This is a genomic window from Rickettsiella grylli (genome assembly GCF_000168295.1).
Lineage (GTDB): Bacteria > Pseudomonadota > Gammaproteobacteria > Diplorickettsiales > Diplorickettsiaceae > Aquirickettsiella > Aquirickettsiella grylli.
Genome location: NZ_AAQJ02000001.1, coordinates 390,343 through 505,685, shown reverse-complemented (window position 1 = coordinate 505,685; position 115,343 = coordinate 390,343). Strand labels below are relative to the sequence as shown.

The 115,343-nt window shown below is 37.2% G+C and carries 106 protein-coding genes, 2 tRNA genes, 1 other RNA gene and 3 pseudogenes (2 of these 112 only partly in view); 67 read left to right on the top strand and 45 right to left on the bottom strand.

What is annotated here, in order from left to right:
• The 8 genes from rodA to RICGR_RS02230 form a co-directional block, all read left to right on the top strand.
• Positions 1-135 carry the 3' end of a rod shape-determining protein RodA gene (gene rodA / locus RICGR_RS02265; RefSeq protein ID WP_006035353.1) on the top strand. The gene continues 987 nt to the left of window position 1, outside the view, so only the last 135 of its 1,122 coding nucleotides appear in the window; its start codon lies off the left edge, out of view; it ends in the stop codon at positions 133-135.
• A gap of 9 nt (positions 136-144) precedes the next feature.
• Positions 145-1,161 (top strand): lytic murein transglycosylase B, encoded by a 1,017-nt coding sequence (mltB, locus tag RICGR_RS02260; protein ID WP_006034739.1) that lies wholly within the window; start codon positions 145-147, stop codon positions 1,159-1,161.
• The gene (locus RICGR_RS02255) at positions 1,145-2,020 is read left to right on the top strand and encodes a septal ring lytic transglycosylase RlpA family protein (RefSeq protein WP_006035833.1); all 876 of its coding nucleotides are present in this window, start codon (positions 1,145-1,147) and stop codon (positions 2,018-2,020) included. Before mltB ends, RICGR_RS02255 begins: the two co-directional genes overlap by 17 nt.
• Positions 2,021-2,028: 8 nt before the next feature.
• Positions 2,029-3,480, top strand: a complete 1,452-nt coding sequence (locus RICGR_RS02250) for a glycosyltransferase family 87 protein (protein ID WP_240992194.1) — start codon at positions 2,029-2,031, stop codon at positions 3,478-3,480.
• Positions 3,474-4,256, top strand: a complete 783-nt coding sequence (gene lgt, locus RICGR_RS02245) for a prolipoprotein diacylglyceryl transferase (protein WP_006035007.1) — start codon at positions 3,474-3,476, stop codon at positions 4,254-4,256. The genes RICGR_RS02250 and lgt overlap by 7 nt, the downstream gene beginning before the upstream one ends.
• Positions 4,257-4,376: 120 nt before the next feature.
• Positions 4,377-5,696 (top strand): MATE family efflux transporter, encoded by a 1,320-nt coding sequence (locus RICGR_RS02240; protein ID WP_040615395.1) that lies wholly within the window; start codon positions 4,377-4,379, stop codon positions 5,694-5,696.
• A gap of 21 nt (positions 5,697-5,717) precedes the next feature.
• On the top strand, positions 5,718-7,271 hold the full coding sequence (gpmI, locus tag RICGR_RS02235; RefSeq protein ID WP_006035293.1) for a 2,3-bisphosphoglycerate-independent phosphoglycerate mutase: 1,554 nt from the start codon (positions 5,718-5,720) through the stop codon (positions 7,269-7,271).
• Between the two features lie 176 nt (positions 7,272-7,447).
• Positions 7,448-8,788, top strand: coding sequence for a S41 family peptidase (locus tag RICGR_RS02230; protein ID WP_006034663.1), 1,341 nt, complete (start codon positions 7,448-7,450; stop codon positions 8,786-8,788).
• A gap of 81 nt (positions 8,789-8,869) precedes the next feature.
• On the opposite strand, the gene RICGR_RS02225 is transcribed toward RICGR_RS02230, so the two are convergent.
• The gene (locus tag RICGR_RS02225) at positions 8,870-9,538 is read right to left on the bottom strand and encodes a hypothetical protein (RefSeq protein ID WP_006034665.1); all 669 of its coding nucleotides are present in this window, start codon (positions 9,536-9,538) and stop codon (positions 8,870-8,872) included.
• A gap of 513 nt (positions 9,539-10,051) precedes the next feature.
• Here RICGR_RS02225 and metE point away from each other — a divergent pair.
• Positions 10,052-12,394: a 5-methyltetrahydropteroyltriglutamate--homocysteine S-methyltransferase gene (gene metE, locus RICGR_RS02220; RefSeq protein WP_006035583.1), complete on the top strand. Its 2,343-nt coding sequence runs from the start codon at positions 10,052-10,054 to the stop codon at positions 12,392-12,394.
• Positions 12,372-13,217, top strand: a complete 846-nt coding sequence (metF, locus tag RICGR_RS02215) for a methylenetetrahydrofolate reductase [NAD(P)H] (protein ID WP_006034994.1) — start codon at positions 12,372-12,374, stop codon at positions 13,215-13,217. The genes metE and metF overlap by 23 nt, the downstream gene beginning before the upstream one ends.
• Positions 13,218-13,237: 20 nt before the next feature.
• On the opposite strand, the gene RICGR_RS02210 is transcribed toward metF, so the two are convergent.
• Entirely contained in the window at positions 13,238-13,792 is a 555-nt protein-coding gene (locus RICGR_RS02210) for an Hsp20/alpha crystallin family protein (RefSeq protein ID WP_006035568.1), read from the bottom strand.
• Between the two features lie 397 nt (positions 13,793-14,189).
• On the opposite strand from RICGR_RS02210, the gene RICGR_RS02205 reads away from it, so the two are divergent.
• The 3 genes and pseudogenes from RICGR_RS02205 to RICGR_RS02200 all read left to right on the top strand — a co-directional run bounded on the left by RICGR_RS02205 (position 14,190) and on the right by RICGR_RS02200 (position 16,974).
• Positions 14,190-14,456 carry a hypothetical protein gene (locus RICGR_RS02205; protein WP_240992193.1) on the top strand — a complete coding sequence of 89 codons (267 nt, stop codon included), beginning with the start codon at positions 14,190-14,192 and terminating at the stop codon, positions 14,454-14,456.
• Between the two features lie 15 nt (positions 14,457-14,471).
• Positions 14,472-14,693: pseudogene (locus tag RICGR_RS08120) on the top strand (DM13 domain-containing protein); the annotation flags it as partial.
• Between the two features lie 172 nt (positions 14,694-14,865).
• Entirely contained in the window at positions 14,866-16,974 is a 2,109-nt protein-coding gene (locus RICGR_RS02200) for an ankyrin repeat domain-containing protein (RefSeq protein ID WP_006035310.1), read from the top strand.
• A 24-nt stretch (positions 16,975-16,998) separates the two neighbouring features.
• Here RICGR_RS02200 and RICGR_RS02195 read toward each other — a convergent pair whose 3' ends face one another.
• Positions 16,999-18,243 (bottom strand): hypothetical protein, encoded by a 1,245-nt coding sequence (locus RICGR_RS02195; RefSeq protein ID WP_006035740.1) that lies wholly within the window; start codon positions 18,241-18,243, stop codon positions 16,999-17,001.
• 521 nt (positions 18,244-18,764) lie between these two features.
• Here RICGR_RS02195 and RICGR_RS08085 point away from each other — a divergent pair.
• Both RICGR_RS08085 and RICGR_RS02185 read left to right on the top strand, forming a co-directional pair.
• Positions 18,765-19,182 (top strand): annotated as a pseudogene (locus tag RICGR_RS08085) (tyrosine-type recombinase/integrase); the annotation flags it as partial.
• Positions 19,183-19,228: 46 nt separating this feature from the next.
• Positions 19,229-19,305 (top strand) — tRNA-Arg (locus RICGR_RS02185).
• 51 nt (positions 19,306-19,356) lie between these two features.
• Here RICGR_RS02185 and RICGR_RS02180 read toward each other — a convergent pair.
• Complete coding sequence (locus tag RICGR_RS02180; protein ID WP_240992258.1) at positions 19,357-20,307, bottom strand: tyrosine-type recombinase/integrase; 951 nt, start codon at positions 20,305-20,307, stop codon at positions 19,357-19,359.
• A complete protein-coding gene (locus RICGR_RS07655; RefSeq protein ID WP_275113637.1) occupies positions 20,247-20,579 on the bottom strand; it encodes a helix-turn-helix domain-containing protein in 333 nt (110 codons plus the stop codon). Before RICGR_RS07655 ends, RICGR_RS02180 begins: the two co-directional genes overlap by 61 nt.
• A gap of 184 nt (positions 20,580-20,763) precedes the next feature.
• Here RICGR_RS07655 and RICGR_RS02175 point away from each other — a divergent pair, with 184 nt between their 5' ends.
• From RICGR_RS02175 to RICGR_RS07405, 18 genes and pseudogenes are all read left to right on the top strand, one after another.
• On the top strand, positions 20,764-21,588 hold the full coding sequence (locus tag RICGR_RS02175; protein WP_006034891.1) for a hypothetical protein: 825 nt from the start codon (positions 20,764-20,766) through the stop codon (positions 21,586-21,588).
• A 32-nt stretch (positions 21,589-21,620) separates the two neighbouring features.
• Positions 21,621-22,121, top strand: coding sequence for a hypothetical protein (locus RICGR_RS02170; RefSeq protein ID WP_006035550.1), 501 nt, complete (start codon positions 21,621-21,623; stop codon positions 22,119-22,121).
• Between the two features lie 2 nt (positions 22,122-22,123).
• Entirely contained in the window at positions 22,124-23,473 is a 1,350-nt protein-coding gene (locus RICGR_RS02165) for an AAA family ATPase (RefSeq protein ID WP_006034803.1), read from the top strand.
• A gap of 82 nt (positions 23,474-23,555) precedes the next feature.
• Positions 23,556-23,894, top strand: a complete 339-nt coding sequence (locus RICGR_RS02160) for a hypothetical protein (RefSeq protein ID WP_006034977.1) — start codon at positions 23,556-23,558, stop codon at positions 23,892-23,894.
• Positions 23,895-24,123: 229 nt separating this feature from the next.
• Positions 24,124-24,396, top strand: coding sequence for an NrdR family transcriptional regulator (locus tag RICGR_RS02155; RefSeq protein ID WP_040615112.1), 273 nt, complete (start codon positions 24,124-24,126; stop codon positions 24,394-24,396).
• A gap of 543 nt (positions 24,397-24,939) precedes the next feature.
• Positions 24,940-25,626 carry a hypothetical protein gene (locus RICGR_RS02150; RefSeq protein WP_006035065.1) on the top strand — a complete coding sequence of 229 codons (687 nt, stop codon included), beginning with the start codon at positions 24,940-24,942 and terminating at the stop codon, positions 25,624-25,626.
• Positions 25,619-27,055 carry an FtsK/SpoIIIE domain-containing protein gene (locus RICGR_RS02145; protein ID WP_040615110.1) on the top strand — a complete coding sequence of 479 codons (1,437 nt, stop codon included), beginning with the start codon at positions 25,619-25,621 and terminating at the stop codon, positions 27,053-27,055. The genes RICGR_RS02150 and RICGR_RS02145 overlap by 8 nt, the downstream gene beginning before the upstream one ends.
• A complete protein-coding gene (locus RICGR_RS02140; RefSeq protein WP_040615109.1) occupies positions 27,049-27,336 on the top strand; it encodes a TraM recognition domain-containing protein in 288 nt (95 codons plus the stop codon). The genes RICGR_RS02145 and RICGR_RS02140 overlap by 7 nt, the downstream gene beginning before the upstream one ends.
• Positions 27,337-27,489: 153 nt before the next feature.
• Complete coding sequence (trbB, locus tag RICGR_RS02135) at positions 27,490-28,428, top strand: P-type conjugative transfer ATPase TrbB (protein ID WP_006035227.1); 939 nt, start codon at positions 27,490-27,492, stop codon at positions 28,426-28,428.
• A gap of 13 nt (positions 28,429-28,441) precedes the next feature.
• Entirely contained in the window at positions 28,442-28,771 is a 330-nt protein-coding gene (locus RICGR_RS02130; RefSeq protein ID WP_006035202.1) for a TrbC/VirB2 family type IV secretion system protein, read from the top strand.
• Positions 28,772-28,780: 9 nt separating this feature from the next.
• Positions 28,781-29,107 (top strand): VirB3 family type IV secretion system protein, encoded by a 327-nt coding sequence (locus RICGR_RS02125; RefSeq protein ID WP_006035974.1) that lies wholly within the window; start codon positions 28,781-28,783, stop codon positions 29,105-29,107.
• A 9-nt stretch (positions 29,108-29,116) separates the two neighbouring features.
• Positions 29,117-31,588: a VirB4 family type IV secretion/conjugal transfer ATPase gene (locus RICGR_RS02120; protein ID WP_006034777.1), complete on the top strand. Its 2,472-nt coding sequence runs from the start codon at positions 29,117-29,119 to the stop codon at positions 31,586-31,588.
• Positions 31,581-32,309, top strand: a complete 729-nt coding sequence (gene trbJ, locus RICGR_RS02115) for a P-type conjugative transfer protein TrbJ (RefSeq protein WP_006035575.1) — start codon at positions 31,581-31,583, stop codon at positions 32,307-32,309. The genes RICGR_RS02120 and trbJ overlap by 8 nt, the downstream gene beginning before the upstream one ends.
• Before the next feature lie 10 nt (positions 32,310-32,319).
• Entirely contained in the window at positions 32,320-33,438 is a 1,119-nt protein-coding gene (gene trbL, locus RICGR_RS02110; RefSeq protein ID WP_006035816.1) for a P-type conjugative transfer protein TrbL, read from the top strand.
• Positions 33,439-33,448: 10 nt separating this feature from the next.
• Complete coding sequence (locus RICGR_RS02105; protein ID WP_006034857.1) at positions 33,449-34,159, top strand: hypothetical protein; 711 nt, start codon at positions 33,449-33,451, stop codon at positions 34,157-34,159.
• Positions 34,160-34,185: 26 nt separating this feature from the next.
• Positions 34,186-34,959, top strand: a complete 774-nt coding sequence (locus RICGR_RS02100; RefSeq protein ID WP_006034843.1) for a VirB8 family type IV secretion system protein — start codon at positions 34,186-34,188, stop codon at positions 34,957-34,959.
• Between the two features lie 13 nt (positions 34,960-34,972).
• Positions 34,973-35,931: pseudogene (gene trbG / locus RICGR_RS08080) on the top strand (P-type conjugative transfer protein TrbG).
• Positions 35,932-35,937: 6 nt separating this feature from the next.
• Entirely contained in the window at positions 35,938-37,095 is a 1,158-nt protein-coding gene (locus RICGR_RS07405; protein ID WP_006035897.1) for a TraB/TrbI/VirB10 family type IV secretion system protein, read from the top strand.
• Here RICGR_RS07405 and traF read toward each other — a convergent pair.
• The 6 genes from traF to RICGR_RS02055 all read right to left on the bottom strand — a co-directional run bounded on the left by traF (position 37,046) and on the right by RICGR_RS02055 (position 40,272).
• Positions 37,046-37,603 (bottom strand): conjugative transfer signal peptidase TraF, encoded by a 558-nt coding sequence (gene traF, locus RICGR_RS02080; protein WP_006035995.1) that lies wholly within the window; start codon positions 37,601-37,603, stop codon positions 37,046-37,048. The genes RICGR_RS07405 and traF overlap by 50 nt on opposite strands.
• A gap of 158 nt (positions 37,604-37,761) precedes the next feature.
• The gene (locus RICGR_RS02075; protein ID WP_006035437.1) at positions 37,762-38,688 is read right to left on the bottom strand and encodes an Rpn family recombination-promoting nuclease/putative transposase; all 927 of its coding nucleotides are present in this window, start codon (positions 38,686-38,688) and stop codon (positions 37,762-37,764) included.
• Between the two features lie 87 nt (positions 38,689-38,775).
• The gene (locus RICGR_RS02070) at positions 38,776-39,045 is read right to left on the bottom strand and encodes a hypothetical protein (protein ID WP_006034706.1); all 270 of its coding nucleotides are present in this window, start codon (positions 39,043-39,045) and stop codon (positions 38,776-38,778) included.
• A 317-nt stretch (positions 39,046-39,362) separates the two neighbouring features.
• A complete protein-coding gene (locus RICGR_RS02065) occupies positions 39,363-39,608 on the bottom strand; it encodes a hypothetical protein (RefSeq protein ID WP_006035691.1) in 246 nt (81 codons plus the stop codon).
• Between the two features lie 81 nt (positions 39,609-39,689).
• Positions 39,690-40,043, bottom strand: a complete 354-nt coding sequence (locus tag RICGR_RS07650; RefSeq protein WP_006035724.1) for a toxin-antitoxin system HicB family antitoxin — start codon at positions 40,041-40,043, stop codon at positions 39,690-39,692.
• Complete coding sequence (locus RICGR_RS02055; RefSeq protein ID WP_040615104.1) at positions 40,024-40,272, bottom strand: hypothetical protein; 249 nt, start codon at positions 40,270-40,272, stop codon at positions 40,024-40,026. The genes RICGR_RS07650 and RICGR_RS02055 overlap by 20 nt, the downstream gene beginning before the upstream one ends.
• Positions 40,273-40,430: 158 nt before the next feature.
• Between RICGR_RS02055 and RICGR_RS07865 the strand changes: the two genes are divergently transcribed.
• From RICGR_RS07865 to RICGR_RS07645, 3 genes are read left to right on the top strand one after another with little or no spacing between them, the layout of a single operon-like run.
• The gene (locus RICGR_RS07865) at positions 40,431-40,622 is read left to right on the top strand and encodes a hypothetical protein (RefSeq protein ID WP_240992191.1); all 192 of its coding nucleotides are present in this window, start codon (positions 40,431-40,433) and stop codon (positions 40,620-40,622) included.
• Positions 40,619-40,759, top strand: a complete 141-nt coding sequence (locus tag RICGR_RS07860; RefSeq protein WP_006035142.1) for a hypothetical protein — start codon at positions 40,619-40,621, stop codon at positions 40,757-40,759. Before RICGR_RS07865 ends, RICGR_RS07860 begins: the two co-directional genes overlap by 4 nt.
• Positions 40,744-40,944 carry an Rpn family recombination-promoting nuclease/putative transposase gene (locus tag RICGR_RS07645; RefSeq protein WP_081441723.1) on the top strand — a complete coding sequence of 67 codons (201 nt, stop codon included), beginning with the start codon at positions 40,744-40,746 and terminating at the stop codon, positions 40,942-40,944. The genes RICGR_RS07860 and RICGR_RS07645 overlap by 16 nt, the downstream gene beginning before the upstream one ends.
• Here RICGR_RS07645 and RICGR_RS02050 read toward each other — a convergent pair.
• The gene (locus tag RICGR_RS02050) at positions 40,936-42,159 is read right to left on the bottom strand and encodes an IS256 family transposase (protein WP_006034850.1); all 1,224 of its coding nucleotides are present in this window, start codon (positions 42,157-42,159) and stop codon (positions 40,936-40,938) included. The two genes, RICGR_RS07645 and RICGR_RS02050, sit on opposite strands and share 9 nt — an antisense overlap.
• Positions 42,160-42,209: 50 nt before the next feature.
• Here RICGR_RS02050 and RICGR_RS02045 point away from each other — a divergent pair, with 50 nt between their 5' ends.
• The 5 genes from RICGR_RS02045 to recD2 all read left to right on the top strand — a co-directional run bounded on the left by RICGR_RS02045 (position 42,210) and on the right by recD2 (position 47,137).
• Complete coding sequence (locus tag RICGR_RS02045) at positions 42,210-42,962, top strand: Rpn family recombination-promoting nuclease/putative transposase (RefSeq protein ID WP_338049520.1); 753 nt, start codon at positions 42,210-42,212, stop codon at positions 42,960-42,962.
• A complete protein-coding gene (locus RICGR_RS08115) occupies positions 42,946-43,089 on the top strand; it encodes an Rpn family recombination-promoting nuclease/putative transposase (protein ID WP_081441665.1) in 144 nt (47 codons plus the stop codon). The genes RICGR_RS02045 and RICGR_RS08115 overlap by 17 nt, the downstream gene beginning before the upstream one ends.
• Positions 43,090-43,159: 70 nt before the next feature.
• Positions 43,160-43,402 carry a phospholipase D-like domain-containing protein gene (locus tag RICGR_RS07635; protein ID WP_081441664.1) on the top strand — a complete coding sequence of 81 codons (243 nt, stop codon included), beginning with the start codon at positions 43,160-43,162 and terminating at the stop codon, positions 43,400-43,402.
• Between the two features lie 156 nt (positions 43,403-43,558).
• The gene (locus tag RICGR_RS02035; RefSeq protein ID WP_006034850.1) at positions 43,559-44,782 is read left to right on the top strand and encodes an IS256 family transposase; all 1,224 of its coding nucleotides are present in this window, start codon (positions 43,559-43,561) and stop codon (positions 44,780-44,782) included.
• A 171-nt stretch (positions 44,783-44,953) separates the two neighbouring features.
• Positions 44,954-47,137, top strand: coding sequence for an SF1B family DNA helicase RecD2 (gene recD2 / locus RICGR_RS02030; protein WP_006035796.1), 2,184 nt, complete (start codon positions 44,954-44,956; stop codon positions 47,135-47,137).
• Between the two features lie 533 nt (positions 47,138-47,670).
• Here recD2 and radA read toward each other — a convergent pair.
• Complete coding sequence (radA, locus tag RICGR_RS02025; protein WP_006035014.1) at positions 47,671-49,059, bottom strand: DNA repair protein RadA; 1,389 nt, start codon at positions 49,057-49,059, stop codon at positions 47,671-47,673.
• Positions 49,052-49,615, bottom strand: a complete 564-nt coding sequence (gene gmhB, locus RICGR_RS02020) for a D-glycero-beta-D-manno-heptose 1,7-bisphosphate 7-phosphatase (RefSeq protein WP_006035118.1) — start codon at positions 49,613-49,615, stop codon at positions 49,052-49,054. Before gmhB ends, radA begins: the two co-directional genes overlap by 8 nt.
• A gap of 80 nt (positions 49,616-49,695) precedes the next feature.
• On the opposite strand from gmhB, the gene RICGR_RS02015 reads away from it, so the two are divergent.
• Positions 49,696-50,118, top strand: coding sequence for a hypothetical protein (locus RICGR_RS02015; RefSeq protein ID WP_006035867.1), 423 nt, complete (start codon positions 49,696-49,698; stop codon positions 50,116-50,118).
• A 15-nt stretch (positions 50,119-50,133) separates the two neighbouring features.
• Here RICGR_RS02015 and RICGR_RS02010 read toward each other — a convergent pair whose 3' ends face one another.
• From RICGR_RS02010 to RICGR_RS07395, 5 genes are read right to left on the bottom strand one after another with little or no spacing between them, the layout of a single operon-like run.
• The gene (locus tag RICGR_RS02010; RefSeq protein WP_040615103.1) at positions 50,134-51,333 is read right to left on the bottom strand and encodes a UbiH/UbiF/VisC/COQ6 family ubiquinone biosynthesis hydroxylase; all 1,200 of its coding nucleotides are present in this window, start codon (positions 51,331-51,333) and stop codon (positions 50,134-50,136) included.
• Positions 51,330-53,030 carry an NAD-dependent malic enzyme gene (locus tag RICGR_RS02005; protein ID WP_006035285.1) on the bottom strand — a complete coding sequence of 567 codons (1,701 nt, stop codon included), beginning with the start codon at positions 53,028-53,030 and terminating at the stop codon, positions 51,330-51,332. Before RICGR_RS02005 ends, RICGR_RS02010 begins: the two co-directional genes overlap by 4 nt.
• Positions 53,017-54,291, bottom strand: a complete 1,275-nt coding sequence (locus RICGR_RS02000; RefSeq protein WP_006035996.1) for an FAD-dependent monooxygenase — start codon at positions 54,289-54,291, stop codon at positions 53,017-53,019. The genes RICGR_RS02005 and RICGR_RS02000 overlap by 14 nt, the downstream gene beginning before the upstream one ends.
• Positions 54,288-55,580 (bottom strand): aminopeptidase P N-terminal domain-containing protein, encoded by a 1,293-nt coding sequence (locus RICGR_RS01995; protein ID WP_006035206.1) that lies wholly within the window; start codon positions 55,578-55,580, stop codon positions 54,288-54,290. Before RICGR_RS01995 ends, RICGR_RS02000 begins: the two co-directional genes overlap by 4 nt.
• A 23-nt stretch (positions 55,581-55,603) precedes the next feature.
• Complete coding sequence (locus tag RICGR_RS07395; RefSeq protein WP_006035477.1) at positions 55,604-56,182, bottom strand: UPF0149 family protein; 579 nt, start codon at positions 56,180-56,182, stop codon at positions 55,604-55,606.
• A gap of 168 nt (positions 56,183-56,350) precedes the next feature.
• Here RICGR_RS07395 and ssrS point away from each other — a divergent pair.
• Together ssrS and RICGR_RS01985 are read left to right on the top strand one after the other, a co-directional pair.
• Positions 56,351-56,512: non-coding RNA, 6S RNA (gene ssrS, locus RICGR_RS07630), on the top strand.
• A gap of 22 nt (positions 56,513-56,534) precedes the next feature.
• The gene (locus tag RICGR_RS01985) at positions 56,535-57,122 is read left to right on the top strand and encodes a 5-formyltetrahydrofolate cyclo-ligase (RefSeq protein WP_006035660.1); all 588 of its coding nucleotides are present in this window, start codon (positions 56,535-56,537) and stop codon (positions 57,120-57,122) included.
• A gap of 37 nt (positions 57,123-57,159) precedes the next feature.
• On the opposite strand, the gene RICGR_RS01980 is transcribed toward RICGR_RS01985, so the two are convergent.
• From RICGR_RS01980 to rpsF, 7 genes are all read right to left on the bottom strand, one after another.
• Entirely contained in the window at positions 57,160-57,570 is a 411-nt protein-coding gene (locus tag RICGR_RS01980; protein ID WP_240992190.1) for a hypothetical protein, read from the bottom strand.
• Positions 57,551-58,654 carry an alanine racemase gene (alr, locus tag RICGR_RS01975; protein ID WP_006035535.1) on the bottom strand — a complete coding sequence of 368 codons (1,104 nt, stop codon included), beginning with the start codon at positions 58,652-58,654 and terminating at the stop codon, positions 57,551-57,553. Before alr ends, RICGR_RS01980 begins: the two co-directional genes overlap by 20 nt.
• On the bottom strand, positions 58,651-60,015 hold the full coding sequence (dnaB, locus tag RICGR_RS01970; protein ID WP_006035905.1) for a replicative DNA helicase: 1,365 nt from the start codon (positions 60,013-60,015) through the stop codon (positions 58,651-58,653). Before dnaB ends, alr begins: the two co-directional genes overlap by 4 nt.
• A 146-nt stretch (positions 60,016-60,161) precedes the next feature.
• A complete protein-coding gene (rplI, locus tag RICGR_RS01965) occupies positions 60,162-60,632 on the bottom strand; it encodes a 50S ribosomal protein L9 (protein ID WP_006035292.1) in 471 nt (156 codons plus the stop codon).
• A 78-nt stretch (positions 60,633-60,710) separates the two neighbouring features.
• Complete coding sequence (locus tag RICGR_RS01960; RefSeq protein ID WP_006035632.1) at positions 60,711-61,583, bottom strand: hypothetical protein; 873 nt, start codon at positions 61,581-61,583, stop codon at positions 60,711-60,713.
• Positions 61,584-61,753: 170 nt separating this feature from the next.
• Positions 61,754-61,990, bottom strand: a complete 237-nt coding sequence (gene rpsR / locus RICGR_RS01955; protein WP_006034855.1) for a 30S ribosomal protein S18 — start codon at positions 61,988-61,990, stop codon at positions 61,754-61,756.
• Positions 61,991-62,062: 72 nt separating this feature from the next.
• Positions 62,063-62,449: a 30S ribosomal protein S6 gene (rpsF, locus tag RICGR_RS01950; RefSeq protein ID WP_006035505.1), complete on the bottom strand. Its 387-nt coding sequence runs from the start codon at positions 62,447-62,449 to the stop codon at positions 62,063-62,065.
• Between the two features lie 191 nt (positions 62,450-62,640).
• Between rpsF and RICGR_RS01945 the strand changes: the two genes are divergently transcribed.
• Positions 62,641-63,609, top strand: coding sequence for a polyprenyl synthetase family protein (locus RICGR_RS01945; RefSeq protein ID WP_006034720.1), 969 nt, complete (start codon positions 62,641-62,643; stop codon positions 63,607-63,609).
• A 115-nt stretch (positions 63,610-63,724) separates the two neighbouring features.
• Positions 63,725-64,786, top strand: a complete 1,062-nt coding sequence (locus RICGR_RS01940; protein WP_006035022.1) for a hypothetical protein — start codon at positions 63,725-63,727, stop codon at positions 64,784-64,786.
• A 127-nt stretch (positions 64,787-64,913) separates the two neighbouring features.
• Here RICGR_RS01940 and RICGR_RS01935 read toward each other — a convergent pair whose 3' ends face one another.
• The 3 genes from RICGR_RS01935 to RICGR_RS01925 form a co-directional block, all read right to left on the bottom strand.
• Entirely contained in the window at positions 64,914-71,630 is a 6,717-nt protein-coding gene (locus RICGR_RS01935) for an NB-ARC domain-containing protein (protein WP_006035972.1), read from the bottom strand.
• Positions 71,631-72,125: 495 nt separating this feature from the next.
• A complete protein-coding gene (locus RICGR_RS01930) occupies positions 72,126-79,313 on the bottom strand; it encodes an NB-ARC domain-containing protein (RefSeq protein ID WP_006034911.1) in 7,188 nt (2,395 codons plus the stop codon).
• Between the two features lie 70 nt (positions 79,314-79,383).
• Positions 79,384-79,460, bottom strand: a tRNA-Pro gene (locus RICGR_RS01925).
• Positions 79,461-79,646: 186 nt separating this feature from the next.
• On the opposite strand from RICGR_RS01925, the gene RICGR_RS01920 reads away from it, so the two are divergent.
• Positions 79,647-79,793 carry a hypothetical protein gene (locus tag RICGR_RS01920; RefSeq protein WP_240992189.1) on the top strand — a complete coding sequence of 49 codons (147 nt, stop codon included), beginning with the start codon at positions 79,647-79,649 and terminating at the stop codon, positions 79,791-79,793.
• On the opposite strand, the gene RICGR_RS01915 is transcribed toward RICGR_RS01920, so the two are convergent.
• A complete protein-coding gene (locus tag RICGR_RS01915; RefSeq protein WP_006035397.1) occupies positions 79,785-79,952 on the bottom strand; it encodes a hypothetical protein in 168 nt (55 codons plus the stop codon). The genes RICGR_RS01920 and RICGR_RS01915 overlap by 9 nt on opposite strands.
• Before the next feature lie 32 nt (positions 79,953-79,984).
• Here RICGR_RS01915 and RICGR_RS01910 point away from each other — a divergent pair, with 32 nt between their 5' ends.
• The gene (locus RICGR_RS01910; protein WP_275113648.1) at positions 79,985-80,650 is read left to right on the top strand and encodes an Rpn family recombination-promoting nuclease/putative transposase; all 666 of its coding nucleotides are present in this window, start codon (positions 79,985-79,987) and stop codon (positions 80,648-80,650) included.
• A 526-nt stretch (positions 80,651-81,176) separates the two neighbouring features.
• The gene (locus tag RICGR_RS01905) at positions 81,177-83,765 is read left to right on the top strand and encodes a coiled-coil domain-containing protein (RefSeq protein WP_006035039.1); all 2,589 of its coding nucleotides are present in this window, start codon (positions 81,177-81,179) and stop codon (positions 83,763-83,765) included.
• Positions 83,766-83,790: 25 nt separating this feature from the next.
• On the opposite strand, the gene RICGR_RS01900 is transcribed toward RICGR_RS01905, so the two are convergent.
• The 3 genes from RICGR_RS01900 to RICGR_RS01890 are packed head-to-tail and all read right to left on the bottom strand — an operon-like array spanning position 83,791 to position 86,668.
• Entirely contained in the window at positions 83,791-84,207 is a 417-nt protein-coding gene (locus RICGR_RS01900; protein WP_006034852.1) for a cytochrome c-type biogenesis protein, read from the bottom strand.
• Positions 84,208-84,218: 11 nt separating this feature from the next.
• Positions 84,219-84,740 (bottom strand): DsbE family thiol:disulfide interchange protein, encoded by a 522-nt coding sequence (locus tag RICGR_RS01895; protein WP_006035829.1) that lies wholly within the window; start codon positions 84,738-84,740, stop codon positions 84,219-84,221.
• An 11-nt stretch (positions 84,741-84,751) separates the two neighbouring features.
• The gene (locus RICGR_RS01890; RefSeq protein WP_006035037.1) at positions 84,752-86,668 is read right to left on the bottom strand and encodes a heme lyase CcmF/NrfE family subunit; all 1,917 of its coding nucleotides are present in this window, start codon (positions 86,666-86,668) and stop codon (positions 84,752-84,754) included.
• 367 nt (positions 86,669-87,035) lie between these two features.
• Between RICGR_RS01890 and udk the strand changes: the two genes are divergently transcribed.
• The 4 genes from udk (at position 87,036) to lolD (ending at position 90,555) form a co-directional block, all read left to right on the top strand.
• Positions 87,036-87,704 carry a uridine kinase gene (gene udk, locus RICGR_RS01885; RefSeq protein ID WP_050764061.1) on the top strand — a complete coding sequence of 223 codons (669 nt, stop codon included), beginning with the start codon at positions 87,036-87,038 and terminating at the stop codon, positions 87,702-87,704.
• On the top strand, positions 87,685-88,497 hold the full coding sequence (locus tag RICGR_RS01880; RefSeq protein ID WP_006034878.1) for an enoyl-ACP reductase FabI: 813 nt from the start codon (positions 87,685-87,687) through the stop codon (positions 88,495-88,497). Before udk ends, RICGR_RS01880 begins: the two co-directional genes overlap by 20 nt.
• A 107-nt stretch (positions 88,498-88,604) precedes the next feature.
• Positions 88,605-89,858 (top strand): lipoprotein-releasing ABC transporter permease subunit, encoded by a 1,254-nt coding sequence (locus RICGR_RS01875; protein WP_006035270.1) that lies wholly within the window; start codon positions 88,605-88,607, stop codon positions 89,856-89,858.
• The gene (lolD, locus tag RICGR_RS01870) at positions 89,851-90,555 is read left to right on the top strand and encodes a lipoprotein-releasing ABC transporter ATP-binding protein LolD (protein ID WP_006035308.1); all 705 of its coding nucleotides are present in this window, start codon (positions 89,851-89,853) and stop codon (positions 90,553-90,555) included. Before RICGR_RS01875 ends, lolD begins: the two co-directional genes overlap by 8 nt.
• Positions 90,556-90,601: 46 nt before the next feature.
• Here the strand turns inward: lolD and RICGR_RS01865 are convergent, their stop codons facing one another.
• Positions 90,602-91,090: a response regulator gene (locus tag RICGR_RS01865; protein ID WP_006035303.1), complete on the bottom strand. Its 489-nt coding sequence runs from the start codon at positions 91,088-91,090 to the stop codon at positions 90,602-90,604.
• Positions 91,091-91,569: 479 nt separating this feature from the next.
• Here RICGR_RS01865 and RICGR_RS01860 point away from each other — a divergent pair, with 479 nt between their 5' ends.
• Positions 91,570-92,298: a helix-turn-helix domain-containing protein gene (locus tag RICGR_RS01860; protein WP_006035137.1), complete on the top strand. Its 729-nt coding sequence runs from the start codon at positions 91,570-91,572 to the stop codon at positions 92,296-92,298.
• On the opposite strand, the gene RICGR_RS01855 is transcribed toward RICGR_RS01860, so the two are convergent.
• From RICGR_RS01855 to kdsA, 3 genes are read right to left on the bottom strand one after another with little or no spacing between them, the layout of a single operon-like run.
• Positions 92,295-92,573 (bottom strand): septum formation initiator family protein, encoded by a 279-nt coding sequence (locus RICGR_RS01855; protein ID WP_275113647.1) that lies wholly within the window; start codon positions 92,571-92,573, stop codon positions 92,295-92,297. The two genes, RICGR_RS01860 and RICGR_RS01855, sit on opposite strands and share 4 nt — an antisense overlap.
• Before the next feature lie 31 nt (positions 92,574-92,604).
• Complete coding sequence (eno, locus tag RICGR_RS01850; protein ID WP_476705460.1) at positions 92,605-93,912, bottom strand: phosphopyruvate hydratase; 1,308 nt, start codon at positions 93,910-93,912, stop codon at positions 92,605-92,607.
• A gap of 6 nt (positions 93,913-93,918) precedes the next feature.
• A complete protein-coding gene (gene kdsA, locus RICGR_RS01845) occupies positions 93,919-94,752 on the bottom strand; it encodes a 3-deoxy-8-phosphooctulonate synthase (RefSeq protein WP_006034832.1) in 834 nt (277 codons plus the stop codon).
• Between the two features lie 207 nt (positions 94,753-94,959).
• On the opposite strand from kdsA, the gene RICGR_RS01840 reads away from it, so the two are divergent.
• Complete coding sequence (locus tag RICGR_RS01840) at positions 94,960-96,051, top strand: hypothetical protein (RefSeq protein ID WP_006035718.1); 1,092 nt, start codon at positions 94,960-94,962, stop codon at positions 96,049-96,051.
• On the opposite strand, the gene ccmC is transcribed toward RICGR_RS01840, so the two are convergent.
• From ccmC to ccmA, 3 genes are read right to left on the bottom strand one after another with little or no spacing between them, the layout of a single operon-like run.
• Complete coding sequence (gene ccmC, locus RICGR_RS01835; protein ID WP_006035096.1) at positions 96,041-96,772, bottom strand: heme ABC transporter permease CcmC; 732 nt, start codon at positions 96,770-96,772, stop codon at positions 96,041-96,043. The two genes, RICGR_RS01840 and ccmC, sit on opposite strands and share 11 nt — an antisense overlap.
• Before the next feature lie 42 nt (positions 96,773-96,814).
• Positions 96,815-97,450, bottom strand: a complete 636-nt coding sequence (locus tag RICGR_RS01830) for a heme exporter protein CcmB (protein WP_006035222.1) — start codon at positions 97,448-97,450, stop codon at positions 96,815-96,817.
• Between the two features lie 53 nt (positions 97,451-97,503).
• A complete protein-coding gene (ccmA, locus tag RICGR_RS01825) occupies positions 97,504-98,139 on the bottom strand; it encodes a cytochrome c biogenesis heme-transporting ATPase CcmA (RefSeq protein ID WP_006035183.1) in 636 nt (211 codons plus the stop codon).
• A gap of 151 nt (positions 98,140-98,290) precedes the next feature.
• Between ccmA and sohB the strand changes: the two genes are divergently transcribed.
• From sohB to rlmH, 8 genes are all read left to right on the top strand, one after another.
• A complete protein-coding gene (gene sohB / locus RICGR_RS01820) occupies positions 98,291-99,280 on the top strand; it encodes a protease SohB (protein WP_040615098.1) in 990 nt (329 codons plus the stop codon).
• Positions 99,281-99,340: 60 nt separating this feature from the next.
• Complete coding sequence (gene lnt / locus RICGR_RS01815) at positions 99,341-100,900, top strand: apolipoprotein N-acyltransferase (RefSeq protein ID WP_006035899.1); 1,560 nt, start codon at positions 99,341-99,343, stop codon at positions 100,898-100,900.
• 170 nt (positions 100,901-101,070) lie between these two features.
• Positions 101,071-103,575 (top strand): leucine--tRNA ligase, encoded by a 2,505-nt coding sequence (leuS, locus tag RICGR_RS01810; protein ID WP_006035752.1) that lies wholly within the window; start codon positions 101,071-101,073, stop codon positions 103,573-103,575.
• 67 nt (positions 103,576-103,642) lie between these two features.
• Complete coding sequence (locus RICGR_RS01805; RefSeq protein WP_240992187.1) at positions 103,643-104,146, top strand: LPS-assembly lipoprotein LptE; 504 nt, start codon at positions 103,643-103,645, stop codon at positions 104,144-104,146.
• A gap of 6 nt (positions 104,147-104,152) precedes the next feature.
• On the top strand, positions 104,153-105,214 hold the full coding sequence (gene holA, locus RICGR_RS01800) for a DNA polymerase III subunit delta (RefSeq protein WP_006035161.1): 1,062 nt from the start codon (positions 104,153-104,155) through the stop codon (positions 105,212-105,214).
• 1 nt (position 105,215) lies between these two features.
• Positions 105,216-105,842 (top strand): nicotinate-nucleotide adenylyltransferase, encoded by a 627-nt coding sequence (gene nadD, locus RICGR_RS01795; RefSeq protein WP_006035595.1) that lies wholly within the window; start codon positions 105,216-105,218, stop codon positions 105,840-105,842.
• A complete protein-coding gene (gene rsfS, locus RICGR_RS01790; RefSeq protein ID WP_006035001.1) occupies positions 105,839-106,183 on the top strand; it encodes a ribosome silencing factor in 345 nt (114 codons plus the stop codon). Before nadD ends, rsfS begins: the two co-directional genes overlap by 4 nt.
• Entirely contained in the window at positions 106,180-106,650 is a 471-nt protein-coding gene (gene rlmH / locus RICGR_RS01785) for a 23S rRNA (pseudouridine(1915)-N(3))-methyltransferase RlmH (protein ID WP_006035420.1), read from the top strand. The genes rsfS and rlmH overlap by 4 nt, the downstream gene beginning before the upstream one ends.
• 29 nt (positions 106,651-106,679) lie before the next feature.
• On the opposite strand, the gene RICGR_RS01780 is transcribed toward rlmH, so the two are convergent.
• From RICGR_RS01780 to glyA, 5 genes are all read right to left on the bottom strand, one after another.
• The gene (locus RICGR_RS01780) at positions 106,680-107,162 is read right to left on the bottom strand and encodes a phosphatidylglycerophosphatase A family protein (protein ID WP_006035372.1); all 483 of its coding nucleotides are present in this window, start codon (positions 107,160-107,162) and stop codon (positions 106,680-106,682) included.
• A gap of 71 nt (positions 107,163-107,233) precedes the next feature.
• Complete coding sequence (thiL, locus tag RICGR_RS01775; protein WP_006035591.1) at positions 107,234-108,205, bottom strand: thiamine-phosphate kinase; 972 nt, start codon at positions 108,203-108,205, stop codon at positions 107,234-107,236.
• A 28-nt stretch (positions 108,206-108,233) separates the two neighbouring features.
• Entirely contained in the window at positions 108,234-108,680 is a 447-nt protein-coding gene (gene nusB, locus RICGR_RS01770; RefSeq protein WP_006035513.1) for a transcription antitermination factor NusB, read from the bottom strand.
• Positions 108,655-109,155: a transcriptional regulator NrdR gene (nrdR, locus tag RICGR_RS01765; RefSeq protein ID WP_006034659.1), complete on the bottom strand. Its 501-nt coding sequence runs from the start codon at positions 109,153-109,155 to the stop codon at positions 108,655-108,657. The genes nusB and nrdR overlap by 26 nt, the downstream gene beginning before the upstream one ends.
• 18 nt (positions 109,156-109,173) lie before the next feature.
• Positions 109,174-110,469, bottom strand: a complete 1,296-nt coding sequence (glyA, locus tag RICGR_RS01760; RefSeq protein ID WP_006036015.1) for a serine hydroxymethyltransferase — start codon at positions 110,467-110,469, stop codon at positions 109,174-109,176.
• A gap of 204 nt (positions 110,470-110,673) precedes the next feature.
• On the opposite strand from glyA, the gene ettA reads away from it, so the two are divergent.
• From ettA to mutL, 4 genes are all read left to right on the top strand, one after another.
• The gene (ettA, locus tag RICGR_RS01755) at positions 110,674-112,350 is read left to right on the top strand and encodes an energy-dependent translational throttle protein EttA (RefSeq protein ID WP_006035809.1); all 1,677 of its coding nucleotides are present in this window, start codon (positions 110,674-110,676) and stop codon (positions 112,348-112,350) included.
• A 22-nt stretch (positions 112,351-112,372) separates the two neighbouring features.
• Positions 112,373-112,861 (top strand): tRNA (adenosine(37)-N6)-threonylcarbamoyltransferase complex ATPase subunit type 1 TsaE, encoded by a 489-nt coding sequence (gene tsaE, locus RICGR_RS01750; protein WP_006035226.1) that lies wholly within the window; start codon positions 112,373-112,375, stop codon positions 112,859-112,861.
• A 105-nt stretch (positions 112,862-112,966) separates the two neighbouring features.
• Positions 112,967-114,028: a bifunctional glycosyltransferase family 2/GtrA family protein gene (locus RICGR_RS01745; protein ID WP_006034921.1), complete on the top strand. Its 1,062-nt coding sequence runs from the start codon at positions 112,967-112,969 to the stop codon at positions 114,026-114,028.
• Between the two features lie 65 nt (positions 114,029-114,093).
• Positions 114,094-115,343: the 5' portion of a DNA mismatch repair endonuclease MutL gene (gene mutL, locus RICGR_RS01740; protein WP_006035021.1), read on the top strand. The gene runs 598 nt beyond the window's last position; 1,250 of the gene's 1,848 nt are visible here — the first part of the coding sequence; it begins with the start codon at positions 114,094-114,096; its stop codon lies beyond the right edge, outside the window.

Below are 115,343 nucleotides of genomic sequence, written 5' to 3'. Positions count from 1 at the left end.
GTTACAGGATTGCTCCCTGTTGTGGGCATCCCATTACCTTTAATCAGTTATGGCGGAACCTCATTAATTACTTTAATCGCAGGTTTTGGTATTCTAATGTCTATCCAAATGCATCGAAAGCTTGTCGGTAACTAAGGAAAGCGCATGAGAAAAAACAAAAGCTCACCCATTAATTTAAATACGTTATTGTTATTATTGACACTTTCTCTGGCTTCCTGTACGGCTTATGCAAACAAACCTGAAGTACAATCGTTTATTGATACGATGGTGAAAAAATATAATTTTGATCGTCAACAACTTCAACAGCTTTTTAATACGATCAAACCACATCGCTCCATTATAACTTCATTTATTACACCGAAAGAACGTTTAACCTGGTCCGAATATCAATCTATTTTTGTCACGACCAAACGCGCACAAATGGGCGTCAATTTTTGGAATGCACATGCTAAAATATTAGCTGAGGCAGAAAAACGATATGGTGTCCCCGCATCCATTATTGTTGCTATTCTTGGTGTTGAAACACGATATGGTGAGGTCACGGGGAAATACCGTGTCATTGATTCATTAAGTACCTTAAGTTTCAATACGACCCGCCGATCCCATTTTTTTAAACAAGAACTTACGCAATTTTTATTACTGAGTCGAGAAAATCCGGTCATCAATCCTCAGCTTACAAAAGGTTCCTATGCCGGTGCTATTGGAAAGGTACAATTTATGCCCAGTAATTACCGCCATCTTTCCGTGGATGCCACGCATAAAGGCTATAGCGATCTCATCCATAATACAGATGATGCGATACTCAGCATTGCCAATTATTTAAAATTTTTTGGTTGGATACGAAAAAATCCGATTGCGGTTCCAGCGCGATTTTCTCGTAGAACACCATTCCATCTGCCCCCATTGAATAACAATATGACAGTCAAGGATTTTTCAAAGTATCACATTTACCCCAAAAAAGCGGTCAATTCGCATCTGAAAGCTTTTCTGATTGTACTTCCTCTCAAAAAAGGGAACGAGTACTGGTTGGGATTCAATAACTTTCAAACGATTAAGCACTATAACGCGAGTTCGCTTTATGCCATGGCCGTTTTTCAATTAAGTCATTTAATTCACCATCTTCGCCAACACGAGTATCGATCTTATGCCCATAAAAAATAATGCCATGCACGGAGGCTTATTTTTTAAAACGAGTTTATTCATCTTGTTCATACTGAATCTCGTCGCGTGTTCATCCAACGCAACGAATCAAAATTATCGTTACCATTTACATGAGGATAAAGCACCTGGCTTTAAAATTAATGCCAAACGAATTCCTAATGCAAAACCCAAACCCGAGACGCGCAGCAAACGTGGCAATCCTAAATCCTATGTCGTTTTTGGACAACGTTACTATGTCATGAAAAGTGCAAAAGGCTACCGTGCTCGAGGAATTGCTTCCTGGTATGGAATGAAATTTCACAATTTTATCACCTCAAATGGTGACGTCTATAACGTTGCAGGCATGACTGCTGCGCATCGAACCCTACCACTTCCAACTTACTTGCAAGTCACCAATCTACGTAATGGTAAAAAAATTATCGTTAAAGTAAATGATAGAGGCCCTTTTGTTAAAAATCGTTTAATCGATCTTTCTTATGTCGCTGCAAAAAAACTTGACATGATCGCAACCGGTACCGCGCCCGTTTCAATTGTTGCTATCACCCCTGGTATTTCACGTTTAGCTCGAAATAATCAACCCTTTCGTCGTCAAAAAATAAAATCACCTCCTCATCGCACTCCTTATATTCAATTAGGATTGTTTAAGCAACGCACCTGTGCACAAAAACTTGCTTTACTCGTCAAGAAATGGACGCACTCGAAGGTCACGGTAAAAACGACCTTGATACACAAACGGATCTATTATCAAGTCGTGATTGGACCCTTACAAAACGATGGACGCTCACAACAACTCGAAAAAAAACTGACCTTAGCGGGATTAAATTATCATGATGAAAAGTTATATCCTCAACGGAGCTGATGGTTGATATGCAATTAACAAACGCTTTTCATCGTCTTCTTTTTTTGTGCGGAGTCGTTCTGCTGATTATCCTACTCTCCCTTTATTTAATTTATCCATTAACACGGGGAGGAGAAAATTTTCTCTATAGCGATTTTGGAAAGTTTTATCATTCTCAACGTTGTTTTATTCACGGAAAAAACATCTATACACCTGTTTATTTTATAAAACATAAACGACATGCTTCACATTCTACGAGCGACTTTAAATTAACTTCTCAAAAATCAATAAAATTAGGTGATAATTTAAATCCTCCCTTTTTTACGCTGATTACGTTTCCCTTCGCCTATCTGAGCTATCCCCATGCCTTCGTGTTATGGACATTTATTTCAATCATAAGCGGCGCAATAGGTATTTTATTATTACAACAAAAACTTAACCGTAAAACGTTTTCGCCCTCTTGTGGGTTATTACTACTCATTGGGCTGTTCAGTTATTTTCCTAGTTTTATAAACGTGCAATTGGGTCAAGTCAGTTTGATATTGCTTCCCTTGGTAGTCCTTGGATGGCGCGCCGCCCGTAATGAAAAAACATCACTGGCTGCATTTTTTTTAGGTCTAGCAGCCAGTTTAAAGCCATTTATTGGTTTGTTTTTCTTCTATTTCCTGATGCGAAAAGAATGGCGTGCTTTAGGTACATTTTTAATAACGCTATTGTGTTGTAGTTTAATCGCCGCGTTTTTTTTAGGGATCGCCAATTACAGAGCGTATTATCATGTCTGTCAGCACATCAGCTGGGCAGCTTCCAGTTGGAATGTTTCATTCTATGGTTTTTTATTACGCTTATTGGGTGGCTTAGAAAAAAACATTGCTTTATTTCCTCTCCCTGGACTGATTAACATTCTTTATCCGCTTATTTCTATTCTATTTTTTCTTGCGCTTATCCAATTTTTACGTCCTCAAGTGGGTATCTCAAGCGCACACAAAATAGATCTTGATTTCTCTGCAATCATTGTCGGTATGTTGTTACTTTCTCCTTTAGGTTGGATTTATTATTTCCCTTTATTATGTATCCCTTTCTTCATTTTATGGCAATTTTCCATCAAAGGTATTTATCCTATCGGATTACCCCTCTTTTTAATGACCTGTATTTTCGTCAGTAATATCCCGATGAACTTAATCCATAGCGATATGATTAACACAAAAAATGTATTACGCCTCTTTTTAAGTTCTTCATTATATTTTCTCGTCTTACTGAGTTTAATAAGTTTATTATTTAGATTGCGCTATTATTTACCCCATCATTTTTCGTTACATTTTGAAAAAATACCGCAAGCCCTGTTATTATTAATGGGGGTTGTGGCCTTTTTACCCGCTTACCAAGGGATAGGTAACGCCACGCTCTATGGGTTCCTTCATAGTCAATTTTACAGTACGCATTATAATACCTACTTGCACATCACAGGATTTAAATTATGTTGATCTATCCTACAATAAACCCTATCGCATTTAGCCTAGGTCCACTGAAGGTTCATTGGTATGGCCTGATGTATGCCTTTGGATTTATAGGCGCTTGGTTGCTTGCCATTTATCGCGCAAAAAAACCGAATAGTGGTTGGACTACTGATGAAGTGAGTGATCTGCTTTTTTACGTCGCGCTTGGTGTTATTCTGGGTGGACGTGTAGGTTATATGTTGTTTTACGACTTAGGCAACTTCTTAAGCCATCCTTGGATTATTTTTCAAATTTGGCAGGGTGGAATGTCCTTTCATGGCGGTCTTTTAGGTGTGTTATTCGCTTTTTATTTGTTTGCTCGTAAAACCGGAAAACCCTTTTTTGATATTGCTGATTTTTCTGCGCCCCTTGTCCCTCTCGGCTTAGGCGCCGGTCGCATTGGTAATTTTATCAACGGCGAATTATGGGGCCGAATGACGGAAGTCCCCTGGGGTATGGTTTTCCCACATGCCGGTGGATTACCTAGACACCCTTCTCAACTTTACGAATTCTTTTTTGAAGGCGTCGTTTTATTCGTTATCCTCTGGATCTATTCCAGTAAAAAAAGACCTCGGGGGGCTGTTTCAGCATGGTTTGCTATTTTATATGGCATTTTCCGTTTTGGACTTGAGTTTTTTCGAGAACCTGATTCACAACTAGGTTTCATTGCTTGGAATTGGTTAACCATGGGGCAATTGCTTTCTATTCCAATGATCCTGTTTGGTTTATTTTTATTATATAAAATACGAACTAACAACACTTAAACTTTTTTAGAGATGGGTTTGGGCTTATTGTTTTTCTCATTCTAATCGACTCCACTATAAATCTATCCTATCATGACGTTAACGTGTTCTAAACGCTTTTGGGGAGAGAGCAAAACCCTATTGACTTTATCCATCCCGCTGATAATAAGTGGCATCATTGACACTTCCGTGGGATTTTTTTCGAATATATTTCTAGCACATCTTGGAGCAGCAAGTCTTGCCGCTGGTGCTTTAGTCAACTGGGTATTTACAACATTAATGGTCATTATTTGGGGAACCCTTTCGGCGATTACAACCTTAGTTGCACGTTATTATGGTGCACAAAAAAACACTGAAATAGCCAGTGTTTTTTTTGCGGGCTTATTCATGGCTATCGTTTTAATGCTACCCGCTATGCTATTGTTATGGAATCTCTCACCTCTTTTTTTATTTTTTGGACAAGCGCCAACAACCGTTAAATTGGCTCAATTTTTTCTCCATGGTCTTACTTGGGCAATTATTCCTGATTTTATTATCACGGTACTCCTACAATTTGTGGCGGGTTTAGGTCGAACTAAAATTAATCTAACCTTTAGCTTACTCTTTGTTCCGCTGAGCATTTTTTTCAATTATAGTTTGATGTTTGGAAAATTTGGTTTTCCCAATTTAGGGATTGCTGGCATAGGCTGGGGAGCCGCGATAACATTTTGGATTATTACACTTGGTTTTTGTGTTTACTTCTGCTTCAATAAAACATATCGTCTTTATTTTAAATGGCCGCGCCTTAAAAAAATAATTCCACAAATATATGAAATTTTCGAAGTCGGTTTACCTTTGGGGTTCACTTATTTTTTTGAAGTTGGTTTTTTTCTCGTCATGAGTCTCCTGATGGGCCGCGTTAATGCAGATACACTCAGCGCCAATCAAATTACTTTACAATTTTTTTGGTTATTCTCGATAGTCACCTTTGCGCTCGCTCAAGGCATTACTATTCGCATAGGACACAATGTGGGTCAAAATAATAAAAAAGCATTGAATAACACGACAACTGTCGGTATTTTTTATGCCAGCGCGTTTATGTTTGGCGTTGCAATCCTTTATTGGTTTTTTCCTGAAAAACTTATCAGCATTGACTTTAATATAAACGATACGAATAACGCGAACATTGTCCATTTAGCAAAAACATTTTTAGGCTTAGCGGCATTCGTACAACTTTTTGAAGCGCCTCGTTTTGTCCTATTTGGTGCTTTACGCGGCCTAAAAGATACTCGATTTACGTTATTGACTTCTATTTTAGTATTTTGGGTCATCGCTTTACCCTTAGGCAGCATTGCGCTATCGTATGGTTTTTCAAGTCATGCGATTTGGTGGGCAACAATCCTCGCTGAAATGATCGGTTTATTTTTGTTGAGTTGGCAATACCACCGTAAAATCAATGCATTATTGTTTCATCCACGATAGATTAAAAATCAAGGTATGACGATGTCTCAACAAAATCCCTCCCCCCTTCTCTTGCTCATATTGGATGGATGGGGTTTCAACGAAAAAAAAGATCACAATGCCATTGCGATGGCTCATACGCCACATTGGGATCATTTGCTTGAAACCTGCCCGCACACATTACTCGATGCATCGGGCCAAGCGGTTGGCCTACCCGTTGGCCAGATGGGTAATTCAGAAGTGGGTCATCTAACCTTGGGTGCGGGTCGAATCATTCATCAAGATTTAACCCGTATTAATAACGCAATAGAGACCCGAGCGTTTTTTAAAAATTCCTGCTTGCTAGCAGGATTTAAAAAAATTCTTTCCAATCATCAATCGGTTCATTTAATAGGACTTTTATCCTCAGGTGGTGTTCACAGTCACGAGAACCATTGGACTGCATTACTCGAACTAGCTGCGCAACAGGGTATAATATCCTGTTATCTCCATCCTTTTCTGGATGGCCGAGATACCCCGCCTCAAAGTGCTAAAATTTTCCTAAAACGTCTTGAAGCGAAATGTACCCAATTAGGTATAGGAAAAATTGCAAGTCTTATGGGACGTTACTATGCCATGGATAGAGATAAACGTTGGCAACGTACGAAAATCGCTTACGATTGTTTAACCTTAGGAAAAACAAACTATCAAGCAACCAATGCTTTACAAGCTTTGCAATTCGCCTACGATCGCGGAGAAACCGATGAATTTGTATCACCCACCCGAATAACAGAAATAAACCCATCACACCTCACTATTAATGACGGTGATCTAGTTATTTTTATGAATTTTCGCGCTGACAGAGCACGTCAATTAAGTCATGCCTTTCTTGATAAATCCTTTAACGCCTTTCACAGGCAATTACATCCGCGCCTCGCTGGATTTATCTCTTTAACTGAATACGCAACAACACTGCCCAGTCAAGTTGCTTTTCCACAACAAAACCTGCGCAATAGTTTAGGCGATTATTTGGCTCAGCATCATTTGAGCCAATTACGTATCGCTGAAACTGAAAAATATGCGCATGTCACTTTCTTTTTTAATGGCGGAAATGAAACACCCTTGATAAACGAAACACGTGTTTTAATCCCTTCAAAAAAAGTAAGCACTTATGATCGTGTTCCTGATATGAGTGCGCTTGAAATTACACATCACCTTTTAAAGGTGATTAAAGAAAAAAAATATGACGTTATTATTTGTAATTTTGCAAACCCTGACATGCTCGGCCATACTGGGAATTTACCCGCGACATTACACGCTATTCAATGTATCGATGACTGTATTGGAAAAATTACGCACTGTTTGAAACAATATGGCGGCGAAGCGCTGATTACCGCCGATCACGGTAATGCAGAATGTATGTTTGATGAAAACACACAGCAAGCACATACAGCTCACACGAACAAACCCGTTCCTTTTATCTATGTGGGTCGTCCGGCAAAAATAAATCCCATCAAACATCCCAGTTTAGCGAATATTGCGCCTACGCTTTTATACGTATTAAATTTACCTAAACCCCAAGAAATGACCGGTCAAAGCCTATTGACGCTCATATAATCCCACGTTTATACATTCTTGATAGGTCAAAAAAATAACAATTTTTTGACTCGCTTCTCGCAAATTCACCAAAGTGAATTACACTATAAATAACGCTGTCAATCATTTGAGTCTACTCACAACATGCTGCGGATAAGAAGATTAAATTTTGTACAAAACTAAAAGGATCACTGGGTATGAAACTAAAAATTCCATTTTTTTTCTTCTTGGCCTGTTTTTTATTAGGTTTCAGCTCTGCTTTTTCTAATCCAGCCAAAGTCCCTTCCCCTCAGGAAAATAAACTTTCCCAAGATGTATTACGCTTTAACCGAGAATTAGAAATTATAAAAAATGAATATGTCCAAAAAATATCAGAACATGATCTTCTACAAAATGCGATGCAAGGTATGGCGAGTGGACTTGATCCGCATTCTAGTTTTTTAGATGCAGACGATTTAAAGGATTTAAAAACAGCAACGACTGGTGAATTCAGTGGTTTAGGGCTCGAAGTCGGTATGGAAGAAGGGTTGTTACGTGTCGTAACACCCATTGATGACGGTCCCGCGCAAAAAGCAGGCATTAAACCAGGAGATTGGATCATACGTATTAATAACACACCAATTCAAGGTTTGAGTTTACGTGAAGCAGTTAGGAAAATGCGTGGTCGAAAAGGGAGTTCCATCCAATTAACATTAATTCGACAGGGTCAACCTAAACCACGCTTCGTTCATTTAAAACGAGGGCTCGTCCATATCCAAAGTATAAAAGGGCATCTTTTAGAACCGGGTTATGCGTATATTCGAATTAATAGTTTTCAAGCAAGTACACGTCATGATCTTGATCATATGCTTAAAAAATTGCAACACCAAGAAAAAACGCCGATTCAAGGCCTCATTTTGGATTTAAGAAACAATCCTGGTGGGTTATTAACCTCTGCAGCAGAAGTCACTAATGCGTTTCTGGATGCGAAGACAATGCATTACGACCAAGTGATCGTTTACACAATGGGCCAATCAGCCGATGCTAAACTGAAAATTTTAGCTAAACCGAATGATCAGGTTTATTCCGAAAAATTGGTTGTCTTAATTAATCAAGGAAGTGCGTCAGGCGCTGAAATCGTGGCCGGTGCATTACAAGATAATCATCGTGCTGTTATTTTAGGAACAAAAAGTTTTGGGAAGGGGTCCGTGCAAACAGTCATTCCACTCGATGATGCCGCAGCCCTTAAACTGACCACGGCTTTATATTACACACCCTCCGGTCGATCGATTCAAGCTTCAGGAATTTCTCCTGATATTATCGTCGATGAACTCAAAATAAATGCGTTCACTAAAAATCCTATTGAAGCTATTTCGTTTCATGAGTCTGAATTAAAAGGACACTTAAAAAATGATAAAAACCCTAACCATTCCTTTTTATCACCCTCATCCAGTGCGACCAATACCACCGACTTATTAAAAAATGATTATCAACTTTTTGAAGCATTCAATTTACTAAAAAGCATGATTGCCCTACAACCCACAAAAACTCCGTTATAGAACACTACATTCCATGGATAGTTTTCATCAACTATAAACGTTTCATCTTTCTATCCACGATAAAACAGATAAAATCAGTTCTCATAATTGAGGGGCAACCCCACGCTCTTCTATGTCTAAAGATAAGCTACTACCAAAATTTTCAGAAAAAAGGTTAATCTTCGTAATCAGAGAAAATGTAACTCCCTTTTTGGGGCATGACGTATTTTCAATCGAATAAGGGGTTACTGAATCCTGATTATCTGCGTGGTTATCTGTTTCGGTGGCATAACTATCGACTAATATATTCTTTAACCCATTTAACTCATATTTTAAACGAAATAACTCATCCGGAAGCTTAGTTTTTTCTAAATTTAATAGATCATTTTTTTTTTTCATGATACAATAGCTGACAAGCCAACTCATTAAAAAACAGCACGTTAATGGAATAAAAATAAGCGGTAAATAAAAGGAACCAAAAATTAACGATAATGCAACAAGGAAACATAATAAAAACAACGTTTTATAATCCTCTTTTTCTGTTTGTTTATTGTTTTCTTCGGAAAAAAAAATAAAATTGTCGTGAAAAATTTTTTTTATTTCCTGATGATCATTTGAACTGAGTCGTCTATTTCGGTACAAATCATAAATATAGCTTAACGATCCTATAATCAGTGAAGACTCAAGCATCGTCGAAAAAAGGTTTACATCAATTGCATATCCGCAAAACTCATTGACCATTTCTCTGAAACACGTTTGTTTCTCTTCCATAATAGGCTCCTTTTACTTCTTTGCAATTTTAAACCTATAAAATTTATCTAAATTTTTGATTGTTGTCTATCTTTTAAAAAAATTAAAAGGCGTCGTTGTTTGTTAAATCTTTATCATTTTATTCAAAAAATAAATCGGTGAACGAGATAAAAAAATAGAGTTGATAATCCTTATTATCTTGTCTTCTACTTATTTTTCATCTATACTTTCAGCTTACTTGATAAGCGTCGATTTGAACTACAGCTTGCTGACGCTATATAAATTTAGCTAAAGCGTCCTAAAAACCACTGTCGCTTTAGCCGGTGGTTTTTTGTTATTTGTTTATACTGTCCACACGAAAGTGAATATCATGGATGATAATTGTTGCTCCTTGAAACGGCTCCCTATTGATTTATCCTTCTGTTTACCTTTTCCTTTCGTCCATAATGTACGTTTTAATCTTTTAATCATTCACACACCACTCATTTTGAGTGAGGCATTCGTATTATTTTTTAATTTTTTAGGGAAAATGTTATGTCTATTCAATTTAATTCATCACATGTACTGGGTCTTCCTCGGATTGGTGCCAATCGAGAAATGAAAAAAGCAGTCGAAAGCTATTGGAGACAGGAAATATCGAGCGTTGAATTACAACACATCGGTCAACAGATTGAAAATAAAAATTGGCAAATGCAAGCCGATGCGGGGCTAGACTTTATCACTGTCGGTGATTTCTCTTGGTATGATCATGTATTAGATCACAGTGCTTTATTTGGCGTCATTCCTGAGCGTTTCAATACCGGAAAAATAGATTTAAATACATTATTTTATATGGCGCGTGGTCAAGCACCCAATGTTCAAGAAACTACCGCCTGCGCAATGACAAAATGGTTTAATACCAACTACCATTATATGGTTCCTGAGTTTTGTTTGGATCAAACTTTTCAATTAAGTACCGATTATTTATTTTCATCAATTGATAGAGCCCTGGCGAAAGGTTATCGTGTCAAACCCGTTTTACTCGGGCCATTAACCTATCTTTGGCTCGGAAAATCGAAACAAACTGAATTTAATAAATTAAATTTATTAGAAAATTTACTGCCTGTTTATAATCAAATTTTTGCGCATTTCCGTTCCCAAAATATTGAGTGGATACAAATCGATGAACCATTATTAGCACTTGATATCGATAAAAATTGGAAACAAGCCTATATAAAAACCTATCAACAATTAAATTTTAATGACATTCATTGTCTGTTAACCACTTATTTTGGTGACATTTGCGATCAATTATCGCTTATCGACCAATTACCTATTCATGGTTTGCACATTGATTGTTCCACAGCCCCAGAACAATTGCCTCGTTGTCTCGATGTTTTTCCAAAAAACAAAGTTCTTTCTCTAGGATTCATTAATGGTCGCAATATTTGGCGCGCTGATTTAACAAAAATCTTAACGGTATTACGTCCTATTTATGAACGCTATGGTGAAAACTTATGGTTAGGAAGTAGTTGTTCATTACTTCACGTCCCTGTTGATTTAGACAGTGAAACGAAACTGGATCCGGAAATAAAAAATTGGTTCGCTTTTTCCAAACAAAAATTAGCTGAAATCGCGTTATTGTCACGTGCCCTCCATTCTAACGAACCGACGACGACGCAATTATTAATAGAAAATCAACGCGCGTTACACACTCGAAAAACATCAACGCGTATTCAGAATAGCGATGTACAAAATCGAATTAAATCAATCACGCCCACTATGGCTAAACGAAATATGGACTATATTTCTCGTGCAAAACAACAAAAATCAAGCTTACAATTAAATTTACTCCCGACAACAACGATTGGCTCATTCCCCCAAACATCGGATATCCGAAAAATTCGGCTTGCCTATAAATCAGGAAAAATGACCTCTGAAATTTATCAACAGAAAATAAAACAACATATTGCAGATGTTATCCTTCGACAGGAAGCCTTAGGTTTAGACGTTTTGGTGCATGGTGAAGCAGAACGTAATGACATGGTTGAATATTTTGGTGAATGCTTAGAGGGCTTTGTTTTCACTAAAAATGGCTGGGTACAAAGTTATGGGTCCCGCTGTGTTAAACCGCCTATCATCTATGGTGATATCCATCGTCCAAAACCCATGACGGTAGAATGGTCCGCTTATAGTCAAGGTTTAACGCAGCGTCCTGTTAAAGGCATGCTAACAGGGCCCACAACACTGTTAGCATGGTCTTTTGTCCGAGATGATCAACCCTACCAAACAACGGGATTACAAATTGCATTAGCATTACGCGATGAAGTCCTTGATCTCGAACGTGCAGGCATTCGTATTATTCAAATCGATGAGCCTGCTTTTCGTGAAAGATTACCTTTACGTCGTAAAGATTGGAAAAGTTATTTAGATTGGGCTGTATTTTCATTCCGGATTGCTTCTTCTGCAGTTCAAGCGAGTACACAAATTCATACGCATATGTGTTATTCCGAATTTAATGATGTTATGGAGGCCATTGCGGCATTGGATGCCGACGTCATTACGCTTGAAAGTTCTCGTTCCAACATGAAACTTTTGCATGCATTTGAATCCTTTTCTTATCCAAATGAAATAGGTCCAGGAATCTATGACATTCATTCACCGCGTGTCCCCTCAAAAAATGAAATGATTAATCAATTGAAACAAGCACTCCGTTATATTCCTATTGAACGGCTTTGGGTCAATCCAGATTGTGGTCTAAAAACACGTCATTGGAATGAAGTGACACCTGCATTACAAAACATGATCGAAGCCGCTCAAGTACTTCGTGAGGATAAAACAGGGATACCATTGTCAACGAACAAGGAAGCTTCAGATGCAATTATGTCAAAAATTTAATTTTAGTTTTGAAGTGTTCCCCCCCCAAACACATCGTGGTTTGAAAAATTTATACGCAACACGACAAGAACTATCTAAACTTAAACCCAATTATTTTTCAATCACCTTTGGTGCCGGTGGCGCAATACAGCACCAATCACTCCTCGTCATAAAGCAATTCGTTAAGGATGGAATTGCTGCAACCCCCCATATTTCCTGCGTCAATATGACCTATCCGCGTTTATATGATTTGCTCATGGAGTATCAACAATTAGGGGTTAAACAATTGCTAGTCATTCAAGGCGACTTACCTAAAGAAGTACCCAAACTATCTGAATTTAATTATGCAAACGAACTCATTAGCGCTATTCGAAAAATAACCGGCAATTATTTCCATATCATTGTGGCTGCCTATCCGGAATTCCATCCCCAAGCTTTTAGTCCCCGAAAAGATATTGAAAATTTTAAACGAAAAATCGAAGCCGGCGCCAATAGTGCTATTACACAATTTTTTTTTAATAGTGACGCTTATTTTCGCTTCATTGAAGCGTGTGAAAAAGCTTCAATTCACATTCCGATTGTTCCAGGCATTACGCCCATTATAAACTATCAAAAACTTATTCAGTTTTCAACGGCGTGTGGCGCAGAAATCCCTTTGTGGTTGCGTAAGCACCTGGCTATGCTTAGCAACGATCCACAGTCTTTACAAGAAGTGGGTATTGAATTTGTGACGAAGCTCTGCCAACACTTGTTACAAAATGGAGTTAAAGAATTCCATTTCTATACTTTAAATCGCGCTAACCCCACCTATCGTATTATAGAAAATCTACACCGCTATGGATAAAATCAAAAAGAATTTTTATGTCAAGCAATTTCTTTTACTGGTATTTCGGCCATCGCGGCTAATTGATTATTTTTTTCAATCGTTATTTTTAGTACGCCACGATGTAAAACCGCATTTACTTTTTTAGGATTGGCATTATCGGGCAAGGCCACATGATAAGAAAACACATACTGATTATGATCGTCTCGTTTGAGATCTTCATTTGTGCTTTTCGCCTTTACAAAAAGTATTCCTTGCGAAATTGAAACTTTAATTTTGCGCGGATCAACACCCGGCATATCGAATGAAATTAAATATTGTTTAGGCTTTTCCTGCATCATCAACCGATTAAAATACAGAGGATTCGAAAAAAACGGTTGCGCGAATGCAGAATCAAGCTGCAAAAATGGATTAAATCCTGGCTGGAAATGGGGCCAACTTTCTACCGGAATAGAGGGTTCTATCGGCGTCGCTTTCATTTCAGAAGCCGTATGATTAACCGTTGGCCCCGTTGTCGATTGAGTGAGCGCTAGTACTGAATTGGAAAGCATAAAACCAACCAGAATAACCGACGTTTTTATTACTGAATCTAACATTGCTTTTCTCCTCAATAATTTTTAATATTATATTAAAAGATTTCATTCGGACTTGCCAGACTTAGAAAGTAATCTCTAAAAATACTTAGTTAACCGCGTTTTGGTCATAACGGCGCCTGCACGCATATAACAGGGCGACAGCGTTGTATACGGTGTAGCGCGCATTGTCGATCGCTTCTTAAATAAGCCCGATCCAAAAATTTGCTTTCAAATGGAGTGATGAGCACCCTCATCTTCTTATCTATTGACCTTTCAATAGTAGCCTTAAGCAATGATTTAAATCGAGCTTTTTCGTTTTAAAACGTTTAGAAAATCCTAGACGATTGCCCCATAATAACAACTATACTGTAGATTATCTCATTTTCCAAAACCTCGTTGTCATCACTGGGAAACGAACGTGAAAAAACGAACGATGATTCAAACGTTAATCGCAGGTAGCATCGGTCTCGTCGCTGGATTCGTCACGATGCTCATTATTTATCCCTTTATTTTTCCTCCGCCTGTATTGAATGAGGAAATTTCTCATATTGAAACGAAAACAAAGGTTGCCCAGGGGATGTTTATTCACCCCAATCCAAAAGATAGACTTCATTATGGCCAAGGCTCTGTTTCCGTCTATAAAACAAAAAACCAATATGAAATCTTCTTGGGTCGGGATTTTTAAGTCGGTCCAGGGCCTGCTTTTCATGTTTTTTTATCGAACGCCCACACGGTTAAAACCAAGGCTGCTTTTCAAAATTCAAAAAAATACGATCTCGGCATGTTAAAAAGCTTTCAAGGCAGCCAGGTCTATAGGGTCCCCTATACCGTCAATATGTCAGAAATACATTCTGTGGTTGTTTGGTGTGTTTCATTTGCGCAACTGATTACATCAGCCAATTTAAAAAAAATTAATGATTAAAAATTACATATACTCGTCTATCTATTTTAAATCAATTTAAAATTTTTCACGTGTAAAAACGATAACCACTTATTGTGCTAAACTAAGGTTTAATATAAAAATTAACATCGAACAGACAATAATTCTTATTTATCACTCTAAAATCTATTTAAAAACAATGACCGCAATTAATATGTTACAATTTTTTTTTAATACGCTTAAAGATTTATTTAATATAAAAATAACAAATATTGAAGCTTATGAAGCGGATATTGTGGGGTACACAGGGCTCCATAAAGCCTGTTTTCTAGGTCATACGGAGATAGCAAAATTATTGATCGAAAAAGGCGCTAACATCCATGCATTTGACGTCAATGGATTTACCCCTTTATTTTGGGCCTGCGAAAAAGGATTCATTAAACTCGTAGAATTACTGATTCAACATGGGGCCAACATCAATGAAATTGGTGATCACGGAGAAACGTTACTCCATGTAGTCACTAAAAAAGGCCATACTGAATTAGCCAGATTACTAATAGAAAAAGGAATACCTGTCCATATCATTGATACGCATGCGAATACACCGCTTCATATTGCCTGTGCTGAAAACCACGCCAAGCTCGCTAAACTACTCGTAGAATATGGTGCGGATATTAATGCCACTCGCACAAATGGCGATAAAGCCATTTATTTAGCCGCAGAAAAAGGACATTTCGAGATAGTCAATTTATTGATAAAAAGCGGTGCACCGACTCATACCGTTAACACGTCACTTCATATCGCCTGCTCCAAAGGATTCATATCCATAGTCAAACTATTACTCAAAGAAAAAGCACATATTAATGCCGTTGATACGAACGGAAATACAGCACTTCATTTGGCTCTAGAAAAAAATTACACGGCAATCGCCACATTATTAATAAAACACGGGGCAGCAATGAGTGCGACTAACAAGAATGACACAACACCATTTCATATCGCCTGTAAGCAGAACCAGTTTAATATCGTCAAATTACTGATAGAAATGGGTGCTACAATAAAAAGGACTAACATCCATGGTAACACATCACTCCATCTGGCGGCCGAAAAAGGCCATACAATGATAGTTCAGCTCTTGATAGAAAACGGCGCGAATGTTAACGCCGTTAATTTTAATAATGTAACTCCACTCATTCAAGCCTGTTTCGCAGGTCATATCAGCGTCGCTCAATTATTGATAGAAAACGGCGCAAATGTTAATGTCGTTAACATCAATGGCAATACATCACTCCATCTGGCGGCCGAAAAAAACCATACGTCGATCGTTAAATTATTGATAGAAAACGACGCTCGCGTTCACGTGACTAACTTTCTTGGTAATACACCCTTTCATGTGACCTGTTTTCAAGGTAACGCCGAAACAGCAAAACTACTGCTTAATAAAGGTGCAGATAGTAATCGTCTTAATAAAGAAGGTGTTACAGCACTGCATTTAGCCTGCTATAAAAATCACACTGAAATAGTAAACTTGCTGCTAGCAGACGGTGTAAATACGAATAGTGCAAATAACGAAGGCATTACGCCACTTCATCTGGCTTGTTGTCAAGGAACCCTTGAAATGGTAAAACGACTGCTTGATAAGGGTGCTCCTATTAATAGGAGCAACAAAGAAGGCATTACACCACTTCATCTGGCCTGTTATCAAAATCACACTGGAATAATAAAATTACTACTCGAAAAAGGAGCGACTATTAATATCACTCACCACGAAGATATTACAGCGCTTTATTTGGTTTCAAAAAACGGCCCTATTGAACTCGCAAAATTATTTATTTTACACCTTCTAAAAAATTCAACGGAGGAGAAACCTGATTTCATCCACGAAGATGCCGTTTTATCGGATTACTGGGATGAAATTTTAACTTTAAAACAAATGACTTCAAACCCATCTGCTTTGTTCGATTTTTATGTTACAAAAGATATCAATAAATTAGAAACTATGTCCTCTAATCAGGAGATACAACGTTTAATCAACACAGAAAATTTCACACATCAATATCCCTACTTTGGAAGTAAAATAAAAGAAAATTTTGAAAAGGGTTTATTAGCACATAAAGCCTTAGTTACATTATCACAGTTTAAGCTTGATAAGCGACGTTTACCTCCAGAATTATGGAAAAAAGTATTCGGTTATTTAACACATTTAGACGATGTGAAAAAAGTGGCTTTTTTATTTTTTAAATCTACATCCTCAGATGAATCTGCTGAAGGTAATCCCAATTTTTCCAATCCTACTCCAATTGAATCAACGTTTCTTTCATAACTCATGAACGACATTAAATCCACTTCAAATAACCACGTTGAATGTTCTCGTTTGCGTTGTGCTATTATATGAAGAGAGATGAAATTCCTCAAAAAATCTTAATGAAAAATAATCTTTAAATTGAGTATTTCCATATAAATTTATTTGATCATTGATTTCTGACCTATCGGCGTAGGTCAGGGAATTCTTGACATACGCTAAAATAACTTTAAATAGATTTAAATCTTTATTTATAAAACTACAAATATCGGAAATACTAATATATTCTTTATATAAAAGTTTCGTTTCAATTAAAAAAATTAAAAAACTTTTTAATTCATAATAAATTATAATATCAAGCATCTCTCGCGGGTTAGTTTTTATAAGCGATTTATCTTTTTCTGTAAAGAAATCAAAAAAATTATTTCCCTTATGCTGAATCACTTTAGTGATCAACTTTCCGAGTCTTCCACCGATAATATCAAATCCTTGTCGGTTTGAAACCTCGTTGTAATTCCGCTTGAAAAAATGAGTGGCTCTTTGCTTATATTTTTTTTCTTTCAATAAAATACCTGTGTTTATTACTTTAATTTCAGCACTTGAAATATTTTCCATATAACTATTTTTTTTAATAACGTGTTCAAGCGTTTGATTTTTTTTATTAATCACTGTCATTTTCAATGAATTCGGTAATTTATTGAATCCCTTAAAAGATTGTATATTTTTAAAAATAAACGCTAACGATTTTGGGCATGCTTCATGATCAAAATAAATAACCGTGTTGGGTGCAAACGCACTAAACCCAATTAAATCGTTCCAATGCTGATGCCGATTCGATAAACGAAAAAGATGATCTAACGTAAAAAAAGAACAATGCTCAAAATCACATTGTATTTGAGTTCCGCTATAGGAAAAAATGATAGGCTTTAAGTTTACCGACGCTTTTTTTATAAGTTCTGTACTTCTATGAAGTCCTGCAGCATCAATAACAAGTAGATAAACTTGCTTATTTTTAATATAGGCATCGACACTAAACCAATGATTTTGATTTTCTATTGCGAGCTGGAAACGACTTGGTATTTGAGAGGTATTCATATTTTTAGATAATAAATTAAAGAAAATATCGAGTTCGCTATTATATTTATATTTTTCTTCGTGGTAACCGTCGCTAGAAAAAATAAAAATATTTAAATCCCATCTACGATTTTTTTTCTCTTCAATCAAATCATGCATTTCTTCCACATACAAAATAGAAGACCTTGGCTTCGGATCTAATGGAAATAGAGGCATTTTTCCTCCTTATAAATAACCTTGATTCATTATGCATTCGATTCTTCTGCAAACACTTGTTTAAGCTTTTTACGAGTAACTCAATTTTGACATTGATGATCAAAAAATTAAAGAATTTTTTGGCTCTAAAAAATAATAATGCTTTGATTGAAACGGATGGGTCTGAGGAATCGTGTATAGGCCATTTTTGTCTCCTGAATAATTAACTAAAAATAAAATTTACTTACGTAATTCATTTTTACAGGAATTTCGCGGCTATGGAAAAGATCTTAAAGTAAGCAGGTAAAAATAAAGCAATAAAGAGAAGAAAATGTCGGAGTTCAAATGTACGAAAAAACTGTATAGAGCATTTTTAGAATGCAAGCAGTATAAGGTATTCAGGTTTAGCCTTATCTAAACTAATAAGAAGATCTTTAATAGCGCCATACTCATAGCCCCGAGCTAATATCTTCTTAGCAATCTTTAAATCTTCTTTGTACCGCGCGCTCCCCGACATTGAGGGGTATAAAGGGGAGCTTTACAATGTCGATTTAGTAAGGCGACATGCCTTTGTGAGTGCATCACAATCAAAAACTAGAACAGCAATTCCAGTACCTCTTAATGCAAAAGCTGCGGCAATTATTGCAAGACAAATAGGTAAACATATTGAATTTGTTTTTACCTATGAAGGAAACCCTGTTAAGCAATGCAATACAGCTGCATGATGTAAAGCCGTTAAAGCGAGCAAAGATCGAAGCATGACTTACGTCATACATGGGCATCTTGGCATGTTCAAAATGGAACATCCTTACAGAATTGCAAATATTAGGCGGATGGTCATCTTTTGACATTGTATTACGCTATGCGCATTTAAATAGTGATCAACTTATGAAGGCTGCCGAGCGAGTATCTGGTACAAAATTGGTATATTCTGTTCAAACGGCAGCAAAAGGAGGCTAGCTGAATGGGTGATAAACTGTTAGAATGCCGGGCTTCTTAGGGTTATGCGCCCGTAGCTCAGCTGGATAGAGTACCAGGCTACGAACTTGGTGGTCGGGAGTTCGAATCTCTCCGGGCGCGCCAAAATTCACTTATTTTTCAATAAGTTAGCCAATTTAGCTACAACTTAAAATGTCACTTAAATGTACCATGTACCAAATTTGTACACGCCACACGTTCGGCTGCTTCCTGAAGTTGCTGACTATTTAAATGCGCGTAACGTTGTACCGTATTGTAAGAAGACCAACCGCCCAATCGTTGCAGCTCATATAATGACGTTCCATTTTGCACATGCCAGGAGGCCCACGTATGGCGTAAGTCATGCCAACGGAAATCTTCTATCCCTGCTCGCTTTAACGCTTTACGCCACGATCTTGTGCAACATTGCTTCATTGGTTTTCCTTCATAGGTAAAAACAAACTCAATATGTTTACCCACCTGTTTTCGAATAATAGCAACTGCCTCTGTACTAAGTGGTACTGGTATTGCCTTATTCGTTTTTGATTGTGACGCACTCACAAAGGCATGTCGTCTGACTAAGTCAACATTTCTCCATTTCAGTCCGGTCACATTTGCTTTACGTAATCCCGTCAACAACGAAAAAGCGGCCATGTCCGATAAATGTGGCGGTAACTCTTTAAGTAGCCGTTCTGCTTCATCTTTTGTTAACCAGCGATCCCGTTCAATTTCATCAAACAACGATATAGAAGGTATTTTTTCTACCCATCCTTTTTTAAAGGCATTATTCAGGATAGCTCTTATCACTTCTAACAGTCGGTTGATTGTTGCATTGGAAACTTTTTTCTCACTCCGCTTGGCTTGAATTATTTCATCGATTAAATCAATATCTATTTCAATTAACTTTTTATTTTTTAGATAAGGTTCGACCCACATCAGATGAAACCCAGCCTCCTCTAAGCTACGCTTACTTTTACGTTTACACACATCCAGCCATTTAACAACAGCTTCTTGCCACAGTTTTTCTGGTTTTTCGTTTAGCTTACCGAGCCGCCACAAATCCGATTTTAGTCGATCATGCAGTTCTTGCGCGGCTGCTTTGTTAGTTGTCTCAGTCGATTTTTGTATTCTCTTTCCATTGTGTGAAAATCTAATCCACCAGATATTGTTTCGTTTACAGAGTGCCATATTTTTTTTCTCCTCTTGTGTGAGACACCCTGCGATACTTTGCAAGAGTGATCGTAAAGTGATCGAACGTAATTAACAAGGTCTTCTTCTAAAAAACACCAACATTTACCTGGCTTTGCTGCAGGAACTTTTTTACTGACTGCTAGTCTTCTAAGTCCTTCAGGGTTCATCTTCAAAAACTGTGCCGCTTCTTTAAGATCGAAGGTTTTCATTTATATAACCTCCAATTATTCGTAAGATCATTGAATCGCATTAATTGAGGCTGCATAGACTTTCCTTATTTTTAGAATTTATCCTACTCAGATTACTAGAAAAATTCGCAACACGTGTTGCAAGTTTTTTGCATACAATTGTTTTTATTCCAATGCCTAAAAACAATAAACGGAGTAGAAATGTATGGAAGTCAATCCTTTTGAACGATTTATTAAACTATGTGGAACAGTGGAAAAGGCAGCTAATCAATTAGGAACATCCCATCAAAATGTAAGTTTGATGCGAAATGGTCGTAATATTAAGTATACATTTGCACAGAAGATAGCTAACTATCTGTGGGAGAAAGAAAAATATAGAGTGAATCCTTTAGATTTAATTTCTCCGAAAGAACGAAATGAGATTAAGTCGTTATTTTTTTCTTCACCCAGTTCAATTCGATCGATGAATGTTCAGACAAATCAGGTGAAATGTCATTCTTTAGAATTACCAAAAATAACTTTTATTTCCTCGTCTTTAAATCAACTTAAAGCGATTATTATCGATGAAAACAATAAGATCATCGCTAATGAAAAAACTTTTTTACTCTATAAAAAACAGAATAAAAAGACTGTTCCTGCCTGGAAAATAGATTTGTCGGATTTAAAAGATGGAAAGTATGAAGTTCTTCATCTAAGAAGTATTTTTGATGTTTTTGAGCTTATAGCAATAGGAATAAGTTTAGGGAAATTTATTGGTAATCGCCAAGGCCATCGGTCGGACTTATTTAAAAATAAAAAACAATGTAATAACGAACTTCGTCTAAAATGGAACGAAGTTACCGGAAGAACGGATCAATTTATAGCGAATCGATTAGGTTTCTCAAGAACTCAATATCTCCAACTAAAAAAGATATTTCTATATGGTACAGATGAATTAATCAACCAAGTTAGAAATAAAGAGATAAAAATATCTGATGCAGTCAATCGCATCAAATCTTCAGAAAGTTACGAAGTATTCAGAATTTTCTAATCTTAATTTTAATTATAACAAGGAGAATTTCTATGTTTTTTGACGCTACTCTTGATAATCGTTCTCAATCTTTAAGATTACCTAAAAATTTCTGGTTAACCATGCAACAGGCTAAATTAACCATGAAAGACAAAATAGTACTTATTTATTTATATACGGGTCCTTATACTAATCGATTAGGGTATTTTCAATGCTCTCCTATTGATATAGCAAAAGCATTAGATAAAAAAATAATAAGTATTTATTCTTCTTTAGCTTCACTTCAAAAGCATGATTTTTTAAAATTTGAAGTAATCCGAGATTTTATCTATCTTCCCCATTATTTTGAGCAGTTCCCTATAAAAAATAAAAATCAAGGAATGCATGTTGAACGGCTATTTAAGGGGGTGGAAATTTTTTTGGATGATAATTTCTCAATTTTGCTCGATTTAATATTTAATTTATTAAAATCCGATCATTTGTCGAGATTGTTTCGTAAAACTTTAAAAGATCTTTTTTATGATCTCCGTCTACTCATGCTAGAAGGAGAATAGCGATGAGCGATAATCTTTTTTACTCCTTACAAGCAGAACAAGCCGTTTTAGGCGGTTTACTACTTGATAATATAACTTGGTCGGGTATCAGTGATCATTTAGTATCTAAGGACTTCTATCAATTAGAGCATCAAATCTTATTTGAGAAAATTACAAAGAAAATTAAAAAAGGAGAAAGCGTAGATGCATTGGCATTAAGTGAAGAAGCGAAGAAAGTGCCTGAATTAAAGGAAATAAAGGGTGATATGTATGTACTTGAACTCATCAAAAAAACACCCGGCACATCTAATATCGCAGCTTATGTCGATATTATAAAGGAACATTCAAATCGTCGTCAGTTAATAGAAATAAGCCAACTATTAAATCATTATGCGACTCATCAAAACACGAAAGAAACTTTAGCTTGGCTAGAAAATAAAATTAATCAGTTAAGTAACCATCTCTCTCCTGAAAGCAAGTTGCAATTAATCACATTAATTGACTTTCTTACGCTGAATATTGCTCAGCGCGAACTTATTTTATCACCCTGGTTACCAAAACAAGGATTAGCCATGCTTTATGCCAAACGAGGCGTTGGCAAAACCCACGTCGCCTTAAATATTGCTTATGCGGTAGCCAGTGGAGGTTCCTTTTTAGGCTGGCAAGCAGATAAACCGCGCTCTGTCTTATATCTTGATGGAGAAATGCCTGCAGCAACGATGCAAGAGCGGCTGGCCTCTATTGTGCTATCTCATACAGAAGAAGCCAAAGCTCCTTTTACTATTCTCACACCCGACATTCAAAATCGTGGTATGCCTGATTTGTCTACACTAGAAGGGCAACACGCACTTGAACCTTTTCTAAAAGATGTCGAACTCATTGTCGTAGATAACATTTCGACATTGTGTCGTAGTGGAAAAGAAAATGAAGCGGAGGGTTGGATATTAGTGCAAGCCTGGGCTTTGCGTATGCGATCCGAAGGACGCTCTGTTCTTTTTATTCATCATGCGGCAAAAAATGGTAATGCACGAGGAACGAGCAAACGTGAAGATGTACTAGATACCGTCATTGTTTTAAAACACCCGAGTGATTATGACCCAAGTGATGGTGCTTGTTTTGAAGTTCATTTTGAAAAGGCGCGCTCTTTTTGTGGTGATTCCGCACGACCTCTCTTAGTTAAACTCATCACAAAAAATAACCAACAAATCTGGGAGTTAAAAACACTAGAGAAATCAACTTTTGAGAAGGTTGTTGAGCTCGCTAAGCAAGGATGTAGACAACACGAGATTGTTTTAGAGCTAGGCATTAGCAAGTCAAAAGCCAGTCGTTATTTTAAAAAAGCAAAAGAAGAAGGATGTATTGTTCATGTTTAAACGGATGCTATCAGACCAAAGTTGCAAGTTGCATCTCCTAGAGAATGCAACTTGCAACTTTCTGCTCATTTAGGAGAATAATATGAAACAAACGGTGCAACCGATGACGATTAAAGCTTTAGCTCATAAGGCTTTAGAGAGAAATGCCACTGAAACTTCCTCTGCAAAGCTGTGGATAAATAATGCAACTTTTAACCCCCAAAAAACACCCCAAAAGTTGCATCCTGAACAACCTTATTTTGGTTTAGGAATTGAGCAATTAAAAATTCTTACAGCCGATGATTGGGATGAGGTGAAAGATAATTCAGCGATGCTAAAAGCCATGGTGGAGACCTATTTTATGCTCAAAGAATTAGATCTTCACATACCTTCTGCTATTTACACTAAAACCGTTGATTGCCAGAACTGTGGCGAGATATAAACTTGGCCCAGCTGTCCGGATTATGTCTCTTGCTGCCAATGATGTTTAATAAAAAATGATTTGATTTGGAATTAGTAAAAAAGGAGAAAACGATATGTCCATAAAAAAATTACTACAACGGATCATTTTTAGGCTATCAAATGAGACTACGCAGGAAGGGGGAAACACAACAATTAAAAAATAAAAACAACAGACTTGCCAAACTGCTGAATGTAACGAGGACTATCAAATGAAATGTCTTAATCCCGTTTGTCATTATTATAAAACCGAAGTGTGTGATTCACGTCGAATAATCGACGGAAAAGTGTTGAGAAGACGACGATGGTGCTATAAATGCAAAGTTCGTTATACTACCCTTGAAATTCCACTCTATCTAGGAAGTACCACAGTCGATAAACGTGCTGCCTTGCAGCAGATTGCTGCGTATTTTACCCGATCATCAGATCCATATTCCCAGTGGCGACAGCTAATTGAAGCCCATGAAACTGGCTTGCTGCTCTAATGTGGAAGGAGAAGCAGAGATGAGTGGTAAGCCGCATCTTACCTCGCCTGCTATTACTTGGAGGTGGATTCGTGACTTAATCTTCCAAAGATTCTAGTTTTTCGTATGATTGTCAAATTAACTTAAATTGCAAGGAGTTGCCTGCTGTTTTCATAGAACATTTGAAGCGCTAGCTTTGCTCTGTACCACTCCATAAGCTATTAGTCATCGTTTAGAAAAAAAGCCATACTAGCTAGGGGCTAAGCGACAGCCAATGAAGTGCAACAATTACCTACAACTAAATTACAAAATTGAAATGGCGTAGGTAATTAAACAAGATTTTATGCAGACTATTTTAAGGGAAGTTTTTTAAAGAATGCTAATAAATACGGTCATTGAGACTGAAAATTAGGAGTATTTACCGCCACCTATATTAGCAAGCGCTAATATTTCGTGACCTCGCTTTCACAACGTCCAATGTAACTCATTGTCCATTTTAGAAACCGAGGTCACGAACCGGCGGCGGTGGTGTGGATATAGAGAATGTAGAGGAGAAAGATAGGTTTGAAAGAAATAATTTTAAGGAATAAAGAACGTCCTGTTTTAAGGGCTACGCTACGACTGACTCCAAGAGATCTTAATTTATTGTGTTGGATTAATTCTGTGGGCTTTGTAACGATTAACCACATTACACAAAAACTTAAGATATCTCAGCCAACGGCTTATATTCGATCTAAAAAATTAGTAACGCACCACTATCTTTTACATGAGAGAATTTTTCACGGCGCAGCGGGTATTTATCGGGTTACTCATGACGGGGTTCACGTATCAGGCAGTCCATTGCCTGCATTACGTAAAATTTCTTTAGCGTCCTATCATCATGATTTGTTGGTGACGACATTAAATTTACAGTTGCTGAATCGTTTTGGTGGAAGCTATGTATCTGAACGAGAATTACGGCACGGTGATGGATTAAATTGTTTTGGGAAAATCGGACACACCCCTGACAGTGTTTTACTGCTGAATGATAAAAAAATTGCTATTGAAGTGGAATTAAGCAAAAAAAGTAAACGACGGCGCAGTGAAATTTTTAATTATTATCTTAAAAATTTTGATTACCAGGAAGTATGGTATTTTTGTGGTGATAGAGAAATTGAAAACCAACTGAAGCCGTTCCTAGAGAAAGCGCCTTTTATTAAAACCTATCCCATTCAAGCATTTTTAAGTGATCAGGGAAGTGCTAATGAGTAGTCAAGCGAAAGAGAGTAAATCTAACTTACTGGATGTTGTGCTTGAAGCATTGACAGAAAAACCACGCAATTTACTTGTTTTTTTTATGCTGTTGGGAGGACTCACTTTTTCGGTTTTTTCTATTGTTATAGGACTGCTTACATTTGTAGTTATTCGTCTTTTGAAACTGCCAATAGCATGGGTGGTAGGTCTTAGTATCCCATTGCTATTAAGTAGTTGGATGATGAGAGGGGTAAATCTTTACACCGTATATCAACAAAGTCGGATGCTATTAAACGCTTATTTTTATGGAAATAAGATTTCATGTAGCTATCTTTATGTTTGTTTATCGGCGTTACCTTATGGTTTGTTGTTAGGTGGAATATTTGCTTTTATTTCCCAATGGAATGAGAGTTTACGTGACGAAGTCAGACGTGTAGCACGAGGTAAAGCGAAGTTATCAGTTAAGCTTTTCTCTGAACAGAAATTAGCTAGTTGTTTGGAGCATTTAAAGAGTTCCGCTTATAGCCTAGGCACCCTTTTAGGTGTCGATCAACAGACGGGGCACTATGTACAACTAGCGGATAAAGACGCGAATTTACATACCTTAGCTATTGGCACGACAGGTTCAGGTAAAACAACAGGAATTGCGAATATTATTGAAAGCGCGATTGTGCGTTGCTATCCGCTTTTTTATGTAGATGGTAAGGGGGATTTGGAATTAGCTCAACGAGTACAACGGTTTGCGTTGGATCAGGGTACCCCTTTTTATTTGTTTTCCATGGTCGGTGAAAGTTTAAAATATAACCCAATTGCATTTGGTGGATTTACGTCTAAAAAAGATCGTATCGTTGAGCTTCGGCACTGGTCGGAAGACCATTATCGTAAGATAGCCGAAGGCTACTTACAAACAGTGTTTAAAATTTTAGCCAAAACAAGCATGACGCTGGATTTACATTCCTTGGCAAAACATTTATCACCAGAATCCCTCTATCAATTAGCGCGACAGTTGGGTGATGCGAGTCTTGTCAACAATATTGAGAAGCTTGAAGAAAAAAAGCGTGATATTAGCAGTCTGATTGCAGAAATTGAAAACATCGCTGACAGTGAAATAGGCCATTTATTTGATTGCTCATCCGGTAACGTTATTACACTGGATAAAGCTTTTTCGGAAAGGGCCGTTGTCTATTTTTGCTTACAGCCTTTAGCTTTTCCTGCTTATGCAGAAACATTAGGCAAGCTGATTATCAATGATATAAAATCGCTGTTAGCCTCACTGTTAATCCAGGCAGAAAAAATCAAGCTTTATACGATATTTGATGAATTTTCAATATTTGCAGGCGATCAGATCGTTAACCTGGTTAATCAAGGGCGCGGTGCCGGTGTTCATGCCGTCTTATCGACCCAATCATTATCCGTATCCTGCGTAAAGGCGATGAAGCGTTGTTAGGACAGATATTAAATAACACCAATAATTACATTATTCAGCGACAAAATAATCCGAATGATGCAGAGGTACTGGCTAACCTGATTGGTACCGAATCTGTCTTTGAGGTTACGGCACAGCTATCCGAAAATCAGGGAAGCACAGGGCTCGGTTCCGTTAAGCAGACGCGCGAATTCATTATTCATCCCGACGAAATTAAGCGCCTCACACTGGGTCAGGCGATCTTTGTAAACAAGCAGGCGTTTAGGGTACGAAAAATACTACTGCGGAAGGGAGCTATTTAGGCAGCTAGCAGGAAAGGTTTAGTGTTTCTTGCTTCAACTTTCGGTACAACACGTCTATTTGGTATCGGTTAAAATCTTGCAAGTGTGCTCTATACGTATTAAAGTTTAGGGAGATTATAGATAATTTAATGCATTACTAAAAAGAAAAAATGTATGGAAGCATGTTATCTCTGGGAAAAGTTAGGTTCACAAATACATCAAGGATTGCAGGATGATAATATATTTGAAATCATGCTTAATCCTGATAGTTCTCTTTGGTTTAAGCATAAAACACAAGAAACGCTTTACGCAGGTAACCTAGATGAACATCTAGCCTCTAGCTTTGTTCATGCTCTCGCTCAGTACGAAAATAAGTTTTTAAATGATCAAACACCGTATTTAGATGCGACGCTACCTTTTTCGGGTGAACGCATCAACATCACTATTCCACCGATCAATCAACGAATTTCTTTTAATATCCGAAAAAAAGCTAAGTTAGTTTTTACGCTTGAACATTATGTTGAATCCCAAATTATTACACAAAAACAAGCTAATACTTTAACGCATGCCATTACGTGTAGAAAAAATATCTTAATTAGTGGTAGTCCGGCTTCGGGTAAAACCACGTTTGCCAATGCCTTATTGGATGTGATGGCAAAGCTTGTACCCGAAGGGCATCGAGTTTTAGTGCTAGAGCAAGTACCCGAATTGCAATGCAACGTTAAAAATTTAAAAACCATGCTGGTTTCAGAACACGTGACGATGAATCGCTTATTGTGGATCGCGGTGCGTAATTCACCCGATCGAATTGTCATCGGTGAAGTTCGTGATGGTGCTGCGCTGGATATGTTAAAAGCGTGGAATACCGGTTGTCCCGGAGGGATTGCAACGATACATGCGAATAATCCAGAAGCGGCCGTGCAACGGGTGTTGGATTTGGCTTGTGAAGTTGTAACAACACCACCCTACTTGTTAGCGGCTGAAGCTTTAGATGTCATCGTACAAATCGAAGAACGTGCCTCTCATCCTGCCGGCCGAATCGTAACAGAAATGATTACAGTAAAAGGATTTGATACTAAAACTAATTTATTTCAGTTTGAGAAACTCGATTAATACGGAGAGTAACATGCAACGATGCCAATCATTGCTACAAAAAATAAGTTTACAAAGAATGATAGTAATGTTGATTGTTACGCTGCCTTGTTCCGCCTTTGCTGCAGAAACGGGGATCAATGCTTGGGAAACTATTCTAAATAAGGTAGCTACTTCTTTAACAGGGCCTGTCACCTATGCCATTTCCATCATTGCTATTGTGATGAGTGGTGCTGTGATGGCCTTTGCCGATTTGCAAGGCGGCGCTAAACGTTTTCTTCAGGCTGCTTGCGGTTTATCAATTGCTTTTTTCGCTGCACAAATTACCACTCAGTTTTTGGGATTTAGTGGCGCTGTTATTTGAGGATAAGGGATGATGAGAGGAACAGTTATAGTGGTTAATAAAGCATTGATGCGATTAATGATCGGTGGCGTAGAAAAACGCTTAGTTTTTGCTAATGCACTGCTGTCATTCCCTTTGGTAGCCAGCACGCATTTTCATTTTCCAGCGTGTTTACTGGGGTTTGGTTTTTTTATTGCGATGCACTTTGTGTTATTACTGATTTCTAAAAGCGACCCCAACTTAGGAAAATTATTTAAACGCAGTACCCGTTATTCGCTGCGTGCTTATTTTCCAGCGAAAAGTCATCCCCTAATGACAGAAATTTGGAAAATAAAAACGGTGTCACGTCCTTGGTGAAGAAGTGTTATGATTTTTGCAAAAGAAAAACAAAGAAGTCCAACTAAACAAGCAATTTTTTATCGGCGAAAACATCGCGGACTCAATGATCTATTAAGTTATCTCATTCAATTAGATGACAATACTATTCTGCATAAAGATGGCGCGATTTCTCGCCATTTTAAATACATTGCACCGGATTTGGAGTCCTCTAGCAGTCATGATTTAGATTTTCATGCTAAAACCTGGGCGGATAGTTTGGGTTTTTTAGGCAATGGTTGGATGGTAGAAACCAATGTAGCAAGTGAAATTTTTAATAACTATGCAAAACCTCAGGTATTTCCAGAGGTAATTTCTGCCTTAATTGATGATGAGCGTCGGATGCAATATCAAGGACAGTGCTATTTTAAAACAACACATTACTTAAGCATTACGTGGAAACCAGAACAGTTAATTGAATCAAAGTTAAGATATTTTGCTATTGAAGGAGATATAAAACGGGAATCCGGTTTTGAAACACAATTAAAACAGTTTGATAAAAAACTCCAAGAATTTACCGGCTTTCTTAAACGTTCTTTAGTTAACTTATCTCCATTGATTAACAATGAGTTGATCACTTATCTGCATAATTGTATTACAGGTGATTCGCATCAATTGGTTATGCCCAGAACCGGTGCCTTTTTAGATGCTTATGTCGCTGAAGCATTTCAGGGTGGCTTTGAACCGAGGATTGCAGGGAAATACATCAAAGTATTAGCAATCGATGATCTGCCGTCTTATAGTTATCCCTGTATTTTAGAAGCGCTGAGTTATTTTCCGATTGAATACCGCTGGACGAGCCGTTTTATTTGTTTAGATCGGCTGACGGCTAAAGCCTATCTAAAACGGTATGAGCGTAATTGGTCATCCAAAGCCATTGGTGTCATGGGTGTAATTCGTGAATCACTAGGACTCGAGGCTAGACGTGATGACGATGCACAAGCAACAGTGAATCAATTAAAAACGGCACAAATTGAAAATTCAGCAGGCCAAATCAGTTACGGATTTTATAATAGTAATTTGATTTTAATTCACAACGATAAGAAATTTTTAGAAAAAATAAGCCAGGACATTATCGCTAAAATCCAGCAGTTAGATTTTCGGGTAAGAGATGAATCGCTGAATGCGGCTGAAGCGTATTTAGGCTCCATTCCTTGTCATGGTGATTATAATCTACGAAAAATGCTGCAAGACACACAGTTTATTGCGCATGCGTTTCCAGTCAGTTCACTGTATCAAGGTGAAAGCAAATCACCGTGCAAAAAAGACGGTTATAACGATCAAGCACCGTTGCTATTAACGGCAACCAAAGGCAGTCGTCCTTTTATGTTAAATCTACATATTGGCGATGTCGGACACACGGCGATAGTAGGTCCAACGGGATCGGGTAAAACAACCTTAAATGCCATGCTCATGGCCAGCCACCGAAAATATCCAGGCTCGCGAATTATTGTACTGGATAAAGATCAGTCTAATCGTACCGCTATTTTATCCTTAGGTGGACAGTACTTTGATCTTGAATCCGATCAATTCCAGTTGGGTGTTTTGGCAAGAATTCATCCGGATAATCCTGAACAGATTGAACAAGCCATTGAATGGTTATCCGATTGCTGCCGCGTACAAGGCGTTACAGTAACTCCTGCGCGACAAAAATTATTACGTGAAGCGGTTGAGCGCCTAAGCCTTGATGCACAGTCTTATAAAAACTTAGATCATCTTTCCTTGCAAGATCCGGTGTTGAGAGAAGCCATTTCCAGCTTTAATTCAGGACAATATCGCCGTTTGCTTAATGGCACGGAGCCCGCTTTTTCGGGCGGTGATATACTAGGATTTGAAATGGGCTCCTTAGTAAAAGCAGATATGCATGCGCGTGATGTAGCGATTCCCGTTATAAAAGCTATTTTTAATGAGTTAGAACAATTGTTTAAGGACAAAAGACCCACCTTATTAATTTTAGAAGAAGCGTGGCTCTATCTACGCCATCCACTCTTTCGTAATAAGCTAACGGACTGGTTTAAAACGCTACGCAAATCCAATGTATCCGTCATTTTTATTTCACAAGATTTAGATGATATCGTGAAATCGGAAGCCGCTTCACTCATTCAAACCTCTTGCATGACTCGCTTATATTTACCGAATAAAAAGGCAGAAGAGTCTCATATAGCTAATCAATATCGTGCGTTTGGTCTCAACGAACAACAGATCACGATTATTAAAGAAGCGACACCTAAACAAGATTATTATTATCAATCGGAATGTGGTAATCGTCTTTTTAGACTGGATTTAGGCGATCTTGCCCAAGCCTTTTTATGTATTTCTGAAAAATCTGAGAGTGATCATTTTAATAAACTTTATCAGCTTAATGATCCAAGGTGGGTATTGGACTGGCTAACTTATAAAGGTCTTAATGAATGGCGCTCATTCGCAGAAAAGCATTATTTTTCGGGAGAAACGCATGCCTAAATTATTTTTTTTCTTGTTATGTGCCTTTCCTTTCAATGTATTTGCTTGGGCTGATCCGATAGAGTTTGAAAATTATTTAGCAAATAACACCACGGCGATTCATTCAGCGACGTCATTATTAAATCAAGCCACGCAAATCCGTAATCAAATTCAAATGATCGAGAATGACATTAAAAATACCGGCAAGTTATCACAGTATCAATGGCAGAATATCACGCAATTGGTGCAGCACTTAGATGCCATCACGCAACAAGGACAAGCGTTATCCTATGCCGCTTCCAACTTGGATAATCAATTTCAGCAAAAGTATCCCGATTATACGAATTCCTACTCTAACCCGGCAAGTTACTCTCAAACCGCTAAAAATTGGAACGCAACGACGCTAACTTTACATGCTACGTTAAATGCCATGAATAGAAGTGCAAACAATTTTCAAACGGAACAGGAATCTATGCGACAACTTGAACGTCAAGGAAAAAATTTACAAGGACGATTACAGGCCTTACAACTATTAAGTGAAATTTCAGTACAACAAGTCAATCAAATACAAGCCTTAAAGCGATTGATATCCGTACAAACGAATGCGCAAACTGCGTTTATGGCTTATCAGGCTTCCAAAGATAGTTATCAAGAAAAAGGCTTAGAGGAGATGACAAGCGCTTTTCCAACACAGTTTCCAGCCTATAAAAACAATCCCAACTTTGGAGAAATTCCTTTTTGAAAGGCATGCTATGGAATCAGGCATTTTAGATCAAGTCACGCAGCAGTTTTTAACGGCACTCAGTCACGATGGTGCCTTAATTCAACAAGCCGCTGAAAGACTTTTTTATTATTTAGTCACTATTCAACTTACCTTAACCGCAATTTGGATGACCATTGCCGGTGAATCCTTACAGCGTTTTGTAACACGCTTAGTGCAATCGAGTTTTTTGTTTGGATTTTTCTATGCATTGATTCAATTAAGTGGGCAATGGATACCACAATTGTTAAATGGCTTTATTCATTTAGGCCAGATAGCCGGTATTACTTCATTAGATCCCAGCTCCATCATTGATCAAGGGATCAGTATTTCCGGTGCTATCTTCAAAGGATTTTTTGACTGGGGGTTATTAGGTCATCCTTGGGTGTCTTTGGTTGGCGCAACCGTTTGTATCAGTATTTTAGTGCTATATGGATTAATGGCCGCTGAACTCGCTATTGTCTTGGTGAAATCTTATATTCTCATTGCCACAGGCAGTCTTTTCTTTGCGTTTGGTGCTTCTGAATACACACAAGACATGGCAAAAAGTTATTTTCGTGCAGCGATTGGTTTAGGACTGCAATTAATGTCGCTTTATTTATTATTAGGGGTTGGTCAAAACGTTGGTTCTGAATGGGCAACCATGACTGAACTCGCGGCTAAAAACCATGAACTCATGCCCATGTTAGTGATTTTGGCGGCGGTTATTGTCTATTACATGATCCTTAAAAATATTCCACCTTTTATTGCTGGGCTTTCGGGTATTGGTGGATTTCGTAACTATGGCGATACAGCCGTCGGCACGGCCATTAATGCCGGTACCAGTGGCGCAAGTTCTTTACTACGTGCAAACGCAATGACAGGTAAAGGTATTCAAGGATTAGCTCAGCTCGGAGCGGGGCTTGGTCATACTGCGTCAAGTGGATTTCAAGGATTTCAGCAAGGCAATAATTTAATTCATGGATTGAAGAAAGGAGTAACAAATATGGGCGCGAACTTAGCTTCTGCGACAGCGAATACCGTGAAAAACATGGTAATGAAGCAGAAACAACATTTTACGATGGGGCAAAAATTTAATCACCATATGGCAAATAAAGTAAAAAATAAGTAAAGGAAACTAAATGCTAAATAATAATAAAACCATTAACCCAGCATACTTAGACTGCTCTTTAGTGCTGGCAGGTAAATTATCAGGATGGAAAAATACTATATGGGTTTTTTGGGGAAATCGAGCGTACGTTCATAATTCAAATGAAAGCGGTCAAAATTTTATAAGTGTTTTTTTCATCATTTGCTTCTTAGCTACTATCGCATTTTTTCATTACTTCCCATTTAAATTAATGGGATTAATGGTTTTAATAGGGTTTAGCGGTACCTTTATCCTCTGGCCAATCGGTTATGCTAATCAATCTCCCTTTATTATTTGGGTAAACGTTCTTATCGGTGCTTTAGGTTTAGTCAATCAGTGGCAATTTGGTTTAGGCACTTTTGGTTATCATTTTGAAAAATACTTTTTTTGGGCTTATTTAATCGGTGGTCTATTAGCCGTTTATCGGCGCTTTTGGAATGCAGTTATTTGGAAAGCACTGGATAAAATAACCTTAGATTACTACAACCAACATGGCTTAGATTTTGATATACAAACGAAACTGATAACAGATTACCAAACAGCTTATAACCAGCTTGCGAAGCGTTTCTGTGAATTAATAAAAGGCAACTCACATAAATATTTTACACGCGAACAAGCACAGAAAATTCAAAACTGGATCAATAATCGTAGTTTAGCCAGCTTTGATAAAGCCATGCAGTCGATTGACGAAACGATTAAGTAAAATTAATAAAAAAATACTGTAATACTATGCACTTTCTTCTTAAAAAATGGATCGAAATCAAAAATCGTTATTTCGAACGAAAAAAATCCTCAAAGAGAAGTGTACATAGAAAAGCAATAACAAAACAAAGACAATTTGAAAAAAACTTAGCCAATAACCCGTATTTGCAGTCACGAGCCTTATGGAATGACCTGTATGGCAGTATTCAAACGAAACTAGAAAACAGCTACCGTGTTATCTTCATATTATCCTTGGTTATTCTATCAGCCATTATTGGTTTAGTCGTTATTGCTGGCGAAACCAAGATCAAGCCCATGCCTTTTATTGTACATGGTAATGAAGTGTTGACCGTAGCCAATGCAAATACAGCTGAGTTTCAATCACTAAAACCTACCTTAGCCGCTTATTTTATTAAACAGTTTATTCGTAATGCCCGTACTGTCAGTGCCGATGGCGAAGCCAATGCTAATAATAAAATAGCGGCCTTATCCTTCACAACTGGAGAAGCTACGCACGTGCTTAAAGAATTTTATGAAGAAAACAACCCCAATGTACTGGCACAACAATTTGTAAAGAACATCACCATAACCAGTGCTTTACAAAATTCGGCACACACATTAGATGTGCGCTGGCGTGAAGATTGGCGCAATGTTCGTTCGGGTGAAATCGTACAGTCCCAACATTACATTGCCCAGCTTATCTATTACTACCAAGCACCTTCGCAGAACGAAATTATTTTACGTAATAATCCGCTGGGATTGGCGATTACTCATTTAGCGTGGTCACTCGATCAAAAATAATAAGGAAATAAGTATGACAAATAATTTACTGGTGCTTAACTGCTTAAAAACAACGGGATTGTCACTGATAACGTTATTTTTAGCCGCTTGTGTTTCTCCTCCGGTGGTCAATTATAACCCAAGTGATTTTATCAATCCTAACCGTATTATCACCGAAAAAACATCGATACCGCTACCTACACCAAAAGTAGCCGCTACGTTTGGTTTTGGTAATAATCCGCAAGTGTTAAAAGCCTATAAAGAATTTACTAAAAAAGGGATGGCTAAAACGATTAACTCAGAAGGTTTTAAAACCTTTGCCTATGATGCTTACTCTCATCCCATCGTAGCCTGTGCTCCTTTACATCTCTGTGTGCTGCAATTAGAACACGGTGAAAAAATTAATAATATTGATTTAGGCGATGCAGCGCATTGGTTAGTTAGCGTCTCACTAGTAGGTTCTACACAAGACGGCTCTTACCAAGTTTCTGTAAAACCGAAGCTTTATGATATGGCTACGGACATGGTGATCACAACCGATAAACGCACTTATAATATAGGATTAGTCAGCCAGCAAGGCGCCTCTACACATGTGGTTAATTTCTATTATCCGCAAGAAACCTTATCAAAGGCTATACAGCAAGCCAATCAACAAGCGAACGCACCCTTACAACAAGAAGTGGTTGCTCACAGCACACACATATCAGTGGATCAAATTAATTTTAATTACCGTTACAAGGCGATTCTCCCAGCTGGCGACCTACACGTGTCTTTGATGATGGCAATAAAACATTCATTCAAATGCCAGCTATTTCTGAACGCTTAGACTTACCCGTACTTTATATTTTGCGAAATAAAGCCATGGAAATGGTAAATTATCGTTACCAAAAACCCTATTACATCGTGGATGGCTTATTTGCTAGGGCTTATCTGCTTTCTGGCAAGGGTACTACTCAAGACCGTGTTGAAATCGATAATAAAAATGTTGGATAAAAAATAATGAAGGACAATGAGGCATTGTATTCGGAAGTGCCAAAGCCACCCAAAGGTATCGGCATTAGCCGTCGCTTATTACTGTCGATAGCAGGCGGCTTATTATTGATAGTCATTTTGTTTTTGTACTTTCTAAACCATTATGCGCCGCATCCGATCAAAAAAGTATCCGGCGAAAATAGTCAGGGTAACTCTGATAGTGCGGTTTCACTCATTGAAAAAATACAGGGAGAAACGCATAAACCCCTACTTGTAGATAGCAAAGCGAAACATCCGATCAAACCTAAAAATAGTTCGGATGCTGATAGTTTAGCTAGCAAGGCTAGTCCAAAGAATTTGTCACAAAACGATTTCAAAGAAGCCAGTAATGCGTCAATATCCGTGTATCACAACAATACGCAGTACGCAGAGAGCCAACCCTCACTATCTTATCCCAACTTGCCTAGCGCACTGCAAAACATAAATTTAGATAGCCCGCATTCACCCGATGCTTATACCCAGAAAAATCTGCAATCAGAAAAAATTGCCTTTTTAAATAAAAACGATTCACTTGAAAAAAATACCATTCAATCCACATTGCAACATCCCTTATCGCAGTATCAACTGAATGCCGGTACGATTATCCCCGCTAACTTAGTAACCGGCATTTATAGTAATCTGCCTGGCCATATTATGGCTAAAGTACGCCATGATGTGTATGACACGGCAACGGGCAACTATTTATTAATCCCACAAGGTACTACGCTAATTGGCAACTATGATTCACAAGTGGCTTATGGCCAATCACGAGTCTTAATTGTTTGGTCACGTTTAATATTCCCGGATACTTCCTCCTTTGATTTACAGAGAATGCCAGGTGTTGATTTGGCCGGTATGGCCGGTCTACATGATCAAGTAGACAACCATTATTTTCGACTTTTTAGCTCCGCATTAATGTTTAGTGTATTTGGTGCAGCCGGACAACTCAGTCAACCGCAAAGCAATAACAACCCATTAAGTTCACAGCAAATTATTTATGGCGCGATAGGTCAACAGATAGGACAAACCGCCACACAGCTAGTAGCCAAAAATATGAATATCCAGCCCACATTAAAGATTCGACCAGGCACTGATTTTAATGTGCTACTGACAAGGGATCTGGTTTTACAAAATCCTTATTCTTGAACGTAAATAAGGGTTTATAAACGCCAATAATCGCTTTCCTGTTAACTGCACCATAATAACGAGAGTCCCAGGATTTTATTGGATCATTCGCGCCATAGATCCAATAACCATGGTTATATGGATATAAACCATTACTAATAAATTTTTGCATGGTGTTTTTGTTATGATCTGTTAGCATAAAAGGTGCCGTATATTCAAGTTCGTTAACGGTGATGTTACTATTAGTAAGTGTTACGGTATCACCAGGAATAGCGATAACTTGTTTGAGCACAGGAATCACTCCACTTGGACAGTTCCCAGCTCGTAAGTAGCCGCGCTGTAAAGCCAAAGCCGCTATTTCCCTGGAAAGACAAACGGATACTAAATCACCACGTTTAATTTTAGTAGTATTTTCCCGCTGATAAAAACCAATAGGCATTGATGAAGTATAATTGAATTGAATATGAAAAACGTGAAGTAAAATAGCGATTAGTAAAATACTAACTATTATAGGTAAAAATTTAGACATCTCGGCAGCATGTTCTACGAGTTACAATCGTGACTATATCTGCATTCAAAATAAATGTATATCTGCATACTCAATTTGGAGAATAGAGAACTTGTGTCTACCTCTTTTCCTAAATAAAAGAAAGAATTTGCGTAAGTTCTTCTACAAAGGAATCTGATTCACGCTTTTTCTTCAACTAAACTTAACACTTCATTTTCAGATAAATTGGTTAGATCTTGAATATATTGAATCGATCGACCTTCAGCGATAAGCTTTTTAGCAATAGTTATCGCTTTACGGTACTCTCCTTTCTGTAGACCTTCTTGCCGACCTTCGTACAGACCTTCTTGCCGACCTTGCTGTTTTAATTGCTGTGCTGCATTCATAATATCTTCCTCATAGTCTTCGATGGTTTTAAGCTTCTCAATCACCTGGTTCACATTGGCGGTCTCACCTTTGACTAACATATAATATACCAATTGATTGAACAAATCATGATCAGGCTTTACCTGTTTAACCAGCCTTACAATATGATCGGCAATATCCTCTAGATCTCTGGTAAAAATATGTTTTTGAACAATTTCTAAGAAAGCAAGCTGTTTGTGTCGATAGATCTCCTCATCCGGCAGTACATTGAGATCGATAAGCAGCGGATCATCAAAGAAATGTGCTTTTGCAAAGGGCGTGTCCTCAACGCAATCGATGAGCTTTAAGCAATAAGGGTACTGACCTTTCCCATGGTAGAAAAGCATCGAAATAACCAGCGGTAATTTTTTGTTTCCTTGGTTTAGATGCTGCTGCATAATGGCCACTTTATAGCGGTGCATGCGAAAAGGCATCAGTTCTTCTGCTGTGCTTTGATGTTCGAGATTAAGATAAACATAACCGTGCATCCCATTGACTTTCAACGAGTACAAAATATCAGAATGATGTTGTTTCAGATCTGCATCGACAAAAGACCCGGGCTCAATCTTTAACGTCGAAAAATCACAGGCTTGTTTCATGTGTTTGGGTAAATAAATCGTGATGAAGTGGGTTGCGACTTCAATATCCGTAAAAAACGTCTTAAAAATGGCATCGTGCGCATTATGAATCTGAATCGACACGGTTTTGTTATCCTTATTGTGATTGAGCAAAGAATTCTAACGGAAGATGAGGGGAAAAGAAATCTTAAATTTCCCCTCATCTTTTATTTAGGCTACCATCAAATAAGGTTGAATATCATCAAAACTAGCCATCAAATTTTCAAACATCGTGGTAATGATTTCTAGTCGATCACTCACCCCTAAGTAGTCGTGGATAATTTCTGGATCATAATCTAAAAAATCATTGGATAAGGCGATGTAAGCTTTTGCTTTGGCTTTTTTTATATAATCTAAAATAAGCGCTTGTTGTTCTAAATAGTCTTCTAGTTCGTGTAATTTGCGTCGATCGAGTGATCGCGATAAGCTGTGTTTAACCATGATTCAATTCTCCTCTAGAATTGGTTGTGGCCAGACACCGGTAGAGTGCGGAAACACTTTATCGGTGTCCCCTTAACGGGGTTAGGCAATTTAATAATTATGCTTGGTTTTATTTATTGGTTAGTAAATCAACATATGAACTCCTTCTAAGGTGATTAATATCACTGCCAAACCTAGGAATGCTTTTAAGATGGATCGCTTGATCTTAAAGAAACGTGCGTACTAAAGTTACACATGTGTTATCTCCTGTTTTTCTAATTTTTCTAAAGCTTTTGAATAGATCTCAAAACCATTAAAAGCTTCAATATCTTTAGCGGCTAGCCGCAGGTTTTAATTCCTTGAACTTGGCAAATGTATAGATTTTCAAGATCTTTAACGGGTATCTGTCCTTTATCAAATAGAGTGTGTGAGGATCTTGTATATTCTTGAATAAGCGATAAAAGCTCTTTTAATGCTTCTATTAAATCATTGAGTCGGTAAGAAATTTCATAAGCTTGCGATAGATAATCACAAGCGGGTTGTTTTAGATGGACGAATTGCTCTAAACTGACGTCTGCGGTCATAACTAACTCCTTTCAGTTGGTTGTGTTAAATGTCCCTAGGAGTTGGTCCTCCTAGGGAACGCTTCTTGGTCTTAATGTTCTTTAATGCTGATAAAGTCCTGAATGTTTTTCGGTTAACAAATAAAGTACATACTGATTTAAACTAACTCCTTGTACTTTAGCACTGCGCGCTAAATCAGCATGTAAACGCTTAGGCAAGCGCATTAAAAATTTTCCACTATAGTGTGTTTGTGTACTAGGTTCTGGTACTGTACGACCCGATTTAGTTGCTGCTTTTACCCATGCTTTTGCTGCATCATGTATTTCATGGACGGCATCTTCTTCCGTAGCTCCCCAAGCTGAGCAGCCTGCCAAATCCGGTACAGTGGCGATATAACCTTCGTCTTCCTCGCTCCAGAAAACTTCTATTGGGTATTTAAATTTCTCTTTTTGCATATCTTTCTATCATCTCAATTAACTGTTTTGCCTGATATGATGGTATATAACCATTCCGATTTTGAAAATTTAATAAGGCTGGCTCTCCTTCCTTAGCAAAAGCTCTATGAGATCCTTGTCCACCCTTATGAGTAAATCCTAGCCAATTTGCTATTTTACAAGCATCTTCAAATCTAACCCCTTTAGGGTTATTTAAAATAGAGGTTATTATCTTTTCTCTTTTTGTCATTATACTATATACGATATCAAATTAAAGGCTTGTAGTAAAAAAATATTACTTCTTAACTTTATTTAAAGTTTAATTTAAATATAACTCTAAGTCAAACTGTTTTTAAATTTTTAAAGTATAATTTATTATATAGCAATTAATTTAGTAGAGAATAGCTAATGACTAAACCGAAAAAACTCATCTCTGAATCAGATAGAGTTACAAGAATGACATTCGATGTACCTGCAGGTTTGAAAAAATCTTTTAAATTAAAAGTTACTTCTATAGATATGGATATAAAAGAAACGCTTTGTAAATTGATGAAAGCTTATGTAGATGGAAAAATTAATTTAGATGAAACTAAATTATGAAAAATGATAAAATTTCGAATGAAAAAAAACAAGATAACATAAAGATAGTTTATGCTTCAAAAGACGAAGTAAAAAGAGCTACAAAAAAATGCTTAAAAAAGTACTCGGATGTGTTTAAAGAATTAGCAAAAAGATAGCTATCGATTTCTTAAAGGTTTATTTACCTCAGGAAATTTATAAAGTTATAGATATTAATACGCTTCAATTAACTGAAAAAAGCTTTATTGTCCCAGAACTAAAAGAAATTCATAGTGATATTATCTATAAATGCGAAATCAATGGAGAGTGTTCACCAAACTGTGTCATTAATAATTTATCGTAACTGTAAATTTAGCCTGCCATCAAAAAATATCTGCAGTTGAGAAGCAATTAAAGCCCAATTATGCAGGGGCTGGCACCACTTTTCTAGTATTTTTTGACAGGCACAGTAAATTAATTTAAGTAAGGCATTTTCACTGGTAAAAGCCCCTTTATTTTTTGTATATTTGCGTACTTGCCGGTGAAACCCTTCAATAATGTTGGTTGTGTAGATAATACGCCTTAATTCTTCAGGATACTTAAAATACTGGGAAAGCTTATCCCATTGAGTTTGCCAAGACTTAATCACAGCAGGATATTTTTTACCCCATTTTTCATCGAGTTCTAATAGGTGATGCTCGGCTAAGTCCTTGGAACTCGCACGATAAACCAATTTTAAATCAGCCATAAAGGATTTTTGATCTTTGCTGGTCACATACTTTAATGAATGACGGATTTGATGAATCACACAAAGCTGAATTTCTGTCTGGGGGAAAACCTCAGCAATGGCTTCGGGAAAACCTTTTAATCCATCGATGCTGGCAATGAGAATATCCTCAACTCCCCGAGCACGTAAATCATTTAAGACACTTAACCAGAAACGAGAACCTTCATTTTCAGAAAGATACAGCCCTAAAATTTCTTTACGACCCTGGTTGTTAACCCCTAAAACCGAATAAAAAGCACGGCTACTGACTTTACCTTCAATACGTACCTTAAAATGCATGGCATCGAGAAATACGATCGGGTACACAGATTCTAGCGGTCTATTTCGCCATTCCGTTATAACCGGCATTAACTTATCGCTTATCAGGCTTATTTTAGCCGCTGAAACCTCAAGACCATACATATCCGCCAGATGGTCTTGGATCGCCTCATAGCTCATCCCAAGTGCATACAGCGATAGTATTTTGTTATCCAAGGATTCGTTTAAAACCGTTTGACGTTTTTTTACCATTTGCGGTTCAAACGTTCCTAGACGGTCTCGGGGTGTTTCCAGCTCAAAACTTTCTGTCTCCGTTTTTAATACTTTACTTGTTTTTCCATTGCGTCGGTTCGATAACTCAGGCGTTTTCGATTCTGATAATAAATGGGATTCTAATTCACCTTCTAACGACGCTTCGATAATTTGTTTTATTAACGGCGTTAATATTCCGTCTTTTCCTGTTAACGATTCTCCTGATTTTAGTCGGGCTATCGCTTCAGCTTCAAATTCTTTACTCAGTATCGCTTGTTTCATGTCAACTCCTAAAATTCTTAATTTAGTTTAGCGTTGACACAGTTCCTTGAATACTCCCAATCAATGAGAAATCAGGCTACCTTTTTTTCCTAGTAGAGCATGAGTCAACGGCTAACGATGAGTTAATGGCTTTTCGTTTACTTCACTATATTGTTTCTCTCAGCCACGAACACCTTCAACAAGGGCATAAAAAACTACCCATTATTTTGCCATTATGTATTTATCATGGAGAAGTGTCGCCTTATCCACATTCCACAGACCTTTATGACAACTTTGAAGACTCTGAATTAGCACGTAAAGTCGCTTTCAAGCCATTTAAGCTGATAGACCTTACTGTCCTATCAGATGAGGAAATTAGCCAGCATGGCCTTCTTTCCCTCATGGAAATGTTATTTAAACACCATCGGGATAAGAATTTTCTATCAATTATGCGGAAAATGCTCAAAACTCAGCTTGTGCAAAATGTAATCAAACAGCTTAATATTTCCTATCTGAGTGATATGCTAAACTATGTGTTATCAACGACTCAAGATGAAACTGAACCACAAGCAGATAGGGTATTAATTAAGGAGTTAGTAGGAGCCTTCCCCCAACAAACTGAGGTTATTATGACATTCGCACAACAACTTGAACAAAGAGGCCTACAGCAGGGCCTACAGCAAGGTCGGCAAGAAGGTCGATATGAAGAAGCGATAACTATTGCTAAAAAGCTTATCACTCAAGGTCGATCCATTCAATATATTCAAGATCTAACCAATTTATCTGAAAATGAAGTGTTAAGTTTAGTTGAAGAAAAAGCCTGAACCAGATTCCTTTTTTGAGAAGAACTTACGCAAACATTTTTCGGATATTTTATATTTTGTGCAGATGAACGAAGCGCAAGGCTATCTTTATCCGTTAATTGACACGAAACGATGCCAGATAAAATAATCCCGTTTAAACAAAGGAACGTTATAAAAATGAGGGGCATGACTCCAATTATTCAGCTTGAAAATGGAGCCTGTTACATTATATTGTTGATGCAGGTATTCCTGTTTGGATTGATACAAAGCCTGCTATTGCCCATAACAAGATCATGATTATTGATAAAAAAGAAGTTATTACGGGCTCTTTTAACTTTACCGATAGCGCACAAAAACGTAATGCTGAGAATTTAGTTTTCATCACCGATATTAAGCTTGCCCAAGAATACATTCAAAATTGGTATAATAGAGAGCATCAATCAAAACCTTACATTAAGTAATTCTTTGTTTAGCATAGGTAGAACTTGTACCTTAGCAGAAATCATTCATCGATTAGATTATGTATTTATAGATAACTCCAAAAAATAGCAAAATTTAAGGGAGTATTCAAGGAACTGTGTCAACGCTAAACTAAATTAAGAATTTTAGGAGTTGACATGAAACAAGCGATACTGAGTAAAGAATTTGAAGCTGAAGCGATAGCCCGACTAAAATCAGGAGAATCGTTAACAGGAAAAGACGGAATATTAACGCCGTTAATAAAACAAATTATCGAAGCGTCGTTAGAAGGTGAATTAGAATCCCATTTATTATCAGAATCGAAAACGCCTGAGTTATCGAACCGACGCAATGGAAAAACAAGTAAAGTATTAAAAACGGAGACAGAAAGTTTTGAGCTGGAAACACCCCGAGACCGTCTAGGAACGTTTGAACCGCAAATGGTAAAAAAACGTCAAACGGTTTTAAACGAATCCTTGGATAACAAAATACTATCGCTGTATGCACTTGGGATGAGCTATGAGGCGATCCAAGACCATCTGGCGGATATGTATGGTCTTGAGGTTTCAGCGGCTAAAATAAGCCTGATAAGCGATAAGTTAATGCCGGTTATAACGGAATGGCGAAATAGACCGCTAGAATCTGTGTACCCGATCGTATTTCTCGATGCCATGCATTTTAAGGTACGTATTGAAGGTAAAGTCAGTAGCCGTGCTTTTTATTCGGTTTTAGGGGTTAACAACCAGGGTCGTAAAGAAATTTTAGGGCTGTATCTTTCTGAAAATGAAGGTTCTCGTTTCTGGTTAAGTGTCTTAAATGATTTACGTGCTCGGGGAGTTGAGGATATTCTCATTGCCAGCATCGATGGATTAAAAGGTTTTCCCGAAGCCATTGCTGAGGTTTTCCCCCAGACAGAAATTCAGCTTTGTGTGATTCATCAAATCCGTCATTCATTAAAGTATGTGACCAGCAAAGATCAAAAATCCTTTATGGCTGATTTAAAATTGGTTTATCGTGCGAGTTCCAAGGACTTAGCCGAGCATCACCTATTAGAACTCGATGAAAAATGGGGTAAAAAATATCCTGCTGTGATTAAGTCTTGGCAAACTCAATGGGATAAGCTTTCCCAGTATTTTAAGTATCCTGAAGAATTAAGGCGTATTATCTACACAACCAACATTATTGAAGGGTTTCACCGGCAAGTACGCAAATATACAAAAAATAAAGGGGCTTTTACCAGTGAAAATGCCTTACTTAAATTAATTTACTGTGCCTGTCAAAAAATACTAGAAAAGTGGTGCCAGCCCCTGCATAATTGGGCTTTAATTGCTTCTCAACTGCAGATATTTTTTGATGGCAGGCTAAATTTACAGTTACGATAAATTATTAATGACACAGTTTGGTGAACACTCTCAAATTTAACGATAGGTTTTTTATAGTTAAAACCTTATTTTAATTGCTGTTTTCTATATTTTTCTTTCTTTAAGTTCCTTATCCTTTTAAACTAGGTAAAACAATTAAAATAACAAGCTATTGTTTATAGAAGGATAGAAATGGCCTTACCGGTTCAGCAACGTTCTTCAGAAAAACTAATTGGTCTTATTGAACGGGTTACCTTCCATAGTGAAACATCAGGTTTTTGCGTTTTGAAGGTAAAAGCTCGAGGACGTCGCGATATGGTGACAGTCATTGCACAGACTGCTCGTGTTTTAGCAGGTGAATCCATTGAAGCACTGGGTGGATGGACGCATCATAAAGACCATGGTTTGCAATTTAATGCGACACAACTGCGTATTATCCCCCCTACTAGTCTTGAAGGAATCGAGAAGTATTTAGGCTCGGGTCTAGTCAAAGGTATCGGACCTTACTTTGCAAAGCAGCTGGTTAAAGTATTAGGCACTGATGTTTTTGATGTTATTGAACATACACCAGAGCGATTAGGTGAAGTACCCGGTATTGGAAAAAAACGACAACGAAAAATTTTAACGGGCTGGAAAGAACAAAAAGCCATACGAGAAATTATGGTTTTTTTACAAGGTCATGGTTTAGGTACCTCTCGTGCTTTTCGCATCTATAAAACCTATGGCGAGCAAGCGATACAAAAAGTGAAAGAAAACCCGTATCGATTAGCGAGCGATATTCGTGGTATTGGTTTTAAAACGGCTGATCAGCTGGCTAAAAGTTTAGGTCTTCGAGCAGATTCTCCATTGCGTGCAAGAGCAGGATTACAGTATGCACTGCAGTTAGCCGGTCAAGAGGGTCATTGTGCTTTACTACAAACTGATCTCATCCAAGCAACCCATAAGCTATTAAATGTATCAGAATTAATAATTGCTACCGCCATAGCAGCTGAAGTAGAGGCTAAAGAACTTATACAAACTCTCAGCAACGACAATATCACGCTGGCTCTTAAGTCATTTTATCAAGCGGAAGTTTCCATAGCGAAACGGTTAAAATATTTACTTTTTGGCGGTTCTTTTCCATGGGGAAAAATTGATCCCGATAAAGCCATTCCTTGGGTAGAAAAGCAAACCGGTTTACAGTTAGCTACATCGCAAAAAGCAGCGATTATTCAAGCCTTACAATCTAAGGTTATGATTATTAGCGGCGGTCCTGGCGTAGGAAAAACGACAGTCGTCAATAGCCTGATTAAAATTTTTCAAACGAGGCAACTCACCATTGAACTCTGTGCTCCCACAGGGCGTGCTGCAAAGCGCTTAAGTGAGGTAACGGGTTTAATTGCAAAAACCATTCATCGTTGCTTAGGGTTTGATCCGCATATTTTTGGTTTTAAATATCATGCCGATTTCCCGTTACCAGCGGATATTGTCGTGGTGGATGAAGTGTCGATGCTAGATATCACGCTGATGAATCAGCTGTTAAAAGCTATTCCACAACAAGCGGCTTTATTTTTAATTGGTGATGTGGATCAATTACCTTCTGTGGGACCGGGTTCTGTACTTGCAGATTTGATAACTTCAAAACAAATACCTATGGTTGTTTTGACGGAAATATTTCGTCAAGCCGCTACATCGCAAATCATTGTGAATGCTCATCGGGTGAATCAAGGTAAAATGCCTTTTAAAAAATCATTGCCTTCTTCTGATTTTTATTTTATCCCTGCTAATACACCCGAAGAAATTCAAACGAAATTAATTGATTGTGTTACACAACGCATTCCTAAGCGCTTTCCATTTCATTCCGTGCAAGATATTCAAGTGCTTACTCCTATGAATCGCGGAGCAGTAGGTGCTTATCATTTGAATCATGCCTTACAACAAGCCCTCAATGCTTCATCTGAGCCAAAAATACAACGTTTTGGCTGGACCTTCTCACCAGGTGATAAAGTGATACAAACCGTCAATAATTATGACAAAGAAGTCTTTAATGGTGATATTGGATTTATTGCTAAAATTAACTTAGAAGAAACTACCCTACAAATTAATTTTGAGGATCGCCTAGTTGAGTATGATTTTAACGAATTAGATGAGATTGCCTTGGCTTATGCGACGAGCATTCATAAAAGTCAAGGATCTGAATATAAAGCAGTAGTTATTCCAATTGCCATGCAACATTATCGTCTGTTAGCACGCAACCTTCTTTATACTGGTATCACTCGAGGGAAAAAACTGGTTATTCTGATTGGACAATATAAGGCTCTAGCGCTTGCGGTACACCAACAGCCCTCACAGCAACGTTTAACTCAATTAATCCAACGTATGGCCGACATTTTTTGAATAATTATTTTATAAAAAATTATTCTAGGTTATCTGAAATACATCGAAAGTATTGCTAGAAAATTGGTGTACCAGAATTGTACCAGACTGAAATAAAATATACCAAAATCCTCGTAGTTTTAGACCGATTATTAAGTTAGCAAAGTACCGCAAGTTGTTGATTATTAATTATTTTTTAACTATATTTCCAGGCTACGAACTTGGTGGTCGGGAGTTCGAATCTCTCCGGGCGCGCCAGTAAAATCAAGCACTTACATCGTTTTTAAAAAGTTTCAAAAAGTTCTTGCGCGACTTAGAAACTTATGCAGCCCTCCTTAGTACCGTTAAGGTAGGTTTATGGCTATCTGAGTCGAGCCTGTAAATAAAATTGTGTAGTGCTTCATGGCGCACTACACAAAATGGTTTACAGGTTCCAAGATTTACTGATTCTAGAAGAGTAGCCATTTTTTTCTCACCCTATTTAATAATTATGACTCTCGCAGCCACTAGAACGGAAAGACCCTCGTCACCACCCTCATTAAAACACCTCGCGTTTACGTTAATGTCTTTACGGGATCCATTTGACGTACAATAGCGATAGCTTCGGTCAATTGTTCAACTGGAAATAGTGTCATTCCTTCTCTCTCGGTTTTACTCTTATTGGCTTTAGGAATAATTGCTGATTTAAAACCGTGTTTTAATGCATCTCGTAGACGCTCTTGTCCGTAAGGGACTGGACGAATTTCACCAGATAAACCTATTTCACCAAATACCAAACAATCGTCCGGAAAAGGTTTGTCGCGTAAACTGGATAGCACAGCCAATAAAACTGGTAAATCCGCACTCGTTTCTAATAGACGGACACCGCCTACCACATTAATAAAAACATCTTGATCAGAGGTCATAATACGGGCATGCCGATGTAACACGGCTAATAACAATGCTAAACGATTATTCTCTAAACCGACCGTGATTCGGCGGGGATTACCCAGATGACTATTATCCACTAAGGCTTGCACTTCGACCAATAAAGGACGACTACCTTGCCAAGCTGCCGTCACTAAACTCCCTGAAACCAGTAAACTTGACCGTGATAATAGCATAGCAGAAGGATTACTGACTTCACGTAACCCTTTGTCTGTCATTGCAAAGACGCCGAGTTCATTGACTGCACCAAAACGATTTTTAACGGAACGTATTAACCGATGCCGGCTATCTGTCTCCCCTTCAAAATATAAAACCGTATCCACCATATGCTCTAAAACACGAGGGCCTGCAAGGACACCATCTTTCGTCACATGTCCCACTAAAAATAAAGCAATACCGGTTTGTTTCGCTAAACGCGTCAATTGCAGCGCACTTTCTCGAACTTGGCCCACCGCACCCGGTGCTGACTGAAGTAAATCAGTATGCATGGTTTGTATCGAATCAATCACTAAAACATGCGGTTTTTCTTCTGAAATATGTCTTAAAATGTTTTCAATTTGGGTTTCAGCCAATAATCGAATTTTCTTGTAGGGTAACCCTAAACGTTGTGCGCGTAAAGCCACTTGCTGAAGAGATTCTTCCCCGGTTATGTAAAGTACAGCATGGTGTTCACTTAATTGGCAAAGACTTTGCAATAACAACGTTGATTTTCCTATCCCGGGATCTCCTCCCATTAAGATGACTGAACCAGGAACGATTCCACCCCCTAAAACCCGGTCAAGCTCTGTAATCGTTGAAGAAAACCGTTCTATTTGAGTTAACTGAATACTTTTTAAATCCACTATTTTTGTATTCGCAGATGCATAACTTTTTGAACGTGATGAAATAAACGATTGTGGTGTTACATACTCCTCTACCAAACTGTTCCATGCCCTACATTCCAAACATTGACCGGACCATTGTAAAAACTGTCCGCCACAGGATTGACATTGATAAATACGTTTGGGCTTAGACATGCTGTTTTTCCTGTAATAACGTTTCCACTGCGCATTTTAAATCAGAAAAAATAGGAATTTCATTCACTAATTCTTGATTATTTAATAAGGTTTTTTCACCATTGCCGGTTAAAACTAAGCTGGGTTGGCAACCTACTTTACGAGCCGCTTGAATATCCCGTAATGAATCACCAATCGAATGAATACCCGTTAAATCCATTTGATAATAATCAGCGATTTGTTCAAATAGACCGCTCTCTGGTTTTCTACAGTGGCATGCCGTATCCGGATGATGAGGGCAATAAAAAATTTGGTCTATCTTGCCACCAAATTGCTTGAGACTATCCTGCATTTTTTGATGAATATTCGCTAAATCAATTTCGGTGTAAAGACCACGCCCCACACCCGCTTGATTTGTTGCCACAACAACCGTATAACCTGTCTGGCTCAATAACCCAATAGCCTCTAAACTACCTGGAAGTGGCAACCATTCTTCAGGTGTTTTAATGTAATTTTTCGATTCAACATTGATGACACCATCCCGATCCAGAATAATAAATGCTCTATTTTTAGCCATTTTTTATCTCCTTTTAAGTCTTTCTTAATCTAGAAGACTTATACTTTCATTGTTTTCACCCATTTTACAGTATATTTTCCATGGCCATTGTACCATCGCAAACAGAATTAGACGCTGCATTTGAAACGGCTCGACAACTCAAAGAAAAAATTGAAATGCACGCGTACTCAAGAAAGTGCACTCACGTACAAAAAATCGAAACACAGAAAAAAATAACAGCGTTTATTGTATCAAATAGAAAAATAATTAACCGATGTATTGAAAACAAAAATACAACGTCGGATATTTTATTAGCGCAAGTGATGAAACAATTTTATGAGATAAAAAAGCTTATAGGTCCCGAACCTCGCCAGCAAACCGGCATTTTTTTTCGTAAACAGCCACATCAATCAATAACGTCGATAAAAGAATTAAAAATCCGACTCAAACGGATCGATGAAATATTTAACATGCTTTCTCAAGAAACACTTCAGCCTACAACTTCTCGTGCTATGAGAACTTAGCACATTTCTTAAGCGTTAAAATGACCCCATCGCATATCGAGCAATCACATTTTTCAAACACGTTGTGCGATTAATCATCGTTAATCCATACTGGCGTGTTTTCTGTAAAACAGGATGCGTAGATAAAAATAAATATTTAATAGCATCGACACTTCCCATCATCAGTCGATTATGAAAACGACGCTCTCTTTCATAGCGACGTAACGTATGCAGCGCACTGATTGAACGACCTTTCTGTTTGGCCTCTACGACGACGCGCGCCAAACACTGTACATCGGCCAATCCTAAATTAGCACCTTGGCCCGCTAAGGGATGAATGATATGTGCACAATCACCGATTAATGCAATACGGGGTTTAACGTACCGCTCGACCTCTTGAATTTTTAATGGATAACTTAAACGCGGACTTGTCGATATCACTTGACCTAAACGCTGTTCGATGGCCTGTGTTAATTCGCTGCAAAAAAGATCATCATCTATTGTCTCTAAATGACGCACGTTAACGGGATCACTCGACCAAACAATAGAGCACATAAACGGATTTTTTAAGGGCAAAAAAGCTAAAGAACCTTTTTCTAAAAAAATTTGTCGCGCCATATTTTCATGCGCCCATTCATTTTTCACGGTCGCAATAAGCGCTCGCTGTTGATAATCGGTCGCTTTACTATAAAAACCGGCTAATTGCCTCACTTTAGATTGATCACCATCGGCACCCACCAATAAGCGCGTCCGTAGTTTTAATCCAGAGATTAAGTTGATATCAATGTGATTTTCTTCCACGTGCATTTCAAATAAGGCATCTTTTGTAATCCACGTTAATTCGGGATCCGTTTTCGCTTGTGCATATAAGGCATGTTTTAAATCATCGTTCTTAACAATATAACCTAAACTCGGTTCGCCTATGTCCGCACTATCCACAAAAAGTTGAGAAGATTGGCTGGCTTCCCAGACTTCCATGCATCGAAAGGGCGCATATTGCTTTTCGTTAAATCGCTGCCACACCTTCAATGCTTTTAAATAGGAACAAGACGCCAACGTCAACGCAATCGTACGAAGTTTGGAAGTAAGCGGATTAGAAGATTGCGCGATCGTCTCTTTATTGATAATCGCAATCTTTAAATCCTTTTCTATTAAATGACACGCCAGCGTTAAGCCCATAATGCCACCACCAACAATAACAATATCAAAATCCGTTGGTATGGTTTTCAATGTCATAGCGATTTGGAATAACGATAAGGCAGGTATTCGGGCTTCCAAAATTGCCTATCCATTTCTTGGGTCAAATCAATGGAGTCTGGAACTTGTGCTAAACCTTCTCGACGTGCTTGTGCAGCTACCGCTAAAGCGATACAGCGACTCATGGCTTGTATGTCTTCAAAATGAGGTAATAATGCCTTTTTCGACGATGATGTTTGGGTAAAATGGCTTAAAGCGTTGCAGGCTTCCCAAATCATGCCATCACTGAGACGAGTTGCTTGTGCAGTAACGACACCCAAACCAATCCCTGGATAAATCAGCGCATTATTACATTGTGCAATCGGTATTTTTTCACCTTTATAATAAACTTGACCAAAAGGGCTTCCCGTCGCAATCAGTGCACGTCCCTCTGTCCAATTGAACAAATCATCGGGTGTTGCTTCTGATTTTTCTGTCGGATTTGACAATGGAAAAATGATTGGATATTCAACCTGACTTGCCATCGTTTTAACGATAGCTTCCGTAAAAATTCCGCCTTGACCCGAACTACCGATTAATACCGTGGGTTTAAATTTTTGCACAACATCATAGAGCTGCCACGTCGCCTCGGTTTTATTCATCAATCGTTGGGCATAAGGTTTTTGAAAAGCTGTTAGATTCGGTGTCGAATCTTGTATCAAGCCATGCCGCCCTACCAAATAAAATCGTGATAACGCCTCATCTCTCGATAAACCTTGTCGTAGCATACCCGCACATAATTGATCGGCAATCCCTGTTCCAGCCGTACCTGCCCCCACAATAACAATGCGTTGTTCAGTTAAAGGAACTTTAGTGCGCCGAATAGCCGACAACAGTGCAACTAAGGTCACTGCGCCTGTCCCTTGCATATCGTCATTAAACGTACACATCGTATCACGGTAGCATTCTAAATTACGTCGTGCATTTTCACGACCAAAATCTTCCCAATGCAAATAAGCACGAGGTAATTTTCGTTGTATTGCAGAAACAACACGCGCTATCATATCATCATATTGTTGACCTGATACGCGGGGATGACGCCAACCCAAATAGAGGGGATCATTCAGCAATTGTTCATTGTTCGTTCCCACATCGATTTGTATTGGCAATAACCGGTTGGGATTAATCCCCGCACAGAGAACATAAACGATTAATTTTGCGATACAAATGCCCATTCCTCCGATACCTTGATCACCTAAACCTAATACACCCTCTCCATCGGTCATCACAATAATGTCCACTTCTGGATTTAAACGATTATCAAGGATTTGATCGATCCGATCGTTATCGGGATAAGCAATATATAAACCACGTGCTTCTTGGAATTCTTGACTAAATTGTTCAACGGCTTTTCCAACAGTTGGTGTATACAACACAGGCAACATCTCTGTTAAATGTTGACTGACTAATTTATAAAATAATATTTCATTTGTATTATGCAAACACCGTAAATAAAGGTGCTTTTCTAAATTATCTTCTTTTTTTAAAAATTGTTGGTAAACACGTTGCGTTTGTTGCTGTAAACTTTCGACACGATAGGGCAATTTTCCAAGTAATCCTAACTCCTGTCGTTCTGATTCCGTAAATGCAGTGCCTTTATTTAATTTAGCCGTTGTTAATAGCGTCGAACCCAACGCATTTGTTTCTAAAAAACGAACGTTTTCATTTTGATCCGTAACCGGTTTAAATTTTGGCATACTCATATTCTTCTTGTTGTAACGTTAAGCCGCGAACCAAGCGAGGAAGTCGACCATGTGTACCCATTAAACGATGCGATAAATTTCGTTTTGCGCGTGGAATTAAATCCATTGTTAATAGACCATTATTATAAATAAAAGTCAACGGGCCAAAACGAGGCTGTAAACGCTTCAATCGCTCGGTCAATCGAATAATATGCTGTTGCGACGATACGCGCGCTTGGAGATAGGCGTGGGCCACATGTTTATCTCCCAGGTCGGTATTGGCTTTCAGCGCGTTTGTGATCACGTCTACACACTCAGCCATATCGTACAAACCTAAATTTAAACCTTGTGCCGCAATAGGAAGTAAGGTATGTGCAGCATTTCCTAATAATAGCAAACCTGCTTGCGCCTGACATTCAGAAACACCTTTTTTTAATGAATAAATCTGCGGTTTACTATAATTCAATAGTTTGCCAAAACGATAAGAAAAATGCTGTTGCACTCGTTCCAAAAATTCTGATTCCATTAAATTTTGTAATGTTTCAATTGTTTGTTGTTCCGATGTCCACACTAAACCGATTTTATTCTCGCGTAAAGGCAAACAAGCGATAATACCTTCCTGTGTAAATCGCTGATACGCATGATGTTGATGATGTCGACTACTCTCAATGAACGTCATCAACGCCCTTTCAACGGTAGAATTCATTTTCAAACCAATTTTTAATAACGTGCGAACGGTAGAATCAGTACCATCCGCGGCGATAATTAAACGGGCATGAATCGTCTTTTTTTCATTTTGAAATGTTTGCAATACAACCTGCCAATGGGTTTTTGGTTTATGAATCGACACGCAGGTTGCTGGATTATAAAGATCTAAACTTCCTTGTGCTCTATGGGGTGCTTTTAAACGACATAAGGCTTTTATTAACTCCATACCCAAACGAGCAGCAGGAATAACCGCACCTAATTGTGGAACACCTAATTCCTCTGCGCTTATTTTCAGTTGACCAAAATAACCCTGCTGTGAAACCTTAACACGAAAAATGGGATTGGCATAAGGTTCTAAAGCTGGCCACACCTTTAATGCTTTTAAAATACGCAGACTCGCCAAATTTAACGCGATTGGTTTACTGGGTAATGATAATGTTTCTTCTAAGGAGTTAAACGGGAATTGTTCAATTAAACCGATTCGTAAAGGTAACGCCGATAGCGCTAACGCGAGACTACTTCCAACAATCCCCGCACCCACAATGAGGATATCATACTCTGGCTTCATAAAGAGGCTCGCATTAGTGCTTCAATATCACTTATCGTTTTTGGTGCGTGTGCGGTTAATACTTCACAACCCTCATGGGTTACTCTGACATCGTCTTCAATACGAATGCCAATATTCCACCATTTTTTATCCACATTTTCATCGGGTCTAATGTAGATTCCTGGCTCTACAGTCAATACCATATTGGGCTCTAAAGGCCGCCATTTTTTTCCTACTCGATATTCACCCACGTCATGAACGTCCAAACCTAACCAATGACTGCATCCGTGCATATAAAATTTGTGATAACTTTTCTTCTGAATCAGTGCATTAATCGTTCCTTTTAATAAACCTAAATCTACTAACCCTTGCGTGATCCACTCCACGCAGCATCGTTGCAGTTGGTTCCAACCAACGCCTGGTTTTATTAACGCAATAATAGCACGCTGAACGTCGAATATGACTTGATAAACGGCCTTTTGTTCTGAATTAAACCGACCATTAACAGGAAAAGTTCGCGTTATATCGGAAGCATAACAATTATATTCACACCCCGCATCAATTAAGACTAAATCACCCGATTTTAACGGTGCGTGGTTTTTCGTATAGTGTAAAATGCATGCATTGGCACCACCTGCAACAATATTAGGATACGCCAAGGCTTGACTTCCTTGCTGGTAAAAGGCATAGAGTAATTCGGCTTCTAATTGATATTCATATAAGCCAGGCCGGCACGCTTGCATGGCTCGCTGATGCGCTTTGCTGGAAATATAAGCCGCTTGGCGTAACTGTTCTAATTCTGTTGGGCTTTTTTTAAGTCGCATTTCATGCAGGTTATCCACTAATTTTTTAGCGTATTCGAGCGGTGTTTTTTTTAAACGCATGAGCAATTTATTAATTCGTTTGACAATACGCGTGTTGTTTTTTTCATCACCCAGGTAATAGCAAACACGCGCTCCTTTTACGTATTCGACCAAATTCGTTTCAAGCGCGTCAATCGAAAAAGCGTCGTCTGCACCATATTCTTTACATGCACGTCGTTGACCAATACGTTCACCCTCCCACATCGCGACGGCCTGGTCTTCTTTCCGATTGAATAATATAAATTTCCCTCTGGGAGTCAATAAGGCGATCGCTTCAGGTTCAGGAAATGCAGTCAAATAGTAAAAATCGCTGTTTTGACGATAGGCATAAAACACATCGCCATTACGGATACATTGTGATGCTGCCGTTAAAAAAATAAGCTCATCCTGTTTTAATTGAGAGACCAATTGCTGGCGCCGATGTCGCAATTCCAAAAGATTAAACATAAATCATGACTTTCGCCTTTCTACTAATGAAGATACATTGAATCCGTACTTCCTTCGAGGGAATAATAGGTTAATTCTTCATAAATTAAAGGGATAGCATGGGTAATAAACTCGATAGCTTCATCATAAGCCAACTTATTGAGCTCCATGATTTCTAAATGATTCATATTCAGTTTGGCAATCTCAGCAATACAATACAACGCTTCATGTATGACATCGGGTGTTTCGTCTTCAATCGTACTCCCACCTAAACCTAACCCATATAAAAAACCTTGACACCATAAACTTAACGCTTCAGCTCGTTCTTCTAACTGATGTTGCGCATTCGGTAATAACAATTGAAACGTTTGCAAGCCGCTTAATTGACGGCACGCCGCATCATATAAACTGACAATAGCGTCCTGCGAACCCAACATAAAAGGTGGACGATTACCCAAGCGCTTGAGCAAAATATCGATTAAGAAGCCACCATTCAGTTTAGGGCCTACACAGACAAACCCGCACAACATGCCATGTATTTCTGCCGGAGAAGTCACCACTTCAGCTTGAGTCAATAAATGGTAAAAATCATCGAAAGCAGGAGTTTTTGACTGAGTTTGCATAAGCGTACTCTTATGAAGAAGATCCTAATAATATTACCATTCTAAGTGGTGTTAATATAGAGAAGCAAATCTTAAAAATAAATTAAATCGAATAACGCACTATTTTCTTACGCTATCCATTTCATAACAGAGTAGCTTGAAATTAAAAATAGATTATACTATTCACGTATCTGGCTCAGCCAATCGTTTTCCGATCGATACTTTTATATCGAGGGATAATTTGATTTATTTACCGTGTGCACGCTTGCCTTCTCGTGAGCAAGAAGCCTGAAGTAGATAGACTTAAATCCACCTGGATCGTTGGATCAGGAAATAAGGCTGGGCTAGATCATTTAATCACGTATGATACTGTATGAATAATCGTCAATTATCTCGTAAAAAATTACAACAACAACGCGCCAAAATTTCGTCCGATGATCAAAAAATAGCCTCTGCTCTACTTGTTGAAAAATTAAGCCGTCATCCATTATTTTTCCAAAGCCAAACCATTGCAAGTTATCACGCTATTCATAACGAAATTGATCCCTCAGCACTCATTCATAACGCGTGGCAACATAAAAAAAAATGTTATTTGCCCGTCGTCCAGGGTGAGCAATTAATATTTTGTTCTTTTGAAATCGATACGCTCTTAAAAAAAAACCAGTTTAATATTCCCGAGCCTCCCTTATCGCGCACGACCTGTATTGCAGCGGCGGCTATCGATTTAGTCTTCGTTCCTCTATTAGGTTTTACTGAAAAAGGTCAACGTCTCGGTAGAGGCGCAGGTTTTTATGACAAAAGTTTTTCTTTTTTATTACACCCGCCAAGACCCTCTCGTCCCTTTTTACTAGGACTTGCCTATGAATGGCAAAAATTAACCAACTTCACTGACAAAAGCTGGGACGTCCCTCTTAATGCCATCATCACCGAAAAACAAATTTACTTTCGTTCAATGAATTAGTTTCTCTGTTTTCAACACAGCAATCTATTAAACAACGCTAATGTCGAAAAACGTGCCACTTCCCTTCACTATTCCTACATGCGGTATAATTAAATGAAGAAGTCTGTCTAAAAAGACCTCGAATTAATTTTATTTGATAATCTCGGCAACCCTGTCCTTCTGGATTAACAAAAATTTTTTTACTGACAAAAACAAAACGAACATTTGTGGACTCACTCTGCCAGCCTGTCATTTGTGTGGGTTTGGCTGTTGCTATTAAATTTTTCAACTTATATTGATCTGTATTTCCCATAACCTGAGCAAGGGAATCATCAATAACACGACCCTCATTCTCTAATCGAGTTTCTTGTGATGGATAGTGTGTTGTCTTTATGTGATAACTCGCACAAGCGGCCAGATTTAAAATAAACATCCCACTCAATAACCATTTAATGATTTTTTGCATCATTTATTTCCTCAATACGTGTACGGACTAATTGTCCGCGATTAATACCACATAATAATTCGTAACAAAAAGAGGATGTACGTTTTGCGATTTGTTCAACGGGTAATCCTGCCCCCCATAACACCACCGAATCACCAATTTTAGTTTCTAATTGATTCAATAAATTAACGGTCAACATATCCATAGAGACATGACCTATCAGCTCCGTTAATTTTCCATTCACCAAAATAGGCGTACCGCTTTTAGCGCTATAGGGGTAACCATCACCATAACCAATGGCAACTGTACCTACGCGTAAAGATTGAGGGGAAATCCATGTTCCTCTATACCCTACTTTATCTCCTTTTTTTAATTGCTGAATCGAAATAATTTCAGATTTTAAGGTCATCACCGGTTTCAATCCATAGTGAGCACCTGATGAATTTGAAAAAGGAGAAACTCCGTAGAGCATTAAGCCAGGACGAACCCAATCTGCATGAACGTGAGGGGAGGCTAAAATTGCGGCTGAATTTGCTAAGCTTGTTGGAAACGGATACCCTTTCAGTGTTTGCTCAAATAATTTTATTTGATTTTTAGTGGTCGTATTCCTTATGTTATCGGCATTCGAAAAATGCGTCATCACACAGACAATATTCAGCCACGCATGGCGAGATAACTTATCCAAAACAGCATCAAAATCGTTTGGTGAGAACCCTAAACGATTCATGCCGGTATTTATTTTCAACCAAACATTCACTTTACGGGGTAATGGATGTTTACTGAGTAAATAGAGTTGGTGATGATCATGGATAACCGTATCCAATTCATAATCTGTTAATAATGAAATTTCATCCTGAGAAAATATGCCTTCCATTAATACAATCCGTTGCTTTAACCCTGCTTGACGCAAATAAAGCGCTTCCTCCGAACAGGAAACACCGAAACCGTCAATATCCGTTAATGCTTTTGCAATAGGCAGTAAACCATGACCGTAAGCATTGGCTTTGACCATCGCTAATAGTTTGGATCGCGGGGCAATATCACGTACCCGCTTTACATTATGACACAGCGCACCTAAATTGAGTTCCACCGTAAAAGGTCTGCTCATGCATAATTCTCAGCATGATACCGTTGTGGTGCGAAATTTTCAAAACGGGTATACTTCCCTAGAAAAGTCAGCCGAACTTTACCCGTCGGTCCATTACGCTGTTTTGCGATAATAATTTCAGCACTCCCTTTATCGGGGCTGCCTTCATTGTAAACTTCGTCACGATAAATAAAAATAATTAAATCAGCATCTTGTTCAATCGCTCCAGAATCGCGTAAATCAGACATCACGGGTCTTTTATCTGCGCGTTGTTCTAAACTCCGGTTTAACTGCGATAACGCGATAATAGGGACATCGAGCTCTTTCGCTAACGCTTTTAAACTGCGGGAAATTTCAGATATTTCAGTGGTACGATTTTCCTTAGAGCCCGGAACTTGCATTAATTGAATATAATCAATCACAATCAACCCTAATGCCCCCTGCTCTTTGGCGACTCTTCGTGCGCGTGCACGAACTTCTCCTGGACTTAATGCCGCCGTATCATCAATCAACATCTTGGCTTCCGATAACACACTGACCGCTGAAGTAACACGAGGCCAATCTTCATCGGTTAACTTTCCAGTCCGGATTTTATGTTGATCAATTCGGCCTAGTGAAGACATCATACGCATCGCTAATGCTTGACCAGGCATTTCCATGCTAAAAATTAATACGGGTTTATCACCTTGTATGGCTGCATGTTCGGCTATATTCATAGCAAATGTTGTTTTCCCCATGGAGGGTCGACCCGCAACAATAACAAGATCAGCCGGCTGTAAACCGGATGTCATTTCATCTAAATCTTTATAGGCTGTTGAAAGCCCTGTGATAACTTGATCAGAATGAAACAAGATGTCAATTCTATCGACGGCTTTCGCCAAAAAATCACTAATTTTAAGAGGACCACTTCCTCGTGTGCCTTGATTAGAAATCTGAAAAACTTTTCGCTCCGCTTCATCCACCAACTCGGTAATTGAACGCCCTTCTGGCATAAACGCATTTTCAGTGATTTCAGAAGCAATACCAATCAATTGACGTAAAATCGAATGTTCTCGCACAATGTCTGCATAGGCTGCAATATTAGCGGCACTCGGCGTATTTCGCACCACTTCGAATAAATAAAGATCGCCGCCAGCTTCCGTTAACTCATTTGTATTTTTCAATGCATCGGTCAGCGTTACGATATCAAAAGGTTTAGCCTGATTAGCAAAACGAGAAATCGTACGAAACAAGATACGATGGGATAATAGGTAAAAATCTTTTTCTTTTAGCTTATCTGCAATTCTATCCCATGCTTGATTATCCAAAAGAAGCCCGCCTAAAACAGATTGCTCAGCTTCTAGTGAATGTGGTGGTAGCTTAAGATGATCGGTTTTTTGCATAGAAAACCTAGCCTAAACATAAACGAACAAAAAAATCTTAATGATTAGTCCGCATTAAATCATATCCTGCTGTCTCTATTCGATAAACGAATAAACTTATCATCTAAATGACAATTTCTCTGTTGTAGCTTATCAATGAGTTGAAGCTATTTTTTCAACTCACCATTATCCTCTGCAACGATATTTACTTTTAGTAAAGCAATAACATCGCTATGAAGTTGCACAGTGACTTCATGTTCCCCTAATTGACGCAGAGGGCCTTGAGGCAGGCGAATTTCACTCTTTTCAAGCATAACACCCGCGGCATCTGCTGCTCGAACTAATTCAGATAATCCCACAGAACCATATAAACGACCTTCTTCTGCTGCTTTAACCGGTATGGTTATTGTTAAATCAGCAATCGCTGCTGCACGCGTTTCAGCGGCGTGTAATTTTTCTTGTGCAATTTTCTCTAATTCAGCACGTTTTATTTTAAACTCAGCAATAGTCTCCTTATTAGCAGGTACTGCCTTGTTTTTAGGATATAAATAGTTTCGCGCATAACCATTACTCACCGTCACTTGCTCACCTAAATCGCCTAAAGAATGTATTTTTTCTAATAAAATTACTTGTGCCATGAAAAATCAACCTCAAATTTACTGATTAATAGGAGATGGAGTCTGTATCCATTGATACTCCTTCCTCATGTATGTTCTTCATTCAATTGCTTTTTTTAATTGGTAGCGTAAATTTATCACACTATCAATAACCGCTAGTAGCACCAATACGACAATGACATAAGGAAAAAAAATCGCCAATACGACATAAAATAAAAAAATCCATTTTTTAGCTATTGTTTTTAAATCCGCAATCGCATGAAAAACACTCAACCCCGCTAATGCAAAAATTAATGCCACAATAGGTAACGCGTCCTGCGCTAATCCTATCTTTAAAAAATTTAACAAAATTATCGTTAAAAGAAGAACGACTTCCCATAAACTTAATCGAACCGCTTTTAATTCCGGTCGAAGTTGACCCGGATTATATAGCATTGATTGTAACCCTCGTGCAAATACTAAATTAATCAATACTGACAAAGAAATAAAGGCGATTTGAAAACCTGTTGCAAACTTAGCAAAAAATTGTAAATGAGCCGTATTAACGACGACATTAAATTGATTTTTAGCCCATGCTGCATAATGATCAAACTGATTTAACCACACTTCATTAATATGAGGATTCCACAGATATAATACTATTATTGCGAATAGACCCAGCAGCAAACTGGTTGTTAATACGGCTTTCCAACGCTGTGTTTGACGTAATGTTAACGCTAATACGTAGGTAAATAGGCTACCGCCAATAATTCCATAGATAATAATTAAGCGATTCCCTAAGCTTGCTGCCACGACAGCTGGCAAAATAACCCATAGCAATACAATAGCGCCTTCTTTAGCGCCCTTGCGTAAGGTCACTAATGAAACAATAACATTACTCACCCAACCCAACAAAGGAACGATTGTAAAAAGCAACCCAACAATCACTGCTTCCCGACGACCACGCATCACATAGGCAGCAAAGCGATGCATAATACCCTTAGGGCTGGAATTTTTATCTAGATTTCCATTCAATTCGAAACCCTCACCATAAAATTTTATACTTATTGATTTGCTGATTGCGGATATAAAATGAGCATTACGCTAAAAATCCCACTTTTATAGAGTTTTACTACCTTAAATTTATTTCAAACTCGCAACCCTTAATTTACGTTTTGATGTTTGTCACAATAAGGAAGTAACCCTAAAAAACGTGCACGCTTAATCGCTTGTGTGAGCTTACGTTGAACACAGGCTGTTGTTCCTGTTGTACGACTAGGAACTATTTTAGCGGTTTCCGTTAAATGACTTTTTAAAAGCGCAAGATCCTTGTAATCAACCTCCATCCCTTCGGCAGAAATCCGGCAATGCTTACGTCGTCTCGTTTGGTAATTATTCATAAAATAGACTCACTCTTAATGTATTCGCACATGATCAATACACATACTCGATTTCCCCACTATTATATATACTCATACTGTCCGCCCTTCAACCTCAGTTTCTCTCGAATACTCTCTTTTATTCTCATGCGCTTGCACTTCTTTTGCTTTTGCTAAAGGTGATTGTCCAGTAATAGCCTTATCAACTTTAATAATCAGTTGGCGTAAGACAGCGTCATTAAAGCGAAAATTATCAGTAAGTTCCGCCATCGCTTCTTTCCCGCATTCTACATTCATCAGAATATAATGCGCCTTAGGTAGTTTATTAATAGGAAAGCAAATCTGTCTGCGGCCCCAATCTTCAAATCGATGAACCTTTCCACCACTATTTTTAACAATGGTTGTATATCGCTGAACCATAGCGGACACCTGATCACTTTGGTCAGGGTGAATTAAAAGCACAATCTCATAATGACGCATCATCTACCTCTCGGTTAAAAGCTTCCCAATTCGGGTGGTGAAGCAAGTGTAAATATATTTTCCAGACTACTCTGGAAAGGGGTCATTATACGGTTGGGCGCTTGAATATGCAATAAATCCTTCGCTTGACAGGCCTTTCTGTGCCGCCTAGCATTCGGCTTTAAATTCAATCATTATTACTTTTTTAAACTATGAATTTAGCCCCTATTGTCGCTTTGGTTAAGAAAGACCTTGACGAGGTCGATGCTTTAATCAATCGCTGCCTTTACGCTGACATCCCTTTAATCCCTCAATTAGCAAAACATCTTATTAATAGTGGCGGGAAACGCTTACGGCCATTAATTGCGCTACTCAGTGCGAAAGCCTTTGGCTATCAGGGCAAAGAACATCGGCGGCTCGCAGCAAGCTTAGAGCTTATTCACGGCGCTACTTTACTCCATGATGATGTCATTGACGGCTCCGTCCTTCGTCGTGGAAAAAAAACCGCCAATAGTTTGTGGGGAAATTCAGCCAGTGTGCTCGTGGGTGACTTTCTATACTCGCGCGCCTTCCAATTGATTAGCCAAATTAATAATTCGCGTGTGCTCACATCACTTGCAGATGCCACGAACACCTTAGCCCAATCAGAAGTTTTACAATTAATCAATTGCTATAATGTCGATGTTGATGAAGCCTATTGTTTAAAAGTTATCCAAGGAAAAACGGGAGTACTGTTCTCTATTGCTGCCGAACAACCGGCTATGCTCACAGAACGGCCTGAGGCTGAAATTTCTGCGATGGCCCATTATGGCATGCATCTTGGCATTGCCTTTCAATTAATAGATGATTCACTCGATTATTCCGGAGATCCTCAACAACTCGGTAAAAGCCTCGGTAATGATTTATCCGAAGGAAAGCCGACATTACCTATTATCTATGCGTTACAGCATGCGAGCGCTGAACAAGCACAACTTTTAAAAACGGCATTAACACAAGGCGATCAAAACAAGTTAATGACGATTATCCCTATCTTGCAATCAACATCAGCCCTTGAGTACACGCGTACTCTTGCCCGGCATTATATTGAGAAATCCTTAACGTATTTAAACCTCATTCCAGATTCAGATTATCGCCAAGCATTGGCGCATTTAACCACATTTGCCATTGAACGTTCTTATTAGCTTAAACGCAGTCTGCCTTAACTTATTAATTGGTGATATGTATTCATGTATTTAAGACTTTGTTAACAACGCCTCGTTAATATGCCTATAATGGCAAAAAGTTCATGTCGGTACTATGACTAAACCTTCGCAAAATTACCTAAAACGAATCTATAAAGATCCGACTCATTTTAAAATTCAAAAAAAAATAACGAATAACGGTCATTTTTCACATCATGTATTTTTAGCAAAAAAATTTAAAAATGGTCAGCAAAAAAGTCTATGGTTCGCCAAAGATTTAGGGGGGGATAGAACGGAAACATTAGCCGAACTCTTGGCGCAAGAAATCTCACGTTTAATTCTTTCTCAGCAACCTAAAACCCGTCGCTTAATTAAAATAACAAAAAATAAGATTCAATATTTTGTACTTTCTAAGGAAATACCCCATTTTGATGAAAAATTTTTTTCGACGCCTCATAATCAGAAATTAATTGTTAATAATACAATAACGGGATTGGCTGCCACGCAAATCTTAGCATTATGGCTAAATGAAATTGACTTTAAACCGGGCAATGTTGGTGTTGATCACGATAAAAAAGCGGTGGTAAAACTTGATGGGGGTTTAAGTTTTATCTTACTGAATCCAAATTATGCTTATTTACATAATAGAAATTTTGAGATTAGCTCTGTCGATTTAGAAGCATTGCCTAACCTCATTAGTTACGAGGCTTGCAATTGGTTACAACATATATTATGGCATAATAAAGGATATGCATTTAAAAAAGAACCCACCTCGTTCGATAAACGGCTCAACGGAAATCCTTTATTTAAAGCTGAGTTATACCGCACAATACTGCGAATTATTTCATTACCTAATGAACTTATTCAGTTTTTTACGAAAAATTATATCTGTAATCCTGAAGATGTGAAAAAATTTTCAAATTTCTTAATTGTTCGAAAAGAACAATTAGCAGTGGCTGCCCAAAAAATTCCTGCGTTTAATGACTATCGTCAAAGCCATCAAGCACGAAAAGAAATGTTTGAATTTTTACACTATTTAAAAAACTTCAAAACCATGGAAAAATACAATTTACTCAATGCATTTGAAAAAAAATATACGATTAATGCTGAAAAGTTGATATGGAAACGTTTTTTAAATAATGATTCTCTCCTAAAAACGAGCTTTCAGATGTCTTAAAAAACAACGATTAACACAAGGAGAGGATAAATTAAGCTTTTCCTCAAAAATTTTTTAATAGGCCTGTACGTTAATCACTCGCTGGTTCTCACTATCATTTTTTCATCCTTTCTCACATCGTCATCCTTTAACGAAAATTGAACAAACGACTTGTGTTCATCGTACTATTAGGTTCGTTTTGCAATCTTTCATAATAGTCAATGGCCCGATAAACCAGACGCTCATTTTCTAATTCGACAGAAGGTTTGAAATGGACTAATTTTGGTTTTTTTCCCCATAGTTTATGGTATATCCAGGTTAAAAACAGTGACTGGCTATTGATATCCGTATTATTTTTCAAAGAAGGTCTAAGATGTGACTGTGAGAAATCACCCTCGGGTAAGGACTCAACGGCTAGCGAAGTCTGTTTTCCGGATGTCGTATGAAAGTAATGATTGAATTGCTTTCGATTGTTGTTGTCACGTTCGTGATGAAACGATGATTTATGAAATAGATTGTTTTTCGCTTTAGTCTGCTTTGACTTATTTTCTAAATGTCGCTTTTGACGACTCGGATTCTCTCGAAAAAAATGAGCCTCGTGCGTTGCATTTTCTTTATTCATTATTTTTTCCAGATATTGCGTTGAATTGACTTGATTGAAGTCAATACAAGGAGCATGATCAATCGCTTCTGCCTTTGGCATCATTTGCTGGCCAATAAACATCAATTGAGTAGTCAGCACTTTCTCACGCATTTCGGGGAGACGATAAAACTGATGAAATATAATACTGCAAAATTCGTCCACGGAAGTCGATGAGTCAAACACATTTGTTAACACTAAATCGGTTCCATTCAGACAAAAAAAACTATTTTTTTTATAATTTCCCTCTTTAAATATGAGAATATTAATTTCTGGGCTCAGATCCTGTTGAGTCAACACAATAATGGATTTTTCATGACTGAAAACCAAAGGATAAGTCCGCAAATACCAACGTACGGCTTGTTCATCGAAAGCAATCCTAAATGAACCGCTCTGTAAAAGAATCTCTACATGCTGGTAGTTGTTATCGATTAATGCATCGTGTAATTTTATGGTAAGAATAGACCACCTACTCTTTGATCGAGAACAATAAGTAGGAGACAACCATTCGTGATCAATCTTCAATCGAAGTATTAAATGATACCCCTGCTGTATTATTTCAGTGGTTATCATGAGGTGAGAACAACTCCGTCGCACTTGTTCGCACACTTCACGTAAATCAAGCATATTTAATCCATTTTTATTTCCTAAAGCAAAAATAATAATTTCATGCATAGGATAGTCGATTCCTTGACGGGGCGGTTTAATTAAATAAACGGTTTGATCCCCTTGGCTGATTAAATAATTCTTTAATAAAGGTTCACTATAAAGGATAACCGGTTGACCCGCATAACCGACCTGTAGCATTTTTTTGAGAGACACCACAAAAACGTGTAATATCATCTGTAAACGCTGCGCTAAATGGCTATAGAATTCCTTTAAGGAATCTATAGCATAAACGCCAAATTCTTGAATATAAAGAGAGTTGGTATTGACCAATCGAAGCACGTGTTGAGACTCAAAAAAGCATCGAATAACCGATAATTGAATAGTGCCAAACCAATCAGAAATATGTAGATTAAAAAAACTATTTTCATTGCGAAAAATAAAATACATTTCATTGTCCAGGAAAATTATTCTATCGAGTGCTTGTAAAGAAAATTCAATTTTAAATCGATGCTGAATGGGTTCTTCAGAACGGATAAAGAGCGACAAATTACCGTTTTGTCGATTCAGTTTATAATTAATGACGGGTATAGGTATATTTAAAAAAGAATTCAGTTGAAAAGCATAGATCACGGTTTTCGGTCTTAACACGATCTCTAAAGGAGACGTTAGGTAACGCGTCAAATAAATATAGTCGCGTTCATCCTCCGATTTTCCAGAAAACCCATCAACATATTGAATATCTCTATTGACAAAAATAACCTCTTTTAATTCTTTTCGACCATAAATGCGTTGAATATGAACCAATTGAAGACCTTTGACACAATTATAATTCTTAAGCTTAGCTTGCTCACACAGTAATCCTTCATTATTCAGTAAAACGACTGTTTCATCGCGTGAAAAGTTTTCTAAAAGAATACTATTCGCCCCCTTTCCTCCCTCTAGCTTTCCTGTTGTATTCTCTCCTTGCATAATGAATAAATTTCCAACTTCTCCCCCTTTAAAATTTTTATGACCATTATTAACCAAAAAAATATTGAATTGATCAACAACACCTATGGCCTCATCCTTCCCATCACCTAAGGCAATTAACACGGTATTCTCTGTTCTATTTTTAGTCAACTCAACACCTATTGCGCCTTTGCAAACGTAAGAATTCACTAAAGTCGGTGACATAAATGGAGGATAAGGCTCTATATAAACCCATTGTGACGATTTTACGTAAGACTCATTTTTTAATAGACCCGATAAACAAAAGAGAGAAGCATTTTCATCTGTTAATTGATCAGGCATCACCGAATCGACTTTAATCAACTCTTTTTCCTGTAAAAAAACTTGATTATCTTGAGCTACTTGTAACGATGAATCAACGGCTGGAAAAACATAACGCTGAATTGAATTCATCTGATTTAAAAAAAGAAGCGCGTTTTTGACGAGCTGATTATTAGTAGTTTTCCCCTTCAAATAACCAGGAGGATCAAAATGTGCGAAAGAACGAAAAGCAATTATCAATTTTTCTTCGCTACTCAGGTGAATATAACGCTCAACCTGTTTAATGCTATTAAAACTACGTTCAATCGCATTCTTTAACGCGGTTGCTGCCGCAATAGTTTCAGTGAACCCTTCCGCCAGGCCTATCCCATCTTCGATAAGCGAAAATAACATTTCTATATCGAGATTCAATTGACGATTACTCATTTCTGGTATGGCAACGCCTGCTAAGGTATTAAATGGTACGCTTAGATTGTTTTCTTCTATCGCTCTTAATTTTTTTTCTCTTTGTAGTGTTTTTAAATCTTTCGAAAACTTATAACTATTGCCTAAATTAGACCCACTATACTTTATAAAAGGTTTACTCAATTTTTTAATATATGTTAATAATGATTTATCATTATCTGAATGTGCTTGTTGCTTATAAAAATTCTCTAATATTATTGAATGATTAACACTTGAATTCGCTATTAGATTTTTTCTGGTAGAGGTGACGGCCTCTGAGTTCAATAAGAGATTAGAAATTTTCGTAAAAAATTTATTTTCTGCCATTATTTCAATGTTTAAAGCCACCTGATCCCATTTTCCTTTTAATAAATTCAATACATTATCTTCATTGAGCAATTTTGATGAGGTTACATGGCTTAATTGGACTACCCATTGTAAATGCCGTTGAACGAGTACTGGTTTAGATTGCTTATCCGATATGTGGCATAAAACGTCTCTTGATTGACGTTCTTTACGGTCACAAGAAGCAGAAATTTTTCTTTGAAATTTTAATAGTAAATGGGTGCTTATCATTTGTCTTTCTAACAAATAAGTATCCTCAATGCATAACCACGCAGAGTATGGATATTGATTAGCCGCTCGATAACGATAATCGATTATGGTCAAGACCATCAACCGAGTCATTAGCCCTTCTTTTAATTGTTTTTCTAAGTAGCTGATTGTTTCCGATAAAAGAAATAAAAGCCCGTGTTTTATATATAAAAATAATGCTTCTCCCATAAATTGACAGTATTCTTTTTCAGTTAATATTAAATGTGCCGCATCATAAAAATAAACGACTCCAATATTATAATTCGCTAAAATAATAACATCTATTGCATGACTTCGCGTAATACCGAGTCCAAGACGATAAGCAATTTTATCGTACCGAACCATATGTAATAAGAAATAAATATAATGGAGCCCTATATCCCGACTTAAATAGTAGTTTTGTGTAAGCTGAATTATATTTTTAGCGTTTTGTTCTACGGCAACAGGATTTTTTTCAAGATTAAGGCGAACGACTGTTTGGACTAACCGGTGAACAATCGAAATATCCGGTTGACTTCCGGTACTAATCATCGAATAACTTTTTAGTAGATGAATCGCTTGAGCTATTTCCTCACGGCTATACAACGTTAGAAATAAATCATTTGCAATATTATCCGGATATAAATAACTCATAATATTTAAAATAGCGAGTGCTTTTTCACCGATATTTTTCGTATTTTTTATGGCTTCTAATGTAATTTCCCAGGTAATAAAGACAGTTTTAAGATAAGGGTCTTGATTATAATTTGAAAAGTCGAAATTAAGTATTTTTTCTCCATTCGTTTTAAAAAGCGTTATATAATGATCAATTCCAAAGTGATTATCAACTGTTTTTTGCAGATTAATATAGGTTACGGCTTGTTGTAACGCCAACGGAAAATTTTGAAGTAAGGTAATCAGTTCTTTTATTTTTATAGCGTGTTGATGTACATCAATAGTTAATTCGGTTTTTATAAAATCAATCGCTTCTTTTTCATTGAATACATCCAGTAATAAAACCTGCGCTCTATTTTTCCAATAATGAAAACGAGACGTTATTAATATAACGGGAATATTTCCGATTATATTTTTCGGTAAAAACTCCTCAAATTCTTGGTAGTTTTTGACATTATCAAAAATAAAAAGACTTTTCTTATTAGAAAAATAGCAGTAAACATCAAATAATAATTCATCAAAATCTCTGCTATTTCCAAAAGAGTTTTTGTCAGATATAGTTAATTTTTTTGCTAGATTTTTAAACGCGTTTTTAATGTCACCTTTGGTATCGGCATTGATCCAAATGACATTATTATCATAGTGACGTGCGTATAATTCGGCATAGCGCAAAGCAAGCTGAGTTTTCCCTATTCCACCTAAACCACTTAATGCGGTTTGATCACTCTGCGTGGGATGTGGTAACGAGTCCAACGTCAAATCAGACAACGCCTGCGAAATGACCGCCATATTCGAGTGCGAGGCGATCAATAACTGATGCAATTTATTCAATATTTCTTTTCTACCACTAAAATTACTGATGGATCTCCGTAAATTAAAAAGAACAGGTCCATGATGTGAAATAATTGTTTTTTGATTCGTTGAGTCAGATTTCTTTAGTTGGGATAAAATCGCTTTCGCATCGTGTTCAATTGTCTCTTCTTTTAAAAAATACTTATAATTCCAGAGCACATACTCCAATCGATTTTTCGATTCGGGTAATGGCAGCATTTGTTCTTGATAATCTGATTTAAAAATTTCTTTCAGATCGCCATTGTCTTGTTTTTCCCAAAACAATGGTGTTCGATAGCCGTACGCGCTATTTCGATTTTTTTTCAACGTATAAAAATGAGTTTTCTGCGTTTCTTTATTAAAAATGCGAATACCCACTTGTTTATATAAACTATCGATGTTAACTGGTTCCCCATGAATATCTAAAATACTGGCACCCGCTGAAAAAATACGTAATTTTTTAATACTGGGATCAAATAATTTTTCAGAACTTCCAAAAATAACGCCTGCGCTCAGTAATCTACGGGTCACTATTCGAGGAATCAAAGGATATTCAGGTGCAGAGGTTACAATATAATTTAGCGTTCTCACTACGGCATTTTCTGCTAGTCTTTCCATAGCCACGTGATAGCCTCCCTTATCGGTTATCGACATAAACTGGCTTTCAAAACTATGAAAAATTTCTACGGCAACAATGGCTAATAAGTAACTTAATTCACCCGGTAATATATTTTCAAACGCTTTTGTAATTTTACGTGCTTTATCTTTCGGTGATAAATAATAATGGGCGCTAATGGAGCGAATTGTTCCTACCAAAGAAGGAATTGATCCGGCTACTCCTTCGGCTATTGCTATTCCTAATAATCCAGCCGTTGCACCTATTTTTAATTCCATTTTTAAATTTTCTAAATTTAATGCATCTCCTTTCGCAATCACATGATAAACGCCTAGCATCTTAGAAAAATAGGTGATATAGGTTTCAACAAATAAACTTAGACGACGTCGAACGATTTCATTTTCTAATTCAATTTTCGGTTTTTTTACGTTTGACTGATGGTCTATTCCACTCAAAAACGCTTTTTTGGAATGTTCTGGCCAAGCATCGGCTACTTTTTCGGTGGACTCACTGATTTTTTGAGCTAAATTTTTTCTTTTTTCCTTAAAATAGTGACTATCATATTGTTGAGGAAGATAAGAAAAAATTATTTTCATATCCTCTAGACTTATCTCGTTATCTAACATTTTATGTATATTTTCAACAATATCTAATACCCACAATCCCACATTACTATTATTAATGTGTGGATATAACGTGTGACTTAAATCATTTAATAAAATACTTTCCGTTTGTAAAAATGTTTGCACTTCGGGAGGTAATGGATAATTTAAGGAATCGATATAATAAAGTTTCAAATTTTTTTGATGTTTTTTTTGATAAAAAAGGACGATAGCAATCCAATGGGCATATCCCAGATTAACGATCAGTGTCTCGCGCGCGTTGCCTGTTTGCTTAGCCTGCCGTTGAAAAGTAGTTATTTCATTAATTAATGGTTCTAATGAATTATACGTTTGAAAAGAGGTTATTGATTTTCGGTTTAAATCATTAAAATAATTGTATTCCAAACGAGCAATATAAGCCACTTCTTCCAACGTGAACCAATATGTGTATAATCCCTGACGTGTTGCTTTGACAAAATGATTAATATCCGATCGTTTCGATCGTGCTTTTAAAGAAGAAGTGTGGTTCGATCTATTTTTAACCTTAACAAGAAGGTTACCTGCATTGGCTACTTTACGCGACTTATCAGATTTAAGAAATTCCATTATTATTTTTCCTTTTAAATTTATTAAAATAAAAGTAAAAATAAAATATAGGAATTTTTAAAAAAACTCAATTAGTAATTACCCAATTATTCACGTTCTTTAAAAAAGATCATCTGTAAATAGCGCTCTATTTGTAGTCAACATAAAAAATTTTCCTCATAGTCAACGATAATCTCTACTTCTTCCGCATTATCATTAAAGATTTACTTAAGACCTTATTCTATTATTGATATCACCTCGCTGTCAGAGGATGATACGAGTGATCTTGCTATAGTTTTTTTGAATGAAATTTTGGCTAATACTATTTAATTTCGTCCGAATGAATAATACTCACGACATTTTTATTAAGATATATCTATGAAAGCTAACAATATATGATGTAAATCTCAACCCCAACTAAAAGGTACGGAACCCGGGAAGACTAGACCTGTACTTATTATTCAGAATCGGGAGTATTCAAGCATACAAAGTAAATTTTATAGGTTACAGACTATTTTAGGAAATTGATGAATTAAAATAGGTTCGATTATTAAGTTTAACTTTTTTCATTATAGCTTTTTTTATGTTTTTGTTTAATTTTTTGTCCAAAGAAAAGGGTAAAATGGGATTTCTTAAAGATTTTCTAACAAGAAAATCTAAAAAAATAAGTGTATTGTGAATATTAGGCGGGGTATGTACCGATAAAGAATGCATATTCGATTTTTTTGAACTCGATTGATTCTTCGTTAATTTAGGATATATCGACTGCGTTCTCTCTAATTTTAAATTTTCATGAGATAAAAATTTATTTGTTTTCGTAAAATTCTTATTTTTATAAAAATAAGAATCTTTAAAGAAATTATCTTTTGTACTGGTTGATTCTAATTTAAAAATAGGTAGCCGAGGCTGCTTTTCTGTTTGCAATTTAGGGAATGCTTTTAATGTTTTAGAAACAAAGTAATTTTGAGTCATTGGTTGTAAATAATTATTATTATTTTTTTGATTAAATAATGAATGCTTTACTCTATTGGATTTGGATTTATCTTTTTTCTGCGTAGGTGAAAATAAACCTTTACTTTTATTTTTTTTCTGATGCTGTTTTTTAGTGGCCTGATACGCGTTCTTTCGTAAGGAATTATCATATTTCTCGAGATAATCATCTGCCATCGCTAAGATGCGATCTTCCTTCTCAATTCTAGTCGATTGAGAAGAATGATTCCTATCATGAAAAAATATTTGAGTGGCTTGTTTAGAATTTTTCTTTGTGCGCGTCGAACTTTGAATGGTATTGGCTACTATTTTTTCTTCTCGATAAGTTTGACGTTTACGGCGCACGAGTGGTTGAGATAACTCCTCCTGATGACGCTTCATCCCTACTGAATTTAAGTAAGTGTGGGTAAGTATACTACTCAAATTACTCGTAGTCATTATTTGAGATAAATGTTGAAAATGCGCAGCATGCTCGATTTGTTCTTGATAGTCCTTAGGATGAATTTCTTGGTCATAAAATTTAAAAATGACTGATAATACTTTTTTTCTCATTTCTGATTCTTGATAAAAATTGTGACAGATAATCGTGCAGTAATCATTTGAAACTTCGAAGGCATTCGTCAGTATAAGATGGGTTTCATCACGAAAAAAGTCATAGTTTCCAATGTTTTTCAATATCTGAATTTCAGTATCCACTTCTATATCTTGAGAAGTGATGACAATAATCTTTTTATCGGCAGTAAAAAGTAAAGGTGCCGCGACTAAACACCAACCTTCATTCTCTAGTGGAACTATATTTTTAGGCAAAATATCAAAAAAAACATCCAGTCTTTGATACCAATGACGATTATCAAACAGTGCGTTTTTTAATTCTATCGTCAGCCATGGCTTAAAACAGTTTACATCATAAGAATCAGGATGAATCAGCGCATAAATCGCATTACTTAAGGTTAAGATTAAATCATTTCCAGAGGGAAATACATCTGAAGAGATAACAGCGTTTGAATAGCTTTGTTTATATTTCTTTATTATTTCCCGTAAATCTAACGTATCTATTCGTTCGACCAACTCATTTGAATCTTCATTTGAGGTTTCATAGAGAACGATGTTAGAAACTGGAAAGACTATTTTTTCATCAGGCACAATAGTATAAACATTTTCACCTCCATTCCCTACCAAATGATTTTCATAGGCACTGTTGATATAAAAAATTTCATGTTTTTTTTCTCGACCTATGGATAGGGTTATGTTGTTGAGTAATTGAATAGAGAGCGTTTTTTCTAAACGATTAGCTAGTGTTTTAAATAAACCAATTTTTTCATCCAGTGTTTGATTGTTAGCGGTGATTTCTTTTCCATATACGTGTTCTTTATCGATTAACTTTATTTCAATATCTTTAAACAAATAATAGAGGTTATTGGAACGCAGTACTATAGGGTGGGTTTGGTTGGACAAGAGTCTTGAAGCGTCTGAAATGCTGAGCGAAAACGTTTTATGATTGATTTCCCGATGAACGAATATAGAAATTTCTACCGTACTATTTTTAATCGCAAGACTATCAATATTCTGAAAAGGATATTCAAAAAAAAACCGTTGTTGAATAATGTCGTCGTCTTCCGAAGAACAATGTATCCATGATTTACCGACCTCGCCGAAAGGAATTCGATAACGAATCGAATCGATTGTTGGATTTGGTAAAAATGTGATTAATGTATTATTTCTTAATACCAATTCTAAATTATTACAAGAACGCGTGATAAAAAAATTATCGGGATGTGTTTGATTTTTTCCCCCATAGCCATCAATAAAACAAACATCCTGATCGAGATATAAAATATCAGCTTCATTTTTTCGTCCATAAATGTGATCGATGAGATCGATTCGAACTCTACTTTCATTCGGATCACACATGAGCGGAATCGATTGCATAGCAGGTTTGTTTTTTCCGCATAAAAACCTATCCGCATCAAGCAACACATAATCACTGCCTGTAGGATGAAATTTATCCAGAAGTAGGATATCCGTTTTCTGACCGCCTTGAAATTTCCCTGTAATTGAATCTCCTTGCAAATCAAATACATTCCCATTATCCCCCCCCATGTACTGTTTTTTACCGTTTTGCACGATAAACAATGTCGGTGAATGAGAGAACGCCATGACTTCGTCCTCTCCTTCTCCTAAATCGAATAACGTCACATTTCCTGTTCTGTTTAGCGTATAGGTTACTCCTAAGGTCTTATGACATGCATAATATTTCTTTTTAATATTTTCATTACGAAGAGATGGTGGAGCAGCGGATAAACAAAATAAGTCCCCCTCAGCAGGTTGATCAGGATTAGAATCATCCAGAGTAAAATTTATTTTTTCTTTTAAAAAAGCTTTGCGGATTTTGCATGTATCTTCTACAAAGGTAAAAGCAGGAAAAATATACCACTGAATAGCGGTATTATCTTTTAAAAAATTAATCGCACGTTCGACTAATTGCCCATTATTTGCTTTAAGTTGTATATATTCTAAAGGAGCTAGATGAAGTGTGCTCAGTAAAAACTCAAAAAATTTTTCTCCTCTAGAAAGATGCACATATTTTTCAATGGCTTCAACGTGTTGTTCAGCTGCATACCCTTCAGCTCCTAGCCAGACAACAAGCGCCATTCCTTCTCCGAGAGGACCGGTGAAGGCTGATATCTCAGCAATGATTCCAAGAAATTCAGCTGCCTCGATGGTCGCTTCGATTCCATCGATACTCAAAATAACACTATTTGAAATGATATTCGGAAGAACCTCTTTATTTCCCATTTTGTAAGCATGTATTTCATTTTTAAGATTATAAGCAAAATAAATTGAGGTAGCTTTCGCAACAAATGGCGAAGCCGATTGCATCACTTTACCTAAAAATTTTCTTTTGCCCACGGCAGATACATTTTCATTGAATAAGATGCTGAGTACTTTTTTATTTTCCAAGCCTAAATTCTTTTTTAGTAATTCTGCATCTGAAATAATGCTTTTTCCTTGGATGAACAGACTATTGGATAGACTTCCAAAGAAGATACTACTAGTTATTAATCCAAAATTCATAGCCACTTCATCAAAATGACCTTGAATCAAGGCCGATAGGGTATCTTTAGTCATCAACGCTGAGCTCATATAGCGAGCGATCTGTTCTACTTTTTTAAAGTGAGATTTAATAGATTGCTCTCTAAGTTCTTTGAACTTATGTCGATCCGGTTCAGATAATAAACAAATACTTCTCTTTAAACTATGAAATGAGCAGCTATCATATTTAAAAAGCATATTCCCAAATATTTTATAATTAAATTCATAAAAAAGTAAAACCGCTTTTTTTTGCGCTTCTTTTTTTACAGGATTTGTCGAAAATCGTTTTAGTTTTATTTTGGAAGTCATATTATTAACATATTCGGTAATATATTTAATATTTTCCTTAGAAAAACTATTTATAGACCAATTTTTTTCGAGATAATTGAGTATTTCCGATAAAGAGAAAAATAAACCACATTTGATATAGTAGGCTATTGCATCTCCTGCAAAGTTAAGAAATTTTTCCTTTGGAAATTTCAGGTAGGCTAAATCAACGAAATAATGACGCTCTTTTTCACTTTTAAGGATTAAATTATCAAAAAGTATTTTTTCCGGATGACCCAACAACAAGCTGCCAATGAGATCCTTATGTTCTACCATATAGATTAAAAAATGCATGTAGTGGAAAAATACTTCTGGATCCTTTTTAAATGAAAATTGCCAATGCCAAAAAAGTAGTTGTGTTTTTTCGACTAATGCTTTAAATTTTTCCTGATTCTCTTCGAGATTAATCCGTATGACCTGTTGAACTAATCGATGAATGGCATATACATTTTCTTTGCCGTGCGAATGAATCATAGAGTAACTGCTTAATAAAAAGGTAATACTAGGGAGATCGAATAATTTTGGAAAATAAATCTTATTTAAATAATCAAATTTTTTAATTGAAATACTATCTGGATTTAAATAAGCCATAATATTTAAAATTTCTATTGCATCTTCACCCCTTGGATTAGATTTAATTTTACATAACGTAATAAGCCATGTTGTAAAAACAGTTTCTAAATAAGGATCATTAGAATATTTTTTAAAGTCAAAATTTAATAATTCTTTCTTTTTTTCTTTATATAGTTCAATATAATCTTTAAATGAAAAAAGACTATCAGAAACTCTTTGTAATTTAATATAAGCCAGCGCTTGTTGTAGGGCTAACGGTAAACCTTGAAGTAATTGATTTAATTGCAGTATTATTTCAAGTGGAGTATTCTCCTGCAGGCCCAATGATTTCTGAATAAGCTCTTGAGTTTCATGTTCGGTAAATACATTAAGCTTCATCGTAGTCGCGACATTATCCCAATTAGCGTAACGTGAAGTTATAAGCACCGTGGGTTTATTGTCAGGTCGTGTTTTAGGCAAATAAGTTTCGATTGCACGATAATTCTCAACATTATCAAATATAAATAAACTTTTTCTATCCGAAAAATACGCATAAGCATTTTCTACAATTTCTTCAAGTGTTTTTTCTTGTCCGTAATCACTGATAGAAATTTCTAGCTTTTTAGAGAGTTTTTTAAAGGAGTAGTTTATATTCTCAACAGTTTCTGCATCAATCCATAACACATTATGATCATAATGATGCGCATAAAGCTCCGCATAGCGTAAAGCTAATTGTGTTTTTCCTATTCCTCCCAATCCACTAATGGATAACAGGGAACCACTTGAAGCTGATGATGAATCACTACCGCTCGTGGCTGCTATATTTTTATCTGAAGAAATCGATAAAGCGGACCAATTAGGAACTATGGCTATCGTTCTTTCCGATATTAATGTGTGATGCAAGGTTGTAAGAATCTCAATTCTTCCACTAAAGTTTTTTACTGATTTTCTTAAATTAAAATAAATTGACTTTTTATTCGTTTGTTCCTTAATAACCGGTTGCGGAAATTGATAATTTTTAATTTTATATAAAAGACGTGCTGCTTCCGCTTGGTTAGTTTCTTGAGACAAAACATAGGAATATCGTCTTAAAAAAAATTGAGAAATATCATGTGCCTGAAGAAATTGATCATTGACATATTGTTCTTTCAAATTTTTCTTCAATTCACCGTTGGCTTCTTTTTCCCAATCAAATAGACGCCGATAACCATATCTATGACGTGAATATTTTTTAGTCGCATAAAATTTATTAGGCTGGTTATTTGCACCAAGTTCTACTAAACCTGTATGTTCATATAATTTACTGGTATTAATTTTTTTTCCTTCTTTGTTTAGTATCATATAACCCGAAGTTGTCAGTGCAATCTCTTTGATATTAGGATCGAAAAATTTTTCCGATGCACCTTTTAACACCCCTTCTTCTAGCAATTGTTTAGAAAAACCGCTATTAACATCATAAAGCTTATTGATAGCGTTGAATATTCGTTCGACTGCATCCTCTGCGAGTTTCTCTATTGCTACTTTTTCACCTGCTTTGTCGGTTACCTGCATAAATTGACTTTCAAAGCTGTAAAAAATATCAACAGCTACTTCAGTTAGCAGAGAATCTAAATTTACTAATTCGACATTAGAAAAAAAGTGAGTTATCTTTTGCGCCTTATCTTTTGATATATAGTACTTACCACTTATTGCTCTCAATGAAGCAACCAATGCAGGGATTAGACCTACAAGGCTATCGGCAATATATACACCAAATAAAGCGCCTGTAGCGCCCGTTTTTATTTCAGCTTTAAGCGCTTCCTCTGTTAATCGTTTTTCCTTAGCAAGTAGATGATAAATACCTATATTTTTTAAAAAAAAACTTAAAAACGTGGTAACAAAGACGTCTAATAAAGCCGCGACCTTTTCTTCTTGGTTAGGAGAGCCTTTTAATCGTTTAGAGTCATGTGTAACCTTATCTAGCGTAGTTGAGTCATCGAATAATTGCGATTTTTTAGATATTTTATTAGGACGAAAAAAATCTAAATGACGTTCTTTCCATAGAGGATCCTTGGCAATTTTTTCGGATAATAATATTCTTTTCCCTTCAAAATAATTTTCATCGCGCACCCGTCTCAATGCTTTACTTAACCAATCAAGCGGTTCGTTGTGATCAAACATTGCATTGAGGTCCACCGCATTTTCGAGTGCCCATAAACCACAATTGAAGCCGTCTTTTTGTTGCATATAGCCTGAGTTTACATTTATTATTGGGTGCACTAAATATTGATTAAAAAGCAGTTTAAAATAATTTTGAGGAATAGGATTATTTTTCGAATCTACATAATAAGCAACATAATTATTATTTTTATAAGATATAAGCAGAGTAACCCAATGTAAATTTTCAAGATTCATTATTAACGTAAGCAACGCTTTGTTCCATTTATTCGCTTTAATTTTTTTTTGAAAGGATTCTACGGTAGAAGATAATTGCGCCATGGAACCTAATATTTCAAATTCAGCATTGTTTTCGGCTCTACTGCGGAATTGATTAAATTCTATCCGAGCAATGTCAGCAATATCTTCTTGACTTAACCAATAACTAAAATCGTTTTTTGCAGTAGCTTCGACAAGTGTATTAACTGATGGCGCTCGTTTAATCTGTGAAGAATTTTTTTGTTTATTGGAGTGTTCTATCTCCATTAATGGACTTAACTTAGAATAACGATAAAATTGTTGAGTTTCATTTCCTATTTGTAGCACAGTAAATCCTTTTAGTTATCTTATTTCAATTTTTTTATAAACTTAATCCTGTTATTTTTTACTAAAAAACTGGTCGGGATGAGAGGATTCGAACCTCCGGCCCCTAACTCCCGAAGTTAGTGCTCTACCAAGCTGAGCTACACCCCGCATTTTAGAAAAATTACCAAAAACGCGCCAAATTCTATCAGTTTTAAAAGCATTCAGCTAGCTCCTAGAATCTTAGTAACCCTCACAAAATGCTCATGTGGTTTATTGCATTGATTGCGCTTTATAAAAAAAGAAGACAAACAAGCTTATATTGCAGCTAATGAAGAAGAAAGGCTTGGAGGTTTTATGCTGAAGATTATAGCGTCTGAGAAAGCCTTTCGACCTAGCATGTATGATCTTTCTATAGAAGATTACCATCAGAACCCTGGCATCAGTCGTAGTAATTTGATGGAATTTAAGCGCTCTCCTTATCACTATTCCAATTTATCGTAAATAATAAATTAAATTTTTACTATTTAAGATATTCTTCACACACTGTTTGTGCAGCCTCGCCTCCATTTCTTGAATCAAGTGTCGATAAAGTATACTCGCTTGTTCATAAGGACCCTTTTCGCAAATATAATCATCTAATTGCTTGCATGCTTGTTCCAAACGTTTAACTCCGCAATAGCTCGCCCCCGTTAATTGAACACGAAACAACGCCGGATAAAATGACCCCGTTTAAAATCGCGCGCTATGTGCATGCCATTATGGATCAACATCTTAAACAAGGACATGCCTTTTTGCCGATTGTCGTGGCGATGTTATACTATCGCGGTAAAGTGACGCCGTATCCTTACACGGGGAATATTTTTGATTGCTTCGGAAAAAATAAAACAATTGCTGAAAAGATTTACTTAAGACCGTATCCTATTATTGATATCACCGCGCTGTCAGACGATGCGATACGAGGCCATGGGAGTATAGCAATTCTCGATTTTGCTCAAAAGTATGCGGCCTTCAATCGCGATATCCAAGATGGGATAGAGCATATCATCGGCGAGCTTAAAAAGGGGTATCTGACCCGTGAACAATGCCAAACGTTACTGTATTATACCTTTCGAGAGACCGATACGGATAACGTTAAAATGCTCCTTGAACAGTTACAAACAATTCGCATCTATGAGGAAGATATTATGAGTGTTGCACATAAAATTGAACAGCAAGGTCTACAGAGAGGTCTACAGCAAGGTCGGTACGAAGAAGATTTAAAGATTGCGAAGAGAATGCTGGCGAAAGGAACTGATCGTGGATATATTAAAGACGTTACAGGGCTTTCTGATCAAGATTTATTGAATTTAGAGGATTAATCTTTAAAAGATCTACTCACGCATCCGTTAGAATTCCTTCAGAATGACACGAAAAAATTATTGTTCTTAATGAAGAACGCACAAGGGAACGTTATAAAAATGATGGGCATGATTCCCATTGTTTAGCTTGGAAGTGTAAATCTGGCAAACAAGAACATTGATTTCTTGTAAAGATGCTTTCCACGCACAACTGGCTATCCATCCATTAGACTTCCTAAGAGTTAAGAGTAGTAATATTTTTTTATCATAAAAAAGTTTATTTATATTTAATAACGAAGTTAACCGCACTATTGAAAGGTCTGGACAATGGATTCTATCCACTTTACGTTTTTTCAGCGAGTACGCGTTGCTTGATCATATCCTATTTTGTTTTGTTACTCATAATAACCATGGTTCATATAAAAAAATTTTTGAAATCTAAAAAAACTTGTTAAACTATAATGATAAAAAATTCCATATCCGTTTATCAAATTTTTAAAAAATTATTTTGAAAGTAACATTTTTTATCGAATTAGGGAGCGATTGAATGACAGAAACAATCTTAAATACATCCACTGAATCTAACCCTAAGCCATTAGAAGGTTGCATTAAATCAACGCATTCGGTTTTTAATTCGAATGACTATAATTTGACTTCAGAAACTGTGGCGTCGCCTAATCAACCTATTTCTTTTATTTCGGCGACATCTTCAACTGTCAGTGATACTTTAGCCCAAATTAATCCAACCACTCCATGTGAATCAAGTCGCTTACACAATTGGTTTGATGAAAATTATTCGCGCTTACTTTATTTATCTCAACATGACACTTCATTTTTGTCAGCCCATTTATTGCCTTCATTAAAAAATAAATTATCTGAATCGAATACGCTTGAAAAAAATATAATCCAATTTTTGCTCATACTAAAAAAATTAACCCTCAATCAATCTTCATTAGATTTTATTACTCTTTTTTTCATTGAAAAAATTTTTGAAAATTATCGTTCGTTATTAAATTACTATCAGGAATACTTAGTTTCAATAAAGAATTTAGACGATAAAATTTATTTTATTCATTGGGATGAAAATGAAGCTAATTTGCGATTTAGATTAAATCATTTAAAAAAAGAAAAAATTTTTTTGATGAATCAGAAAGAAAAAATAATTCCTGAAAAAGCAATATTACCTTTAGCGCAACGCGTCAAGGATCTTGAGAAATTTAAATATGAACAAGCAAGAGATTTTGAAAAAGAAATTGCTGAACAAGAAGAAAATTTAAAAGTGACAAAACAAAGCTTGAGTAACGTACACATTAACATCAATCATGAAGCCACTTTTTTTGATAGCTTATTAAATTTTGATATAAAATCAATACAACGACAAATTTCAAATGACGAAATAGAACACTTTAAGCTGGGTGAATTAGGAAAAACCATTGATTCGATAGATTTATTAAAAACCATACACGCGCAACTAAAATTAGAACGCAAGCGACACAAGTTAGTCATTCAGTTAAAAAATATTAATTTTATAGCGATTTATAAAGAATCGTTAGAAAAACCATTAAAAAAATCTAATAAAAAGAATAGTGATAAAAATGATGATAAGAAGAAAAAGGTTAATACTCATCAAGAAGAAACGGTTAAAGAAAAAGCGTTATCGAAAATAAAAAAACTTGCCCATATAAAAGCTCGCTTAAATGAAATCGCTGTTTTATTAGAAACCTTTCTTGAATCTATTCAATTCATTCTTTTTGATGATAACGATATTTTATCCCGTTTGTGTAACCAATTAAATTCAAATTTACTGCTCAATAAAGAACGAACCGAGGCACTGAAACAAAAAGAGGTACTGAAACAGAAAGATGCGTTAAATCAAAAAAATACATCGAAAGAAAAAGAGGTTATTGATCCAAAAGAATTAGAAAAAGAAATACTAAAACAAGAAAACACATTAAAGCAAGAATGTGATTCTGAGTTACTGTCAATGAGCAAGCAGCTGATAAAAAACCAAAAGGGCTTAATTAAGTTTTTATCAACCCATGCGACTCAATTGAAAGCGTTGTTTATTGCTCTGATAAAGAAAAGAAAAGAAATTTTAGAAAAAAATATTAATACGCTTAACGAAAAAAAAATTAACTATGAATTGCTAAATGAAGAAAAAAAATTAATTCATCAGATAAATGAATGTAAAGAAAAAATAGATTCTATTAAAGGGGATCAACAATTATGGGAAACGTTATCCGATAATAAAATGGTCAGTAAACTGAACTGTTTAATTATGCTTGAGAAAGAACTTAATGAATACAATGAACACGTTAAACAGTACCAAACACAATTAGATTATTTATTAAGATATCAAAAAAACAATGACCATTTTAAATTAAGTATCCAAATAAATCAATGCAAAGAAAATTTAACCTATTATTTAATGTGCTCTAACACCAATAAATTTTTAACAGAGCAATATAAAGCTGAACTTGACGATCAATTGAAAGCTATTAAAACGAAAAATTCTTATCATTGGAAAGAACGGCTATTAATAAATGAAAAAGAAATTCGATTTAATCAAAGGGAAACTGATCTTATTTTAACTCAAATCGAACGACTAAATTTTAAAAAAAAGGCAAAAGAAACCGAAGAATTACTTTTAAAGACCGTTAGTGATTTCCCTAATAATCATTGGATTTTTTTCTCACAATCCCAAAAGCTTTTCCTTAATCAATTTAACACTCAGTTAAATCATTTAAAAAGTAGCGTCAATAGTCCTGAATGGAATCGATTAGGTTGGGGCTTCTTTCGAAAAAAAGTCCCTGATGGTATAAAAAAACTGCGAACATTACTGAATAAAATGCCTTTGGAGCCTGAAAATTTATCTTATTATGAACGAATCCTCATTAACCTTAAGTTTTTTGTAGAAATTTATGATTTAATTAAACGCAAAAAATCAACTAAACCCTATTTAAGACACACGCAGGTTCATTCTTTCTATCAAGAGACGAACCAATCGCTTGAACAGCTTTATAGTTCACTTGAAAATTGGTTAGCTCCAGATTGGTTTAAGCAATTATCTACTTCCTTTTCAATGGAGGATAATTCTATTGAAAAATTATTAAATAAAGATTTATTTAAACCCTAGTGGTCTACGCGGTTTATCACGTCATTTATAATACATTCCGTTTTATTACGTATAATATCCAAAGTAGGCTAATAACCAATAAAATAAATGGCGACAACCACAAACCCATGTTTTTACATGAAAAAAAAGGTTTAAATGAAATAAATTCGCCATAACGGCTCACTAAATATTTTTTTATTTGATGGGCTGATTTTCCTTCTTGAAGATGTTGATAAATGAGTCGTCGCAGATCGTTTGCAAGCGGTGCATTGGAGTCGGCTAAACTTTGATTTTGACACACCAAGCAACGCATTTCATGAAGAATGGTTTCAAATTGAGTTTCCTGCTGCAAAGAGGAAAACGAATAGGTTTCACTGACCTCTGAAAAAACATACGAAGGAAAAAGAATGAAGATATAAAATAAACGACTTAATCCTATTTTTTTAACTATTTCTTGTAACATGTCATTAACACTCACATGAACCGATGTTCTCTCTGTTTAAGAAAAGGTTGCAGTTTTTCTATCCAAATGGCCCCATTTAAAGGGCCTATGTGTTTATAACGAATAATTCCGTTGGGATCAATTAAATAACTTTCTGGCACACCATACGCGCCTAAGTCGATCGCCAATGTCCCTTCCGGGTCAAAAATAATTTTTTGAAATGGATTACCATAGTGTTTTAACCATTGTTTTGCTTGTTCTCGTTCATCACGATAATTTAAACCATATATAGATATTGCATTCTTTTTCTTCAAATTTAATAACAGCGATTGTTCTTGCACACAGGTTAAACACCAGCTCGACCATACCATCAACAATGTCCATTGATTCAAAAATATTTTTTTTCGTAATATCGAATGATTTTTTTGTAAATCAAGCGCTGCAAACTCAGGAAAGGGTTTATTGATTAAAGGAGACGGTAAACGATAAGGATCGTTCTCTAAACCTTGCCATAAAAAATAAACCAGCGTCAATAAAACAATAAGCGAAATCATTGCACGCACCATTATCTAAACCGTGCTGGATAACGTTTCAAAACAATAGCCCATAAACCACCCAGCAGCATAACAATCCCCCCCATCCAAATCCAACGTACAAAGGGTTTATAATAAAAACGTAAGACCCAGGTCTGTTTTCCTTTTGGCTCTGCCAAAGAGACATACCAATCGCGCCAAAACCCAGCAGCGATTGCGGGTTTACTGATCATAACATTGGTTATGGGATAATAACGCAATTGAGGCTGTAGCATAGGTTTTTTTTGATGATTCATCTGAATATGCGCAACCGCACCTGTATAGTTGGGTCCTTGCAAACTCTCCACATGGTGTAATTTAAAATGATAACCGGCCAGTAACAAACTGTCTCCGATGCTCATCCCCACATTTCGTTCCCGACTATAATAGCTACTTAAAAGGATTCCTATGGCCACAATAACAACGCCGCTATGTGCGATCATCATAGCGCCTTGTGTTTTCAAAATCGTTCTGACACTTAATTTTTTTTTAAAGGATTCCACTAACAAGGGTATCGTATTTAAAACAATCCAAATAGCCAACGTTAAGCCAATGAATACTTGCCAAGGAAATTTTCGACTCAGTAGACTCATTAAAATAATGCTTATACTCACCGAACCGAGTAATCGATTGGGAATCTTTTTTAGGTGATAGTGGGTTTGATGCTTCCAGGAAGTTAAGGAAGATAAGCCCATAAAAAAAAGTAAAAAAACTGCAAATGGCGCTAATACCAAATTAAAATAAGGCGCTCCCACTGAAAGCTTTCCCAAACCTAAAACCTCAATGATTAAGGGATACAGCGTACCCAATAATATGGTAAACACCATCACACTGAGTAGAACGTTATTGAGGATTAAAAGTGTTGTACGCGAAAACCAATGAAACGCGGTCATGGATTGTTGAAAGCATTGTATTCTAAACGCATAAAGACTTAAGGCCGATCCGATGAATACGACGAATAACCCTAACATGAAGACCCCTCGCCAGGGATCGACCGCAAACGCATGAACAGAAATTAAAACGCCAGAACGCACGATAAATGTGCCGATTAAACTGAATGCAAACGTTATTATGGCAAGCAATATCACCCACGTTTTTAATAATTCTTGTCTTTCGACCACGAACAAGGAATGAATTAAAGCGGTACCAGAAAGCCACGGTAATAGTGAAACATTTTCTACGGGATCCCAAAACCACCAGCCTCCCCACCCCAATACACGATAAGCCCACCAACTTCCTGAAACAATTCCCCACGTTAAGAAACACCACGCAGCTAACGTCCAGGGCCGCATAGCGGCCGCCCACTTTTTTTCGAAACGACCGCTGAGTAATGCCGCAATCGCAAAAGAAAAACTAACTGAAAAACCGACATAGCCCATATAAAGTAACGGCGGGTGAATGATTAAACCAGGATCTTGCAGTAATGGGTTTAAATCGCGTCCATCCTGGATCAATTCTGATGTTAAATTAAATGGATTCGACAGTGTCAATAGAAATAATAAAAAGCCAGCGCTAATAAATCCTAACACCGATAAAACTGAGGTCAGTCGTTCCAACTCCATGGATTCATTGAAAACAAGAACACTCACTGTCCATAAATTTAAAATAAATACCCATAATAAAATTGAGCCTTCATGCCCTGCCCATACCGCAGACAGACGATAAAACCAAGGCAAGTGGGTATTCGAATTTTGGACGACATAGATAAAAGAAAAATCATTGACTAAAAATGCATAGGTTAAATTGACAACCGCAACGGCAATGCATATAAATTGTACCCACGTGATCGTTTTAATCCATTTAAATCTTTTTTGTTGTTCTGCCTTTTGATTTATTCGAACGAAAGAAAAACTACCTTGGAATAGCGCCAGAAAAAAAGCGCTAAGCAATAACGCATACGAAACTGTCACAGAAAACTTCCTTTGTTTGATAATGATTTTATTAATTATTTTATTTTTTCGGAACTATTTTCGATATAAATAACTCAATAAAACTTATAAAAATAGTTTGCTGTTCAATTATTCCTCTCCTTAAAAATAAAAATCGCTATTCGAAGTGCACTATAGTATCGTCTTTTAGTGTATAAGAAAATAAAGCGATCAATAAATTTAAAATCCGATGAAACATTTTTCAAACGACAAATCGTGTTCATAAAGTGATTTTCAATCCCTTTTATTGGTTCATGATCCCTGTATTCATTTTATAGGAACGTTGGCGCCATTTACCTTTTTTAAAAAACCTGCTAACTTACGAACATTTATTAAATACGAAAAACCTATGACGCAACGTTGTATCATCATCGGTATCGCCGGCGCTTCAGCTTCGGGTAAAAGTTTATTGGCCCATACCATCGTCAAAGAATTAGGCTCTGAGCAAGTTGCTGTTATTTCCGAAGATTCTTATTATAAAGATAACAGCACCCTTGCTTTTGAGAAACGTTTAGAAAATAATTATGACCATCCTGATGCATTCGATCACGACCTACTTATCGAACATCTTAAACAATTACAAGCGGGCCAATCGGCAGAAATTCCTATTTATAATCATACGTTGCATATTCGTGAACAAGAAACACGACGTCTAGGACCGCATAACATTATTGTTTTAGAAGGCATTTTACTTTTTGCTGAAATTAATTTAAGAGAATTGATGGATATCTGTATTTATATGGATACCCCTTTAGATGTTTGTTTGAGCCGCCGCATCCAGCGTGATGTCATTGAACGAGGAAGAGATATTGAAGCCGTATTAAGGCAATATCAACAAACGGTTCGTCCGATGTATTCTCAATTCATAGAGCCTTCAAAGCATTATGCAGACATCATTGTTCCTCGAGGAGGGGAAAATCGAATTGCCATTGAACTTATCAAAGCAAAAATCCGCGAACTATTAAATCATTTTAGCCTTAAAAACAAAGAGGGAAACCATGGGTCTGTTAAACGATAAATGCGCATTAATCGTTGGTTTAGCCAGTGATCGGTCCATCGCTTATGGTATTGCTGAAGCAATGCATCGTGAAGGCGCCCAGCTTGCTTTTACCTATCAAGGTGAGAAATTAAAAGATCGTGTCACAAAAATGGCGAATAAGGATTTTAACTCGGATATCGTGATTCCCTGTGATGTGAGCCGAGACAGCGATATTACTGAACTTTTTAAACAACTGAATGTCCATTGGGATGGGCTGGATAGTTTAATTCATTCCGTTGCGTATGCACCGACCGATCAATTAAAAGGCGATTATTTTGAAAATATAAATCGCGAAGGATTTAGGATCGCACATGACATTAGTAGTTACAGTTTAGGCGCTTTAGCCAAAGCCGCGTTTCCGATGATGAAAAATCTTCCCCACGGAGGCGCTATTTTAACACTCAGCTACTTAGGTGCTGAAAAAGCACTGCAAAATTACAATATTATGGGCTTAGCGAAAGCAAGTTTAGAAGCCAATGTTCGTTATCTTGCGAACAGCCTAGGGCCTCAACGCATCCGTGTCAATGCTATCTCAGCAGGACCGATTCGTACGCTAGCGGCATCGGGCATCTCAGGTTTTCGAAAAATTTTGGCGTATAATGCTGCTGTTACACCGCTGCGCCAAAACACGACCATAGAGCAAGTGGGTAATACAGCTGCTTTCCTTTGTTCGGACATGGCTTCTGGCATTACCGGAGAAATTGTGCATGTTGACGGTGGATTTCATGCGATCGTCGCTATGGATCATTCAACAAAAACCTCCTCCATTTGACATTCACGATGATCATCCTATTTTTTCTTTGTCCTAAAAATTCGCATTCTTCCCGCTGAATGGTATATTACATCAACAATGTAAATGTAATAGAATAGGTTTTTTTAGTGTTTCGTCCTATCGCTTTATACATCGGCTTGCGTTATACCCGTGCAAAGAAGCGCAATCATTTTATCTCGTTTATTTCACTGACATCAATGATTGGTATTGCATTGGGCGTCATGGTGTTAATTACTGTTTTGTCCGTTATGAACGGCTTTGATGATGCGATTTCCCATCGTATCTTTAATATGGCAACGCAAGTCACTATCACAACAACCCAGGGTGAACCGATTACTCAACTGACGTCATTAATTCGAAAAATATCTCATCAACCACATGTCATTGCGAGTGCTCCTTACGTTTCTGGACAAGGGATGCTCGTCGATCAAGGACAATCTCATCCGATTATGATAACCGGTGTACTTCCTCATCTAGAAAAAAATGTTTCTGAAATTCCTCATAAAATAATAGAAGGTCATTTTAATTTAGAACCGGGTCATTACAACATTGTACTCGGTGAAGAATTAGCCTTAATGTTAGGGATTCAAATTGGCGATAAAGTCAATATCATCACACCTCGTGTCAGCTTAACACCGGTTGGTCTTATCCCTCGTTTTAAAACGTTTACGGTGAGTGGAATTTTTCGTGTGGGTCGAAGTTTTGGTTTTGAAACAAGCATGGCTTATATCGCATTAAAAGATGCACAAACATTGTTTCAATTAAATCAAGGTGTAACCGGCTTACGACTAAAATTGGATGATCTTTTTGCTGCACCACAGGTTTCCAGTGCACTGAATCAATTATTACCCCCGACTTATACGGCACTGGATTGGACCCATACGTTTGGAAGTTTGATCTATGCTATTTCTTTAGAAAAAAGAATGATGTTTTTTATCCTATTATTACTCATTGCTATTTCAGCGTTTAATTTAGTGTCATCATTAATGATGGTGGTCACGGATAAACAATCTGATATCGCTATTCTGCGTACCTTAGGGGCAACACCAGGAACCATTTTAAGTATTTTTATGATCCAAGGCTGTGTGATTGGTTTCGTGGGCACTGTATTGGGCGTAATCGCTGGAATTGGCCTCGCTTCTCAAGTGAGCGCTCTCTTAAGCTTTATTGAACATACCTTTCACGTGCAAATTCTTGCTTCGAATGTTTATTTTTTCGTTGACAAATTGCCTTCAAAAATTGAAACAGCGGATATCATTCATATTTGTATCGCGGCGCTGAGTATGAGTTTGTTAGCTACGCTCTATCCCGCGTTAAAGGCTGCACGAACACTCCCTGCAGAGGCACTCCGTTATGAATAAATTAGCGACCAAACCAACCCTACCGGTTTTAAGTTGCTCTCAATTAAGTAAAACGTTCCATGATGGTTCTCTCTACGTCAATGTCCTTAAACCTATCAATTTTTCGGTCTATGCACGTGATCGTATTGCTATCATTGGTCCTTCAGGCGCAGGAAAAAGTACGCTTTTGCATTTATTAGGTGGTTTAGATCAACCCAGTTCCGGTGAAGTTTTTCTGGCAGGACAAAATCTCGCTGAATTAACAGAAAATCAACGCAGTCATTTACGTAATCGGTATCTTGGTTTCATTTATCAATTCCATCACTTATTACCCGAGTTTACCGTACTCGAAAATGTATGTATTCCCTTACTACTCGCTCACGTTAAACCGACACTTGCTGAGAAAAAATCACTGACTTTATTAAAAAAAGTGGGACTTTCACATCGTCAACATCATAAGCTCGGTGAATTATCGGGAGGCGAACGTCAACGCACGGCTATTGCAAGAGCATTGATCAATAATCCGCTTTGTCTATTAGCGGATGAACCCACAGGCAATCTTGATCGCTATACCGCTGAGCAAGTCTACCAGACCTTACTTGAGCTTAATGCAGAATTTAATACCAGCTTAGTCATTGTGACACATGATCACGCACTTGCGAACCGATTAGACAAAATTTTACGTATAGAAGATGGCCAATTAATCGCTACCGTTTAACAAAAATTTTCATTCTTTTATTCATCGTACGCTAAAGCTATCTTCTTTAATTAATCATCTTATAATTTTGTAGAATTCTTTCAAAATCTTTCTCGTTCATTGGCTTTATATAGACTTCATTAACGCCTAATGCTAAATAGTGTTTTTTATAAGCATCATTCAACCAACTACTTGTTAAGACAATAGGCGCTTTGTGATTACAATTTCCTTCATCACTACGAATCAAATGAATAAAAATATCCGTACTGCAATCCGGTAAATTAAGATCTAAAAGTATCATTTCGTAAGGAGAAGACAATTTTTCTAATGCTTGACGGGCAGAATAGACACATTCTACAAAGCAACCCCACTTCTGAAGTTGATTAACATTAATCTTCTGACAAATTTTATTATCATCTATTGATAAAATTCGACTGGATTGATCTATCCTTTTATATAAATTTTCTTCAGTAGCGTTTTTAAAAATCGGATGAAAATTATTTCCAAATGATTTAATTTTCTCAACGAGATGGGTTCGTAGTTTTAAAATGGACATCGTCCTTCTCCCTATAATTTAACAATGACTTAATAATTCTTTCATACGCACCTTATACTTTTTTTTAAATGAATTAAAAATTAAACTATAAAATGTAACTCTTTTCAAAAAGTGATATGTTTAATAGAATAACAAGGGTTAGGTGTCAAATTTGGTTAAATATGGTTAATATACACCTTTGTTATTTAATGTGTTCTTAAAAAAAGATGCATTTTTACAAAATATAATAGATTATGGTTAATTATTAACCAAAAAATTGGGTTAATCTATAAAAATCCTTAATAAGGGATTTTTAAGACAATTTATCTTAATCGGTACTATTAACCTATTTAAATGAAGGCTATTAAGCTATTTAAATACAAAAAAATTTACATAAATAAAACACCTTGATTAAAGAACTATCTCTATGAATGAGTCTCTTATAACGACCAAATATTATCTAAATAGATAATATTTGTCAACTTTAGTAAAGGAAGGTAATGAATAAAAATCGTAAATCGACTAAAGAAAAAAAGTCAAGTGATCAACTGATTAATAAAGAACGTGCTCAACGGCTCAAGTATTTACGGAAAATGTCTCATCTTTCAATGAAAGAGTTTGCTCAACTTTGTAATTTAGGTACAACCACTATTAATTATTGGGAACAAGGTTATAGCAATCTTTCTGAACGTGGTGCACGAAAAGTCTGTCAAGCAATCGGTGCAGAGGGGATAGATTGTTCAACCATTTGGTTACTCACAGGATATGGTGAAGCACCTTGCGTTATCGATTCCAGTAAGCTTTCTAAACTCAATTATGAAAAATTTAAATCCTTATCTAAAAATTTTATTAATGAGAAAAAACCACATTACTCCATAGAAAATAAGGATATTAAAGAAGAATTAGCGATTTTTAAAAAAAATTACCCTGAGCATTTGATCTGCTCTGTGGACAATGAAAGTATGAAACCACTTTACAATCCAGGCGATTTAGTCGCTGGAAAAAAATTAACCGGTAAAAATAAGGAACTTGCTCATGGTGCCGATTGTATCGTTGAACTTAAGAATAAAGAACTCATCATTAGACGCATAAAAATAGCACACGCTGCTGAAAGCTTTGATCTTTTTGTTATTAACTCAGAGACCTCGCTCGAATTTCCTCCTTTACGCAACATCAGTGTCGTATCCTTAGCCCCAATTATTCGAATATGGAAACCTGTTAAATTTTAATACAATCGTTCTTTTTTTTTCTTTTCAGGTATTTTATCGACTAATATATAAAATAATTCATTCGGCTTTACCATATTCAGGTCATGTCGAGCATGCGCTTCCAGTGCCGCTTCATCGGACTTCAGATGGGAGATATCGGTAACCATTGCATGATTACGTTGACTTAATTGCCTGTTTTCTTTTACTTGAGAAGCAATTTGTTTTTTCAGTTGATGCACTTGCCACACGCCCTCTCTCACAAACCACAGCTTGTATTGTAAGCTTAAAAAAAGCATGGTTAAAATAATAATCAATGGCTTCATTGAATTAAATTAAAAAACGCGAGAAAAATTGGGTACCGGCATATTCTACCTGATTCTGAATTGAAAGCTCTGCTTCAATTCGCAACAAACGGTTGTATTTAGCCGTTCGATCAGTACGACATAAAGCGCCTGTTTTTATCTGACCTGCACCTGTTCCAACGGCTAAATCAGCAATACTGGTATCTTCTGTTTCACCTGATCGATGTGAAATAATGGTTGCATAATCTGCGTGCCTCGCCAGTGAAATAACCGCTAAGGTTTCACTCACTGTGCCAATCTGGTTCAACTTAATGAGAATGGCATTAGCACATTTTTTATGGATTCCCTGTTTCAATAACGTTGAATTGGTTACAAATAAGTCATCACCGACCAATTGAATTTTTCTGCCCAGCTGCTGTGTTAAGTGGATCCAACCCGCTTCATCGGATTCTGCCATACCGTCTTCTAGACTAATAATAGGGTATTGTTTCACTAAATTCTCTAAATAGCGAACCCACGCTTCTGTATCCAATGTTTTATTTTCTAAACAATATTTTCCATTCACATAAAATTCATTACTCGCTGCGTCTAAACCGAGATAGATATCGCCCCCTGGTTGATAGCCTGCCTGTTGAGTGGCTTCTAAAATACTCTCAATCGCTTCTTGGTGAGTTTGGAAATTCGGCGCGAATCCGCCTTCATCGCCTACATTCGTATTCAATCCCTGTTTTTTTAAATACGCTTTTAAACAATGAAAAATTTCCACTCCCCATCGTAGTGCTTCACTAAACGTAGGGGCTCCGAGTGGTAAGATCATAAATTCTTGTATGGCTAACGCATTATCGGCATGAACTCCTCCATTTATAATATTCATTTGTGGGACGGGCATGATGTATTTTTTATCCGTTTTTCCCATAAGCTCCGCGATATGCGCATAAAGTGTTTGACGACTCGCTAAAGCAGCCGCTTTCAGCAAACAGAGCGAAACACTCAAAATAGCATTCGCGCCTAATTTTGACTTATTGTCCGTACCGTCTAATTTTCGCATGAGGTTATCTAATTGAGACTGCTTATCAATATTTTTTCCAATTAAATGATTTCGTAGGGGTCCTAAGACGTTTTGAATCGCGCCTAAAACACCCTTACCATGGTAACGATCCACGCGTTGAGTATCTCTTAACTCGAATGCTTCCTTTGAACCTACCGACGCGCCAGAAGGCACGCTTGCATCAGCTTTTAAACCTGAATCCAAAATAACTTCAGCAGTAATGGTCGGATTACCGCGTGAATCTAAAATTTCATACGCATTAATCTCAGTAATTTTTGTCATCACATCGACCTACAGTGTAGTTTCTATTAAATTCGTTTTTTTTACGGCTTTATCTAATGCTTGTAATGTTTCTAAAAGTTTGGCCATTTTATTTAAAGGCCACGAATTAGGTCCATCACTTAACGCTTTTTCAGGCTTTGGATGGGTTTCCATAAAAAGGCCTGAAATTCCAGCTGCAACCGCAGCACGCGCTAAAACAGGTATAAACTCACGTTGTCCTCCAGACACCCCCGCGTGACTGCCCGGTAATTGTACTGAATGGGTTGCATCAAAGATAACGGGACAGTGTGTTTTTCGCATGATAGCCAGTGAACGCATATCTGAAATAAGATTATTATAGCCAAATGTCACGCCTCGTTCACACACCATGATCAGCGCGTCACTGACTTGACGTGCTTTTTCAACAACATAGTGCATCTCCCACGGAGACAGAAACTGACCCTTTTTAATATTAACCGGCAAACCTTGCTCTGCAACTTTTTGAATAAAATTAGTTTGTCGACATAAAAAAGCGGGAGTTTGTAACACATCAACGACATGAGATACTTCATTCAATGGTGTATCTTCGTGAACATCGGTCAGAATAGCAACGCCCAATTGCTTTTTTACGTTATCTAAAATACGCAACCCTTCCGTAAGCCCCAAACCACGAAAACTCCTTACTGAAGAGCGGTTTGCTTTATCAAAAGAAGATTTATAAATAAAGGGAATGTTCAAGCTATCCGTTATTTCTTTTAGAGAACCTGCCGTGTCCATCGCTAATTGTTCGCTTTCCACAACGCACGGGCCGGCGATAAGAAATAACGGCTGATCAAGCCCCACTTCAAAATTCAGTAATTTCATAATCATCCATAGGGAATCAAAACAGTATAGTTTACGCGTAAACGAATTGAAGTCCTAGTGGGCAATCTTTCTTTAAAAAATGTTTGAACGTATTTGGAAGTGGTATCATGAACGTTTTGAAAAAATTATTTTTATAACGTATAAAAAATTTTTTAAAAAATTAATTTAGTGTTACTATATAAAAAAATAATAATAAGGTTCGATCTGATGTCTTTACGTCTAAATAGGTTTTTTTCTCATTATAAGAAAAAGATAAAAACGAGTTTATGGAAAAAAATCTCCCGAAAAAGCGGAAAAAAACTTAATGCACTCATTTTTCATACGGTTGATCAAAAAAATGGAATACATCCTCCTCGTGTCGAGTCAACAAATAAGCAACATCTTATCGATTCGCATCTTTCTCAGCGTTCTGCTTATCACATTGAAGAATTCGCGAAGCAAATGTATATTCATTTAGTTTACTTTAATCTCTTATATCTCCATTATGAAACCCAGAAAGTTGATTTTTGCATCTACGCCATTCAAAAAAATCCGATCTTAGCGCATGTTTTTCAACTGAGTTATAATGAATTTCGATCAAAATTTTATAGATTATTGGTGATCAGTTCCGATCAAGGTGAAAATTTTTCACTCGCATTAAACAAACCGGCTGAGCTGTTTTCACTATTCACTTATCTGATCCGATTTCTTTTTCCTCCCTTAGCGATATTAGGCGGCATTATACGCATGGGGATTAATGAATTAAATAAAAAAACGAAGTCTCGTGACTCTAAAAATACATTAAACTATTGTAAAACGGATGAAAACTTTACTAAAATGGTCAGCCTTTTATTTAGCCTTATACTTGTAAAAAATTTACCCGACGAGGGGGCGTTAGATCTTTTTGTCAAGAAAAATTTTTCAATTTTTTGGAAAATTTTGCAAGAACACGCTGAAGCTTCTTCAACAAAGGATTTTTTTTCAGCGGATAGAATCGAGAAAATATGGGCCTATTGTTTTTGTTTATTCGAATTAACCACAGTGGGTCATTCGGTAAACCTGCCTCATCCATTGAAGATAGAGAATACGCTCAAACCACATCAACAAAAAAACGAGATCACTTTTTTCCCCCTTTATCCGAGCTTATCCAACACAAAACCAAACACTGCACCTGTTTTTGATATTAAAAAATTCGATATGAAAAAAATAACTGAGTTGCCGACGATCACATCGAGCAACATCAATCATTTTTGGAAAAACAAAATTCGTCCACCGCTATTGGAAAATTCGAAGCCTTTTTCGGAGCTGCTCATTGATTAATATCGCTTAAATGCTGTTCTAATATTTTGCAACGTATATTGAGCAATAGAATAACCACATAAAAGCTCATAAAAGCCATTATCATCGCTAACAAAGGATAAAGCATAGAATGCTCTATTAACGAAGGACTTAAAAAGTGGATCGTCGCACCCTGATGGAGCGTATTCCACCAATACACCGAATAATGAATAATGGGTAGGTTCGCTAACCCTAATAAGATCAATACCGCTGTGGTTTGCACCGCCATATGACGTTCAGGAATGGCAACATATAACGCAATAACGCCTACATATAAAAATAATAAAATAAGTTCTGAAGTTAAACGAGCATCCCAAACCCACCATGCTCCCCACATGGGCTTGGCCCAAACACTTCCTGTAAATAGGGCTAAAAAAGTAAGCCACATCCCTAAAAAAACGCTACCAGAGACAATCCATTCAGCTAATTTTATACGAAAAATTAAACTAATTCCTGAAAAAATAGCCATGATCAAATAGATAAATAAAGACAAAAACGCACTCGGTACGTGAATATATAAAATACGGAACGCATCGCCTTGCTGGTAATCAGCTGGTGCTAAAAATAAACCGCCCATTACACCATAAAAACCACAAAGCAATAACGTGACTACAAAAAATGGCACTAAATAGTTGGACAATCGATAAAAATGTTTTGCGGCTATAAATTGAGAAAGCTTTTTCCTTTTTTTTATTTTTTCCATGTGAGTACTCCTTTAAAATCAGAACAATCAGAAAAAAGAGAGCTATGAAAACACAATACCCGACCGTAATAGTTTACTAATGATAAAAGGAGATAAACTCACGCTCAGAATCATGAGGACACCTAGCCACGCTAAAGCACCCTTCATAGGCAATCCCATACTGGTTAAATGAATGGCGCTACTTGCAAAAATTAATACGGGGATATAGAAAGGAATAATGATTAATATAACCAACAAGCTACTTTGATGAAGACCTAACGTTAACGTGCGTGCTATCCCTCCCAAAAAAATTAATGTCGGCGTTCCCAGTAAAATGGTCAAGTAAAGTGTTTTTAAAGCCACAACGGGAATAAACAAACTGATACTCAAAATGGGCACCATAATCAGTAAAGACACGCTAATGACAAGCCAAAAAACAAATAACTTAACAAATACGAGTAAAGTCAGTTGCTGGGGTAATAAAATGAGCTGTTCCAAAGCGCCTTCCTTCCAATCATTTCTAAAAAGTTGATCTAACATCAGTAATACTAAAAATAAGATAATTACCCAAAAAATGCCCGCTGAAATTTTTTTTAACAAAAGCGGATCACACGTTATCCCTAATGGAAATAAAATAATGATGATACCTAAAAATAAAAAAGGATGTATTAGTTCTTGATAGCAGCGAAAAAGGGCCATTAATTCATACCCTATATTCCTGTATAATTTTAAAAAAAAACGAGTACTACGTATCATTGATCTAAAAAAATTTTTTTTATTTTTCTATTGAATGAATGCGCAATAGGATGGCTTGTAAAAATAATGATCCCTCCTCGCTTACTTTGATTTTCCATTAAAGAAATCAGTAATTGAGTCCCTTGCTTATCCAGCGATGTAAACGGTTCATCTAAAATCCAGCAATCGGCTTTAATCAATAACAAACGTGCTAAACTCAACCGTCGTTGTTGACCGAGAGAAAGTTGTGCTAATACTCTTTTCGCACACTGTTTTAAATTGACTTGTTCTAATAGAGAATAAATCATTTGAAATATCTTTTGTTTAGGTTGGGTGGGGATTAAATTTCGTCGAATCACCTCTAAGTAAAGATTTTCAATTGGAGTCAGTGCCGATTTCATACCCAACCGGTGGTTAATATAGAGTAATTCTTCAGTAAAGTTCACATTATTTTCTTTAATTGAAACCCCCTTCCACATCACCTCTCCGGTTAAAGGTCTTCGTAGCCCGGTTAATAGCTCTAATAACGTTGTTTTACCGGCGCCATTGGAACCCACAATATGGAGCACTTGACCCTGAAAAAGTTGAAGATTAAGTTGCTTAAAGAGGGTTTTGTTATGACGCCTATAAGAAAGTCCTTTTGCTGTTAACATTTTTCAGTCCCTGAGTAATAAGCATTTACGCTTTTCAAATAAAACTTGCGATTTCATGTCATTTTTTATCAATGCGTTCAATCATATTGTAACGATCGCCTCGCCTGGGCTATATTATTCCTTTTCTACATGACTTAAAAGGTCAATTATGATGTCTTTTATTTTTGAATATCTTATCTTCTTAGCGAAACTATTTTCTTTTGTTCTTGCTATTTTAATAACAACCGCCGGAATTTTTTCGATTGCTCGCAAAGCAAAGGAGCAAAACAAAGATAAACTGTGTATCCAAAAGCTTAATAAAAAGTTTCAAGAATTTTCTGAAACTTTAAATGCAGAAATTCTCACCAAGAAGGCATTCAGAAAATATACGAAAGAACAAAAAATGAAAAGAAAGAAAAATGCTAATCAATTGAAAAAAAAGGTTTTTGTTTTAAATTTTCAAGGAGACATCAAAGCCCATGCCGTTAACAATCTCCGCGAAGAAATCACCGCACTGATTCAAGTAGCCACCCCACAGGATGAAGTCGTGTTACGTTTAGAAAGTGCTGGAGGAATGGTGGCACCTTATGGGTTAGCGGCTTCACAATTACAACGATTAAAAAACAAACATATTCCTCTCACCATCACCATTGATAAAATTGCAGCGAGTGGAGGTTATTTAATGGCCTGTGTCGCTGATAAACTTTTGGCCGCTCCATTTGCAATTATTGGCTCGATTGGTGTCGTGGCACAGCTCCCTAATTTTCATCGTTTTTTAAAAAAAAGAGATATTGATTTTGAGTTATTAACCGCCGGTGAATACAAACGAACCTTGACCCTTTTTGGTGAGAACACGTCCAAAGCACGCGAAAAAACCCAAGCGGATCTGGAAGAAATTCATCATTTATTTAAGTCCTTTATCCAATCCAATCGAAAAAAAATTGATATTCACGAAGTCGCAACCGGGGCGCATTGGCTTGCAAAAGATGCTTTAGCGCTCCATTTAGTCGATGCGCTTTTAACCAGTGATGACTATTTAAATCAATTGGCTGAAGAAGATACTGCTGAAATTTATGAATGTCACTATCAAACTAAGAAATCAGTCAGTGAAAAATTAAGAGGCCAACTACACGCTATGCTCCATAAAATGAACTTCATATAAACGGTATTGGTTTACACGGATTTATCCCGTATATTTAACAGTTCTATAGGGGTAAACGATGTGCCCAGAAATGCTCGCTTTTTAATTCCTGTTTTTTATGCCATGACAATCTTTTATAAAGAAATAAGCGCACTGATTGCAGGCGGCTTGCTGGCTTTTGCATTTGCCCCGGTCGGTATTTATCCGTTCGCTATTCTTTCTCCGGCTGTCTTATTCCTTCTTTGGCTAAAAAGTTCTGCTGGGCGGGCCTTTATTTTAGGTTTACTTTTCGGCATCGGTTTTTATGGTATTGGTGTTTCATGGGTATTTATTAGTATTCATGAATTTGGCCATACTTCTCTTTTCTTAGCTTCACTCATTACCGGTCTGTTTATCCTTATACTGGCTTTATTTACTGCGCTTCAAGGATTTTTGGTTGTCCATTTTTTTCCTAAAAATACATTCATTAAACTTTATATCATTTTTCCAAGTACCTGGGCGTTAATGGAATGGGTACGTAGTTTACTCTTTACTGGATTTCCTTGGTTATTATTAGGGACAAGTCAAGTCAACACGCCTCTCAGTGGTTACGCGCCTATTGTGGGCATTTATGGGGTAACATTTATAGTCACGTTAACTGCCAGTTTACTCCTCACAGTATTTTGTCCTCTTTTCAACAAACCTTTTAACTGCCAACTTGATCTGAAGCACTTTTATTCTATTTACCCTGTATTGGCCCTCATTAGTTTGTGGATACTAGGCTGGGGATTCCATTTTATACCGTGGACACATACAGAAGGAAAACCGATTCAAATCAGTTTAGTACAAGCAAACATCCCTCAAGAAATAAAATGGAACCCTCAGTATCAAAAAACGGCATTACGACATTATCAACAATTAACTCAATCTCATTGGAATAGCCGACTCATCGTTTGGCCTGAAGCAGCTATTCCGCTTTTATCGCATCAAGCTGAACCCTTTTTAAACCAGCTGGATAGGCAAGCGAAATACCATAAAACGACACTCATTACGGGAATACCGATTCAAAAAGGTTTTCACTATTTCAACGGGATGTTAGCTTTAGGTCTGGATAAGGCCACTTACTATAAACAACGATTGGTTATTTTTGGTGAATATCTGCCCTGGTGGATTGTTTGGGCACATGGCCTACTCAATCTATTAAATATCCCGTTATCGAGTTTTTCGCCGGGACCTACGAATCAACCTCTTTTTAACGTCGCACATACTCATTTAGGAACTTTTATCTGTTATGAAATCGCTTATTCGAATTTAGTTCGACACGCATTGAAAAAAAAGGCTCAACTACTCCTCACCATTAATGATGATGCCTGGTTTGGTCACTCTTTTGCTTTAGGCCAACATTTACAAATTGGTCAATTTCAAGCGTTAGCTACAGGACGTTATTTAGCGTTTTTAAGTAATACGGGACTCACTGCAATAGTCACTTCGAAAGGGAAAATTATAGCAAAATTACCGCCTTTTAAATCCGGCGTTCTCACGCATACCCTTTATAAAAGTATCGGACAAACACCATGGGTTTTTTTAGGTGATTATTCTATCATTATCTTTTTAGCAGTCTTGTGTATCTTATGTTACGCTTGTCAAAAAACTAAAACCTGAGACGTTCATTTATCCTGCTCGTTAATCGAGATTATTATCGGGAGTTCTTCTCAAACGGGTTAATAAAAAAATCTAAAAAACAGTATATAATCAGTAATTATTTCGAATAGCTTTTAATCTATTTGAATGAATAGTATCTTAGAATGAGGCACGAAAATAAGGTACCTGTCATGCAAGAACAATATCAACCTTTAACACTTGAAGCAGATATCCAAAAATTTTGGGAAGAACATCAGTGCTTTAAGGTGACTGAAGATCTGAACAAAGAAAAATTTTATTGCTTATCGATGTTTCCTTATCCGAGTGGCCATCTCCATGTCGGCCATGTCCGCAATTATGTTTTGGGGGATGTCATCGCGCGTTATCAACGCATGCTCGGTAAAAATGTTCTCCATCCCATCGGTTGGGATGCATTTGGCTTGCCTGCCGAAAATGCCGCCATTGAAAAAAAAATATCCCCTGCGAAATGGACTTATTCCAATATTTCCCATATGCGCAAACAATTTAAACAACTTGGCTTAAGTTTTGATTGGAGTCGGGAGATAACCACCTGTAATCCTGATTATTATCGATGGGAACAATGGTTTTTTATTCAACTCTATAAAAAAGGATTAGTCTATAAAAAAAATGCGTCTGTCAATTGGGATCCTATTGATAAAACAGTCCTTGCAAACGAACAAGTAATTGATGGTCGTGGCTGGCGCTCAGGCGCTCTTATAGAACGTAAAGAAATTCCACAGTGGTTTTTCAAAATCACCGCTTACGCGGATGAATTATTAAATGATCTCGATACGTTAGACGCCTGGCCGGAGCAAGTCAAAGCCATGCAACGCAATTGGATAGGCCGTTCGCAAGGCATAACCCTCTCATTGCGTGTTAACTGCCCTGAATTAGAAACCATTAAAATTTTTACAACGCGGCCTGATACCTTATTTGGCGTTACGTTTATTGCACTTTCTCCTCACCATCCTCTTGCTCATTTAGCCATTCAGAAAAATCCTAAACTACAGGCTCGTATTGCTGAGTTCCAACACGTTCCCACATCAGAAGAAGCAACTGCCCATCTCGAGAAAAAAGGCATTCCCACCCCTTTCACAGCCTATCATCCTCTTACACAGGAACGTTTACCCATCTGGATCGCAAATTTTGTTAAAGCGGATTATGGTACGGGTGCGATCATGGGAGTTCCTGCACATGACGAACGTGATTTTGAATTTGCAGAGAAATATCATCTTCCCATCCGTTTTGTCATTCAATCCAATGAAAAACAGAACGATCAATCTACACCTTTTATTGCAAATTCAGGAACATTACTTAATTCAGGACCTTACACAGGACTGAGCGTTGAGCTTGCTGCAGTGACGATTGCAAAAACGTTAATAAGAGAAAATTTAGCCTCGCATACCACCCATTTTCGACTTCATGATTGGGGCGTTTCGCGTCAACGCTATTGGGGAACACCTATCCCCATTATTTATTGTTCACGCTGTGGTGAAGTCCCCGTCCCCGAAGAAGATTTACCGGTTGTTCTCCCTGAAACGATTCAATTCAATGATAGAAATTCTCCTTTAAAAAATACACCTGAATTTTATCAAACGGTCTGTCCTCTTTGTAAACAATCTGCTCACCGAGAAACAGACACCTTTGATACCTTTGTCGAATCTTCCTGGTATTACGCACGGTTTGCCTGTCCTACGCAGAATAGAGCCATGTTAGATGACAGAGCAAAATATTGGACGCCTGTTGATCATTACATCGGCGGCATTGAACATGCTGTATTACATTTACTCTATGCGCGATTTTTTCATAAAGTATTACGTGATTTAGGTTTATTGAATTCTAATGAGCCTTTTACCCGTCTTTTAACACAAGGAATGGTACTCAAAAATGGTGTAAAAATGTCTAAATCGAAAGGCAACACCATCGATCCAACCCAACTCATATCACACTACGGTGCGGATACGTTACGATTGTTTATTCTCTTTGCAGCACCTCCTGATCAATCCTTAGAATGGTCAGATACCGGCGTTGAAGGTGCTTATCGATTTTTAAAACGTTTATGGGCATTAGCGCATCATTGCACTTCCTTTATCATCGAACTGAATGAAAACCATAAACATAGCCTCACACCCCCTATCGATTGGACAAAAGTTCCTGATGAGTATCGGACGTTGCGTCGCCAAATTCATGAAATTTTACACCGTGCGCGGCTTGATTTTGAACGACAACAATTTAATACGGTCATCGCCTGTTGCATGAAGCTTTTCAATACATTACAAACCACCCATCACGTATTGTGTTCATCCATTAAGGAGGACACACAACTTTTATTTAAACAGATTATATGGCAAGGGTTAACGATATTGTTGCGCTTACTGGCGCCCATTGTTCCTCATATAACTCATGCGTTATGGAAAGAACTTAAATTCCCCGGTTTAATTATCAAAGCACATTGGCCTAAAGTGGCCGCTGATGCTTTAATAGCAGAAAAAATTAATTGGATAATACAAATAAATGGGAAGTTACGTGCACAATTATCACTGGATATGCATTACAATGATGAGACATTAAAAACAATTATTCTCAACGATCCCCTTATTAAATGTCATACTGAAAACCGAATCATTAAAAAAATTATTATTGTCCCCAAAAAATTAGTGAATATCGTTATTTAATATGAATCATGTGACCAGATATGGGAAATGCGAACTGAGCGTTAAACGGGTTCACCGGAATCTTTTTTTGTGGGGCTTGTTGTTTAGCCTGCTGACCGCTTGTGGCTTTCAATTCAGAGGTCATTGTGTTTTTTCACTTCCAATCCAGACCCTTTCTTTGGAATCAAAACAGCCCGATAACTCCTTCAGTAAAGCGTTAAAACAGGCATTAGAAGCAGCCGGTGTTCACGTCTCATCCAACACAACGGCACCCGTTCGTTTACAAATTCTCTCACAACAGTTTACTCGCACCATGACAAGCTTAGGCAATGCTGGCCAAACAACAACGTATTTACTCACTTATGCTATTTCATTCCAAGTTATCGATTGTCATCACCACGTGTTATTAGCACCACAACCCATCCAAGCCACACGCACCTTTTCAATGACGTCCAATCAACTTTTGGGTGATCTGAATACAGAAAATGATTTAAGCGATAGGATGCAACAGGATGTCATTCAACAGCTTTTAATTCGCTTAGCATCTAAAAAATTACACCAACAACTCCGTTACAGTACGTGTTCTCCTTAAAATCTTATGCAATGTCATTATGACCAATTAAACCAACGATTAAATAATACCGTCTTAGCTCCTATTTATTGGGTCGCGGGTGACGAAATCGTCTTATTACACGCTGCGTGCAATGCTATTCGTCTCGCCGCAAAAAAAGCAGGTTTTACCTGTCGTCAAGTATTTTATGCGGATAAACAGTTTAATAGCGCTCTTCTGGTCGCGAATATGAATAATTATGGGTTATTTTCGAAAAAACAATTCCTTGAATTACATCTATCACAGGGTTTTTCTGAAGAACTAACCAAAGCACTCACACAGTATGCTCAAAGCCCACCACACCATCAATGTTTGCTCATCATTACTGGAAAGCTAGAATACCGTTTACAGCAAACGGCTTGGTTTAAAAAAATAGATAAAATTGGTTTAATTGTTCCTCTATGGCCTTTGCAAAGACCACAATTAATTCTGTGGATTACAGAACGTGTTCATGCTTACGGTTTAAAAATAGAAAAAGCAGCCATTGATTATCTTATGTATGCCACTGAAGGGAATTTATTAGCCACCGCACAGGCCATTGAAAAGCTTCGTTTATATGTGGATAAAAATAACCTCATTACCATTGAATGTTTAGAACAAACACTCTGCCATAACGTTCGCTTTGATCCTTTCAAACTAACGGATGCTGCGCTCACAGGAAATGCTAAACGTTGTTTACGTATTTTAATGCACCTGGAAGAAGATGGAATAGAACCTTTGTTTATTTTATGGGCGCTGAGTCGTGAATGTCGGCTCCTTGCTTCTTTAGCATTCGAATTAAATCAAGGTAAAAATCTAACAACACTTTTTAAAGAACATGCGCTATGGGAAAAACGTCAACACTTATATCAACACGCCTTAACACGTCACTCTATTACACACTGGTATCAATTGTTAGGCTTTGCACGTTACATTGATCAACTGATAAAAGGGATAGACAGCGGCAATGTATGGAATGCTTTACAATTATTCTGTCTTACGATTGCAGCCCCCTCTGATAATAATACATTTTTCGACAGATTTTGTAATGAGATGGCAGGAGCGCCTTAGTATGATAGGCATCCTCGGTGGCAGTTTTGATCCTATCCATTACGGTCATTTACAAATCGCGCTTGCGCTCTATCAACAACTCCATTTAGATGAAGTCCGTTTTATTCCTTGCAAAAGTCCTGTCACTGACAAAAAAATAGTGGCTAATCAGCACCAACGATTAACGATGTTAGCGCTGGCTTTACAGTATTATCCTTATTTTTCTATCGATGAGCGGGAATTGCATCGATTAACGCCTTCCTATATGATAGAAACCTTGGCTTCCCTTCGCCTCGAATATGGTAATACTCCCTTAGGGCTTATTATTGGTTACGATAATTTAGTGCAATTAAACCTCTGGTATCAATGGACCTCTTTAATTGATTATGCGCATTTACTTGTTGTACCGAGACCCTTACAGACTAAACCGTGTGCGGAAGAAATTCATGTTTTTGTAAAAAAACATCTAACGTTGGATTCTCGTTTATTAATGCAACAACCTTCTGGGTTAATATTTATGGCCCCTATACAAACATTACCATTCTCTGCAAGTGATATACGTAAAGCAATAGCCGACGGTCATTATCCCGTTGATTTATTACCGACCTCTGTCCTCGATTATATTGTAAAACAAAAACTATATTTATGACTCAACCCATTTTAAAGAAAGAATTACAAACTGATCTGGTTCGTTTATTAGCAGATCATAAAGCAAAAAACATTACCGTACTCAATGTCAGTCAACTCACTGACATTACTGATCATCTCATCATTTGCACTGGAAATTCTAACCGACATGTCAAAACACTGGCCCAATACCTCATCACAGCGGCTAAAGCTAAAAATATGACGATTTATGGGTTGGAAGGTGAAAAAGAAGGTGAATGGATATTAATTGATTTAGTCGATGTCGTCGTTCATATTATGTTACCTCAAGAACGCGAATTTTATAATCTTGAAAAATTATGGGGAACCGTCAATAAAACATGATTATCCATTTAATTGCGGTAGGAACGCGATTACCTGCGTGGGCGGAAACCGGTTTTCATGCGTATCAAAAACGCTTCCCTCCCGAATGTACACTTCATTTAATCACTATACCTCAAAGTAAACGGCGTAAAAATTCTCAAATTTCTAAACATATTGCTGAAGAAGAAAAAAAAATATTAGCCGCACTTCCTAAAGGATCTCGTATTATCGCCTTGGATGCGAAAGGAACGCTGTGGAATACCCAACAACTCGCTCAATTTTTACAACATTTTCAATTATCGCGAGGGGCTATCAGTTTTTTAATTGGCGGACCTGATGGTTTGGGTCAAACATGCCTCAACCACGCAGAACGTATTTGGTCGCTTTCGCCACTCACGTTTCCACATGCGCTCGTTCGAGTTATGGTTGCAGAGCAACTTTATCGTGCATGGAGTCTATTAAAAGGACATCCTTATCACCGAGAATAAACGACGTCTCTCATTTTTTAATGAATGCATTAGAATAAATGTAAGTGAACGATAAGCTGCAAACTCATCCAGGCATACACCCCCGCCATTAAGTCATCCGCCATGACACCAAAACCACCGGGTATTTTACGTTCTATGAGCGCGATAGGCCAAGGTTTTACAATATCAAACAACCGAAACAAAAGAAAACCGATTCCTATCCATACGTTGCCCTTTGGCGCTGCAATCATCGTTAAACCAAATCCACATATTTCATCCCAAACGATTCCTGAATAATCATGAACACCGATACCTCGTTCTGTCACGTCGCAAATCCAAATACCGATAAGCGTCGCACTCGCTAAAACAAGCACATAGTTCACTAACGATAAAGACTGTATTAAATAATAGAATGGAATGGCAACGATTGTCCCGCAAGTACCGGGTGCGCATGGTGATAATCCCGCTCCAAAACCAAACGCAATGAAATAAATAGGATGACTAAATACTTTGCGAACCAAATTTTTTTGCATCGTTTTTCTCGTCAATTTAAAAAAAGAGTATAACCCGACTGAACATCAAGATACCAAACAAGGACGACTGTTTAAATAAAATGCTGAAATCCTGTTTTATCCGTATTAAAAATGGCTCCCTTTTTATCAAGCAGTATTAATCCAGAATCTGCTTTAATATGCCCTATACATTGATACGGTGTATTTATTGTTGCCAACTGTTGTTGCAAATCTCTTTCTTTTGATTCAGGCACCGTAAAACATAATTCATAATCGTCTCCTGAACTCAACGCCAATGACCACGCTTTTTCGGGTGATAAACCGCGCAAACTATCCGATAGTGGGAGTTTTTCTAACTGCACTATCGCACCGACCTGATTGGCGCTTAATAAATGATGCAAATCAGCCATTAAACCATCTGAAATATCAATCGCGCAGCTTGCGATATCACGCAAAGCGATCCCCACCTCGACGCGAGGATGAGGCCGATGTAATCGTTGCTTCACTGAAAAAATTTGGGATTGTGTTAATCCACAACACGATGGCGTATTCATTAATGCGAGCGCCAAACCTGCGTCGCCCAACGTTCCCGTGACATAGATTTTGTCACCGATATGGGCGCCAAGACGACGTAACGCTTTTCCTTGAGGAACAAATCCTAACGCGTGTACAGTAATCGATAACGGTCCACGCGTCAGATCACCGCCTACCAGTTGCAATTGAAACTGTTGTATTAAGGAAAAAAAGCCCTGGTTAAATTTTTTTAGCCACGTCTCATCAACATGAGGCAATGTCAATGCTAACAAAATCCATGCCGGCTCAGCAGCCATCGCTGCGAGATCACTTAAATTGACAGCGAGGGCTTTATAACCGATATCTTCGGGTAACGTCTCTTCAGGAAAGTGTCGACCTGCAACGAAGGTGTCGGTGCTCACCACTAATTGCTGATTGAAAGGGACATTCAATACAGCGCCATCATCACCGATACCTAAAGTAACATCGTTACGGCACTTCATTGGCTGATTAAAAAAACGTTGAATTAACTCAAACTCATTCAAAACCATTATTCGATTAGTAACGTTAAGGAAATAACTAATTTTTACAATCTATTGCACGATTTTTTTCGGCTATTCGATGTAAAATGCCATTGACATATTTATAACTATCGGTTGCGCCAAACATTTTCGCTAATTCGATCGCTTCATTTAAAATGACTTTATAAGGGATTTCACTACAGTTCAGTAATTCATAAGTCCCCAATCTTAAAATAGCCCATTCTACGCAATCTAATTGACACAGTGGTCGATCAACGAATGATTGTAAATAACGATCTAATAATTCGTGATCGTTCAAAATACCTTGGACGATCAACGTAAAATAAGCGGTATCCACACTTTTCATTTCTTCTTGGGCTAAAAATTTAGTTTGTATCACAGAAAACGTTTCCTGTGTTAATTGCCACTGGTAGATTGCTTGCACTGCAAAACGACGAGCGCGTTGTTTGGCTTTAAAATTATTTTTTTTCGATTTCTGTGTCATGTGAATATTTTTTATTCGCTGAAATGTCTTGTTTTAATTGTTCAATCGCTTGATTAAACGCTTGAATATCTTGGAAACTACGGTAGACTGAAGCAAATCGCACATACGCGACGGGATCTAAATCACACAACTCCTCCATCACCCATTCCCCAATTTGCCGCGATGAAATTTCACGTTCGCCTAAAGCGCGTAACTTTTTCATTAAGCGTAAAATAACATGCTCAACCTGCTCACTTGAAATAGGTCTTTTTTCAAGTGCTTTCAGCATACCGGTTCTTAACTTTTCCTGACAGAATGCACTCCGTGTATTATCGCGTTTGATAACCCGTGGTAATCCCAGATCAGCGGATTCAAAACTACTAAAGCGTTCATTACATTGTAGACATTCGCGACGACGTCGCACTTGTTGACCATCACTACTCAACCGCGAATCAATCACTTTCGTCTCGGCTTCATTACAAAAAGGACAATACATCGTGTAATCTCTGTCAATTTATTCAATAGAATCCATCGGGTTATCGTCTCGTCTCTCGGCGGAGTATACTGGAAATTGATGGCACAGCGCTACGACTTGTTTTTTAATCATTTCTAGACGAGCCGAATCGTTTCGATTATCCAGCAGATCGCACATCCAATGGGCAACCTCGCGAACCTGACTTTCTTTAAAACCACGGGTGGTCACAGCGGGTGTTCCCACGCGCAAGCCACTCGTTATAAACGGTTTACAGGGATCATTGGGCAACATATTTTTATTTAAGGTGATAGAGGCTTTTTCTAATAAGGCTTCTGCTTCCTTCCCTGTCATTTTCTTGTCAATCAGATCGATTAAAAAAAGATGGTTATCCGTTCCACCCGAAACAATGTTATAGCCTCTTTCTTGCATCACCTGAACCATCGCCTTCGCATTCAAAATAACTTGCCTCTGATACGCTTTAAAGTGGGGCTCTAATGCTTCCTTGAACGCAACCGCCTTTGCAGCAATCACATGCATCAAAGGCCCTCCTTGTTGACCTGGAAATACTGCTGCGTTTAATTTTTTTTCAATCTCAGGATTAGAACGCGCTAAAATGAGGCCTCCACGAGGTCCACGTAATGTTTTATGGGTCGTACTGGTCACCACATCCGCAATGGAAATCGGTGAAGAATAAAGACCCGCAGCAACTAACCCGGCAACATGCGCGATATCAACCAAAAAATAGGCCCCGACTTCATCGGCGATATCTCTGAATCGTTGCCAATCCACTTCACGTGAATACGCTGAAAACCCTGCAATAATTAACGCCGGTTTGTATTTTTTTGCAAGCGCTTCGACTTCTTCGTAATGAATACGTTGTGTATCGGACGTGACACCATACGCATACGATTGATATATTTTTCCTGAAAAACTCACTTTTGCGCCATGCGTTAAATGTCCACCATGCGCTAAACTCATCCCTAGCAACGACTCACCGGGTTTTAATAAAGCCATATAAGCCGCCGCATTCGCTTGCGAACCCGAATGGGGTTGTACGTTCGCATAATCCGCTTTAAATAATTTCTTGGCCCTCTCTACTGCTAATTGTTCTACCTCATCAACATATTCACACCCGCCATAGTAACGTTTACCCGGATAACCTTCTGCATACTTATTGGTTAAACCTGACCCTTGTGCTTGTAGCACACGGGGGCTTGCATAGTTTTCCGAAGCAATTAATTCCAAATGATCTTCTTGACGTTGCATTTCTTTATTCATTGATGACCATAAATCAGGATCAAAATTATTAATTGTGTCTTGTAATGAATACGACATGCGAAACTCCGTATTAAAAATAGCGTTAAACCAAATGTTGGTTTATATTACCTTCTTTAATAGGGAATCAAAAGCACAATTTCTCCCTCACTATTTATCAATTCACGATTTTTTTAGATTCTAAAATCTGAATAAATACTAAAAAATCTAGCGTCTGATAGCGATTATTGTTACTATTTTATTTTTTCAAAAATCATCTACATTATGTCACAGCACGCTATCTATACCTTGCAGGCGGTCAATAAAGTGGTTACGCCTCAAAAAGAAATTTTAAAAAATATTTGGCTCTCTTTTTATGCCGGCGCTAAAATTGGCGTTTTAGGGCTAAACGGTGCTGGTAAATCATCGTTACTCCGGATTTTAGCTGGTATTGATACTGATTTTACAGGAGAAGCACAGGCACAAGCTGGAATCAGAATCGGCTATTTAGAGCAAGAACCTCAACTCGATCCACTGAAAGATGTTCGTGGCAATGTAGAAGAAGCTATTTTAGAAACGAAAAAATTACTGGAGCGCTTTCATGAAATCAGTATGAAATTTGCTGAGCCGCTGAGTGAGTCCGTCATGAATCAGCTTTTTGAAGAACAAGGAGCGCTACAAACACAACTGGACGCGAGTGGTGGTTGGGAATTAGAACGTAAACTCTCCATTGCAGCAGATGCTTTACGCTTACCACGCTGGGATGCACGCATCACGCAACTTTCAGGCGGCGAACGTCGTCGTGTGGCCCTGTGTCGGTTATTATTATCCAATCCTGATATCTTATTACTCGATGAGCCTACCAATCATTTGGATGCACAAAGCGTCGCGTGGCTTGAACGTTTTTTAACGGATTATTCGGGTACAGTCATTGCGGTCACGCATGATCGTTATTTTTTAGACCATGTAGCGGGTTGGATTTTGGAACTGGATCGCGGTCAAGGCATTCCCTATGAAGGAAATTACTCTGCTTGGTTGGCTCAAAAGCAACAACGCCTTGCACAAGAAGGAAAACAACGTGCTGCGCATGAAAAAAGCTTAAAAGCCGAACTAGACTGGGTACGTACTCATCCCAAAGGGCGACAAGCGAAAAGTAAATCCCGTTTAGCGCGTTTTGAAGAATTAAGTTCACAAGAATTTCAAAAAAGAGCTGAAACGCAAGAACTCTATATTCCACCGGGACCCCGCTTAGGTGATTCGGTTTTAGAATTTGATCAACTAACTTTTGGTTACAACGGAAAACGATTAATTGATAATTTCAGTTTTATCGTACCCAAAGGGGCTATCGTGGGTATCATTGGCCCCAATGGCGTTGGAAAATCCACTTTATTTAGGCTTATCATGCAGCAAGAACGCCCGGATAGTGGGTGCATCCGTCAAGGTGCTTCAGTAAAGCTTGCCTACATTGATCAACATCGTGATGCATTGAATCCTTCTCATACCGTTTGGCAAGAAATTTCTGAAGGGCTTGATATCATGACGATTCATCAATTCCAAATGCCTTCTCGTTCTTATGTCGGACGTTTTAACTTCAAAGGATCGTGTCAGCAAAAATTAATAAAAAACCTTTCTGGCGGAGAACGTAATCGAGTCCATTTGGCTAAATTATTACGCACGGGGGGGAATGTATTACTCCTTGATGAACCCACCAATGATTTAGATGTCGAAACCTTACGCGCTTTGGAAGAAGCGTTATTAAATTTTCCAGGATGTGTTTTGGTTATTTCTCATGATCGTTGGTTTTTAGATAGAATAGCCACGCATATTTTAGCGTTTCAAGATAATCAAAAAATTGATTGCTTTACCGGTCATTTTACAGCGTATGAAAATGATCGTTTAAAACGCCTCCACCATGACGAGCAACCCAAGAAAAAAATAAAATATAAAAAATTAGTGAATTAATCGATCGACTTCAACGCTTTATATGTTCATTAAAACAGAAAAAGAAACCATTCAACTCGCTCAAAACTTGGCCCAATGTTGTCCTTCCCAAAAAAGAATAATTATCTTTTTTGAAGGGGAATTGGGCGCTGGAAAAACATTTTTTATTCGTTCTTTTTTAAACGCGTTAGGCTACCGAAGTTTCATCAAAAGCCCCACCTATACGTTGATGGAAAAATATAACGTCGGCCCTTTTTTAATTTATCATCTTGATCTCTATCGTTTCCAATCCGCTAACGAAATTTTTGATATGGGCCTGATCGATGAGTGGGATTTTCAAGGAATATGGTTAATAGAATGGCCGAACAGGGCCTCTGCTTTTTTACCTCAACCGGATATTGTGTGTCGGTTGGATATCCTTAAAACCGGTCGGCACATCCAATTCCGTGCCAAAAGTCCAGACGGTAAACCTATCATACAATGTCTCAATAAACGTTTAATCCTGTATAATCGCGCTTCGTATTCTCACTGAAAGCCTTTCTCACATTGACTTTCGATCCAATCATTGTACCCTTTTTGATAAAATCAGTCTTACAAAGGTCTAGTCTCCCTTATTGCTTTTACTTATACTCAAGTTATGTTAATCGACACTTCACCGACTATTCTCATTCCTGCTTATCAACCAAATGATAATCTCGTTCTATTAATAAAAGCGTTACGTGATAAGCAGTCTCAGCAGCGAATTATTGTTGTGGATGATGGATCCTGCCCGGAAAAACAAACTATTTTTTCAAAAATTCAACCGTTTAACATTGAACTTCTCCGTCATTCCAAAAATAGAGGCAAAGGCCAAGCCTTGAAAACAGGGTTTCAGCATTGGTTAGGAACACGTCATCCCGAGGAAGGTGGCATTGTGACCGCGGATGCCGATGGCCAACATTCACCGCACGATATTTTGCATCTTTCTGCTATTTTTGTACAAAATCCTTCGATGCTCTATTTAGGGAAACGCACCTTTAATCAAGCACCCGTTCCCTGGCGTAGTCGATGGGGAAATAAACTGACGAAATATATTTTACGTTTGTTTAATAAAACACACTTAGAAGATACGCAGACTGGTTTACGGGCTATTCCTCATCAATTGATCGTACACCTATTAAATTTAAATGCGTGCGGCTATGAATTTGAGCTAGAAATGTTATTAATTGCTGAAAAACAACAATTTACTATTCGAGAAATCCCTATACAAACTATTTATTTAGAGAATAATCGCTCTTCGCATTTTAACCCCTTCGTTGATTCTATCAAAATTTATTTTGTGTTTATCCGTTTTGCTGCTATCTCATTAATTTCCGCTGCCATTGATTTTGCATTATTTTCCTTAACGTATTGGTTGAAAAAAAATATATTTCTCGCTGTTTTATTGGGACGAATTTTATCGGCGACGTTCAATTTCAAACTCAATCAGCATCTCACGTTTAAAAGTAAAAACCCTGGATTGTCCGCTGCATTAAAATATACTGCATTAGCCAGTTTTTTAGGTTTCATCGCTTACAGCCTCATTCAATTTATTCATGGGTTAGGGATTAACGTGTATAGTAGTAAAATTATTGCTGAAATTGCATTGTTTATTCTTTCATTTACGTTACAACGCTTTTTTATTTTTAATAAAATACCGTTATTGGAAGCAAAATCTTAATACACTGAATATACTGTTCCCATCAAAAATTTGTTAAAATCTTTTTTTCTTTATTGCATTAAATTATGTTGAGTCGCATCCAACGTTTACCCCATCATCTAGCCAACCAAATTGCTGCCGGAGAAGTCATCGAACGACCTGCATCGATCGTCAAAGAATTAATTGAAAATAGTCTCGATGCCGATAGCCAACACATTGATATCGATATCCTAAAAGGCGGCATTCAACGCATTCGGGTCCGTGATGATGGTCGAGGGATCCATAAAGAAGATTTAATTTTAGCATTAGATCGGCATGCCACAAGCAAAATGAATACACTCAATGATTTAGAGCGAATCAAGACGCTCGGATTTCGTGGTGAAGCATTAGCCAGTATCAGTGCGATTGCTCGTCTTCGCTTAAGCTCCTCGATAGAAACTACACACGGCGGTTGGATGATCACATCCGATTATCATCACGATCGCATCGCCGACCCGGTTCCTTGTCCGCATACACAAGGAACCTGTGTCGAAATTCAGGATTTGTTTTTTAATACCCCTGCACGACGCAAATTTTTAAAATCTGAACAAACTGAATTCGGTCATATCGAAAATATAGTGACCCGTTTAAGTCTTAGCCATTTTTCCACCCGCTTTACATTACACCACAATAAACAACGTATTTATCACCTTCTTCCCGCCCCTGATGAGATAACGAAAGAAAAACGTATTGCAACGCTATGTCATCCTTCGTTCATAGAAAATGCAATTTATATTGATATGCAGGCGACCGATTTACACTTATGGGGCTGGATTTCATTACCCACGTTTTCACGCAGTCAACCTGATCTCCATTATTTTTACGTGAACCAGCGTATTATTAAAGACAAATTAATCAATCATGCCATTAAACACGCGTATCAAGATGTACTTTACAAAGGTCGTCACCCTGGTTTTATTTTATTTCTCGAAATCGATCCCTCCGCTGTCGACGTCAATGCACATCCTGCGAAATATGAAGTTCGTTTTCGCGAAAGCCGTTTAGTTTATGATTTTGTGAAGCAAAGCCTGCTCAACGCGTTAGCCAACACTTACCCCCAATCACCGCCGTGCTCGGACCCATTGCCCGTTCAATCCACTGAATTATCTCAAAAAATCGTCGATAGACCGATGCCTCCCCCGCATTCTCAACAAAATCATTTACCTTTACAGGTTACAAAAAATGATGTTCCCCTCGCGACGAAAACGGTGCATGATGCGTCTGTTATGGTTCAAGACGCTCAAAAATTATTCATCGCAGAAGAACCTACGGTTTCTCAGGTAAAAAAATCAAATGA

Coding starts and splice junctions, on each gene's coding strand:
- mltB (WP_006034739.1), top strand. CDS start 145: ATGAGAAAAAACAAAAGCTCACCCATTAATTTAAATACGTTATTGTTA.
- RICGR_RS02255 (WP_006035833.1), top strand. CDS start 1,145: ATGCCCATAAAAAATAATGCCATGCACGGAGGCTTATTTTTTAAAACG.
- RICGR_RS02250 (WP_240992194.1), top strand. CDS start 2,029: ATGCAATTAACAAACGCTTTTCATCGTCTTCTTTTTTTGTGCGGAGTC.
- lgt (WP_006035007.1), top strand. CDS start 3,474: ATGTTGATCTATCCTACAATAAACCCTATCGCATTTAGCCTAGGTCCA.
- gpmI (WP_006035293.1), top strand. CDS start 5,718: ATGTCTCAACAAAATCCCTCCCCCCTTCTCTTGCTCATATTGGATGGA.
- RICGR_RS02230 (WP_006034663.1), top strand. CDS start 7,448: ATGAAACTAAAAATTCCATTTTTTTTCTTCTTGGCCTGTTTTTTATTA.
- RICGR_RS02225 (WP_006034665.1), bottom strand. CDS start 9,538: ATGGAAGAGAAACAAACGTGTTTCAGAGAAATGGTCAATGAGTTTTGC.
- metE (WP_006035583.1), top strand. CDS start 10,052: ATGTCTATTCAATTTAATTCATCACATGTACTGGGTCTTCCTCGGATT.
- metF (WP_006034994.1), top strand. CDS start 12,372: ATGCAATTATGTCAAAAATTTAATTTTAGTTTTGAAGTGTTCCCCCCC.
- RICGR_RS02210 (WP_006035568.1), bottom strand. CDS start 13,792: ATGTTAGATTCAGTAATAAAAACGTCGGTTATTCTGGTTGGTTTTATG.
- RICGR_RS02200 (WP_006035310.1), top strand. CDS start 14,866: ATGTTACAATTTTTTTTTAATACGCTTAAAGATTTATTTAATATAAAA.
- RICGR_RS02195 (WP_006035740.1), bottom strand. CDS start 18,243: ATGCCTCTATTTCCATTAGATCCGAAGCCAAGGTCTTCTATTTTGTAT.
- RICGR_RS07655 (WP_275113637.1), bottom strand. CDS start 20,579: ATGAAAACCTTCGATCTTAAAGAAGCGGCACAGTTTTTGAAGATGAAC.
- RICGR_RS02175 (WP_006034891.1), top strand. CDS start 20,764: ATGGAAGTCAATCCTTTTGAACGATTTATTAAACTATGTGGAACAGTG.
- RICGR_RS02170 (WP_006035550.1), top strand. CDS start 21,621: ATGTTTTTTGACGCTACTCTTGATAATCGTTCTCAATCTTTAAGATTA.
- RICGR_RS02165 (WP_006034803.1), top strand. CDS start 22,124: ATGAGCGATAATCTTTTTTACTCCTTACAAGCAGAACAAGCCGTTTTA.
- RICGR_RS02160 (WP_006034977.1), top strand. CDS start 23,556: ATGAAACAAACGGTGCAACCGATGACGATTAAAGCTTTAGCTCATAAG.
- RICGR_RS02155 (WP_040615112.1), top strand. CDS start 24,124: ATGAAATGTCTTAATCCCGTTTGTCATTATTATAAAACCGAAGTGTGT.
- RICGR_RS02145 (WP_040615110.1), top strand. CDS start 25,619: ATGAGTAGTCAAGCGAAAGAGAGTAAATCTAACTTACTGGATGTTGTG.
- trbB (WP_006035227.1), top strand. CDS start 27,490: ATGGAAGCATGTTATCTCTGGGAAAAGTTAGGTTCACAAATACATCAA.
- RICGR_RS02130 (WP_006035202.1), top strand. CDS start 28,442: ATGCAACGATGCCAATCATTGCTACAAAAAATAAGTTTACAAAGAATG.
- RICGR_RS02125 (WP_006035974.1), top strand. CDS start 28,781: ATGATGAGAGGAACAGTTATAGTGGTTAATAAAGCATTGATGCGATTA.
- RICGR_RS02120 (WP_006034777.1), top strand. CDS start 29,117: ATGATTTTTGCAAAAGAAAAACAAAGAAGTCCAACTAAACAAGCAATT.
- trbJ (WP_006035575.1), top strand. CDS start 31,581: ATGCCTAAATTATTTTTTTTCTTGTTATGTGCCTTTCCTTTCAATGTA.
- trbL (WP_006035816.1), top strand. CDS start 32,320: ATGGAATCAGGCATTTTAGATCAAGTCACGCAGCAGTTTTTAACGGCA.
- RICGR_RS02105 (WP_006034857.1), top strand. CDS start 33,449: ATGCTAAATAATAATAAAACCATTAACCCAGCATACTTAGACTGCTCT.
- RICGR_RS02100 (WP_006034843.1), top strand. CDS start 34,186: ATGCACTTTCTTCTTAAAAAATGGATCGAAATCAAAAATCGTTATTTC.
- RICGR_RS07405 (WP_006035897.1), top strand. CDS start 35,938: ATGAAGGACAATGAGGCATTGTATTCGGAAGTGCCAAAGCCACCCAAA.
- traF (WP_006035995.1), bottom strand. CDS start 37,603: ATGTCTAAATTTTTACCTATAATAGTTAGTATTTTACTAATCGCTATT.
- RICGR_RS02070 (WP_006034706.1), bottom strand. CDS start 39,045: ATGGTTAAACACAGCTTATCGCGATCACTCGATCGACGCAAATTACAC.
- RICGR_RS02065 (WP_006035691.1), bottom strand. CDS start 39,608: ATGACCGCAGACGTCAGTTTAGAGCAATTCGTCCATCTAAAACAACCC.
- RICGR_RS07650 (WP_006035724.1), bottom strand. CDS start 40,043: ATGCAAAAAGAGAAATTTAAATACCCAATAGAAGTTTTCTGGAGCGAG.
- RICGR_RS02055 (WP_040615104.1), bottom strand. CDS start 40,272: ATGACAAAAAGAGAAAAGATAATAACCTCTATTTTAAATAACCCTAAA.
- RICGR_RS07865 (WP_240992191.1), top strand. CDS start 40,431: ATGACTAAACCGAAAAAACTCATCTCTGAATCAGATAGAGTTACAAGA.
- RICGR_RS07860 (WP_006035142.1), top strand. CDS start 40,619: ATGAAAAATGATAAAATTTCGAATGAAAAAAAACAAGATAACATAAAG.
- RICGR_RS02050 (WP_006034850.1), bottom strand. CDS start 42,159: ATGAAACAAGCGATACTGAGTAAAGAATTTGAAGCTGAAGCGATAGCC.
- RICGR_RS02035 (WP_006034850.1), top strand. CDS start 43,559: ATGAAACAAGCGATACTGAGTAAAGAATTTGAAGCTGAAGCGATAGCC.
- recD2 (WP_006035796.1), top strand. CDS start 44,954: ATGGCCTTACCGGTTCAGCAACGTTCTTCAGAAAAACTAATTGGTCTT.
- radA (WP_006035014.1), bottom strand. CDS start 49,059: ATGTCTAAGCCCAAACGTATTTATCAATGTCAATCCTGTGGCGGACAG.
- gmhB (WP_006035118.1), bottom strand. CDS start 49,615: ATGGCTAAAAATAGAGCATTTATTATTCTGGATCGGGATGGTGTCATC.
- RICGR_RS02015 (WP_006035867.1), top strand. CDS start 49,696: ATGGCCATTGTACCATCGCAAACAGAATTAGACGCTGCATTTGAAACG.
- RICGR_RS02010 (WP_040615103.1), bottom strand. CDS start 51,333: ATGACATTGAAAACCATACCAACGGATTTTGATATTGTTATTGTTGGT.
- RICGR_RS02005 (WP_006035285.1), bottom strand. CDS start 53,030: ATGCCAAAATTTAAACCGGTTACGGATCAAAATGAAAACGTTCGTTTT.
- RICGR_RS02000 (WP_006035996.1), bottom strand. CDS start 54,291: ATGAAGCCAGAGTATGATATCCTCATTGTGGGTGCGGGGATTGTTGGA.
- RICGR_RS01995 (WP_006035206.1), bottom strand. CDS start 55,580: ATGTTTAATCTTTTGGAATTGCGACATCGGCGCCAGCAATTGGTCTCT.
- RICGR_RS07395 (WP_006035477.1), bottom strand. CDS start 56,182: ATGCAAACTCAGTCAAAAACTCCTGCTTTCGATGATTTTTACCATTTA.
- RICGR_RS01985 (WP_006035660.1), top strand. CDS start 56,535: ATGAATAATCGTCAATTATCTCGTAAAAAATTACAACAACAACGCGCC.
- RICGR_RS01980 (WP_240992190.1), bottom strand. CDS start 57,570: ATGATGCAAAAAATCATTAAATGGTTATTGAGTGGGATGTTTATTTTA.
- alr (WP_006035535.1), bottom strand. CDS start 58,654: ATGAGCAGACCTTTTACGGTGGAACTCAATTTAGGTGCGCTGTGTCAT.
- dnaB (WP_006035905.1), bottom strand. CDS start 60,015: ATGCAAAAAACCGATCATCTTAAGCTACCACCACATTCACTAGAAGCT.
- rplI (WP_006035292.1), bottom strand. CDS start 60,632: ATGGCACAAGTAATTTTATTAGAAAAAATACATTCTTTAGGCGATTTA.
- RICGR_RS01960 (WP_006035632.1), bottom strand. CDS start 61,583: ATGCATCGCTTTGCTGCCTATGTGATGCGTGGTCGTCGGGAAGCAGTG.
- rpsR (WP_006034855.1), bottom strand. CDS start 61,990: ATGAATAATTACCAAACGAGACGACGTAAGCATTGCCGGATTTCTGCC.
- rpsF (WP_006035505.1), bottom strand. CDS start 62,449: ATGCGTCATTATGAGATTGTGCTTTTAATTCACCCTGACCAAAGTGAT.
- RICGR_RS01945 (WP_006034720.1), top strand. CDS start 62,641: ATGAATTTAGCCCCTATTGTCGCTTTGGTTAAGAAAGACCTTGACGAG.
- RICGR_RS01940 (WP_006035022.1), top strand. CDS start 63,725: ATGACTAAACCTTCGCAAAATTACCTAAAACGAATCTATAAAGATCCG.
- RICGR_RS01935 (WP_006035972.1), bottom strand. CDS start 71,630: ATGGAATTTCTTAAATCTGATAAGTCGCGTAAAGTAGCCAATGCAGGT.
- RICGR_RS01920 (WP_240992189.1), top strand. CDS start 79,647: ATGCTGAAGATTATAGCGTCTGAGAAAGCCTTTCGACCTAGCATGTAT.
- RICGR_RS01905 (WP_006035039.1), top strand. CDS start 81,177: ATGACAGAAACAATCTTAAATACATCCACTGAATCTAACCCTAAGCCA.
- RICGR_RS01900 (WP_006034852.1), bottom strand. CDS start 84,207: ATGTTACAAGAAATAGTTAAAAAAATAGGATTAAGTCGTTTATTTTAT.
- RICGR_RS01895 (WP_006035829.1), bottom strand. CDS start 84,740: ATGATTTCGCTTATTGTTTTATTGACGCTGGTTTATTTTTTATGGCAA.
- udk (WP_050764061.1), top strand. CDS start 87,036: ATGACGCAACGTTGTATCATCATCGGTATCGCCGGCGCTTCAGCTTCG.
- RICGR_RS01880 (WP_006034878.1), top strand. CDS start 87,685: ATGGGTCTGTTAAACGATAAATGCGCATTAATCGTTGGTTTAGCCAGT.
- lolD (WP_006035308.1), top strand. CDS start 89,851: ATGAATAAATTAGCGACCAAACCAACCCTACCGGTTTTAAGTTGCTCT.
- RICGR_RS01865 (WP_006035303.1), bottom strand. CDS start 91,090: ATGTCCATTTTAAAACTACGAACCCATCTCGTTGAGAAAATTAAATCA.
- RICGR_RS01860 (WP_006035137.1), top strand. CDS start 91,570: ATGAATAAAAATCGTAAATCGACTAAAGAAAAAAAGTCAAGTGATCAA.
- RICGR_RS01855 (WP_275113647.1), bottom strand. CDS start 92,573: ATGCTTTTTTTAAGCTTACAATACAAGCTGTGGTTTGTGAGAGAGGGC.
- kdsA (WP_006034832.1), bottom strand. CDS start 94,752: ATGAAATTACTGAATTTTGAAGTGGGGCTTGATCAGCCGTTATTTCTT.
- RICGR_RS01840 (WP_006035718.1), top strand. CDS start 94,960: ATGTCTTTACGTCTAAATAGGTTTTTTTCTCATTATAAGAAAAAGATA.
- ccmC (WP_006035096.1), bottom strand. CDS start 96,772: ATGGAAAAAATAAAAAAAAGGAAAAAGCTTTCTCAATTTATAGCCGCA.
- RICGR_RS01830 (WP_006035222.1), bottom strand. CDS start 97,450: ATGGCCCTTTTTCGCTGCTATCAAGAACTAATACATCCTTTTTTATTT.
- ccmA (WP_006035183.1), bottom strand. CDS start 98,139: ATGTTAACAGCAAAAGGACTTTCTTATAGGCGTCATAACAAAACCCTC.
- sohB (WP_040615098.1), top strand. CDS start 98,291: ATGTCTTTTATTTTTGAATATCTTATCTTCTTAGCGAAACTATTTTCT.
- leuS (WP_006035752.1), top strand. CDS start 101,071: ATGCAAGAACAATATCAACCTTTAACACTTGAAGCAGATATCCAAAAA.
- holA (WP_006035161.1), top strand. CDS start 104,153: ATGCAATGTCATTATGACCAATTAAACCAACGATTAAATAATACCGTC.
- nadD (WP_006035595.1), top strand. CDS start 105,216: ATGATAGGCATCCTCGGTGGCAGTTTTGATCCTATCCATTACGGTCAT.
- rsfS (WP_006035001.1), top strand. CDS start 105,839: ATGACTCAACCCATTTTAAAGAAAGAATTACAAACTGATCTGGTTCGT.
- rlmH (WP_006035420.1), top strand. CDS start 106,180: ATGATTATCCATTTAATTGCGGTAGGAACGCGATTACCTGCGTGGGCG.
- RICGR_RS01780 (WP_006035372.1), bottom strand. CDS start 107,162: ATGCAAAAAAATTTGGTTCGCAAAGTATTTAGTCATCCTATTTATTTC.
- thiL (WP_006035591.1), bottom strand. CDS start 108,205: ATGGTTTTGAATGAGTTTGAGTTAATTCAACGTTTTTTTAATCAGCCA.
- nusB (WP_006035513.1), bottom strand. CDS start 108,680: ATGACACAGAAATCGAAAAAAAATAATTTTAAAGCCAAACAACGCGCT.
- nrdR (WP_006034659.1), bottom strand. CDS start 109,155: ATGTATTGTCCTTTTTGTAATGAAGCCGAGACGAAAGTGATTGATTCG.
- glyA (WP_006036015.1), bottom strand. CDS start 110,469: ATGTCGTATTCATTACAAGACACAATTAATAATTTTGATCCTGATTTA.
- ettA (WP_006035809.1), top strand. CDS start 110,674: ATGTCACAGCACGCTATCTATACCTTGCAGGCGGTCAATAAAGTGGTT.
- tsaE (WP_006035226.1), top strand. CDS start 112,373: ATGTTCATTAAAACAGAAAAAGAAACCATTCAACTCGCTCAAAACTTG.
- RICGR_RS01745 (WP_006034921.1), top strand. CDS start 112,967: ATGTTAATCGACACTTCACCGACTATTCTCATTCCTGCTTATCAACCA.